The sequence below is a fragment of the Pseudoxanthomonas sp. USHLN014 genome (assembly GCF_037153335.1).
Taxonomy (GTDB): Bacteria; Pseudomonadota; Gammaproteobacteria; order Xanthomonadales; family Xanthomonadaceae; genus Pseudoxanthomonas_A; species Pseudoxanthomonas_A winnipegensis.
This window is the reverse complement of record NZ_JBBCKO010000007.1, coordinates 1-112624: the sequence shown is the minus strand read 5'-3', so window position 1 is coordinate 112624 and position 112624 is coordinate 1. Positions and strand designations below refer to the sequence as shown.

At 70.3% G+C, this 112624-nt stretch carries 105 protein-coding genes, 1 other RNA gene, 1 pseudogene and 1 riboswitch (1 of these 108 cut by a window edge); of the genes and pseudogenes, 54 read left to right on the top strand and 53 right to left on the bottom strand.

Annotated features, from left to right (window positions below):
* Positions 1 to 1452: the 5' portion of a membrane-bound PQQ-dependent dehydrogenase, glucose/quinate/shikimate family gene (locus WFQ05_RS13825; protein WP_337054239.1), read on the bottom strand. It extends 966 nt beyond the left edge of the window; the window shows 1452 of its 2418 coding nt (coding positions 1-1452); the start codon lies at positions 1450 to 1452; its stop codon lies beyond the left edge, outside the window.
* 303 nt (positions 1453 to 1755) lie between these two features.
* Between WFQ05_RS13825 and WFQ05_RS13820 the strand changes: the two genes are divergently transcribed.
* On the top strand, positions 1756 to 1893 hold the full coding sequence (locus tag WFQ05_RS13820; RefSeq protein WP_337054238.1) for a hypothetical protein: 138 nt from the start codon (positions 1756 to 1758) through the stop codon (positions 1891 to 1893).
* On the opposite strand, the gene ettA is transcribed toward WFQ05_RS13820, so the two are convergent.
* Entirely contained in the window at positions 1875 to 3536 is a 1662-nt protein-coding gene (ettA, locus tag WFQ05_RS13815; RefSeq protein WP_130523166.1) for an energy-dependent translational throttle protein EttA, read from the bottom strand. The two genes, WFQ05_RS13820 and ettA, sit on opposite strands and share 19 nt — an antisense overlap.
* A gap of 237 nt (positions 3537 to 3773) precedes the next feature.
* Between ettA and WFQ05_RS13810 the strand changes: the two genes are divergently transcribed.
* From WFQ05_RS13810 to WFQ05_RS13755, 12 genes are all read left to right on the top strand, one after another.
* Positions 3774 to 4313 (top strand): RcnB family protein, encoded by a 540-nt coding sequence (locus WFQ05_RS13810; protein ID WP_337054237.1) that lies wholly within the window; start codon positions 3774 to 3776, stop codon positions 4311 to 4313.
* A gap of 237 nt (positions 4314 to 4550) precedes the next feature.
* Positions 4551 to 5819 (top strand): serine hydroxymethyltransferase, encoded by a 1269-nt coding sequence (gene glyA, locus WFQ05_RS13805; protein ID WP_130530713.1) that lies wholly within the window; start codon positions 4551 to 4553, stop codon positions 5817 to 5819.
* 307 nt (positions 5820 to 6126) lie between these two features.
* Complete coding sequence (gene nrdR, locus WFQ05_RS13800) at positions 6127 to 6660, top strand: transcriptional regulator NrdR (protein ID WP_130515424.1); 534 nt, start codon at positions 6127 to 6129, stop codon at positions 6658 to 6660.
* 11 nt (positions 6661 to 6671) lie between these two features.
* The gene (locus tag WFQ05_RS13795; protein WP_337054236.1) at positions 6672 to 7148 is read left to right on the top strand and encodes a GNAT family N-acetyltransferase; all 477 of its coding nucleotides are present in this window, start codon (positions 6672 to 6674) and stop codon (positions 7146 to 7148) included.
* Complete coding sequence (gene ribD / locus WFQ05_RS13790) at positions 7141 to 8232, top strand: bifunctional diaminohydroxyphosphoribosylaminopyrimidine deaminase/5-amino-6-(5-phosphoribosylamino)uracil reductase RibD (RefSeq protein ID WP_337054235.1); 1092 nt, start codon at positions 7141 to 7143, stop codon at positions 8230 to 8232. Before WFQ05_RS13795 ends, ribD begins: the two co-directional genes overlap by 8 nt.
* A gap of 102 nt (positions 8233 to 8334) precedes the next feature.
* Positions 8335 to 8551: riboswitch (FMN riboswitch) on the top strand.
* Positions 8552 to 8683: 132 nt separating this feature from the next.
* Positions 8684 to 9289, top strand: a complete 606-nt coding sequence (locus WFQ05_RS13785; RefSeq protein WP_337054234.1) for a riboflavin synthase — start codon at positions 8684 to 8686, stop codon at positions 9287 to 9289.
* Complete coding sequence (gene ribB / locus WFQ05_RS13780; RefSeq protein WP_130515438.1) at positions 9286 to 10404, top strand: 3,4-dihydroxy-2-butanone-4-phosphate synthase; 1119 nt, start codon at positions 9286 to 9288, stop codon at positions 10402 to 10404. The genes WFQ05_RS13785 and ribB overlap by 4 nt, the downstream gene beginning before the upstream one ends.
* A 54-nt stretch (positions 10405 to 10458) precedes the next feature.
* Entirely contained in the window at positions 10459 to 10926 is a 468-nt protein-coding gene (gene ribH / locus WFQ05_RS13775; protein ID WP_130515439.1) for a 6,7-dimethyl-8-ribityllumazine synthase, read from the top strand.
* Complete coding sequence (gene nusB / locus WFQ05_RS13770; RefSeq protein WP_130530729.1) at positions 10923 to 11396, top strand: transcription antitermination factor NusB; 474 nt, start codon at positions 10923 to 10925, stop codon at positions 11394 to 11396. The genes ribH and nusB overlap by 4 nt, the downstream gene beginning before the upstream one ends.
* Before the next feature lie 14 nt (positions 11397 to 11410).
* Positions 11411 to 11824 (top strand): DUF2251 domain-containing protein, encoded by a 414-nt coding sequence (locus WFQ05_RS13765; RefSeq protein WP_337054233.1) that lies wholly within the window; start codon positions 11411 to 11413, stop codon positions 11822 to 11824.
* Positions 11821 to 12783: a thiamine-phosphate kinase gene (gene thiL, locus WFQ05_RS13760; protein ID WP_337054232.1), complete on the top strand. Its 963-nt coding sequence runs from the start codon at positions 11821 to 11823 to the stop codon at positions 12781 to 12783. The genes WFQ05_RS13765 and thiL overlap by 4 nt, the downstream gene beginning before the upstream one ends.
* Positions 12784 to 13181: 398 nt before the next feature.
* Positions 13182 to 14762, top strand: a complete 1581-nt coding sequence (locus tag WFQ05_RS13755) for a CocE/NonD family hydrolase (RefSeq protein ID WP_337054231.1) — start codon at positions 13182 to 13184, stop codon at positions 14760 to 14762.
* Positions 14763 to 14766: 4 nt separating this feature from the next.
* Here the strand turns inward: WFQ05_RS13755 and WFQ05_RS13750 are convergent, their stop codons facing one another.
* Complete coding sequence (locus tag WFQ05_RS13750; protein WP_337054230.1) at positions 14767 to 15153, bottom strand: YraN family protein; 387 nt, start codon at positions 15151 to 15153, stop codon at positions 14767 to 14769.
* An 8-nt stretch (positions 15154 to 15161) separates the two neighbouring features.
* A pseudogene (locus WFQ05_RS13745) lies at positions 15162 to 16385 on the bottom strand (penicillin-binding protein activator); the annotation flags it as partial.
* A gap of 230 nt (positions 16386 to 16615) precedes the next feature.
* Between WFQ05_RS13745 and rsmI the strand changes: the two are divergent.
* Positions 16616 to 17434 carry a 16S rRNA (cytidine(1402)-2'-O)-methyltransferase gene (gene rsmI / locus WFQ05_RS13740; protein ID WP_130561221.1) on the top strand — a complete coding sequence of 273 codons (819 nt, stop codon included), beginning with the start codon at positions 16616 to 16618 and terminating at the stop codon, positions 17432 to 17434.
* A gap of 116 nt (positions 17435 to 17550) precedes the next feature.
* Positions 17551 to 17915, top strand: an RNA gene (gene rnpB / locus WFQ05_RS13735) — RNase P RNA component class A.
* 486 nt (positions 17916 to 18401) lie between these two features.
* Here rnpB and WFQ05_RS13730 read toward each other — a convergent pair.
* Positions 18402 to 19163: an NRDE family protein gene (locus WFQ05_RS13730; protein WP_337054229.1), complete on the bottom strand. Its 762-nt coding sequence runs from the start codon at positions 19161 to 19163 to the stop codon at positions 18402 to 18404.
* Positions 19164 to 19491: 328 nt separating this feature from the next.
* Here WFQ05_RS13730 and mraZ point away from each other — a divergent pair, with 328 nt between their 5' ends.
* The 15 genes from mraZ (at position 19492) to lpxC (ending at position 36579) form a co-directional block, all read left to right on the top strand.
* Positions 19492 to 19938, top strand: coding sequence for a division/cell wall cluster transcriptional repressor MraZ (gene mraZ / locus WFQ05_RS13725; protein WP_130515456.1), 447 nt, complete (start codon positions 19492 to 19494; stop codon positions 19936 to 19938).
* A 14-nt stretch (positions 19939 to 19952) separates the two neighbouring features.
* The gene (gene rsmH, locus WFQ05_RS13720; protein ID WP_337054228.1) at positions 19953 to 20891 is read left to right on the top strand and encodes a 16S rRNA (cytosine(1402)-N(4))-methyltransferase RsmH; all 939 of its coding nucleotides are present in this window, start codon (positions 19953 to 19955) and stop codon (positions 20889 to 20891) included.
* Positions 20888 to 21151 carry a cell division protein FtsL gene (gene ftsL / locus WFQ05_RS13715; protein ID WP_130515460.1) on the top strand — a complete coding sequence of 88 codons (264 nt, stop codon included), beginning with the start codon at positions 20888 to 20890 and terminating at the stop codon, positions 21149 to 21151. The genes rsmH and ftsL overlap by 4 nt, the downstream gene beginning before the upstream one ends.
* Entirely contained in the window at positions 21148 to 23046 is a 1899-nt protein-coding gene (locus tag WFQ05_RS13710; RefSeq protein WP_130530744.1) for a penicillin-binding transpeptidase domain-containing protein, read from the top strand. Before ftsL ends, WFQ05_RS13710 begins: the two co-directional genes overlap by 4 nt.
* Positions 23043 to 24563: a UDP-N-acetylmuramoyl-L-alanyl-D-glutamate--2,6-diaminopimelate ligase gene (locus WFQ05_RS13705; RefSeq protein ID WP_337054227.1), complete on the top strand. Its 1521-nt coding sequence runs from the start codon at positions 23043 to 23045 to the stop codon at positions 24561 to 24563. The genes WFQ05_RS13710 and WFQ05_RS13705 overlap by 4 nt, the downstream gene beginning before the upstream one ends.
* A complete protein-coding gene (murF, locus tag WFQ05_RS13700; protein ID WP_337054226.1) occupies positions 24560 to 25966 on the top strand; it encodes a UDP-N-acetylmuramoyl-tripeptide--D-alanyl-D-alanine ligase in 1407 nt (468 codons plus the stop codon). Before WFQ05_RS13705 ends, murF begins: the two co-directional genes overlap by 4 nt.
* A complete protein-coding gene (gene mraY, locus WFQ05_RS13695) occupies positions 25956 to 27041 on the top strand; it encodes a phospho-N-acetylmuramoyl-pentapeptide-transferase (RefSeq protein ID WP_130515468.1) in 1086 nt (361 codons plus the stop codon). Before murF ends, mraY begins: the two co-directional genes overlap by 11 nt.
* Positions 27041 to 28348, top strand: coding sequence for a putative lipid II flippase FtsW (gene ftsW, locus WFQ05_RS13690; RefSeq protein WP_130523188.1), 1308 nt, complete (start codon positions 27041 to 27043; stop codon positions 28346 to 28348). Before mraY ends, ftsW begins: the two co-directional genes overlap by 1 nt.
* Positions 28348 to 29418: an undecaprenyldiphospho-muramoylpentapeptide beta-N-acetylglucosaminyltransferase gene (murG, locus tag WFQ05_RS13685; protein ID WP_130530752.1), complete on the top strand. Its 1071-nt coding sequence runs from the start codon at positions 28348 to 28350 to the stop codon at positions 29416 to 29418. Before ftsW ends, murG begins: the two co-directional genes overlap by 1 nt.
* Positions 29415 to 30866: a UDP-N-acetylmuramate--L-alanine ligase gene (gene murC, locus WFQ05_RS13680; protein WP_337054225.1), complete on the top strand. Its 1452-nt coding sequence runs from the start codon at positions 29415 to 29417 to the stop codon at positions 30864 to 30866. Before murG ends, murC begins: the two co-directional genes overlap by 4 nt.
* On the top strand, positions 30863 to 31861 hold the full coding sequence (locus WFQ05_RS13675; RefSeq protein WP_337054224.1) for a D-alanine--D-alanine ligase: 999 nt from the start codon (positions 30863 to 30865) through the stop codon (positions 31859 to 31861). Before murC ends, WFQ05_RS13675 begins: the two co-directional genes overlap by 4 nt.
* Positions 31862 to 31976: 115 nt before the next feature.
* Positions 31977 to 32777 carry a cell division protein FtsQ/DivIB gene (locus WFQ05_RS13670; RefSeq protein ID WP_130515477.1) on the top strand — a complete coding sequence of 267 codons (801 nt, stop codon included), beginning with the start codon at positions 31977 to 31979 and terminating at the stop codon, positions 32775 to 32777.
* The gene (gene ftsA / locus WFQ05_RS13665) at positions 32774 to 34009 is read left to right on the top strand and encodes a cell division protein FtsA (protein WP_130515479.1); all 1236 of its coding nucleotides are present in this window, start codon (positions 32774 to 32776) and stop codon (positions 34007 to 34009) included. Before WFQ05_RS13670 ends, ftsA begins: the two co-directional genes overlap by 4 nt.
* A 131-nt stretch (positions 34010 to 34140) precedes the next feature.
* A complete protein-coding gene (ftsZ, locus tag WFQ05_RS13660) occupies positions 34141 to 35400 on the top strand; it encodes a cell division protein FtsZ (protein WP_337054223.1) in 1260 nt (419 codons plus the stop codon).
* A gap of 255 nt (positions 35401 to 35655) precedes the next feature.
* Positions 35656 to 36579 carry a UDP-3-O-acyl-N-acetylglucosamine deacetylase gene (gene lpxC, locus WFQ05_RS13655; RefSeq protein WP_130515483.1) on the top strand — a complete coding sequence of 308 codons (924 nt, stop codon included), beginning with the start codon at positions 35656 to 35658 and terminating at the stop codon, positions 36577 to 36579.
* Positions 36580 to 36731: 152 nt separating this feature from the next.
* Here the strand turns inward: lpxC and WFQ05_RS13650 are convergent, their stop codons facing one another.
* Positions 36732 to 37202 carry a DUF721 domain-containing protein gene (locus WFQ05_RS13650; protein WP_131660922.1) on the bottom strand — a complete coding sequence of 157 codons (471 nt, stop codon included), beginning with the start codon at positions 37200 to 37202 and terminating at the stop codon, positions 36732 to 36734.
* 9 nt (positions 37203 to 37211) lie between these two features.
* Here WFQ05_RS13650 and WFQ05_RS13645 point away from each other — a divergent pair, with 9 nt between their 5' ends.
* Together WFQ05_RS13645 and secA are read left to right on the top strand one after the other, a co-directional pair.
* Positions 37212 to 38165, top strand: a complete 954-nt coding sequence (locus WFQ05_RS13645; RefSeq protein WP_130515487.1) for a M23 family metallopeptidase — start codon at positions 37212 to 37214, stop codon at positions 38163 to 38165.
* A 168-nt stretch (positions 38166 to 38333) separates the two neighbouring features.
* Positions 38334 to 41081, top strand: coding sequence for a preprotein translocase subunit SecA (gene secA, locus WFQ05_RS13640; RefSeq protein WP_337054222.1), 2748 nt, complete (start codon positions 38334 to 38336; stop codon positions 41079 to 41081).
* A 266-nt stretch (positions 41082 to 41347) separates the two neighbouring features.
* On the opposite strand, the gene WFQ05_RS13635 is transcribed toward secA, so the two are convergent.
* Entirely contained in the window at positions 41348 to 41959 is a 612-nt protein-coding gene (locus tag WFQ05_RS13635) for a lipocalin family protein (RefSeq protein ID WP_337054221.1), read from the bottom strand.
* 115 nt (positions 41960 to 42074) lie between these two features.
* Here WFQ05_RS13635 and WFQ05_RS13630 point away from each other — a divergent pair, with 115 nt between their 5' ends.
* The 9 genes from WFQ05_RS13630 to xerC all read left to right on the top strand — a co-directional run bounded on the left by WFQ05_RS13630 (position 42075) and on the right by xerC (position 50475).
* On the top strand, positions 42075 to 42413 hold the full coding sequence (locus tag WFQ05_RS13630) for a hypothetical protein (protein WP_165394552.1): 339 nt from the start codon (positions 42075 to 42077) through the stop codon (positions 42411 to 42413).
* 74 nt (positions 42414 to 42487) lie between these two features.
* Positions 42488 to 44587 (top strand): prolyl oligopeptidase family serine peptidase, encoded by a 2100-nt coding sequence (locus WFQ05_RS13625; protein WP_337054220.1) that lies wholly within the window; start codon positions 42488 to 42490, stop codon positions 44585 to 44587.
* Between the two features lie 87 nt (positions 44588 to 44674).
* A complete protein-coding gene (locus WFQ05_RS13620; RefSeq protein ID WP_337054219.1) occupies positions 44675 to 46804 on the top strand; it encodes a S9 family peptidase in 2130 nt (709 codons plus the stop codon).
* Between the two features lie 141 nt (positions 46805 to 46945).
* Positions 46946 to 47371, top strand: coding sequence for a YbaN family protein (locus tag WFQ05_RS13615; RefSeq protein ID WP_235871534.1), 426 nt, complete (start codon positions 46946 to 46948; stop codon positions 47369 to 47371).
* Positions 47372 to 47435: 64 nt separating this feature from the next.
* Positions 47436 to 47684, top strand: a complete 249-nt coding sequence (locus WFQ05_RS13610; RefSeq protein WP_130515497.1) for a lipoprotein — start codon at positions 47436 to 47438, stop codon at positions 47682 to 47684.
* Complete coding sequence (gene dapF, locus WFQ05_RS13605) at positions 47671 to 48522, top strand: diaminopimelate epimerase (RefSeq protein ID WP_337054218.1); 852 nt, start codon at positions 47671 to 47673, stop codon at positions 48520 to 48522. The genes WFQ05_RS13610 and dapF overlap by 14 nt, the downstream gene beginning before the upstream one ends.
* Positions 48519 to 49196 (top strand): DUF484 family protein, encoded by a 678-nt coding sequence (locus WFQ05_RS13600; protein WP_130561215.1) that lies wholly within the window; start codon positions 48519 to 48521, stop codon positions 49194 to 49196. The genes dapF and WFQ05_RS13600 overlap by 4 nt, the downstream gene beginning before the upstream one ends.
* A gap of 10 nt (positions 49197 to 49206) precedes the next feature.
* A complete protein-coding gene (locus WFQ05_RS13595) occupies positions 49207 to 49584 on the top strand; it encodes a hypothetical protein (protein ID WP_337054217.1) in 378 nt (125 codons plus the stop codon).
* Between the two features lie 9 nt (positions 49585 to 49593).
* Positions 49594 to 50475 carry a tyrosine recombinase XerC gene (gene xerC, locus WFQ05_RS13590; RefSeq protein ID WP_130533484.1) on the top strand — a complete coding sequence of 294 codons (882 nt, stop codon included), beginning with the start codon at positions 49594 to 49596 and terminating at the stop codon, positions 50473 to 50475.
* A 39-nt stretch (positions 50476 to 50514) separates the two neighbouring features.
* Here the strand turns inward: xerC and WFQ05_RS13585 are convergent, their stop codons facing one another.
* Entirely contained in the window at positions 50515 to 51741 is a 1227-nt protein-coding gene (locus WFQ05_RS13585; protein WP_337054216.1) for a M23 family metallopeptidase, read from the bottom strand.
* Between the two features lie 342 nt (positions 51742 to 52083).
* Here WFQ05_RS13585 and WFQ05_RS13580 point away from each other — a divergent pair, with 342 nt between their 5' ends.
* From WFQ05_RS13580 to WFQ05_RS13565, 4 genes are all read left to right on the top strand, one after another.
* The gene (locus WFQ05_RS13580) at positions 52084 to 52422 is read left to right on the top strand and encodes a hypothetical protein (protein WP_131660913.1); all 339 of its coding nucleotides are present in this window, start codon (positions 52084 to 52086) and stop codon (positions 52420 to 52422) included.
* A 100-nt stretch (positions 52423 to 52522) separates the two neighbouring features.
* Positions 52523 to 53074, top strand: coding sequence for an ATP-dependent protease subunit HslV (gene hslV, locus WFQ05_RS13575; protein ID WP_130515511.1), 552 nt, complete (start codon positions 52523 to 52525; stop codon positions 53072 to 53074).
* Between the two features lie 96 nt (positions 53075 to 53170).
* The gene (gene hslU / locus WFQ05_RS13570) at positions 53171 to 54538 is read left to right on the top strand and encodes an ATP-dependent protease ATPase subunit HslU (RefSeq protein ID WP_205953477.1); all 1368 of its coding nucleotides are present in this window, start codon (positions 53171 to 53173) and stop codon (positions 54536 to 54538) included.
* A 360-nt stretch (positions 54539 to 54898) separates the two neighbouring features.
* Positions 54899 to 55324, top strand: a complete 426-nt coding sequence (locus WFQ05_RS13565) for a hypothetical protein (RefSeq protein ID WP_337054215.1) — start codon at positions 54899 to 54901, stop codon at positions 55322 to 55324.
* A gap of 147 nt (positions 55325 to 55471) precedes the next feature.
* On the opposite strand, the gene WFQ05_RS13560 is transcribed toward WFQ05_RS13565, so the two are convergent.
* Positions 55472 to 55927, bottom strand: a complete 456-nt coding sequence (locus WFQ05_RS13560) for a nucleoside deaminase (RefSeq protein WP_130515515.1) — start codon at positions 55925 to 55927, stop codon at positions 55472 to 55474.
* A gap of 125 nt (positions 55928 to 56052) precedes the next feature.
* Here WFQ05_RS13560 and fucP point away from each other — a divergent pair, with 125 nt between their 5' ends.
* The 3 genes from fucP to WFQ05_RS13545 all read left to right on the top strand — a co-directional run bounded on the left by fucP (position 56053) and on the right by WFQ05_RS13545 (position 60553).
* Positions 56053 to 57363: an L-fucose:H+ symporter permease gene (gene fucP / locus WFQ05_RS13555; protein WP_130523202.1), complete on the top strand. Its 1311-nt coding sequence runs from the start codon at positions 56053 to 56055 to the stop codon at positions 57361 to 57363.
* A 242-nt stretch (positions 57364 to 57605) separates the two neighbouring features.
* Positions 57606 to 58367, top strand: coding sequence for a bifunctional demethylmenaquinone methyltransferase/2-methoxy-6-polyprenyl-1,4-benzoquinol methylase UbiE (gene ubiE / locus WFQ05_RS13550; protein ID WP_130515519.1), 762 nt, complete (start codon positions 57606 to 57608; stop codon positions 58365 to 58367).
* Between the two features lie 149 nt (positions 58368 to 58516).
* Positions 58517 to 60553: a M1 family metallopeptidase gene (locus WFQ05_RS13545; RefSeq protein ID WP_337054214.1), complete on the top strand. Its 2037-nt coding sequence runs from the start codon at positions 58517 to 58519 to the stop codon at positions 60551 to 60553.
* A 322-nt stretch (positions 60554 to 60875) separates the two neighbouring features.
* Here the strand turns inward: WFQ05_RS13545 and WFQ05_RS13540 are convergent, their stop codons facing one another.
* From WFQ05_RS13540 to WFQ05_RS13480, 13 genes are all read right to left on the bottom strand, one after another.
* On the bottom strand, positions 60876 to 61955 hold the full coding sequence (locus tag WFQ05_RS13540) for an HDOD domain-containing protein (RefSeq protein WP_130523203.1): 1080 nt from the start codon (positions 61953 to 61955) through the stop codon (positions 60876 to 60878).
* A 105-nt stretch (positions 61956 to 62060) separates the two neighbouring features.
* On the bottom strand, positions 62061 to 62723 hold the full coding sequence (locus tag WFQ05_RS13535) for a sensor histidine kinase (protein WP_306993492.1): 663 nt from the start codon (positions 62721 to 62723) through the stop codon (positions 62061 to 62063).
* A 162-nt stretch (positions 62724 to 62885) separates the two neighbouring features.
* Entirely contained in the window at positions 62886 to 64322 is a 1437-nt protein-coding gene (locus WFQ05_RS13530; protein ID WP_337054212.1) for a bifunctional diguanylate cyclase/phosphodiesterase, read from the bottom strand.
* The gene (locus WFQ05_RS13525) at positions 64319 to 65098 is read right to left on the bottom strand and encodes a ParA family protein (RefSeq protein WP_337054211.1); all 780 of its coding nucleotides are present in this window, start codon (positions 65096 to 65098) and stop codon (positions 64319 to 64321) included. Before WFQ05_RS13525 ends, WFQ05_RS13530 begins: the two co-directional genes overlap by 4 nt.
* Entirely contained in the window at positions 65098 to 66066 is a 969-nt protein-coding gene (motD, locus tag WFQ05_RS13520; RefSeq protein ID WP_337054210.1) for a flagellar motor protein MotD, read from the bottom strand. The genes WFQ05_RS13525 and motD overlap by 1 nt, the downstream gene beginning before the upstream one ends.
* A gap of 22 nt (positions 66067 to 66088) precedes the next feature.
* Positions 66089 to 66832 (bottom strand): flagellar motor protein, encoded by a 744-nt coding sequence (locus WFQ05_RS13515; protein WP_130515533.1) that lies wholly within the window; start codon positions 66830 to 66832, stop codon positions 66089 to 66091.
* Positions 66833 to 67555: 723 nt separating this feature from the next.
* Positions 67556 to 68305 carry an RNA polymerase sigma factor FliA gene (locus tag WFQ05_RS13510; protein WP_337054209.1) on the bottom strand — a complete coding sequence of 250 codons (750 nt, stop codon included), beginning with the start codon at positions 68303 to 68305 and terminating at the stop codon, positions 67556 to 67558.
* Positions 68302 to 69150: a MinD/ParA family protein gene (locus tag WFQ05_RS13505; protein ID WP_130530787.1), complete on the bottom strand. Its 849-nt coding sequence runs from the start codon at positions 69148 to 69150 to the stop codon at positions 68302 to 68304. The genes WFQ05_RS13510 and WFQ05_RS13505 overlap by 4 nt, the downstream gene beginning before the upstream one ends.
* Positions 69137 to 70741 (bottom strand): flagellar biosynthesis protein FlhF, encoded by a 1605-nt coding sequence (gene flhF / locus WFQ05_RS13500; protein ID WP_337054208.1) that lies wholly within the window; start codon positions 70739 to 70741, stop codon positions 69137 to 69139. Before flhF ends, WFQ05_RS13505 begins: the two co-directional genes overlap by 14 nt.
* A gap of 432 nt (positions 70742 to 71173) precedes the next feature.
* The gene (gene flhA / locus WFQ05_RS13495; RefSeq protein WP_130531028.1) at positions 71174 to 73219 is read right to left on the bottom strand and encodes a flagellar biosynthesis protein FlhA; all 2046 of its coding nucleotides are present in this window, start codon (positions 73217 to 73219) and stop codon (positions 71174 to 71176) included.
* A gap of 35 nt (positions 73220 to 73254) precedes the next feature.
* The gene (flhB, locus tag WFQ05_RS13490) at positions 73255 to 74427 is read right to left on the bottom strand and encodes a flagellar biosynthesis protein FlhB (protein ID WP_337054207.1); all 1173 of its coding nucleotides are present in this window, start codon (positions 74425 to 74427) and stop codon (positions 73255 to 73257) included.
* Positions 74428 to 74443: 16 nt separating this feature from the next.
* Entirely contained in the window at positions 74444 to 75232 is a 789-nt protein-coding gene (gene fliR, locus WFQ05_RS13485; protein ID WP_130523210.1) for a flagellar biosynthetic protein FliR, read from the bottom strand.
* 19 nt (positions 75233 to 75251) lie between these two features.
* Positions 75252 to 75521, bottom strand: coding sequence for a flagellar biosynthetic protein FliQ (locus tag WFQ05_RS13480; protein WP_130515545.1), 270 nt, complete (start codon positions 75519 to 75521; stop codon positions 75252 to 75254).
* A gap of 288 nt (positions 75522 to 75809) precedes the next feature.
* On the opposite strand from WFQ05_RS13480, the gene WFQ05_RS13475 reads away from it, so the two are divergent.
* Positions 75810 to 76151 (top strand): DUF559 domain-containing protein, encoded by a 342-nt coding sequence (locus WFQ05_RS13475; RefSeq protein WP_337054206.1) that lies wholly within the window; start codon positions 75810 to 75812, stop codon positions 76149 to 76151.
* A 306-nt stretch (positions 76152 to 76457) separates the two neighbouring features.
* Here WFQ05_RS13475 and fliP read toward each other — a convergent pair whose 3' ends face one another.
* The 31 genes from fliP to flgB all read right to left on the bottom strand — a co-directional run bounded on the left by fliP (position 76458) and on the right by flgB (position 107531).
* Positions 76458 to 77303, bottom strand: a complete 846-nt coding sequence (gene fliP / locus WFQ05_RS13470) for a flagellar type III secretion system pore protein FliP (RefSeq protein WP_306993474.1) — start codon at positions 77301 to 77303, stop codon at positions 76458 to 76460.
* Positions 77300 to 77956 (bottom strand): flagellar biosynthetic protein FliO, encoded by a 657-nt coding sequence (fliO, locus tag WFQ05_RS13465; RefSeq protein ID WP_337054204.1) that lies wholly within the window; start codon positions 77954 to 77956, stop codon positions 77300 to 77302. Before fliO ends, fliP begins: the two co-directional genes overlap by 4 nt.
* On the bottom strand, positions 77953 to 78282 hold the full coding sequence (fliN, locus tag WFQ05_RS13460) for a flagellar motor switch protein FliN (RefSeq protein ID WP_130515551.1): 330 nt from the start codon (positions 78280 to 78282) through the stop codon (positions 77953 to 77955). The genes fliO and fliN overlap by 4 nt, the downstream gene beginning before the upstream one ends.
* Positions 78279 to 79286: a flagellar motor switch protein FliM gene (fliM, locus tag WFQ05_RS13455; protein WP_337054203.1), complete on the bottom strand. Its 1008-nt coding sequence runs from the start codon at positions 79284 to 79286 to the stop codon at positions 78279 to 78281. Before fliM ends, fliN begins: the two co-directional genes overlap by 4 nt.
* The gene (locus WFQ05_RS13450) at positions 79286 to 79798 is read right to left on the bottom strand and encodes a flagellar basal body-associated FliL family protein (protein ID WP_130523213.1); all 513 of its coding nucleotides are present in this window, start codon (positions 79796 to 79798) and stop codon (positions 79286 to 79288) included. The genes fliM and WFQ05_RS13450 overlap by 1 nt, the downstream gene beginning before the upstream one ends.
* A gap of 523 nt (positions 79799 to 80321) precedes the next feature.
* Positions 80322 to 81929 carry a flagellar hook-length control protein FliK gene (locus WFQ05_RS13445; RefSeq protein WP_337054202.1) on the bottom strand — a complete coding sequence of 536 codons (1608 nt, stop codon included), beginning with the start codon at positions 81927 to 81929 and terminating at the stop codon, positions 80322 to 80324.
* The gene (gene fliJ / locus WFQ05_RS13440; RefSeq protein WP_130515559.1) at positions 81926 to 82384 is read right to left on the bottom strand and encodes a flagellar export protein FliJ; all 459 of its coding nucleotides are present in this window, start codon (positions 82382 to 82384) and stop codon (positions 81926 to 81928) included. Before fliJ ends, WFQ05_RS13445 begins: the two co-directional genes overlap by 4 nt.
* A 42-nt stretch (positions 82385 to 82426) precedes the next feature.
* Positions 82427 to 83830, bottom strand: a complete 1404-nt coding sequence (gene fliI, locus WFQ05_RS13435) for a flagellar protein export ATPase FliI (protein ID WP_337054201.1) — start codon at positions 83828 to 83830, stop codon at positions 82427 to 82429.
* A complete protein-coding gene (locus WFQ05_RS13430; protein ID WP_130523217.1) occupies positions 83827 to 84441 on the bottom strand; it encodes a FliH/SctL family protein in 615 nt (204 codons plus the stop codon). Before WFQ05_RS13430 ends, fliI begins: the two co-directional genes overlap by 4 nt.
* Positions 84438 to 85421 carry a flagellar motor switch protein FliG gene (gene fliG, locus WFQ05_RS13425; RefSeq protein WP_165394586.1) on the bottom strand — a complete coding sequence of 328 codons (984 nt, stop codon included), beginning with the start codon at positions 85419 to 85421 and terminating at the stop codon, positions 84438 to 84440. The genes WFQ05_RS13430 and fliG overlap by 4 nt, the downstream gene beginning before the upstream one ends.
* A 13-nt stretch (positions 85422 to 85434) precedes the next feature.
* Positions 85435 to 87150, bottom strand: a complete 1716-nt coding sequence (gene fliF / locus WFQ05_RS13420) for a flagellar basal-body MS-ring/collar protein FliF (protein ID WP_337054200.1) — start codon at positions 87148 to 87150, stop codon at positions 85435 to 85437.
* A gap of 118 nt (positions 87151 to 87268) precedes the next feature.
* A complete protein-coding gene (gene fliE, locus WFQ05_RS13415; RefSeq protein WP_337054199.1) occupies positions 87269 to 87637 on the bottom strand; it encodes a flagellar hook-basal body complex protein FliE in 369 nt (122 codons plus the stop codon).
* A 58-nt stretch (positions 87638 to 87695) separates the two neighbouring features.
* Positions 87696 to 89210: a sigma-54 dependent transcriptional regulator gene (locus tag WFQ05_RS13410; protein ID WP_286576647.1), complete on the bottom strand. Its 1515-nt coding sequence runs from the start codon at positions 89208 to 89210 to the stop codon at positions 87696 to 87698.
* A gap of 1 nt (position 89211) precedes the next feature.
* Positions 89212 to 90606, bottom strand: coding sequence for an RNA polymerase factor sigma-54 (rpoN, locus tag WFQ05_RS13405; protein ID WP_337054198.1), 1395 nt, complete (start codon positions 90604 to 90606; stop codon positions 89212 to 89214).
* A 363-nt stretch (positions 90607 to 90969) separates the two neighbouring features.
* Positions 90970 to 91599 (bottom strand): response regulator transcription factor, encoded by a 630-nt coding sequence (locus WFQ05_RS13400; RefSeq protein WP_130516209.1) that lies wholly within the window; start codon positions 91597 to 91599, stop codon positions 90970 to 90972.
* Between the two features lie 103 nt (positions 91600 to 91702).
* Positions 91703 to 92284: a PilZ domain-containing protein gene (locus WFQ05_RS13395; RefSeq protein WP_337054197.1), complete on the bottom strand. Its 582-nt coding sequence runs from the start codon at positions 92282 to 92284 to the stop codon at positions 91703 to 91705.
* A 98-nt stretch (positions 92285 to 92382) separates the two neighbouring features.
* Positions 92383 to 92700 (bottom strand): hypothetical protein, encoded by a 318-nt coding sequence (locus WFQ05_RS13390; protein WP_337054196.1) that lies wholly within the window; start codon positions 92698 to 92700, stop codon positions 92383 to 92385.
* On the bottom strand, positions 92700 to 93089 hold the full coding sequence (gene fliS / locus WFQ05_RS13385; protein WP_130523223.1) for a flagellar export chaperone FliS: 390 nt from the start codon (positions 93087 to 93089) through the stop codon (positions 92700 to 92702). The genes WFQ05_RS13390 and fliS overlap by 1 nt, the downstream gene beginning before the upstream one ends.
* Positions 93090 to 93104: 15 nt before the next feature.
* On the bottom strand, positions 93105 to 94463 hold the full coding sequence (gene fliD / locus WFQ05_RS13380) for a flagellar filament capping protein FliD (RefSeq protein WP_337054195.1): 1359 nt from the start codon (positions 94461 to 94463) through the stop codon (positions 93105 to 93107).
* Between the two features lie 214 nt (positions 94464 to 94677).
* A complete protein-coding gene (locus tag WFQ05_RS13375; RefSeq protein ID WP_130515582.1) occupies positions 94678 to 95832 on the bottom strand; it encodes a flagellin in 1155 nt (384 codons plus the stop codon).
* A 464-nt stretch (positions 95833 to 96296) separates the two neighbouring features.
* Positions 96297 to 97499, bottom strand: coding sequence for a flagellar hook-associated protein FlgL (flgL, locus tag WFQ05_RS13370; protein ID WP_130530815.1), 1203 nt, complete (start codon positions 97497 to 97499; stop codon positions 96297 to 96299).
* A gap of 15 nt (positions 97500 to 97514) precedes the next feature.
* Positions 97515 to 99407 carry a flagellar hook-associated protein FlgK gene (gene flgK, locus WFQ05_RS13365; protein WP_337054194.1) on the bottom strand — a complete coding sequence of 631 codons (1893 nt, stop codon included), beginning with the start codon at positions 99405 to 99407 and terminating at the stop codon, positions 97515 to 97517.
* A 19-nt stretch (positions 99408 to 99426) separates the two neighbouring features.
* The gene (gene flgJ / locus WFQ05_RS13360) at positions 99427 to 100593 is read right to left on the bottom strand and encodes a flagellar assembly peptidoglycan hydrolase FlgJ (protein WP_130561196.1); all 1167 of its coding nucleotides are present in this window, start codon (positions 100591 to 100593) and stop codon (positions 99427 to 99429) included.
* A gap of 330 nt (positions 100594 to 100923) precedes the next feature.
* The gene (locus tag WFQ05_RS13355; RefSeq protein ID WP_130530823.1) at positions 100924 to 102036 is read right to left on the bottom strand and encodes a flagellar basal body P-ring protein FlgI; all 1113 of its coding nucleotides are present in this window, start codon (positions 102034 to 102036) and stop codon (positions 100924 to 100926) included.
* Positions 102037 to 102047: 11 nt separating this feature from the next.
* A complete protein-coding gene (locus WFQ05_RS13350; RefSeq protein WP_130533510.1) occupies positions 102048 to 102821 on the bottom strand; it encodes a flagellar basal body L-ring protein FlgH in 774 nt (257 codons plus the stop codon).
* An 8-nt stretch (positions 102822 to 102829) separates the two neighbouring features.
* Entirely contained in the window at positions 102830 to 103615 is a 786-nt protein-coding gene (flgG, locus tag WFQ05_RS13345) for a flagellar basal-body rod protein FlgG (RefSeq protein WP_130515592.1), read from the bottom strand.
* Between the two features lie 31 nt (positions 103616 to 103646).
* Positions 103647 to 104393, bottom strand: coding sequence for a flagellar basal body rod protein FlgF (locus WFQ05_RS13340; protein WP_130523230.1), 747 nt, complete (start codon positions 104391 to 104393; stop codon positions 103647 to 103649).
* A gap of 360 nt (positions 104394 to 104753) precedes the next feature.
* Entirely contained in the window at positions 104754 to 105974 is a 1221-nt protein-coding gene (flgE, locus tag WFQ05_RS13335) for a flagellar hook protein FlgE (RefSeq protein ID WP_130533512.1), read from the bottom strand.
* Positions 105975 to 106010: 36 nt separating this feature from the next.
* Positions 106011 to 106706 carry a flagellar hook capping FlgD N-terminal domain-containing protein gene (locus WFQ05_RS13330; RefSeq protein ID WP_130523232.1) on the bottom strand — a complete coding sequence of 232 codons (696 nt, stop codon included), beginning with the start codon at positions 106704 to 106706 and terminating at the stop codon, positions 106011 to 106013.
* Positions 106707 to 106735: 29 nt separating this feature from the next.
* The gene (flgC, locus tag WFQ05_RS13325) at positions 106736 to 107143 is read right to left on the bottom strand and encodes a flagellar basal body rod protein FlgC (RefSeq protein ID WP_337054193.1); all 408 of its coding nucleotides are present in this window, start codon (positions 107141 to 107143) and stop codon (positions 106736 to 106738) included.
* 13 nt (positions 107144 to 107156) lie between these two features.
* Positions 107157 to 107531 carry a flagellar basal body rod protein FlgB gene (gene flgB / locus WFQ05_RS13320; protein WP_130515602.1) on the bottom strand — a complete coding sequence of 125 codons (375 nt, stop codon included), beginning with the start codon at positions 107529 to 107531 and terminating at the stop codon, positions 107157 to 107159.
* Positions 107532 to 108061: 530 nt separating this feature from the next.
* Here flgB and flgA point away from each other — a divergent pair.
* The 5 genes from flgA to WFQ05_RS13295 all read left to right on the top strand — a co-directional run bounded on the left by flgA (position 108062) and on the right by WFQ05_RS13295 (position 112122).
* Positions 108062 to 108727: a flagellar basal body P-ring formation chaperone FlgA gene (gene flgA, locus WFQ05_RS13315; protein ID WP_337054192.1), complete on the top strand. Its 666-nt coding sequence runs from the start codon at positions 108062 to 108064 to the stop codon at positions 108725 to 108727.
* A 97-nt stretch (positions 108728 to 108824) separates the two neighbouring features.
* The gene (flgM, locus tag WFQ05_RS13310) at positions 108825 to 109136 is read left to right on the top strand and encodes a flagellar biosynthesis anti-sigma factor FlgM (protein WP_130515606.1); all 312 of its coding nucleotides are present in this window, start codon (positions 108825 to 108827) and stop codon (positions 109134 to 109136) included.
* 1 nt (position 109137) lies between these two features.
* Positions 109138 to 109485: a flagellar protein FlgN gene (locus WFQ05_RS13305; protein ID WP_130515608.1), complete on the top strand. Its 348-nt coding sequence runs from the start codon at positions 109138 to 109140 to the stop codon at positions 109483 to 109485.
* Positions 109486 to 109681: 196 nt separating this feature from the next.
* Positions 109682 to 110410, top strand: coding sequence for a hypothetical protein (locus WFQ05_RS13300; RefSeq protein ID WP_337054190.1), 729 nt, complete (start codon positions 109682 to 109684; stop codon positions 110408 to 110410).
* Between the two features lie 590 nt (positions 110411 to 111000).
* Complete coding sequence (locus tag WFQ05_RS13295) at positions 111001 to 112122, top strand: porin (RefSeq protein WP_165403053.1); 1122 nt, start codon at positions 111001 to 111003, stop codon at positions 112120 to 112122.
* Positions 112123 to 112624: the final 502 nt, after the last annotated feature.

The following is a 112624-nucleotide window of genomic DNA, read 5'->3' as shown; positions in this document are numbered from 1 at the left end:
GTGGTCGGGGAAGTCCAGCAGCGTGGGCTGCGAGCCGATGTCGTAGTCCCAGGTGTCCTTGTGCACGGTCTGGAACACCCACTTCTGCTCGCCGGTGGTCGCATCCAGCGCCACGATCGAGGACGCCACGGCGTTCTCGGCCGGCGTGCGCAGCTGGTCGTAGTAGTCGGCGGCCGAGTTGCCGGTGGGGACGTAGATCAGGTTGAGCGCGTTGTCGCCGGCCATCGGGCCCCAGGAGTTGGGCGTGCCGCGGCTGTATTCCTGGCCCGGGCCGGGCTCCTGATGCCACACCATGCCGGGATGGTTGACGTCCCAGGCCCACTTGAACGCGCCGGTCTCGGCGTCATAGCCGCGGATCACACCCGAGGGCGCCCAGCGGCGCTGGTTGTCCAGCACCTGGTGGTTGAGCGAGATGGTGCCGTTGACCACCACCGGCGGCGAGGTCACCGCCAGCTGGCCCGGCACCGACTTGCCCATCCCGGTCAGCAGGTTGACCGTGCCCTCGCTGCCGAACTGCGCGCAGGGCTGGCCGCTGGCCGCGTCCAGTTCGATCAGGCGCATGTCCAGCGTGGCCACGATGATGCGCGCATGGCAGCTCTGGCCCTCCGGCACCGCGTTGGAGACGAAGTAGGTCACGCCGCGGCAGGCGGCGGTGTAGGGCACGTTCTCGTACTTGACCCCGGAGACGAATTTCCAGATCTCCTTGCCGGTGGCCGGGTCGAGCTTGGACACGTTGTTGGTGGCCGAGCACACGTACAGCCCGTCGCCGATCATCAGCGGCGTGTTCTGCGCGCCCCACTTGTTGGTCTTGCCCGGGGGCGGCAGATCGCCGGTGTGATAGGTCCAGGCGACCTTGAGCTTGCCCACGTTCTCCGGGGTGATCTGCGCGGCCGGCGAATAACGGGTGGCATCGGTGTCGCGGCCGTAGGCGGCCCATTCGCTGTCGGCCTGCGCGGCGCGGGCCTTGGCGTTGTCGCCGGCGGCCAGCGGGGCCTGCGGCGCGTCATCGCCGTGTTCGACGTATTGGGTGCGGAAGACCAGGGCGAAGGCGATCGCCGCGAACACGATGCAGCCCGCCGCCGCCAGATAACCGTGCTTGCGCAGCCGCCCGGCCGACAGGCGCGGCACCATCAGCGCGACGAAGAAGCCCAGCAGGGTGATGTAGCCCATGCGCGGCACCCAGCCCCACAGGCGGGTGGCCGATTCGACCAGGGTCATCACCAGCGCGAGCAGGAACACCACGCCGTAGAGCTTGGCGCCCCATAGCCGGCCGGCGAACAGCAGCACGCCGCTGATGAGCATCAGCACGCCGTTGACCAGGTAGTACCAGGTGCCGCCCAGCGACAGCAGATAGGCCCCGGCCACGGCCAGGATCAGGCCGGAGACGGCGACGATGACAGCGACGATCTTCTGCCAGAGAGGGAGCCCGGGACGGGGCGCGGCAGTGTTCATGCACAACTCCAGATCATGGCCAGGGCCATGGTGTTTCACTCGCTGACGCCTGTCCCGAAGCGGATCGCAGGGGAGTCAGGCTGCGTCGCCGGCGAGCTGCATCTGCGGTCTTCCGTCGCACGCAGCGACGCACGGAACGCAGGACCACACGCCTTGGCGTGCGGCGCGATTCTAGGAAGGGCGCGTGCGAGCGGGCCGTGAATTTTTCGACAGTTGCGACGCCAAGTTCCACTTGCATGCTTCACGCGCGCACGCCAAGAGCCGCGCCCGGCTTGGGCGCGGATGCGGTTGAGGTGAGATCTGATGCGTGGTGTGCAGCAGCAGGGCGGCGTGGGCCGCGCGCTGCTCTCGGCCCCGTTGCGTGCGCAGATTCAGGGCCCCGATGCGCCCATGGCCGCATTCAGCGGCCATGGGGCGATGCCTTACTTCAGCGCCTTGTAGCGCAGGCGCTTGGGACCGGCGTCGTCGCCGAGGCGGCGCTTCTTGTCTTCCTCGTACTCGCGGTAGTTGCCCTGGAAGAACTCCACGTGCGAGTCGCCCTCGAAGGCGAGGATGTGGGTGGCGATGCGGTCCAGGAACCAGCGATCGTGGCTGATCACGAAGGTGTTGCCCGGGAACTCCAGCAGCGCGTCTTCCAGCGCGCGCAGGGTCTCGATGTCCAGGTCGTTGGACGGTTCGTCGAGCAGCAGCACGTTGCCGCCCTGCAGCAGGGTCTTGGCCATGTGCAGGCGGCCGCGCTCACCGCCGGACAGCGAGCCGACCAGCTTCTGCTGATCCTGGCCCTTGAAGTTGAAGCGACCGATGTAGGCGCGCGACTGGATCTCCACGCCATTGATGTTGAGGATGTCCAGGCCGCCGGAGATCTCCTGGAAGACGTTGTGGTTGCCTTCCAGCGCATCGCGGCTCTGGTCCACGTAGGACAGCTGCACCGTCGGGCCGACCACGATCTCGCCGGAGTCCGGCTTCACCTGCCCAGTGATCATCTTGAACAGCGTCGACTTGCCGGCGCCGTTGGGGCCGATGATGCCGACGATGGCGCCCGGCGGCACCAGGAAGCTGAGGTCGTCGATCAGCAGGCGGTCGCCGAACTTCTTGGAGACGTGCTTGAACTCCATCACCGCATTGCCCAGGCGCTCGCCCGGCGGAATGAAGATCTCGTTGGTCTCGTTGCGCTTCTGGTAGTCGACCGACTGCAGCTCTTCCAGTCGCGCCAGGCGCGCCTTGCCCTTGGTGCGGCCGCCCTTGGCGTTCTGCCGCGACCATTCCAGCTCCTTCTGGATCGCTTTCTGGCGGGCCTTTTCCTGGTTGTCTTCCTGCTTGAGGCGTTCTTCCTTCTGGGTCAGCCAGTCGGTGTAGTTGCCCTTCCACGGGATGCCGCGGCCGCGGTCCAGTTCGAGGATCCACTCGGCGGCGTTGTCCAGGAAGTAGCGATCATGGGTGACGGCCACCACGGTGCCGGAGTAGCGCGCCAGGAACTGCTCCAGCCACTCCACCGACTCGGCGTCCAGGTGATTGGTCGGTTCGTCGAGCAGCAGCATGTCCGGCTTCTGCAGCAGCAGGCGGCACAGCGCGACGCGGCGCTTCTCGCCACCGGAGAGCTTGCCGACGATGGCCTCCCACGGCGGCAGGCGCAGCGCGTCGGCGGCGATGTCCAGCTGCTGCTCCAGCGTGGCGGCGTCGCCCGCGGCCAGGATCGCCTCCAGGCGCTCCTGTTCCTTGGCCAGTGCGTCGAAGTCGGCGCCTTCCTCGGCATAGGCGGCGTACACCGCGTCCAGCGCGGCCTGCGCCTGCAGCACCTCGCCCACGCCTTCCTCGACGGCCTGGCGCACGGTGTGTTCGGGGTTGAGCTCGGGCTCCTGGGCCAGATAGCCGACCTTGATGCCCGGCTGCGGGCGGGCTTCGCCCTCGAAGTCGGTGTCCACGCCGGCCATGATCTTCAGCACCGTCGACTTGCCCGCGCCGTTCAGGCCGAGCAGGCCGATCTTGGCGCCGGGGAAGAAGCTCAGCGAGATGTCCTTGATGATCTGCCGCTTGGGCGGGACCACTTTGGACACGCGGTTCATGGTGTAGATGTACTGCGACATGGGGTCTCCGACGAGGACGCAGCCGCGCCGTCACGCTTGGGACTTCAGGCGCGCGACGCTGGCGGGAAAGGGATGCGCACAGTATAGCGGGCCGGGCCCGGCGAGCGCCTTGGGGCCGAAACTGAACAGGGGGTGCTAGGCGTCGTGAACGGCGATTTTTGTAGCCGTTTCCAGCCAGTTTCCGTTCACTGGCCCGGCGCATCATCGCATCGTGCCTCGAAGCACTGGAGACCCCTCATGAAGCGCACGATCCTGACCCTGCTGAGCATTCCCGTCCTTGCCATGTCGCTGGCGGCCGCGCCGGCGATGGCGGACGACTGGCGCCACGGCCCGCCGGGCCCCGGCACGGGCGCCGGCCCCGGCCCTGGCCCCGGTGGTCCGCGCGGTTGGGCCGACCGCCACGACGAGCGCCGCGATCGCCACGATCGTCGCGATGCCTACCGCGATGGCTATCGCGACGGCCGCTACAGCCGCCCGGTGGTGGTCGAGCGCAACTACTACAGCGGTGGCTACTACCGTCCTGGCCCGCCGCCGCCGCCCCCGGTGTACTACCGCCCGCCGCCGCCTCCGGTCGCCTACTACCGCCCATACGGCTATGAGCGCGGCTACCGCTACGTGAACTATTACAGCGGTCGGCCGATCGTGGTGAACGATTACGATTACTACGGCGTGCGTCGCCCGCCGCCGGGCTACCACTGGATCCGCGACGATCGCGGCAACCTGATCATGGTCGCCATCGCCACCGGGATCATCACCGACCTGCTGCTCAACCGCTGAGCCGGCGGCCGCAGGGAAGCAACAAGATGGCGCGCCCCAACGGCGCGCCCTTTTTTTGTTTCTGTGGGAGCCGGCATGCCGGCGATGAGGCTCGACCAGCGCTCGCCAAGGCCCCACCCGCGCGGCATCCGCCCTGCGGGCGCCCACGCCGCAAGCCCCGGGCGACATGGCCTCGGGGGGCTCAGGGGCTTACAATCCGGGCCCCGCTTCGCCCGCCTGCCTGCCCCTGGAGACCCGATGTTCCCGCGTGACGTCCGCATCGAAAGCTACGATCCCGAGCTGGCCCAGGCCATCGCCCACGAGGTCCGCCGTCAGGAGGATCACGTCGAGCTGATCGCCAGCGAGAACTACACCAGCCCGGCGGTGATGGAGGCCCAGGGCAGCCAGCTGACCAACAAGTACGCCGAAGGCTATCCGGGCAAGCGCTATTACGGTGGCTGCGAATACGTGGACATCGCCGAGCAGCTGGCCATCGACCGGCTCAAGCAGCTCTTCGGCGCCGATTACGCCAACGTGCAGCCGCACAGCGGCTCGCAGGCCAACCAGGCGGTGTATTTCGCCCTGCTGCAGCCGGGCGACACCATCCTGGGCATGTCGCTGGCCCACGGCGGCCACCTGACCCACGGGGCCAAGGTCAATGCCTCCGGCAAGCTGTTCAACGCCGTGCAGTACGGCGTGGACGAGGCCGGCCTGATCGATTACGACGAGGTCGAGCGCCTGGCGCTGGAGCACAAGCCGAAGATGGTCGTGGCCGGCTTCTCGGCCTATTCGCAGGTGGTGGACTGGGCGCGCTTCCGCGCCATCGCCGACAAGGTCGGCGCCTGGTTCTTCGTGGACATGGCGCACGTGGCCGGGCTGGTCGCCGCCGGCGTATATCCGACCCCGCTGCCGCACGCGCACGTGGTCACCTCGACCACGCACAAGACCCTGCGCGGCCCGCGCGGCGGCATCATCCTGGCCAGCGCCGCCGGCGCGGGCGACAAGCTCGAGGACCTGTCCAAGAAGCTGCAGTCGATCGTGTTCCCGGGCATTCAGGGCGGCCCGCTGATGCATGTGATCGCGGCCAAGGCGGTGGCCTTCAAGGAGGCGCTGGAGCCGGCGTTCAAGACCTACCAGCAGCAGGTGGTGAAGAACGCCCAGGCGATGGCCAGGACGCTGATCGCGCGCGGCTACAAGATTGTCTCCGGCGGCACCGAGAACCACCTGATGCTGGTGGACATGATCGGCAAGGAGGTGTCGGGCAAGGATGCGGAGGCCGCGCTGGGCAAGGCCCACATCACGGTCAACAAGAACTCGGTGCCGGGCGACCCGCGTTCGCCGTTCGTGACCTCGGGCCTGCGCCTGGGCACGCCGGCCATCACCACGCGCGGCTACCAGGAGGCCGACACGGTCGAACTGGCCGGCTGGATCGCCGACGTGCTGGACGCGCCGAACGACGAGACCGTGATCGCCCGCGTGCGCGAGGCGGTGACGGCGCAGTGCGGGAAGTTTCCGGTGTATGGCTAAGGCGGGAATGGAGAATGGGGAATCGGGAATGGGCAGAAGCGCCAGGCCGGCGCTGTTGACGTTCCCATTCCCTATTCCCGTTTCCCCATTCCCGGCGGCTAAGGCGGGAATGGAGAATGGGGAGTCGGGAATGGGCAGAAGCGCTAGGCCGGCGCTGTTGACGTTTCCATTCCCTATTCCCGTTTCCCCATTCCCGGCGGCTAACGCGGGAATGGAGAATGGAGAATCGGGAATGGGCAAAAGCGCTACGCTGCTGCTTTTGACGTTCCCATTCCCTATTTCCGTCTCCCGATTCCCGGCCCACTAAATGCACTGCCCCTTCTGCCAGAACAGCGACACCCGCGTGATCGATTCGCGCGTGTCCGAGGATGGGGCGACCATCCGGCGGCGGCGTGAGTGCGAGGCCTGCGGCGAGCGGTTCTCCACGCTGGAAACCATCGAGCTGCGCCTGCCGGCGATTATCAAGTCCGATGGCCGGCGCGATCCGTTCGACGCGCGCAAGCTGCGCCAGAGCTTCGACCGCGCGCTGCACAAGCGCGCGGTGTCCGAGGAGCAGGTCGAGGCGGCGGTGCGCGCGGTGATCCAGCAGCTGCGCCGCACCACCGAGCGCGAGCTGCCCTCGCGCCGGGTCGGCGAGTTCGTCATGGCCGAGTTGCGCAAGCTCGATCATGTGGCCTTCGTGCGCTATGCCTCGGTGTATCGCAGCTTCGAGGACGTGGCCGACTTCCGCGAGGAGCTGGACCGGCTCGAGCGCGACCTGCCCGGCGAAGGCCAGCTGCCGCTGCTCGGCGGCGAGGTGCTGCCCTTCGGCAAGGCCGGCGACAAGAACAAGAAGCGCTGACCGGCGCGGCCGTGCAGATCGCGCCGCTGTGCCATCACCGGCAGCATCTGGACAAGCTTGCGCGCACGCATGTGCAGGCCTTCGGCGCACTGCTGCCGGAGTGGACCTTCGAACAGGCCCGCGACGAACTCGCCACGCATGTCGCGCCCAACGCCGTCCCTAACACCTGGCTGGCGCTGGACGGTGCCGACTGGCTCGGTTCGGTGAGCCTGCTGGCCGAGGACGATCCGCGTCTGGCCGCGTACACGCCCTGGCTGGCCTCGCTGTACGTGCGCCCGGCCGCGCGTGCGCGGGGCGTGGGCGCGGCGCTGGTGCGGCACTGCGTGGCCGCCGCCGCCGCGCTGGGCGTCGCCCGCCTGCATCTGTACTGTGAGCCGGCGCGCGTGCCGTGTTACGCGCGGCTGGGCTGGACACGCCTCGACCACCTGCCGCTGGGAGCGTTGCAGGTGGTGGTGATGACCATCGAACCGGGATCGCCCCATGTCTGAGTTCTCCGCCACCGACCACGCCCACATGGCCCGCGCCCTGCGCCTGGCCCAGCGCGGCGCGTGGACCACCAAGCCCAATCCCATGGTCGGCTGCGTGATCGCGCACGGCGGCGAGGTGGTGGGCGAGGGCTTCCATCAGCGCGCCGGCGAGCCGCATGCCGAGGTGTTCGCGCTGCGCGCGGCCGGGCAGCGCGCGCGGGGGGCCACCGCCTACGTCACCCTGGAGCCCTGCGCCCATCACGGCCGCACGCCGCCCTGCGCCGATGCGCTGATCGCCGCCGGCGTGGCGCGCGTGGTCGCCGCCATGCGCGATCCCTTCGCCCAGGTCGACGGCGCGGGCTTCGGCAAGCTGCAGGCCGCGGGCATCGCCGTGCAGGTCGGCCTGCTTGAGGCGCAGGCGCGCGAGCTCAACCGCGGCTTCCTGTCGCAGGTGGTGCGCGGCCGGCCGTGGCTGCGGGTCAAGCTGGGCGCCAGCATCGACGGCCGCACGGCGATGGCCAGCGGCGAGTCCAAGTGGATCACCGGCGCGGCCGCGCGCGGGGACGTGCAGCGCTGGCGCGCGCGTTCCGGCGCCCTGCTGACCGGCGCGCGCACCGTCATCGCCGACGACCCCGCGCTGACCGCGCGACCGGAGGAAGACCAGCCCTTCGTGGCGCCGCTACGCGTGGTGCTCGACGCCACCCTGTCCAGCCTGGCCCACACCCGCGTGCAGCAAGGCGATGCGCCCACGCTCTACCTGCACGGCCCGCAGGCCCCGCGCGTGCCCGACCACGGCCAGGTGCACTACCAGGAAGTCCCGCTGCACGAGGGCCGGCTGGATCTGCGCGCGGTGCTGACGGTGCTGGCCCAGCACCGGATCAACGAGGTCCAGGTCGAGGCCGGCGCCACCCTGTCCGGCGCGCTGCTGGCCGCCGGCCTGGTCGACGAGCTGCTGCTCTACCAGGCGCCGACCCTGCTCGGCGACGCCGCCCGGCCGCTGCTGCACCTGGGCCTGGCCAGCCTGGCGCAGCAGCATCGCCTGCGCGTGATCGACCAGCGCCAGGTCGGCGCGGACCTGCGCCTGCTGCTGCGGCCGGCGGACTAAGGTCTGTCGTCCCATGCCTGTCGCCGCCTGGAACGCAGCCTTTCGCGGCGTGTGCAGCCTGCGCTGGTAGAATGCGCGCGCCGGTTCGCCGGCATCCTTAAAGAACGTCTTCAGGGCGGGGTGAGATTCCCCACCGGCGGTAGATGCGCCATCGGCGCATGAGCCCGCGAGCGCTGGGGTTGGTGGGTCCCTCTCGAGAGCGCGTCTCTCCGCTTGCGGACTTCACGCCTGCCACAGGTCAGCAGATCCGGTCCGATGCCGGAGCCGACGGTTGGCGCAGCCTTGCCGCGCCAGAGAGTCCGGATGAAAGAAGACGACCCGCATCGCGGCCCTTGGGCTGCGCGCGGGTCATGGCCTTGTGGCGTTTTTCGCTTTCCACTTTGCGAGAAACGTTGATCATGAATCAGAGTAGTGCGCGTATTGCCACCCTCCTGCCGCAGGAGGTGCGCTGATGTTCACCGGCATCATCGAGGGTGTCGGCCGTCTGGCCGCAGCCACCCCCGTCGGCGGCGATACCCGCTTCAGCTTCGAGGTCGGCACGCTGCCGTTCGACGCGGTGCAGCTGGGCGAGAGCATCGCCGTCAACGGCGTCTGCCTGACCGTGATCGCCTTCGACGCGAGCAGCTTCCAGGCCGATGCCTCGACCGAGACGCTGTCGCTGACCACGCTCGGTCAGCTGCCGGTCGGCGCGGCCCTGAACCTGGAGCGCGCGATGCGCCCGACCGATCGCCTCGGCGGCCATCTGGTCAGTGGCCATGTCGATGGCCTGGGCCGGGTGCTGTCGGTGCACGAGGACGCGCGCGCGCAGCGCTGGCGCTTTGCGGCGCCGGCCGCGCTGCTCAAGTACATCGCCAGGAAGGGCTCGATCTGCGTCGATGGCGTCAGCCTGACCGTCAACGAGGTCGATGACGAGGGCTTCGAGGTGGCGCTCATTCCGCACACCGTGGCGCATACGCGCTTCGCGCAGACCGGCGTGGGCGATGCGGTGAATCTGGAGATCGACCTGGTCGCCCGCTACGTCGAACGCCTGCTGGGCGAGCGCGGAGCCGCGCTGTGAACTTCGCGCCCATCCCCGAGATCCTGGAAGACATCCGCCAGGGCCGCATGGTCGTCATCGTCGATGACGAGGACCGCGAGAACGAAGGCGACCTGATCATGGCCGCCGAGTTGGTCAAGCCCGCGGACATCAACTTCATGGTCACCCACGGCCGCGGCCTGGTGTGCCTGCCGCTGACCCGCGAGCGCGCCGCGCAGCTGGGCCTGGCGCCGATGGTCCAGGCCAACACCGCCCAGTTCCAGACCAACTTCACCGTCAGCATCGAGGCCGCCGAAGGCGTCACCACCGGCATCTCGGCCTACGACCGCGCCCACACCATCCGCACCGCGGTCAAGCCCGACGCCAAGCCGGCCGACCTGCACCAGCCGGGCCACATCTTCCCGCTGATCGCCCAGCCCGGCGGCGTGCTCACGCGCGCCGGCCATACCGAGGCCGGCGTGGACCTGGCCATGCTGGCCGGCCTGGAGCCGGCCGGCGTGCTGGTGGAGATCCTCAATGCCGACGGCAGCATGGCGCGCCGCCCGCAGCTGGAGGTGTTCGCGCGCGAGCACGGGCTGAAGATGGGCTCGATCGCCGACCTGATCGCCTACCGCCTGGCGACCGAGCACACCGTCGAGCGCGTGGACGAACGCGACATCGACACCGAGTTCGGTCCGTTCCGCTTGGTCACCTACCGCGACCGCATCGCCCGCGAGCTGCACTTCGCCCTGGTCAAGGGCGCACCGCGGGCCGAGGTGCCGACGCTGGTGCGCGTGCAGGTGGAGAACCCGCTGGCCGACCTGCTGCACTGGCGGCGCGAGGACTTCGGCGTGGCCGCCACCGACGCGCTGCGCGCCATCGCCGCCGAAGGGCAGGGCGTGATGGTGGTGCTGTCGGCCCCGCGCGATTCCGACGCCCTGCTGGCGCGCCTGCTGCAGCAGCCCGCGCCGCGCGCGCCGGGCAAGGACAAGGACGTGGGCCAGTGGCGGCGCAACGGCGCCGGCGCCCAGATCCTGGCCGATCTGGGGCTGGGCAAGCTGCGCGTGCTGGGCACCCCGCGCCGCCAGGTCGGCCTGGCGGGGTATGGGCTGGAGATCGTGGAGACGGTGGAAGTCCCGCCGCCCGCCCGTGGCTGAGGCCGGCCTGCCCGCGCCTGATAAACTGTCCGACCCTCGATCCGCACGATTCCCATGACCCACTACGAAGGCGACCTGCGCACGGTCGGCGGTGCGCGTTACGCGATCATCGCCAGCCGCTGGAATGCGCGCATCACCGATGCGCTGGTGGCCGGCGCGCGCAAGGAGCTGGCCGGCAACGGCGTGGCCGAGGACGCGATCGATGTGATCCGCGTGCCGGGCGCGTGGGAGATCCCGGTGGTGGCCGCGCGCCTGGCGGCCGGCGGCGGGCATGCGGCGATCATGGCGCTGGGCTGCGTGATCCGCGGCGACACCCGCCACTACGAACACGTGGCCGACGGCTGCGCCGAAGGCCTGATGCGCGTGCAGCTGGACTACCGCCTGCCGGTGCTCAACGGCGTGCTGGCGGTCGAGGTGGCCGAGGACGCCGAGGCGCGCGCCGGTGGCAGCCACGGCAATAAGGGCGAGGAAGTGGCCCTGGCCGCGGTGGAAATGGTCAATCTGCTGGAGAAGCTGGCATGAGCCGTCCCGGTCCGCGTCGCGGCGATGGGGTCGATCCGGTCCTGCGCGCGCGTGCGCGCCGGCGTGCGCTGCAGGCGATCTACGCCTGGCAGCTGGCCGGCGGCACCACGCAGGCGGTGATCGCCCAGTTCGCCCACGAACAGGCCCACGAAGTGGCCGACCTGGAGTATTTCGAGGACCTGGTGCGCGGCGTCATGGCCCACCATGCCGAACTCGACCAGGCCCTGCTGCCGCACCTGGACCGCAACGTGGCCGAGGTCGACCAGATCGAGCGCGCGGTGCTGCGCATCGCCGCCTACGAGCTGCGCCACCGCATCGACGTGCCGTACCGGGTGGTGATCAACGAAGCCATCGAGACGGCCAAGCGCTTCGGCTCCGAACACGGCCACACCTACGTCAACGGGGTGCTGGACCGCGCCGCGCTCGAGTGGCGCCCGGCCGAAGCCAAGCATCCGCGCGCGAGCAAGTAAGCCGGGCCCGTTCCGTGGCATTCAACGTGTTCGTGGAGGCCAGGGAAACGGTCAACGTCGGTGGCGGCGTCTTCCTGTCCGATGCGGCGGTGGAGCAGCCCTTCTCGGTGGTGTTCGAGGACGACGGCGAAACCGGGTATTTCTACGCGCACCGCTGGAACACCGCGCTGGCGTTGTGGGAGATCGTCGACGCGCTGCATGTCTACAACGTCGAGGACGTGGTGGATCGCCAGGTCCCCGCGGAAGTGAAGATCGGCTGGTCGCGCGACGATGCCAAGGCGGTGCTGTTCATCAACGACCAAGCGCAGGCCGCATTCGATTTCCAGGAGAAGTGCGGCTATTGCCGCAGCGAATTCCCGGCACCTGCGCGCGAGTCCGGGTGGAGGCGCCCGGCCTGGAGCGACGAGGTCGAGGGGCTGTTCGCTTGACCGCCTCGCCGGCCGGATCCGAGTTCGACCTGATCGCGCGCATCCGTGCGCGCGCCGGCACGCGCGACGACGTGGTGCTGGGGATCGGCGACGATGCCGCGCTGCTGGCGATGCCGCCGGGCATGGCGCTGGTGGTCACGGCCGATACGCTCAATGCCGGCGTGCATTTTTTCCCCGACGTGGCGCCCGCCGACCTGGGCTGGAAGGCGCTGGCGGTGAATCTCTCCGATCTGGCGGCGATGGGCGCCAGACCCGCGTGGTGCACACTGTCGCTGTCCCTGCCGCAGGCCGATCCGGCCTGGATCGATGGCTTCCTCGATGGTTTCTGCGACCTGGCCGCGCGCCACGGCATCGCCCTGGTCGGCGGCGACACCACGCGTGGGCCGCTGTCGGTGTCGATCACGGCGATGGGCCATGTCGAGGCTGGCCATGCGCTGCGCCGCGACGGCGCGCAGGTGGGTGACGAGATCTGGGTGACCGGCACGCCGGGCGATGCGGCGGCGGCGCTGCAGTCGCTGCTGTCCGGCGCTGCGGTCGACCGCGCCCTGCGCGCGCGCCTGGACCGGCCCACGCCGCGTGTGGAGGCCGGACGCGGGTTGCTGGGCCTGGCCAGCGCCTGCGTCGACATCTCCGACGGACTGCTGGCCGACCTGGGTCATCTGTGCCAGCGCAGCGGGGTCGGCGCGCAGGTGCAGCTGGAACAGCTGCCGGTCTCGCGCGCGCTGGCGGCCTTCCGCCCGCAGCTGCGCTGGGCCTGGCAGGCCGGCGGCGGCGACGATTACGAGCTGTGTTTCACCGCCGCGCCGACGCGCGCCGACGAGGTGCGGGCGGCCCTGGATTTCGCCGGCGTGCCCGGTGCGCGCATCGGCCGCATCGTCGCAGGGCAGGGCGTGCGGGCCCTCGACGCCGCCGGCGAGCCCTGGCAGGCGCCGCGCGTGGGATACGACCACTTCGGCTGAAGCCCGGGGGCGCGGTCGGGCGCGCGGTTCCTCGCTCGGTGGGAGCCGCCATGGCGGCGATGAGGCCATCCCGGTAAAACCCCATCGCCGCCAGGGCGGCGCCCCCCCTGTAGAGCGGAGCTCGCTCCGCTGGGGCCTTCCCCATGAACCGAATGAAGAGCAGCGGAGTCCCCAAAAGGGGATTGCCACAAGCTCCGCTCTACAGGCAGGGCGTTGCGAGATTTGAGGAGACAGTCGCTCCCACCGGGCCGGCTCCCACACTGGCCCCGTGCTGCGCTGCAGCTTGGCTGCCTCCATACGCGCAAGTACGGTGTCATGGCCGCCCGCGGCGGGCGGCATTCGAACACCACGGCCGGCCTGCGCTCGCGGCGACCGGCTCTTGTCTGGGAGGGCGTTCCATGCACGGATTCACGCGGCGGGTTGGGCTGTTGCTGGTGCTGTGTCTTTGTTCGATGACGGCGTGGGCAGGCGGCTTCAACAAGACCTACGAGCGCATCGCCAGTTTCGATGGCACCGAACTGGGCGCGATGGTGCTGGTGCCGACCGGGCAGGGCAGCGGGCCGTTCCCGCTGGTGGTGATGCCGGCCAGCTGGTCGCTGCCCAACCTGGAGTACGTCGGCCGCGCCACCCAGATGGCGAGCCAGGGCTATGTGGTGGTGAGCTACACCTCGCGCGGCTTCTGGGACTCGACCGGGCAGATCGACGTGGCCGGGCCAGCCACGGTGGAGGACGTGAGTTCGGTGATCGACTGGGCGCTGGCGCATACCGCCGCCGACCCGGCGCGCATCGGCGTATCGGGCATCTCCTACGGCGCCGGCACCAGCCTGCTGGCCGCCGCGCGCGATCCGCGCATCAAGGCGGTGGCCGCGCTCAGCGGCTGGGCCGACCTGGAGGCCTCGCTCTACGCCAACCAGACCGTGAGCCAGCAGGCGGTGCTGATGCTGGCCGCCACCGGCAGCCTGACCGGCCGGCCCGGTCCTGACCTGCAGACGATCACCGCGAAGGTGGCCCTGGGCGACTTCGACGGCGCGGTGAACGGCTTCCTGCCGCAGGCCGCCAACCGCGGCGCGGTGCATGAGGTGGCGCAGATCAACCGCAACGGCACCGCGGTGCTGCTGGCCAATGCCTTCAACGATGGCCTGTTCCCGCCCAGCCAGTACGTGGCCTTCTACAACCAGCTGACCGGCCCGCGGCGCCTGATCTTCAGCCAGGGCGACCACGCCACGGCCGAACTGCCGGGCGCGCTGGGCCTGCCCAACGCGGTCTACGACGAGGCGGTGGCGTGGTTCGACCACTTCCTCAAGGGCCAGGCCAACGGCGTGGACGGGCGCGGCTCGGTGCGGCTGACCAGCATCGGCGGGCGCAACCTGGACTACGGCAGCTGGGCGCAGGTGCAGGCCGACCCCGTGGTCTACGGCCTGGGCCGGCCCACCGGCCTGCTGCGGCCGACCGGCACGCTGTCCAGCGGCGATGCCACCGGCTGGAGCGCCTCCATCCTGACCGGCATCCCGACCCTGGCCGATTCGGGTGTTGTCATGCTCAGCGGCCTGCTGCAGGCGTTCGGCCAGCCGATGAAGACCTCGATCCCGCTGGTCAGCCGCGTCGGCGGCGCGGTGTGGTCCGGGCCGGTACTCGAGCGCAATCGCGTGCTGGCCGGCGCGCCGAGCCTGCGCGTGACCGTCACGCCCAGCCAGTCGCACGTGACCCTGGTGGCCTACCTCTACAGCATGGATGCCCTGGGCACCGGCACGCTGCTCAGCTACAAGCCCTACAGCCTGCGCGATGCGGTGCCGGGCCAGGCGCGCACGCTGGAGATCGGCCTGGAAGCCGCCGCCGCCGAGATCCCGGCCGGCAGCCGCCTGGTCCTGGCGATCGACACGCTCGACCCGCGCTACACCGACGCCACCGATGTCGGCGGCAGCGTGGCCTTCGGGTCGCCCACCGCGGCGCCGTCGCGCCTGAGCGTGCCGCTGCGCTGACGCGCTAGGCCTCGTCGGCGCGGAAGGCGTCGCGCAGCCAGGTCAGCTGGGGGTTGGCGGGATCGCCGTGCGCTTCGACCACGTCGAAGCGGCACGGCAGGCTGGCCCAGCGCGGATGCTGGGCCAGATATAGCTGGGCCGCGTGGATCAGCTTGCGGCGCTTGGCCGCATCGACCGAGGCCGCGCCGCCGCCGAAGGTGCTGGCGCCGCGGTAGCGCACCTCCACGAACACCAGGCAGGCGCCGCCGCGCGCGGCCGCGTCGTGCATCACCAGATCCAGTTCACCGCCGCGGAAGCGGACATTGGCGGCGATCAGGCGCAGGCCGTCGCGTTCCAGCAGCGCGCGGGCCGCGGCTTCCGCCGCCGCACCGCGCGCCTGACGCTCGGCCATCGGGCCGCTCAGCCGCCGGCGATCGGCACCGGCACGCCGCCGCTGAAAGTCGCCCAGGCCGGCGCGCGCAGCACGGTGCCGAAGCCATCCAGGGTCAGCGTGCCGGTCGCGCCGCGCACATCGGCGTTGGCGTTGCCGACCAGGCGTGGCAGGTAGGCCGCCAGCTGCCAGGCGTCGTAGCCGAAGGCGAACAGGCGCGCCGCGCCGCCGCGGGCGGTCGGCAGCGTGGCCGCCACGGTCGCGGCCGAGGGCAGGCCGGTGACGCCATTGGCCGACCAGGTCTCGGTCGGGTAGATCACCCCATCGAGCACGTTGTCTTCCTCCGGCTTGCCGGTGCCCTGCACCAGCAGCGAGGTGCCCACCCGGGTCTTGCCGCCCAGTCCGGCCAGGGCCAGCTGCGGGGTCAGCACGCGCGCGGTCGAGCCGCGCACGGCCAGGAAGATCGCATCGATGTTCTTGCCCGCGGCCGCCGCCAGCGGCGCGGACAGGTCGGCCGGCGCGTCGCCCACGGTCATCACGTCGGCGACCACGCCGCCGCCTTCGCTGAAGCGCTTGCCGAAGGCATCGGCCGCGCGCCGGCTGCTCTCGTCGCTGCCGCCGATGATCAGCACGCGCTTGCGCTCGAGCTTGAGCAGGTAATCGGCCACGCTCACGCCCTCGGCCTCCGGCGCCAGCGAGAAGCTGGCCGCGCCCTGCGGCGGGTCCAGTTCGCCGCGATTGAGCGCCAGCACCGGCACGCTCAGGTTGCCCTGGCGGAACAGCGCATCGACCTGCTCGCGCCCCAGCGGGCCGACCACCAGCTCGGCGCCGTCGGCGACCGCGCGCGCATAGGCGCTGGTGGCATCGGCCGGGCTGCTGGCGGTGTCGTAGAAGCGGATCTCCGGACGGCGGCGGTGTTCGCCGTAATAGCCGGCCAGCAGGCCGTCGCGCACCGGTGCGGCGGCGGCGCTCAGCGGGCCGGACAGCGGCAGCAGCACGGCCAGCTTCTGCGGCGGGCGGTAGCCGTCGCGCTCGGCCGGTGGGCGGCCGTTGGCGTCGAAGTTCCACTTGCTGCCGTGGTCGAACGGATGCGGCAGCGGCAGCTTGCGCTCCAGCAGCGCGTTGCCGGCCAGCGGATAGAGCGGGTCGCCCGGCGGCAGCGCGGTGGCCTCGCGGGTCAGCGTGGCGTTGTCCAGCTCGGCCAGCAGTGCCTGGATGCGCCGGGTGTTGTCGCTCAGGGCCTGGCCGCTGAGGCCGGGGCGCTGGGCGGCCAGCTGCTGGGCCTGGATGAACGCCGCGTTCTGTTCGGCGCGCGTGGCGGTGCCCGCGCTCGGGGCCACCTGCGTGGTGGCGCAGCCGACCAGGAGCAGGCCGAGCAGGGCCGGGGCGAACAGCAGGGCAGTGCGCGTATGCATGGACAGTGCAGGGCCGGGTCTGGAGGAACGGGCTAGGATTCTACCCTTTGCCAGATGAGCGCCTCTCCATGGCCCAGCCCACCCTCCATGTCGTCGCCACGCCGATCGGCAACCTCGCCGATCTCTCGCCGCGCGCGCTGGAGACCCTGCGCGGCGTCGATGCCATCTGCGCCGAGGACACCCGCCGCACCGGCCAGCTGCTGGCGCATTTCGGCGTGTCCACGCCGCTGCTGGCCCTGCACGAACACAACGAGGAGGCGATCGCCGCGCGCATCGTCGCACGCCTGCTGGAAGGCCAGTCCCTGGCGCTGGTGTCCGACGCCGGCACGCCGCTGGTGTCCGATCCCGGCTACCGGCTGGTGCGCGCCGCGCGCGCGGCCGGCGTGCGGGTCAGCCCGGTGCCGGGCGCCTGCGCGGCGATCGCCGCGCTGAGCGTGGCCGGCCTGCCGAGCGATCGCTTCGTGTTCGAAGGCTTCCTGCCGGCCAAGGCCAGCGCCCGGCGCGACGCGCTGCGCGCGCTGGCCGGCGAGCCGCGCACGCTGGTGTTCTACGAGTCCTCGCACCGCATCGCCGAGTCGCTGGCCGACCTGGCGCAGGCCTTCGGCGCGGAACGTCCCGCTGCCATGGCGCGCGAGCTGACCAAGCTGTTCGAGACCGTGCTCGACGGCAGCCTCGGTACGCTGCTGGCGCAGGTGCAGGCCGACGACAACCAGCGCAAGGGCGAGTTCGTGGTGATGGTGCAGGGCGCCGGCGACGATGCCGACGCCCAGCTGGCCGAAGGCCACCGCGTCCACGCCCTGCTCAAGGCCCACCTGCCGCCCTCGACCGCCGCCAAGCTCGCCGCCGAGATCACCGGCGCGCCGCGCAAGGCGTTGTACGGGGCCTGAGGCGAGGAACGGGCGCGGCGGAATGGGAAGCGTGGAAGGCGTAGAGGCCGTTCGCGCCGACGGTTCCTTGGTTTTTCCCCCCTGGCTCCTGCCGGCATGCGACAATCCGCGACGGCGGAGCCGGCCGGACAGTCGCGTCGTCTGCTCCATTTCGATGGAAGCGGGCGCCGAGGAAAGTCCGGGCTCCACAGGGCACGGTGCCAGGTAACGCCTGGGCGGCGCGAGCCGACGGCCAGTGCAACAGAAAGCAAACCGCCGATGGCCCGCAAGGGATCAGGTAAGGGTGAAATGGTGCGGTAAGAGCGCACCGCGAGTCCGGCAACGGACCGGCACGGTAAACCCCACCGGGAGCAAGACCGAATAGGGACCTCATGACGCGGCCCGCGTCGGGTCCGGGTAGGTTGCTTGAGCGTATCGGTGACGATGCGCCTAGAGGAATGACTGTCCACGACAGAACCCGGCTTACAGGCCGGCTCCGCCACCTCCATCTCGCGCAGCGAGATGGAGCCCCCAAAACCTCGCACCGCTGCACGCGGCGCGACGTTTCGGGCCCCGGCGCTTTGCCCTCCACACCCCGCGCCTGTCGGCGCGCCCCCTGACTCAGGGGGCTTGAGTTCCCCAACAGGGCCTAGCGTCTTTTCTCGCCTTCTCGCCTTCTCGCCTTCTCGCCTTCTCGCCTTCTCGCAGGCGCAGGCGCAGGCGCAGGCGCAGGAACGTCGAATTTCAGGCCCCCTCCCTTGCGCGTAGCGCAGGGGAGGGTCGGGGAGGGGTTAGCTGTTGCTGTTGCTGTTGTCGTTGCCGTTGCCGTTGGCTCTTGGCCTCTTCAAGTTCCCCGCGAAAAGCGACGCCTCCCCCTCAATCGCTAGCCGCGATTTCGAGCTCCCCTGCGCTGCGCGCAAGGGAGGGGGCCAATCAAGCGGCCTGACACGACGCTGCCAACGCCAATCCCAATCCCAATCCCAATCCCTCAGATCTCCAGCCTGGTCTCCCCCACAGGAACACCATCAGGACCAAACCGCCGCTCAGCGATCCAGCCTCGGCCGGCGTGGTCGAGGGCGATCAGGGTGCTGGCGCGGGTGCCGTAGCGTGGGTCGGCGATGAAGGCGGCGGACAGGCGGCGCTCCAGGTCCAGGTCGATGCCGGTGTCGGGTAACTGGTCGTCCGGGGCGAGGCTGCGGTCGGCCAGGGCGGCCCACAGTGCGGCCGGGTCCTCGGCCGGGCCGTCCAGCCAGCCGGCCAGGGCCGCGCACAGGCGCCGGGTCTTGGGCCAGGGGGCGTCGAAGGGGCCGTTGGACACGCCGTGCACGCCCGGCGGCACGGTGCGTGTCTGCGGGCCGGGCCAGTTGCCCACGTAGCGGCAGTCGACCGCGTCGGCCAGCAGCAGGTTGAAGGGGGCGAAGGCCGCGGCGCGGGCGTGCAGGGCGTCGGCCGCCTCCGCCGCGGACGTCGGCCCGGCCAGGAAGTCGGCCACCAGCGCGCCGCGCGACGGGGCGCCGGGCGGGGCGGCCAGGCGCGGGTCGCGGACATTGGTCACCACGGCCATCCGCCCGTGGGGCCCCACGCCGGCCCAGCTGCCGCCGGAGCGCAGGTCGCGGCCGGCCATCACGCCGGGCCGGTCGGCCCAGGGCGCCAGCGCGGCGGTGGGACGGGCGTGGAATTCGTCGCGGTTGCCGGCCAGGACCAGGCGCCAGCGGGGGTGGGTTTTCCAGGCGATCGCGACCAGGCACATGCGCCCATTGTCGGCCGAGTCTGCGCAGTGCGCGCGCCCGGCCGCTGCCCGGGCGTGGCCGTGACAGCGGTCACTTCACATCCCCTGCACAGCCCTGAATCTCCGTCCAATCTCAAAATTTGAGACGAAACAGCAACTTGTGGATAAGGCTTGAACAAGTCTCTGAAGTTCGTTGCAAGCCATTGATCCGGAAAGTGATTTTCCCGTGTGCGAGTTGTTGACAACCCTTTGCCCAGTGCTAAGGTGGGCACGAGCGGGAAATCCGGGGTTTCTGTGGTTTTTCGTGGTTCAATGATCGCCGCAGTGCTGAAGTCGAGGTAGAGGGGACGTGTTCCAGGGCGAAACCGCCATCACAGTGGACGACAAGGGCAGGTTGGCGGTCCCCACCGCTTACCGTGACCAGGTCGCGCGCGCGTGCGGCAACCGCCTGGTGCTCACCTACAACCCCTTCGAGGCCGGCTGCCTGTGGCTGTACGACGCCACGGCCTGGGAGCGCGTGCGCGACGAGGTGATGGCCATGCCCAACACCAAGCGCACCGTGCGCACCCTGCAGCAGAAGCTGGTGGGCTCGGCCGCGTTCCTGGAGCTGGATGGCAACGGCCGGGTGACCGTGCCGCCGAGCCATCGCGCCGCGGTCGGCATCGAGAAGAAGGCCGTGCTGTTGGGCATGGGCGACAAGTTCGAACTATGGAGCGAGCAGGCGCACCGCGCGCAGATCCAGCAGACGTTGTCTGACGAGGATCTGGGCGAGGAGCTGCTCGAGCTCAGGCTGTGACGGCAGGTGCCCGGATGCGCCCCGACGCGCAGCCCGGCCACCTTCCGGTGATGTTCGCCCAGTGCATGGACGGGCTGCAGGTGAAGGTGGACGGAACGTATCTGGACGGCACGCTCGGCCGCGGCGGCCATGCGCGCGGCGTGCTGCAACGACTCGGCCCGGGAGGCCGACTGCTGCTGATGGACAAGGATCCCGACGCGATCGCCCATGCGCACGCCGTGTTCGACGGCGATGCACGCGTGTCGGTGTATCGCGGCAGCTTCGCCGAGCTGGCGCAGTGGGACGCCACGGCCGATGGCCTGGACGGCGTGCTGCTGGACCTGGGCGTGTCCTCGCCCCAGCTGGACGTGGCCGAGCGCGGCTTCTCCTTCGGCAAGGACGGCCCGCTGGACATGCGCATGGATCCTGACGCGGGCGAGAGCGCCGCGCAGTGGCTGGCGCGCGCCGAAGAATCCGAGATCGCCGACGTGCTGTGGCAGTACGGCGAGGAGCGTATGAGCCGGCGCATCGCCCGCGCCATCGTCGCGCGCCGCGGCGAGACTCCGCTGACCCGCACCGCGCAGCTGGCCGAGCTGATCGCCAGCGTGATGCCGCGCGGCAAGGACAAGATCCACCCGGCCACGCGCAGCTTCCAGGCCATCCGCATCCACATCAACCGCGAGCTGGCCGATCTGGAGCTGGGCCTGGACGCGGCGCTGTCGCGGCTGAAGGTCGGCGGCCGGCTGGCGGTGATCAGCTTCCATTCGCTGGAAGACCGCATCGTCAAGCGCTTCATCGCCGGCCACGCCAAGGCGCCGGCCGGCAACCGCCGCCTGCCGGTGGCGCAGGACTTCACGCCCACGCTGAAGATCATCCAGGACGCGGCCCGCGCCGACGCCGAGGAAACCGCCGCCAATCCGCGCGCCCGCAGCGCGGTGCTGCGCGTGGCCGAGAAGCTGGGGCAGGCCGCATGACCCGCCTGCTGCTCATCGTCGTGATCGTGGCCAACATCGCCACCGCCATCGCGGTGGTGTACGCGCGTCACCAGCACCGCGTGCTGTTCGTCCAGCTCAACCAGCTGGACAAGGCGCGCGATGAGCTGAACATCGAATTCGGCCGGCTGCAGCTGGAGCAGGCCACCGTGGGCGAGAGCAATCGCGTCGAGCGCATCGCGCGCGAGCGTCTGGGCATGAAGTCGCCCGAATCGGCAGACGTCGTGGTGATCCGCCCATGAGCCTGCGCGATGCCATCGAGCGGGTGATCAAGCGCAACGGCGAGCGCAAGGGTGCGCTGCCGCGCAACCGCAACCGCGCGCGCTACGACCTGCGCAACCGCCTGCTGCTGGTCGGCGGCGCGCTGGTGCTGTGCTCGGTCAGCCTGGTCGGCCGCGCCGCCTACGTGCAGCTGATCAACAGCGACTTCTATCAGAAGGAAGGCGACGCGCGGTTCACCCGCGAGCTGGCCATCCCCACCTCGCGCGGCATGATCACCGACCGCAATGGCGAGCCGCTGGCCGTGTCCTCGCCGGTGGAGTCGGTGTGGTGCGATCCGCGCGAACTGCTCAAGTCGCCCGACCGCCTGCCCGAGCTGGCCCAGGCGCTGGGCGAGCCGCTGGAGAGCCTGACCCGCCGCGTCAGCCAGAAGGCGGACAAGGAGTTCATGTATCTCAAGCGCCGCATCAATCCCGATGCGGCCAAGGCGATCCTGGCCCACGGCGTGCCCGGCGTGTATTCGCAGCGCGAGTACAAGCGCTTCTACCCGCAGGGCGAGGTGATGGCCCACATCCTGGGCTTCACCAACATCGACGACCGCGGCCAGGAAGGCCTGGAGCTGGCCTTCGACGACTGGCTGCGCGGCAAGCCGGGCCTGAAGAAGGTCATCCGCGATCAGGCCGGCCACATCGTGGAGAACATCGACCTGGTGCGCCCGGCGCAGCCGGGCAACGACCTGACCCTGAGCGTGGACCGTCGCATCCAGTACATCGCCGCGCGCGAGCTGCGCCGCGCGATCGACGACAACCAGGCCGCAGGCGGCTCGGTGGTGATCCTGGACGTGGCCACCGGCGAGGTGCTGGCCATGGCCAACCTGCCCACGTTCAACCCCAACGCGCAGGACCTGGGCAAGCCGGACGTGCACCGCAACCGCGCGGTCACCGACCTGGTCGAGCCGGGCTCGACGATGAAGCCCATCACCATCTCCACCGCGCTGGCGGCGGGTGTGGTCACGCCGAGCACGCTGATCGACACCAACCCGGGCTACATGGCGCTCAAGGGCGGCTTCACCATCCGCGACGTGCCGCGCAACAACGGCGTGCTGACCGTGGGCGGAGTGATCACGCACAGCTCCAACATCGGCGCGGCCAAGATCGCCGACAAGATCCAGGACCAGACCTTCTACAACACGGTCAAGGCCTTCGGTTACGGCAGCGCGCCGCATAGCGGATTCCCGGGTGAAGCCTCGGGTCTGTTCCCTTCGCCCGCGCGCTGGAGCGGCACGTCCAAGACCACGATGTCCTACGGCTACGGCCTGGCGGTGTCGCCGCTGCAGATCGCCCGCGCCTACGCGACCATCGGCAACGGTGGCGTGCTGGTCACCCCGACCTTCATCAAGGGCATGCGCAGCGAGAACAGCGTGCAGGTCGTGCCCCGCGAAGTGACCAAGCAGGTCATCGCCATGATGGAGACCGTGGTCACCCAGGGCGGCGCCAAGGATGCGGCCGTGCCGGGCTATCACGTGGCCGGCAAGACCGGTACCGCGCGCATCGCCTCGGGCGGCAGCTACGCCTCGGGCCACTACACCGCGCTGTTCGCCGGGCTGGTGCCGGCGACCAATCCGCGCTTCGTCATGGTCACCGTGATCCGCGACCCGCAGGCCGGCAAGTACTACGGCGGCCTGGTGTCCGCGCCGGTGTTCCACAACGTGATGGAAGACGCGCTGCGCCTGATGGACGTGCCGCCGGACGACATCGACAGCTGGCTGGCCGCGCAGGCCAAGGACGAGGCCAAGCGTGCCGCGCAGGCGCCCAAGCGTCCGCCGACCGTCGCCGCGCTGCCCAAGCCGTTGCCCGCGCCACTGCCCGCGCCGATCCAGGCCAAGGCCGAGCCGGCGCTGCCCAGGAGCCTGGAATGAGCCGCGCCATGGCCCTGTCCGCGCTGCTGCCCGACGTGCCCGCCGTCCCGGCGGGCCTGATCGTGCACGGGCTGACCCAGGACAGCCGCATCGTGCGGCCGGGCGATGCCTTCGTGGCCATCGGTCCGGTCGACAACAGCCCCTCGACCTGGCACGGGCTGGGCTTTGTCGAGCAGGCGCGCGCCGCCGGCGCGGCGGCGATCCTGTTCGAACCGCCGGCGCCCGACACGCTGCCGGCCCCGGCCGATGCGATCGCCGTGCCCGGTCTGCGTCATCGGCTGGGCGCGATGGCCGACACCTTCTACGGCCACCCCTCGCGGCAGATGACCGTGGTCGGGGTGACCGGCACCAACGGCAAGACCTCCTTCGTGCAGCTGCTCGGCCAGGCTTGGCATCTGCTCGGCGTGACCGGCGGCAGCATCGGCACGCTCGGCGCCGGCCTGTACGGGCAGGTGCAGCCGACCGGCTTCACCACGCCGCTGGTGCTGCAGACCCATGCGCTGCTGGCGCAGCTGCACGAGGCCGGCGCGCAGGCGGTGGCGATGGAAGTCAGCTCGCACGCGCTGGTGCAGACCCGCGTGGACGCGGTCGCCTTCGACGTGGCGGTGTTCACCAACCTCACCCGCGATCATCTGGACTACCACGGCACCATGGAAGGTTACGGCGCGGCCAAGGCGCGGCTGTTCCAGCGCGCCGGCCTGCGGGCCGCGGTGGTCAACCTGGACGATGCCTTCGGCGCGACCCTGCCGGGCAAGCTGGCCGACGGGGTGCAGCTGGTCGGCGTCAGCGCGCTCGGCGCGGCGCAGGCCGCCGTGCAGGCGCGCGATGTCGTGCTGGATGCGTCGGGCATCGGCTTCTCGCTGGCGCTCGGCGATGCCGTGCACCCGGTGCGCTCGCCGCTGCTGGGCCGCTTCAACGTGGACAACCTGCTGGCCGTGGCCGGCGTGCTGCATGCCACCGGCATCGCGCCGGCGCGCATCGCCCAGGTGCTGGGCCAGCTGCGGCCGATCCACGGCCGCATGAACCGCCTCGGCGGCGTCGACGGTCAGCCGCTGGTGGTGATCGATTACGCGCATACCCCCGACGCGCTGCAGCAGGCCTTGACCAGCCTGCGCGGCCACCTCGAGGGGCGCCTGATCTGCGTGTTCGGCTGTGGCGGCGACCGCGATCGCGGCAAGCGTCCGCAGATGGCGCGCATCGCGCAGCAACACGCCGACGCGGTGATCGTCACCGACGACAATCCGCGCAGCGAGGACGGCGATGCCATCGTCGCCGACATCGTGGCCGGATTCGACGCGCACGGCGCGCGCTTCGAGGTGCAGCGCGACCGCGCGCGCGCCATCGCCCACGCGGTGAGCCAGGCGCAGGCTGGCGACATCGTGCTGATCGCCGGCAAGGGGCATGAGCCCTATCAGGAAGTCCACGGCGTCAGGCATGCCTTCGACGACACCGTGCAGGCGCGGGCGGCCCTCGAGGCGCGCGCGACGCTGGACCGGGACCTGGAGGCGCGGCGATGAACCGCCTGCCCCTGTCGCTGATCGCGCACCTGGCCGGCGGCGAGCTGCATGGCGAAGACGTCACCGTGGCGGCGGTGTCCAACGACACCCGCGCGCTGCGCCCGGGCAGCCTGTACGTGGCCCTGCGCGGCGAGCGCTTCAACGGCCACGACTTCATCGCCCAGGCCGCCGCGCAGGGCGCCGGCGCGCTGCTGGTCGATCACGCCGTGGACAGCGCGCTGCCGCAGGTGGTGGTGGCCGACACGCAGCAGGCGCTGGCGCGCCTGGCCGCCGGCCTGCAGCGCGATCGCGCGGGCAAGGTGGTGGCCATCACCGGCAGCAACGGCAAGACCAGCGTCAAGGCGCTGGTGCTGTCCATCCTCGAGCGCGCCGGCCAGACCTGGTCGACACCGGGCAACCGCAACAACGAGATCGGCCTGCCGCTGGCGGTGATCGAGGCCCCGGACGCGGCCGAGTACGCCGTCTACGAGATGGGCGCCGGCAAGCCGGGCGACATCGCCTACCTGACCGACATCGCGCGCCCCGACGTGTCGCTGGTCAACAACATCGCACCGGCGCATCTGGAACGCATGGGCAGCCTGCTCGGCGTGGCCCAGACCAAGGGCGCGATCTACAGCGCGTTGCCCGACACGGGCGTGGCGGTGATCAACGCCGACGATGCCTTCGTCGAATACTTCGCCGGGCTGGCCGCGGGCCGGCGCGTGCTGCGCTTCGGCCTGGAAGGCAGCGCCGACATCCGTGCGCGCGACATCGTCACCGACGCGGAAGGCTCGCACTTCACCCTGCTCACCCCGCAAGGCGAGGCGCAGGTGCGTCTGCCGCTGCCGGGCCGGCACAACGTACGCAACGCGCTGGCCGCCACCGGCCTGGCGCTGGGCTGCGGCGTGGCGCTGGCCACCATCGTTGAAGGCCTGCAGGCCGCGCGCCCGGTCGCCGGCCGCCAGGTCTCGCACACGCTGCCCTCCGGCGCGGTGCTCATCGACGACAGCTACAACGCCAACCCCGGTTCGCTGGCCGCCGCGATCGACACGTTGGCCGCCACCACCCGGCACGGCTGGCTGGTGCTGGGCGACATGCGCGAGCTGGGGCCGGAAGGCGCGGCGCTGCACGCCGCCGCCGGCGCCCAGGCCAGGCAGGCCGGCATCGCCCGCCTGTACGCGCTGGGCGAACTGAGCGCCCACGCGGCCGCGGCCTTCGGCGACGGCGCGCGCGTGTTCGACAGCCACGCCGCGCTGGCCCAGGCGCTGGCCTCGGAGCTGGACGCGTCCGGTTCCGCTTCGCCGGTCTCGCGTCCCGTGATCCTGGTCAAGGGGTCCCGCGGCAGCGCGATGGACCGCATTGTCACCGCGCTGCTTCCCGCCGCGCCCGCGCAATCCACGGGAGGCACCGCGCATGCTGCTTGAACTGGCCCGCTGGCTGAGGCAACTGGACTCGGTCTTCGCGATCTTCAACTACCTGACCCTGCGCGCGATCCTGGCGGCGCTGACCGCGCTGTTCCTGTCGCTGTGGATGGGCCCGGCGGTGATCCGCCGGTTGGCGCAGTTCAAGGGCGGCCAGCCGATCCGCAGCGACGGCCCGCAGACGCATTTCTCCAAGGCCGGCACGCCGACCATGGGCGGCGCGCTGATCCTGATGACCGTGGCGCTGGCCACGCTGCTGTGGGGCGACCTGCGCAACCGCTACGTGTGGCTGGTGCTGGCGGTGATGGTGGCCTTCGGCGCGATCGGCTGGTACGACGACTGGATCAAGATCGTGCGCCGCGATCCCAACGGCCTGAAGTCGCGCTGGAAGTACCTGCTGCAGTCGATCTTCGGCCTGGCCGCGGGCATCTTCCTGTGGCACACCGCGGATGTGGCGGCGGCGACCACGTTCTACATCCCGCTGTTCAAGGCCGTGGCGCTGCCGCTGGCCGGGGTGGGCTTCGTCACCATCGCCTACTTCTGGATCGTGGGCTTCTCCAACGCGGTCAACCTCACCGACGGCCTGGACGGGCTGGCGATCATGCCGACCGTGCTGGTGGCCTGCGCGCTGGCGGTGTTCGCCTACGCCTCGGGCAACGTGGTGTTCTCCAACTATCTGCAGATCCCGCAGGTCCCGGGCGCGGGCGAGCTGGTGATCATCTGCGCGGCCATCGCCGGCGCGGGCCTGGGCTTTCTGTGGTTCAACACCTATCCGGCGATGGTGTTCATGGGCGACATCGGCGCGCTGGCGCTCGGTGCGGTGCTCGGCACCATCGCGGTGATCGTGCGTCAGGAACTGGTGCTGGTGGTGATGGGCGGCATCTTCGTCGTCGAGACGCTCTCGGTGATGATCCAGGTGGCCAGCTTCAAGCTCACCGGCAAGCGCGTGTTCCGCATGGCGCCCATCCATCACCACTTCGAACTCAAGGGCTGGCCCGAACCGCGCGTCATCGTCCGGTTCTGGATCATTTCGGTGATCCTGGTCCTTGTCGGTCTGGCCACGTTGAAGGTGCGCTGATGAACGACTTCCGCAAGCAGGCCATGCGCCTGGAATCGATCGGTGGGCAGTACGACTTCTGGCTGGTGGCCGCCGCCGGGGCGCTGGCGGCGATCGGCGTGGTGATGGTGGCCTCGGCCTCGATCGCCATGGCCTCCACGCCGTACTACTACCTGAGCCGCCACGTGGTGTTCCTGGCGCTGGGCGTGGGCCTGGCGATCACCGCCATGCGCATGGAGCTCAAGTCCATCGAGAAGTACAACCAGCTGCTGCTGCTGGGCTGCTTCGCGCTGCTGGTGGTGGTGTTCGTGCCGGGGCTGGGCAGCACGGTCAACGGCGCGCGGCGCTGGATCAATCTGGGCTTCACCCGCTTCCAGACGGTCGAGGCGGTCAAGGTGCTCTACATCGTCTGGCTGGCCAGCTACCTGGTGCGCTTCCGCGACGAGGTCAATGCGACCTGGGGCGCGCTGATCAAGGCGATCGGCGTGGTGCTGGTGCTGATCGCGCTGCTGCTGCTGCAGCCGGACTTCGGTTCGTCCACGCTGCTGCTGGGCATCACCGCCGGCATGCTGATCCTGGGCGGCGCCAACCTGCCGCGCATGACCATGCCGGTGCTGGCGCTGCTGCCGGCGCTGGTGGCGCTGGTGGTGTTCGAGCCCTACCGCATGCGCCGCGTCACCTCCTTCCTGGATCCGTGGAAGGACCAGCTGGGTTCGGGCTATCAGTTGTCCAACGCGCTGATGGCCATCGGCCGCGGCGAATGGACCGGCGTGGGCCTGGGCAGCTCGGTGCAGAAGCTCAACTACCTGCCCGAGGCGCACACCGACTTCATCTTCTCGGTGATCGGCGAGGAGCTCGGCTTCCTCGGTGTGTGCGCCATCATCGGCCTGTACGCGCTGCTGGTCGGCCGCGCGCTGTATGTCGGCTACCGCTGCATCGGCCGCAACCGTCACTTCGCCGGCTACATCGCCTTCGGCATCGCGCTGTGGATCGGCATGCAGGCCTTCGTCTCGATCGGCGTCAACCTGGGCCTGCTGCCGACCAAGGGCCTGACCCTGCCGCTGATCTCCTCCGGCGGCTCGTCGGTGCTGATGACCTGCGCGGCGATGGGCCTGCTGCTGCGCGTGTCCTACGAACTCAGCCGTGCCGAGAAGCACATCGCGCTGACCCGCGGCGAGACGGTGGTCGTGGCCGATCCCAAGGCGCCGGCGTCCAAGCCCGCGCGCGCCGCGGAAGCCGAAGCGCCGCAGCCGGCACCGGCCAAGGCCGCCGTGCGCGGCAACGCGCGCCCGCAACGCATCGAACCCACTTTCGAGCGGATTGGTTGATGGCAGGCAACGCGCCCGTGATGATCCTGGCCGGCGGCACCGGCGGCCACATCTTCCCCGCGCTGGCCGTGGCCAAGGTGCTGCGCGCGCGCGGCGTGCCGGTGACCTGGCTGGGCGCCGACGGACAGATGGAAACGCGCCTGGTGCCGCAGCACGACATCGCGCTGGACACCATCGCGGTCAAGGGCCTGCGCGGCAAGGGCGCCGCGGCGCTGTTCGGCGCGCCCCTGCGCATCGCCGCGGCGGTCATGGCCGCCGCCGGCGTGCTGCGCCGGCGTGCGCCGCGCGCGGTGATCAGTTTCGGCGGCTATGCGGCCGGCCCGGGTGGCGTGGCCGCCCGGCTGCAGGGCCGGCCGCTGCTGGTGCACGAGCAGAACCGCGCGCCGGGCATGACCAACAAGCTGCTGTCCCGTGTCGCGCGCCGCGTGCTGACCGGCTTCCCGGGCAGCTTCGCCACGCGCGAGGAAGCCGTCGGCAACCCGGTGCGCGAGGAGATCGCCGCCATCGCCCCGCCGCGCGAACGCCTGGCCGGTCGCGAAGGCCCGCTGCGCCTGCTGGTGCTGGGCGGCAGCCAGGGCGCGCGCGCGCTCAACACCGCCGTGCCGCAGGCGCTGGCCGCGCTGAAGCTGGACGCGCAGGTGCGCCACCAGTGCGGCGAGAAGCTGCGCGCCGAGGCCGACGCGGCCTACGCTCAGGCCGGCGTGCCCGCCAGCGTGGAGAGCTTCATCGCCGACATGGCGCAGGCCTATGCCTGGGCCGACCTGGTGGTGTGCCGCGCCGGCGCCTCGACCCTGGCCGAGCTGTGCGCCGCCGGCATCGGCAGCGTGCTGGTGCCCTTCGCCGCGGCGGTGGACGACCACCAGACCCGCAACGCGCAGTACCTGGTCGAACACGGCGCCGCGGTGCTGCTCAAGCAGGACGACAGCTTGAACGTGCACCTGCAGCGCGTGCTGGCCGTGCTCTCGGCCGACCCGCAGCGCCGGCTGGACATGGCCATCGCCGCGCGCGGGCTGGCCCGCATCGATGCGGCCGAACGCATCGCAGACATCATTCTGGAGGAAGCCGCATGATTTCCGCGGCGCGTGAACGCCGGCTGCAGAACACCGGCAACCTGGCGCAGGCCTTTCGCCGTGTGCACTTCGTCGGCATCGGCGGCTCGGGCATGAGCGGCATCGCCGAGGTGCTGTGCACGCTGGGCTACGAGGTCTCCGGTTCGGACGCGTCGGAGAACGCGGCGACCCGGCGCCTGGCCTCGCTCGGCGCGCGCGTGATGCGCGGCCACAACGCCTCCAACGTGCTGGGCACCGACTGCGTGGTCGTCTCCAGCGCGATCAAGGCCGACAACCCCGAGCTAATGGAGGCGCGCAGCCAGCGCATCCCGATCGTGCCGCGCGCGATGATGCTGGCCGAGCTGATGCGCTTCCGCCGCGGCATCGCCGTGGCCGGCACGCACGGCAAGACCACTACCACCTCGCTGACCGCGGCGGTGCTCAGCGAGGGCGGCCTGGACCCGACCTATGTCATCGGCGGCCAGCTGCTCTCGGCCGGCGCCAACGCCAAGCTCGGCGACGGCCAGTGGCTGGTGGCCGAGGCCGACGAGAGCGACGGCAGCTTCCTGCGCCTGAATCCGCTGATCGCGGTCATCACCAACATCGATGCCGATCACCTGGAGAACTACGGCAACGACTTCGCCCGCGTGCAGGCGGCCTTCGCCGAGTTCCTGCAGCGCCTGCCCTTCTATGGCCTGGCCGTGCTGTGCATCGACGATCCGGAAGTGGCCGCGCTGGCCGCCGAGACGCCGCGCCATGTGATGACCTACGGCCTGTCCGACGGCGCCGACATCCGCGCCGAGAACGTGGTGCAGGAGGCCGGGCGCATGCGCTTCACCCTGTGCCTGCCCGAGGACGTGTCGGTCGGCGTGACCCTGGCGCTGCCGGGCAAGCACAACGTGCTCAACGCGCTGGCCGCCGCCGCGGTGGGCTGGCAGCTGGGCGTGCAGCCGGGCACGATCGCGCGCGCCCTGGCCAACTTCTCCGGCATCGGCCGGCGCTTCAACGACCTGGGCGCCATCGACACTGGGCGCGGCGCGACCGTGCAGCTGATCGACGACTACGGCCACCATCCCAAGGAGCTGGCCGCGGTGTTCGCCGCCGCGCGCGGCGGCTGGCCGGACAAACGCCTGGTGGTGGCCTTCCAGCCGCATCGCTACAGCCGCACGCGCGATCAGTTCGACGCCTTCGCCGCGGTGCTGAGCGAGGTCGACGCGCTGGTGCTGAGCGAGGTCTATCCGGCCGGCGAGGCGCCGATCGCCGGGGCCGACGCCAAGTCGCTGGCGCGCGCCATCCGCGCGCGCGGCCGCAACGAGCCGGTCGTGGTCAGCAGCGTGGCCGACCTGTCCACCGTGCTGCCCGACGTGCTGGCAGACGGCGACCTGCTGCTGATGATGGGCGCCGGCGACATCGGCGCGGTCGCCCAGCAGATCGCCGCGCAGGGCTTCGGCCCGGGAGGCCAGGCATGAGCGCGCTGTCGCTTCCGTCCTCGCGCATCGCCGATGCGGCCGCGTTCGGCCGCGTCGCGGTGCTGATGGGGGGCACCTCCAGTGAGCGCGAGGTGTCGCTGAACTCCGGCGCCAACGTGCTCGAGGCGCTGACCGCGCGCGGCGTGGACGCCTTCGCGGTCGATGGCATCCCCGCGCTGGCCACGCTGCTGGCGCAGGGCGGCTGCGATCGCGTGTTCAACGTGCTGCACGGTCACAACGGTGGCGGTGAGGACGGCGTGGTCCAGGGCCTGATGACGGCCTTCGGCGTGCCTTATACCGGCTCGAACGTGCTCGGCTCGGCGCTGAGCATGGACAAGGTGCGCACCAAGCAGGTCTGGCTGTCGCTGGGTCTGCCGACCCCGCGCTACGTGCGCCTGGCGGCGACGGCCGATGCGCAGGATCCCGCGAGTGCCGCTGAAGGCAGGATGCCGAAAGCGGCCGTGCACGCCGCGGCCGCCGAGCTGGGCCTGCCGGTGATCGTCAAGCCGGCCAACGAAGGCTCCAGCGTCGGCGTCACCCGCGTGTTCGAGGACGCGCAGCTGGACGAGGCGGTGGCGCTGGCCGCGCGCTACGACGGCGAGCTGCTGATGGAGCAGCTGGTGGTCGGCGACGAGCTGACCGTCGGCATCCTCGGCCAGACCGCGCTGCCCTCGATCCGCATCGTGCCCAAGGGCGCCTGGTACGACTACAACGCCAAGTACATCGCCGAGGACACCCAGTACCTGTGCCCCGGCCTGGAGGGAGAGGCCGAGGAAGAGATCCGGCGCATCGCGCTGGCCGCCTTCAACGCCGCCGGCTGCGGCGGCTGGGGCCGCGTGGACGTGATGCGCGACGCCGCCAGCGGCGCGTTCTTCCTGCTCGAGGTCAACACCGCGCCGGGCATGACCAGCCACTCGCTGGTGCCCAAGGCCGCGCGCCAGGCAGGGCTGGGGTTCGAGGATCTGTGCTGGCGCATCCTGGAGCAGACGGTATGAAGCCGGGATTCGGGATTCGGGATTCGGGATGGGTCGACAGCGGCGCCGCATGCGTCGCCGCGGCCGTTTCCCATCCCCAATCCCGAATCCCCAATCCCGCGCACGGAGCGCGCCCATGAGCAATGCCCTGCGCGTGCTGACCTGGATCCTGGCGCTGGCGCTGGTCGCCCTGCCGGTCGTGGCCGTGTTCAACGGCTGGATCGGCGCCGAACGCTGGCCGCTGAAGCGGCTTCGCGTCGGCGGCGAGCTGCACCGCGTCGATCCGGCGCAGCTGCGCGCGGTGGTGCTGCCGTATGCGGCGCGCGGCTACTTCGCCGTGCAGCTGAGCGATGCGCAGCGCGCGGTCGAGCGCCTGCCGTGGGTCGAGCGCGCGCAGGTGCGCAAGCGCTGGCCCGACGTGCTGGAAGTGACCGTGATCGAGCACAAGCCCTTCGCCCGCTGGGGCAGCGACAAGCTGCTGTCGGTGGATGGCGCGCTGTTCCCGCTGCCCAAGAATGTCGACGCCAGCGCGCTGCCGCAGCTCGGCGGTCCCGAGAGCCAGGTGGCCGAGGTGGTGGCCCTGTACAACGAATCGACCCAGCTGTTCGCGCCGCTGGGGCTGAAGGTGGACGCGCTGGCGATGGATGCGCGCGGCAGCTGGTCGCTGACCCTGGGCAACGGCCTGAACGTGGTGATCGGCCGCGCCGACGCCCGTCCGCGCCTGCAGCGCTTCGTGCGCCTGCTGCCGCGCCTGCTCGGCGATCCGCGCCAGCTGGCCAGCGTGGACCTGCGCTACACCAACGGCTTCGCCCTGACCTGGGGCAACGCCAGGCCGGCCGCCAACGATGGCGCCGCCACGACTCCTCCTCCCGTCAGCGCACCGGCCCCGATGGCCGCGCTGACCGCACACGCATCGCAGCAGGCATTCCACGCATGAACCGCAAGGGCGACAAATCCCTGATCGTCGGACTGGACATCGGCACCTCCAAGGTGACCGCGCTGGTCGGCGAATATTCCCCGGGCAATCCGATCGAGGTGATCGGCATCGGCAGCCATGAGTCGCGTGGGCTCAAGCGCGGCGTGGTGGTCGATATCGAATCGACCGTGCAGTCGATCCAGCGCGCGGTGGAGGAAGCCGAACTGATGGCCGGCTGCGAGATCCGCAGCGTCTACGCCTCGATCTCCGGCGCCCACGTGCAGTGCAAGAACTCGCCCGGCATCGTGCCGATCCGCGACGGCGAGGTGACCTGGGCCGACCTGGACCGCGTGCTCGACGCCGCCAAGGCCGTGGCCATCCCGGCCGACCAGAAGATCCTTCATGCCATTCCGCGCGAGTACAAGCTGGACAACTCGCAGGAAGGCATCCGCAATCCGGTCGGCATGACCGGCGTGCGCCTGGAGGTGGACGCGCACCTGGTGGTCTGCGCGCAGTCGGCCGCGGCCAACATCTCCAAGTGCGTGCAGCGCTGCGGCCTGCAGATCGACGACCTGATCCTGTCATCGCTGGGCTCCTCGGTGGCGGTGCTGACCGCCGACGAGCGCGAGCTGGGCGTGGTCCTGGTCGACATGGGCGCCGGCACCACCGACCTGGCGGTGTTCGTGCACGGCGCGATCTGCCACACCGCCTCGCTGCCGATCGCCGGCGACCACGTCACCAACGACATCGCGCACATGCTGCGCACGCCCACCCCGGAGGCCGAGCAGATCAAGGTGCGCTACGCCTGCGCGCTGGCCCAGCTGGCCACCGCCGAGGAATCGATCCAGGTGCCGTCGGTGGGCGACCGCCCGCCGCGGCGCATGCCGCGCCATTCGCTGGCGCAGGCCGTGCAGGGTCGCTACGAGGAGATCTTCGAAATGGTCCAGGCCGAGCTGCGCCGCTCCGGCTTCGAGGAACTGGTGCGCGCCGGCATGGTGCTCACCGGCGGCGCCTCGAAGATGGAAGGCGTGGTCGAACTGGCCGAGGAGATGCTGCAGATGCCGGTGCGCATCGGCATCCCCCAGCACGTCACCGGCCTGGGCGAGGTGGTCGGCAATCCGGTGCACGCCACCGGCGTGGGCCTGCTGCTGATGGGCAGCCAGATCGAGCATCCGCGCCGGCCGTCGCTGCCCACGGGCAAGGCCGGCAGCTTGTTCAAGAAACTGCAGAACTGGTACCGCGGCGAATTCTGATTCGACGCGGCAAGAGGCACGACGCCGACGCGAGGGCGCGCCGGCGTGAGGCGAGGGCAGGGACAACGGGATTTGAGCGTCACCCAGCTGTATTCAAAAGACATACCCACACAAAGATGAGGACAACGGACATGGCACATTTCGAACTGGTTGAAACGATGGCTCCCAACGCGGTGATCAAGGTCATCGGCGTGGGCGGCGGCGGCGGCAACGCCGTGGCGCACATGGTGGCCAGCAGCGTGGACGGCGTGGAGTTCATCACCGCCAACACCGATTCGCAGGCGATCAAGAACTGCGGCGCCAAGCAGCAGCTGCAGCTCGGCGGCAACGTCACCAAGGGCCTGGGCGCGGGCGCCAACCCGGAAGTCGGCCGCCAGGCCGCGCTGGAAGACCGCGACCGCATCATCGAGGCGCTGACCGGCGCGGACATGGTGTTCATCACCGCCGGCATGGGCGGCGGCACCGGCACCGGCGCCGCGCCGGTCGTGGCGCAGCTGGCCAAGGAGATGGGCATCCTGACGGTGGCCGTGGTCACCAAGCCGTTCCCCTTCGAAGGCCGTCGCCGCATGCAGGTCGCGCTGAAGGGCATTGAGGAGCTGTCCACCCACTGCGACTCGCTGATCACCATCCCCAACGAGAAGCTGATCACCGTGCTGGGCCGCAACGCCACGATGATCCAGGCCTTCCGCGCCGCCAACGACGTGCTGCTGGGCGCCGTGCAGGGCATCGCCGACCTGATCGTGCGTCCGGGCCTGATCAACGTCGACTTCGCCGACGTGCGCACCGTGATGAGCGAGATGGGCCTGGCCATGATGGGCACCGGCGCCGCCCGCGGCGACGACCGCGCCCAGGCCGCCGCCGAGGCCGCGATCCAGAACCCGCTGCTGGACGACGTCAACCTGTCCGGCGCCAACGGCATCCTGGTCAACATCACCGCCGGCCCGGACTTCACCATGGCCGAGTTCGACGAGGTCGGCCGCACCGTGGAGGGCTTCGCCTCGGAGGACGCCACCGTGGTGGTGGGCACCGTGCTCGACCCGAACATGCAGGACGAAGTCCGCGTGACCGTGGTCGCCACCGGCCTGAACCGCGCCGTCGCCCGCCAGCCGGTGCGTGGCACCGACCTGGGCGGTGGCTACCAGCCGCGCGAGACGGTGCGTGCGCCGATCAAGCTGGTGCGCGATGCCACCACCGGCCTGCCGGTCGACGCCGTGCCGCTGCCCAACACCACCGCCACCGGCAAGATCGACCCGGTGATGGGCGCCACCCAGGGCCTGGGCCTGCGTCGCAACGCCGGCAGCGAGCCCAGCGTCGGCGGCCCCGCCGGCGCGGCCGAGCTGCCGGACAACTACCTGGACATCCCGGCGTTTCTGCGCCGCCAGGCCGACTGATCCACCGTTTCACCCGGTCACGCGCGCGAACCGGCAGCCTGCTGCCGGCCGCGCGCCGACCCCGGCGCAGTACACACCGTGACGTGTCCAAGTGATTTCCCGCCGGGCCGGCGTGCCCGGTCCGGCGGGCTTTTCACCGCCAGGACGCGCGCCGCGCCCGTGGGGCAGGTGCGCGTGCCGTGACACGCTTCCATTCAGGTTCAGACCCGGGTGGTATCATCACGAATTGTTGACATTTCGCGTGCGAGCTCCCCGATGATCCCCCAGCGCACTCTCAAGAACGTGATCCGCGCCACCGGCGTGGGCCTGCACAGCGGCAACAAGGTCTTCATGACCCTGCGCCCGGCGGCCCCGAACACCGGCGTGGTGTTCCGTCGCGTCGATCTTGATCCGGTCGTGGAGATCCCCGGCGATGCCTCGCTGGTCACCGAGACCACGCTGTGCACGGGCCTGAGCTGTGGCCCGGCCAAGGTCCAGACCGTCGAACACCTGATGTCGGCCCTGGCCGGCCTGGGGATCGACAACATCTATGTCGAACTGTCCGCGGCCGAACTGCCGATCATGGACGGTTCGGCCAGCCCGTTCGTGTTCCTGCTGCAGTCCGCCGGCATCGTCGAGCAGAACGTGCCCAAGCGCTTCATCCGCGTGACCAAGCCGGTGGAAGTGCGCGACGGCGACAAGATCGCGCGGTTCGAGCCCTACGACGGCTTCAAGCTGGGCTTCACGGTCAAGTTCGACCACCCGATGATCCCGGCCTCGCAGTCGCGCGCCGAGGTGGACTTCTCCACCGGCGGCTACATCCGCGAGGTCGCGCGGGCGCGCACCTTCGGCTTCATGCGCGATCTGGAGTACATGCGCGAGCGCAACCTGGGCCTGGGCGGCTCGATGGACAACGCGATCGTGCTGGACGAGTTCCGCGTGCTCAACGACGACGGCCTGCGCTACGCCGACGAGTTCGTGCGCCACAAGATCCTGGACGCCATCGGCGACCTCTACCTGGCCGGCCACGCGATCCTGGGCAAGTACGAGGGCTACAAGTCCGGTCACGCGCTCAACAACACCCTGGTGCGCTCGCTGATCGCCCAGACCGACGCCTGGGAAGAGGTGTCCTTCGGTCCGGAGGCCACCGAGCCGCCGCCGCCGATCCACTACGCGGCCATCCCCGCGCTGGCGCACTGAACGCCTGCCCGCGCCGAGGCGCGCGGGTCGAGCGCGTCGACGAAACGTGAATCCGATCGCCTGAACAGGCGCGACTTAACTGTTTTCTAACTTTGAGCTAACGACTGGCCCAGCCCGGGTCGGTACGATGCCTGCCGGCCTTCCACCCGGTCTTAACGTTTGGACCTGGGACGCGGCCCTGCTGTTCCACCCGCGCCTGGCGCGGGAGACGCCTCCAGCATCTCCATCGCCTCGCGCAGGGCGGCACGCGCGACCGGGGAGCCCGTGCCGGAGCGCTGGCCGGCGGTCTCGGCCTGGAAGAGGGGTTGCAGGGAAGTCCGGGCGATCACGGAGTTGATCCCAAGACCGAGGGAGCGGGCGACTTCGACCAGGTGTGCGGAGGCCAGGCGGAGCTTGGCGTTCCAGACCGGCGAATCCACCACGAAGACCAGACGGTCCCCCGTCACATTAGCCAGGCGGCAGTGCGCGGCCAGCGCCGGGGGCAGACAGGGGCGCAGTTGCTGTTCCAGCGCGTCGAGCCGGATGGCATGACGCAGCGGATCGGCCGCCGCCGACGCCAGCGCGGCCTCCAGGGCCGGCACCGGCGCCGCCGGCCGACGCGACTGGGACTTGGCTTGAGACATCGATATTCCATGAGCTTCAACAACGTTCTTCACAATACGCGCTCCTGGGCACGCCATCACCTGGCCCTGCGGGCCGTGCAGGCGCGCCGCTTCAGCCACGCCCGCCCGCTGGCCAGTGCCGGCATCCTGCTCGCCGCCGGCCTGCTGGCCGGCCTGGCCACGCGCAGCGCCTTCGGCCTGGCGCAGGTGTCCTACCTGCAGGCCAAGACCGCCAGGCAGCAGGCCGAGCTCGAGCAGGTCAAGCGCGGCGCGCAGCAGGAGATCAACGCCATGTCCGCGCGCCTGGGCGAGCTGCAGGCCCAGGCCAACCGCCTCAACGCGCTGGGCGAGCGGCTGACCCAGATGGGCAAGCTGGACGACGGCGAGTTCGACTTCAACGAGCCGGTCGGCGTGGGCGGCCCGGAAGGCGCGGTCAGCGACATGCCGCCGCGCGAGCTGGCGCAGGGCCTGGACGCGCTGGGGGCCAAGTTCGACGCCTCCGGCCAGCAGCTCTCGGTGCTCGAGTCGCTGCTGTTCAACCGCCAGCTGGACCGCAACGCCACGCCCTCGCGCATGCCGCTGGCCAATACCTACATCACCTCCGGCTTCGGCGGCCGCGCCGATCCGTTCGGCGGCGGCGGCGAGCGGCACAAGGGCATCGACTTCAAGGCCAACGTCGGCGATCCGGTCATGGCCGTGGCCGACGGCGTGGTCAGCTTCGCCGGGGTCAAGAGCGGCTATGGCAACGTGGTCGACATCGACCACGGCAATGGCTATGTGACCCGCTACGCGCACAACTCGCGCGTGGTGGTGAAGCCGGGCGACCTGGTGCGCGCCGGTCAGGAAGTGGCCAAGGCCGGTTCCACCGGGCGTTCGACCGGCGCCCACGTGCATTTCGAGGTCTGGCAGGACGGCCAGGTGGTGAACCCGAGCAAGTTCCTGGGCCAGGGCCCCACCCCGGTGGGCGTGCGCGGCCGAGGCTGAGGCGCCTCCGCGGGGCGCCTTGATTCGATCAGCGGCGCCCCAAGCTACAATGTCGTGTTCTCGTGACGGGGCGCCTTGCGCCCGCGTTGCGTTTTTCGGCATCCGGCCTTGGGGAAGCAAAGAGGCCAGCGGTGGTGCCGACGCTCCTTCCCATTCCGGTTCTTCTTCATGATCAACAGCTTGCTCACCCGCGTCTTCGGCAGCCGTAACGAACGTCTGCTCAAACAGCTCGACCGCCTGGTGGTGCGCATCAATGCGCTGGAACCGGAGCTGCAGAAGCTCAGCGACGAGGAACTGAAGGCCAAGACCCCCGAATTCCAGAAGCGCGTCGCCGAGGGCGAGGCGCTGGACAAGATCCTGCCCGAGGCCTTCGCCGTGTGCCGCGAGGCCTCGCGCCGCGTGCTGGGCCTGCGCCACTACGACGTGCAGCTGGTCGGCGGCATGGTGCTGCACCTGGGCAAGATCGCCGAGATGCGCACCGGCGAGGGCAAGACCCTGGTCGCGACCCTGGCCGTGTACCTCAACGCGCTGGAAGGCAAGGGCGTGCACGTGGTCACGGTCAACGACTACCTGGCCCGCCGCGACGCGGCGCAGATGGGCAAGCTGTACAACTGGCTGGGCCTGAGCGTGGGCGTGGTCTACCCGGGCATGCCGCACGGCGACAAGCGCGCGGCCTACGCCAGCGACATCACCTACGGCACCAACAACGAGTTCGGCTTCGACTACCTGCGCGACAACATGGCCATGGCGCGCGAGGACCGCTACCAGCGCCAGCTCAACTTCGCCATCGTCGACGAGGTCGACTCGATCCTGATCGACGAGGCGCGCACGCCGCTGATCATCTCCGGCCCGGCCGACGATTCGCCCGAACTGTACGTGCGCGTCAACCGCATCGTGCCGGCGCTGATCAAGCAGGAGAGCGAGGAAGGCGAGGGCGACTACTGGGTCGATGAGAAGTCCAAGCAGGTGCACCTGTCCGAGGCCGGCCAGACCCACGCCGAGGACCTGCTGCGCCAGGCCGGCATCCTGAAGGACGACGAGGACGATGGCCTGTACTCGCCGCAGAACCTGGGCGTGGTCCATCACCTCAACGCCGCCCTGCGTGCCCATGCCATCTACCAGCGCGACGTGGACTACATCGTGCGCGACGGCGAGGTGGTGATCGTCGACGAGTTCACCGGCCGCACGCTGGTGGGCCGGCGCTGGTCCGACGGCCTGCACCAGGCGGTCGAGGCCAAGGAAGGGGTGCAGGTGCAGCGCGAGAACCAGACGCTGGCCTCGATCACCTTCCAGAATCTGTTCCGCATGTACAACAAGCTGGCCGGCATGACCGGTACGGCGGACACCGAGGCCTACGAGTTCCAGAGCATCTACGGCCTGGAAGTGATCGTGATCCCGACCCACCGGCCGACCATCCGCAAGGATTCGCCGGACCAGGTGTTCCTCAACCGCAAGGGCAAGTTCAACGCGGTGCTGGCCGACATCCAGGACTGCTACAAGCGCGGCCAGCCGGTGCTGGTGGGCACCACCTCGATCGAGACCTCGGAGATGCTCTCCGAGCACCTGCGCACGAACAAGGTCCCGCACGAGGTGCTCAACGCCAAGCAGCACGAGCGCGAGGCCTCGATCGTCGCCAACGCCGGCCGTCCGGGCGCGGTGACCATCGCCACCAACATGGCCGGCCGCGGCACCGACATCGTGCTGGGCGGTTCGCTGGAGGCCGAACTGGCCGCGCTGGGCGAGGACGCCTCGGAGCTGGACATCGCCCGCGTGCGTTCGGAGTGGAAGACCCGCCACGAGCAGGTCAAGGAAGCCGGCGGCCTGCACATCGTGGGCACCGAGCGCCACGAGAGCCGCCGCATCGACAACCAGCTGCGCGGCCGTTCCGGCCGCCAGGGCGACCCGGGTTCCTCGCGCTTCTACCTGTCGCTCGAAGACAACCTGATGCGCATCTTCGCCAGCGACTGGGTGCAGAAGGCGATGAAGCTGATCGGCATGAAGGAGGACGACGTGATCGAGGATCGCCTCGTCAGCCGCCAGATCGAGAAGGCCCAGCGCAAGGTCGAGGCGCACAACTTCGACATCCGCAAGAACCTGCTGGACTTCGACGACGTCAACAACGACCAGCGCAAGGTCATCTACGCCCAGCGCGACGAGCTGCTGGACGCCGAGTCGGTGAAGGAGAACATCGAGGGCATCCGCGGCGACGTGGTCGCCGACCTGGTCGCGCGTCACGTGCCGGCCAATTCGGTCGACGAGCAGTGGGACCTGCCCGGCCTGCAGGCCGAGCTGGCCGCCGAGGCGGGCCTGGACCTGCCGGTGACGCAGTGGCCGACCCAGTTCGAGGAACTGGACGCCGAGCGCATCGAGGCGCTGGTGCAAGAGGCGATGGACACGCACTTCGCGCAGAAGGAAGAGCAGATCGGCGCCGAGACCATGCGCGCGCTGGAGAAGCACGTCATGCTGACCGTGCTCGACAAGGGCTGGAAGGAGCATCTGGCGCGCATGGACTATCTGCGCCAGGGCATCCATCTGCGCGGCTATGCGCAGAAGCAGCCCAAGCAGGAGTACAAGAAGGAAGCCTTCGAGCTGTTCTCGGAGATGCTGGAAGGCGTCAAGCGGGAGGTGATCACCATCCTGGCGCGCCTGCGCATCCGCAGCGAGGAGGAGGTGGCCGAACTGGAGGCCCAGGAGCGCCGCGTGGCCGAGGCCCAGCAGCGCGCCATGCAGTTCCAGCACGCGCCCACCGGTGGCTATGGCGCCGACGAGGAAGCCGCGCAGGTGCAGGCCGCGCAGGCTGCCGCGGCCGCCGCTCCGGCCACGGTGTTCCGCGACGAGCCCAAGGTGGGCCGCAACGATCCCTGCCCCTGCGGCAGCGGCAAGAAGTACAAGCACTGCCACGGCCAGCTGAGCTGATCCAGGCCCAGCACCCGGTGAAAACGAAGAAGCCCGGATGTCGCCATCCGGGCTTTTCTCGTTCCGGGCACTGCGGCACTCGCATGATCCGGACCACGCACCGTGTAGAGCGGAGCTTGCTCCGCTGCTCTTCGTTCGGATCATCGGGAGAGCCATAGCGGAGCAAGCTCCGCTCTACGGCTCTTCGGTCGGATTGTTGGGAGAGCCACAGCGGAGCGAGCTCCGCTCTACGGAACAGCGGCGGCACTGCGAGACCGGAGCGCGTGCTAGCGCGCCTGCGGCTTCTTCGCCGGCGCGAAGCCCGGCTTGCCTTCCTGCTCGGCCAGCTGCGGTACGCGGACCAGCTTGCCCGTGTCCACGCCGTGGGCGCGCATCCGGGCCACCAGGTCGGCGTACTGCGCATCGGGCAGGTCGGCGGTGCGCGAGAAGATCCAGGCCAGGTCGCGGCCCGGATAGTCGACCAGCGCCCAGGAGTAGTCCGGCGCGGTCTCCAGGATGCGGTACTTGGTCGGGATCACGCCGAAGAACCAGGTCGTCCAGCGCCGGTTGCCGGTGCCGGCCTTGACCGTGGCGCGCGAGTCCAGGGTCTTGACCGGCTCGCCGAAGCCTTCCTGATAGACGTAATGCACCGCGATGCCGCCGCCGGGCTTGAGCCGGTACTCGTCGCGGCTGGCGACATGGCCGCGCTCGCCGAAGTAGGGCACATGGGCGATCACATGCCAGGCGCCCATGAAGCGCGGCAGGTCGATCGGCGGGGCGGCGTCGGTACTTGTGGTCGGCATGGGCACGGTCCCGCAGGCGGCGATCAGGGGCAGCAGCGCCAGGGCCAGCAGGTGGCGGCGCTTCCGGGGCGAGGCGATGGTCGGCAGGGCGGGCATCGGCGAGCAGGCTAGGCCGGCCGGCGTCAAGGCCGCGTTCGCCCGCGCGGCGGTCGCAACCGGTGAGAAGGGGCGCGGGCAGCCTGCGCTTCCACCTCCGACCGGACGCACCGCCATGGCCCACGTTTCGCACGCTGCCCGCACCGCTTCCCACGCCGATCCCCGCCTGGAGCTGACCCTGCGCACGATCGCGCTGACCGGCCTGGCCCTGGTGGTCCTGCTGCCGGCCGCGCGCGGATCGACCGAGGCCCTGGGCTGGACCCCGCTATGGCTGGCCGGTCTGCCGCTGGTAGCGTGGTGGTCGCTGCACCGCTTCCGCCTGCCGTCCTGGCCCGCGCCGGCGCATCCGGCCATCGATGCGGTGCCGCGGCGTCGGCGCGGCGGTCAGCAGGCCCGCCGCCGCCGCTCGATGACCATCGGGTCACGCAGCCGTTCGCCCGCCCGCGTGGCCTGACCTTCGGCACGGGCAGGGCACCGCGAGGGCTGTGCTAGCGTGCGGCGGCTGCAATGCCTCGTATGGAGCCCGCCTTGAACCGATTCGCCCTCGCCCTGGTCGCCGGCCTCGCCGCCGCCAGCGCCCATGCCCAGGAGACCCCCGTGGACAACGACCCCTACCAGTGGATGGAAGAGGTCGAAGGCGCCCGGCCGCTGGCCTGGGTCAAGGAGCACAACGCGGTCACCGAGGCGCAGCTTGCCGGCACGCCGCAGTTCAAGCAGCTGGAAGGGCAGATCCGCGCGATCCTGGACTCGGACGCCAAGATCCCCTACGTCAGCAAGATCGGCGACTACTACTACAACCTGTGGAAGGACAAGGACCACGCGCGCGGCGTCTGGCGCCGCACCACGCTGGCCGAGTACCGCAAGCCCAATCCCACCTGGGAGACCGTGCTGGACCTTGACGCGCTCAACGCCGCCGAGCACGAGACCTGGGTCTGGCACGGCGCCGAATGCCGCAAGCCCGACTACACCCGCTGCCTGATCGCGCTCTCGCGCGGCGGCTCGGATGCCGATGTCACCCGCGAGTTCGACCTGACCACCAAGACCTGGGTCAAGGACGGCTTCTACCGGCCGGCGGCCAAGGGCGGCCTGGGCTGGATCGATGCCGACACCGTCTATGTCTACACCGATTTCGGCGACGGCAGCCTGACCACCTCGGGCTATCCGCGCATCGTCAAGGAATGGAAGCGCGGCACGCCGCTGGCTTCGGCCAAGCTCGTCTACGAGGGCAAGCCGGAGGACATGTACATCGCGGCCGCGCATGACGCCACGCCGGGCTTCGAGCGCGACTTCGTCACCCGCACCATCGCCTTCTACAACGACGAGCTCTATCTGCGCGGCAAGGATGGCGCACTGACCAAGATCGATGCGCCCAACTCGGCGCAGAAGACCGTGCAGCGCGAATGGCTGGCGCTGGAGCTGCGCGAGCCCTGGACCGTCGGCGGCAAGACCTACAAGGCCGGCTCGCTGCTGGTCGCGCGCTTCGACGACTTCATGGCCGGCAAGCGCGACTTCGAGGTGCTGTTCGAGCCGACCGACACGACCTCGCTGGCCGGGGTCACCTTCACCCGGCACCACGTCGTCCTCAACGTCATGCAGGACGTCAAGAACCGCCTCAGCGTGCTGACCCACACCGAGGGCAAGTGGGTGTCCACGCCGCTGAAGGTGGGCGACTCGGCCTTCGGCGCGATCAGCGCCAGCGCCGTGGACGGCGACGATTCCGACGCGCTGTGGCTGACCGTCACCGACTACCTGACGCCGACCACGCTGATGCTGGCCGACGCCAACGCGCCGACGGCCGCGCTGGCGCCGCTGAAGACGATGCCGACCTTCTTCGACGCCTCGCGCGATGTGATCGAGCAGCACTTCGCCACCTCCAAGGACGGCACGCGCGTGCCGTACTTCCTGGTGCGGCCCAAGGACCTGAAGTACGACGGCCGCGCGCCGACCCTGCTGTACGGCTATGGCGGCTTCGAGATCTCGATGACGCCCGGCTATTCCGGCGGCATCGGCAAGGGCTGGCTGGAGAAGGGCGGCGTATACGCGGTGGCCAACATCCGCGGCGGCGGCGAATACGGACCGCGCTGGCACCAGGCCGCGCTCAAGGCCAACCGGCACAAGGCCTACGAGGACTTCGCCGCGGTGGCCCAGGATCTGGCCGCGCGCAAGATCACCTCGCCCGCCCACCTGGGCGCGATGGGCGGCAGCAACGGCGGCCTGCTGATGGGCAACATGCTGACCCAGTATCCGCAGCTGTTCGGCGCGATCGTGGTGCAGGTGCCGCTGCTGGACATGAAGCGCTACAGCCACCTGCTGGCCGGCGCCTCGTGGATGGCCGAGTACGGCAACCCGGACACGGCCGACTGGGACTACATCAAGACCTTCTCGCCGTATCACCTGTTCGATGCGGGCAAGGACTACCCGCCGACGCTGTTCCTGACCTCCACCCGCGACGACCGCGTCCACCCCGGTCACGCGCGCAAGATGGCGGCCAAGATGCTCGACGCCGGCAAGAACGTGCGCTACTACGAGAACATCGAGGGCGGCCACGGCGGCGCGGCCAACAACGCCCAGTCCGCGCACATGAACGCGCTGGCCTACACCTTCCTGTGGGAACAGCTGAGCAAGTGACGTGAGCCGCCGACGCAGGGCGCGGGCGCCGCAGGATGCGCGGCGCCCGCGTCCGGCCCTTGCAACCCGATCCAGACGGACCTATCCATGAAGCCCCTTCCCGCCCTGCTGGCCGCGACCCTGCTGATGAGCACTTCCATTCCCTCGACCCTCGCCGCCGCCCAGGCCACGCCGCCGGACGTGGCCAAGAAGCCGCACGTGGTCACCGCGCCGTTCGGCGCGCAGCGTCAGGACGAGTACTACTGGCTGCGCGACGATAAGCGCACCAACCCGCAGATGCTCGACTACCTCAAGGCCGAGAACGCCTACGCCGATGCGGTGCTGGCGCCGCTCAAGCCGCTGCAGGACACGCTGTACAAGGAGATCGTCGCGCGCATCAAGCAGGACGATGCCTCGGTGCCGTACCGCGAGCGCGGCTACTGGTACTACACCCGTTTCGAGACCGGCAAGGACTATCCCGTGCACGCCCGCCGCAAGGGCAGCATGGAGGCGCCGGAAGAGGTGATGCTGGACGTCAACGCGCTGGCCGACGGCAAGGGCTATTACAGCGTCGGCACCTGGGAGGTCAGCCAGGACAACCGTCTGCTGGCCTATGCCGACGACGCGGTCGGCCGGCGGCAGTACACGATCCGCTTCAAGGACCTGAGCACCGGCCAGGTGCTGCCGGACCAGATCCCGGGCGTGTCGCCCGACGTGGTCTGGGCCGACGACAACAAGACCCTGTTCTACGTCGAGAACGACCCGGAGACGCTGCTCACCGTGCGCGTGAAGAAGCACGTGTTGGGCACCCCGGTGGCGCAGGACACGCTGGTCTACGAGGAGCACGACGACAGCTTCTACATGGGCCTGGGCCGCACCCGCGACGACAAGTACATCACCATCGGCGTGCACAGCACGGTCTCCAGCGAGGAGCGCTACGCGCCGGCGGCCGATCCGCAGGCCTTCACCGTGCTGGCGCCGCGCGCGCGCGATGTGGAATACGACGCCGACCATTTCGACGGCCGCTGGGTGATCCGCACCAACGCCGACGGCGCGACCAACTTCAAGATCGTGACCGCCGCCGACGGCGCCACCGCGCGCAAGGACTGGAAGGACTGGATCGCGCACAGCGACAGCGTCTACATCGACGGCTTCGAGCTGTTCGACGGCTTCACCGCGATCGGCGAGCGCTCGGAAGGGCTGGAGCGCATCCGGCTGCTGGGCAAGGACGGCAAGTCCTCCTATGTCCAGGCCGATGAGCCGGCCTATTCGATGGGCCTGGACGCCAATCCCGAGCACGACACGCCGTGGCTGCGCTACAGCTATACCTCGCTGACCACGCCGGCCACGACCTACGAGCTCAATACCGTCACCGGCGAGCGCCGCCTGCTCAAGCAGCAGCCGGTGCTGGGCTACGACCCGGCCAAGTACACCACCGAGCGGCTGTGGGTGACCGCGCGCGACGGCACCAAGGTGCCGGTGTCGCTGGTCTACAAGAAGGGCTTCAAGAAGGACGGCACCGCCGCGCTGCTGCAGTACGGCTACGGCAGCTACGGGATGTCGATGGATCCTGGCTTCTCCGGGCCGGTGGTGAGCCTGCTCGATCGCGGCATGGTCTACGCCATCGCTCACATCCGCGGCGGTGAGGAGATGGGCCGGGCCTGGTACGACAACGGCAAGCTGCTCAAGAAGAAGAACACCTTCACCGACTTCATCGACGTCACCGAGGCGCTGGTCAAACAGGGTTACGCAGCCAAGGACCGCGTCGCGGCCATGGGCGGCAGCGCCGGCGGCCTGCTGATGGGCGCGATCACCAACATGGCGCCGGACGACTACCGCGTGATCATCTCGCAGGTGCCGTTCGTGGACGTGGTCACCACCATGCTCGACCCGAGCATCCCGCTGACTACCAACGAGTACGATGAGTGGGGCAACCCGGAGAAGCGCGAGTTCTACGACTACATCGTCGCCTACTCGCCCTACGACAATCTGAAGAAGCGGGCCTACCCGGCGATGTTCGTCGGCACCGGGCTGTGGGACTCGCAGGTGCAGTACTGGGAGCCGGCCAAGTACGTGGCGCGCCTGCGCGATCTGGACACCGGCAAGCAGCCGGTGGTGTTCCGCACGAACATGGAAGCCGGCCACGGCGGCAAGTCCGGCCGTTTCCGCCGCTACCAGGAAATGTCCGAGTACTACGCCTTCATGCTCGACCAGCTGGGCGTGACCCAGCAGCACTGAGCGCACCCCGGCCCGGGGCTGACCCGCCCCGGCCGACCCGGCGCACCGATGTTCCCACCCGTGGGGACATCGGCGCGGCCTGCAACGCAGCGTGCGCCTTTCGCGATGCCGCCTACACGCGCGGCGGGCGACAATACGCAGGTGGACACGCCCCTGCCGCCGGAACTGACGCCGCCCCCCAGCCGCTTTCGCTGGGCCTGGTGGCTGCTGGCCTGGACCAGCCTGCTGCTGGGCCTGATCGGGCTGTTCCTGCCGGTGATGCCGACCACGGTGTTCATCCTGATCGCGGCCTTCGCCGCCTCGCGCGGGTCCGAGCGCCTGCACCGTGCCCTGCTGTCGCATCGGCACTTCGGCCCGCTGATCCACGACTGGCAGGCGCACGGGGCGATCCCGCGCCGGGCCAAGTGGCTGGCGAGCTGGACCATGCTGGCCAGCGCCGCATTCACCGTGACCGCGATGGTCTGGCTGACGCCGGCGCACTGGTGGCTGTCGGCCATTCCGGTGGCCTGTCTGTCGGCGGTGGTGCTGTGGATGTGGCAGCGGCCCGAGCCGCCGCCGGCGCCGTGACGCGGCGCTGATCGCGTGCGGCCCGCGCCGGCGGTTGTGCGCCGGCAATCGCTATACTCGAGCCATGAAGACCGTATCGCGAATCGCGCTCGTAAGCGCCGTGCTGCTGGCGCTGTCGGCCTGTGGCAACAAGGGTCCGCTGGTGCTGCCGGAGCGGCCCACGCCGGTGCAGCAGCCCGCCCCGGCACCCAAGACCCAGACCGGCGCGCCGCCGGTGCAGGTCAAGCCGCAGGAACCCACCTCCGCACCGAGCCCGCAGGACGATGCTGCCACCCAGGCCATCGACCAGGGCAGTGGCAATGGCAAGCCCTGACACCTCACCGCTGCGGTTCTCCAAGATGCATGGGGCGGGCAACGACTTCGTCGTGCTCGACCTGCGCGGCGGACGCTCCGCGCCGGACGCGGCCCTGGCCGCGCACCTGGCCGACCGCCATCGCGGCGTGGGCTGCGACCAGTTGCTGACCATCGAGGCGCCGCGGGCCGAGGGCTCGGTCGCCTCGTACCGGATCTGGAACGCCGACGGCTCGCTCTCGGGCCAGTGCGGCAACGGCGCGCGCTGCATCGCCGCCTGGCTGGTGCGTGCCGGCCTGGCCCAGGCCGAGGCGCCCTTCCAGATGGACAGCCCCGCCGGTACCCACCGCGTGGAGCGCACCGAGGCCGGCTTCGCCGTGGCCATGGGCGTGCCGCGCTGGCAGCCGGCGCAGGTGCCGCTGGCCGGGTTCGACAGCGAGCAGCCGAGCTATTCGGTGCGGATCGACGGCGAGGCGGTGGTGTTCGGCGCGGTGTCGATGGGCAATCCGCATGCGGTGGTGCAGGTGGCCGATGTCGCCAGCGCCCCGGTGGCCGAGCTGGGCCCGGCGCTGCAGGCCAGCGCGACGTTTCCCGAATCGGTCAACGTCGGCTTCGCCCAGGTGATCAGCCGCCAGCGCATCGGGCTGCGCGTGCTCGAGCGCGGCGTCGGCGAAACCCTGGCCTGCGGCAGCGGCGCCTGCGCGGCGGCGGTGGTGCTGATGCGCGCCGGCCTGGTCGAGCGCAGCGTCACCGTGTCGCTGCCCGGCGGCGACCTGCAGATCGATTGGCCCGACGATGCCGCCGAGGTGGTGATGTCCGGGCCGGCGACATTCGTGTTCGAAGGGGAATGGACGCAATGAGCGAGACCAACGAGAAACTCGGCAGCCACGAGGTGGCCGCCTGGCTGCGCCGGCATCCGGGTTTCCTGCAGCAGTTTCCGGACCTGGCCCAGACCCTGGTGGTGCCGCGCGAGAAGGGCCCGGCCGCCTCGCTGGCCAGCTACCAGCTGGAGGTGCTGCGCGACAAGAACCGCGAGCTCTCGCGCCGCCTGGGCGAACTGTCGGCCAACGCGCTGGAGAACGAGCGCCTGGCCGTGCGCGTGCACCAGCTGACCCTGGCGCTGATGCGCCAGTCCAGCGTCGCCGACACGCTGGCGGCGATGGCGGCCTCGCTGGAGGAGGATTTCCAGGGCGATCTGGTGCGGATCGTGATCTTCGCGCCGCTGCCGGAGTCGCTGGCCGACGCGCCCTGGCTGCAGTCGATCGCCGAGGGCAGCTCGCACCTGGTCCCGTTCCGCGACTGCCTGGCCGATGGCGAGCCGCTGTGCGGGCGCCTGCAGCCGCAGAAGAACACGCTGCTCTACGCCGCCCAGGCCGAGGAGATCGGTTCCTCGGCGCTGCTGCCGCTGCCCGGCGTGGGCCTGGTGGCCGTCGGCAGCCGCGATGGCAACCGCTTCTACCCCGGCATGGGCACGCTGTTCCTGCGCATGATGGGCGAGGCGCTGACCACCGCGTTGAAGCGCTTCGACGCCTAGGGCGAGGGCGATGTTCTTCCGCGCCTGGGTCATGCTGTCCATGGCGATCTTCCGGCTATGGCCGCTGTTGGCCACCGGCGTGTACGCGCGGCGCCAACCGGTGTCGCAGGGCGCCTGGGGCGTCGCGCTCGCGGCGACCTGCGTGCTGCTGGTGATCGCCCAGGTCTCGGCCATGCGCTGTTCCAGCGAACACCTCTCGCACACGCGTGGCCTGTTCGCGATCGGCGCTGCGATGAGCACCGGCTGGTTGTACGTGGATGCGCTGCTGGTGCCCGCGGTGGTCACCGCGGTGCTGCTGCTGTCGGTGGCGATGGCGCTGCTGCCGCAGGCGCCGGCGCGCTACCTGCGCCTGGTGCAGCGCATGCTGCGCCATCGGATGCAGCAGTGAGGCCGCGGCATGTCCGCCGTTGAGGCCTTCCTCGATCACCTGCGTGTCGAGCGCCAGGTCTCGGCGCATACGCTGGACGCCTATCGCCGCGACCTGACGGCGCTGACCCAGTGGGCCGCGCAGACGCAGGACGGCACGCCGGTCGAGGCGCTGCAGGCCGATCAGCTGCGGGCCTTCATCGCCGCCGGCCATCGCCAGGGGCTGGCGCCGACCAGTCTGCAGCGCCGGCTGTCGGCCTGCCGCAGCTTCTATCTGTGGCTGCTCAAGCACGGGCGCATCGCCGCCAGTCCCGTGGCCGGGCTGCGCGCGCCCAAGGCGCCGCGCAAGCTGCCCAAGGTGCTCGACGCCGACGAGGCCGTGCGCCTGGTCGAGGTGCCGACCGATGCGCCGCTGGGCCTGCGCGATCGCGCGCTGCTGGAACTGTTCTATTCCTCCGGGCTGCGCCTGAGCGAACTGTGCGCGCTGCGCTGGTCCGACCTGGATCTGGCCGCCGGCGTGGTCACCGTGCTGGGCAAGGGCCGCAAGCAGCGCATCGTGCCGGTGGGCTCGCACGCGCGCGCCGCGCTGGCGGCCTGGCGCGAGGAAAAGCCGGCGGAGGACGCCGCGCCGGTGTTCCCCGGCCGCGGCGGCGGCACGATCTCGCAGCGCGCCGTGCAGCTGCGCATCCAGCAGCTGGCGCAGCGCCAGGGGCTGTTCAAGCACGTGCATCCGCACATGCTGCGGCACAGCTTCGCCAGCCATATCCTCGAATCCTCCGGCGACCTGCGCGGCGTGCAGGAACTGCTCGGCCATGCCGACATCGCCACCACGCAGATCTATACGCACCTGGACTTCCAGCACCTGGCCAAGGTCTACGACGGCGCGCATCCGCGCGCCAAGCGCAAGGTCTGATCCGGCGCGCCCGGCCGATTCCGGCACGCGCTGCGCGGCCTAGAACCCGAGCACTTCGCCATCCAGTGGCATCTGTCTGGAATGGGGGATGCGATCCGGGCTGAACTTTGCCTCCGGGTCGATCGCCTGAGTGAGCGACCAGTGGCCCGGAGACCGATTGCTGTCGAACACGAACGGCAAGCCTTCCGAGCCTTCGAACGTCGCCGCGTTGGAGACGTGGAAGTGCAGGTGGGGCCCGTTGGAATTACCCGATTGACCCAGGCGCCCGAGCACCTGCCCGCGATGCAGCCGCTGTCCCACGGTGACCGCCACGCTGCCGGGTTGCAGATGGGCGTAGTGGACGAACACCTTCGGCGCGATCTGAAGCACCACGTAGTTGCCATACAGGCCCTGCGCGGTCAGCGAATCGGGCTCGGCCTGCGCTTCCAGGGGCGCGTGCTCCGGGGCGCCGTCATGGACATCGCGCACCACGCCGTCGGCCACGGCCAGGACCTGCGCGCCGTAGCCGATCCAGTCCTCGCGCCGGCTCCTGCTGAAGTCGACCGCACCACCGCGCAGGGCGCGGCCGTTCGCGTCGAGGCCGAACACATCGATGGCATAGCGTTGTGGAACGGTGAGCTGGCCATTGACCGCGACCAGGCTGCCCCAGTGATGCGATTGCGCGTTGCCCGGCCCTTCGCTGGCCAGCCACAGTCCCGGTGGCAGCGGCGGGCCCAGCACGAGCGGTGAGGTCGTGCCCACCTCCACAGACGCGCCATCGACCAGCGAGGTCCGGCCCTTGTCGTCGACGAAGACGAGCCGATGGCGCAGCACGCGTGGCGTCTGCCGGCCATCGGGCAGGGTCAGCCACAGGAACGCGACCGCGCGCATGCTCGCAGCGACGAGAACCTGGGTGGCATCCTCGTCGGCAGTCCGGGGCTGCACGGCCTGGACCAGATCCCGGCCGGTCAGGCTCGCGAGCGGCGTGGTCTCCTCGCCGGCGAAGACCTCGATGCGCTGCAGCCGCAACACGCCGGTGTCGCGGTAATAGTTGGTCACATGCAGCTCGTACGCCAGGTGCGTGCGGCCATCGTCACCCACCACTGGTATCGGCGCGCACGGCGTGCGCACCTCGACCGGCGCCAGGGCACGCTCGGCATTGCCGTCGGCGGGCAGGAGCAGGTTCAGCGCCGCCAGCACGAGCCAGAAGCCGGCCTTGCCAGGGGCGCGACGCGTCGGCGAACGCAAGGGTCTGATGGCAGGCATGATCATCCAGGGCAAAGGCATGTGAGCGCTGCCATGCCAGGCACCTTAGCAAGGTCTCCGCGTCCTGCGCAGGCTGACCGGGGATGAAACGGAGTCGGGCGCTGGCAAGGCCCAGCAGGGGCCCCGCTCCTGAAAGTCGTATCGACGCACGCCGGACCAAGGCGTGATCCATGACGCCACGAGCGTGTTTATCCGCCACGAAGGCAAAGTCGTCCCGGGATATGGGCAGGATCCGCGAAGGCGTGCATCCGCGGGCATGGCAGGAACATGACACCCGCGTATTGCGCTGGCTGACAATCTGGTCAAGGTTCAGCTTGGACCGGCAAGGATGCGGCTCCCTTCAACAGGACCAGGAGTCGTTGCATGAGGCAGTTCCTTTCCGCGTTGACGCTATCGCTGGCCATCGCCGCGCCCGCCATGGCCCAGGACGCGGCCGCCACCCGCGACGCGATCATCAAGAACGGTGCGCAGCTCAACGGACTGGCGCAGCAGTGCGGAAACATCACCCCGGAACAGGCCAAGACGCGCAAGGAACAGTCGCGCGTGGCGATCTACGGCAAGGGCGCCGATTCGAGCGGCTTCGATGCCTTGTACGACGCCGGCTTCAACGCGGGCATCGCCAGGATCAAGTCCGCGCCCGATGGCGGCAAGCAGATGTGCGAGCGCCTGAAGGCGCTGCAGCAGGGCCCGGCGAAGAAGTAAGCACGATCCGCCGCGCCTGGGCGTTGGGCCCAGGCGCGGCGGGCGGGTTGAAGACCCGCGCTGGGCGCCCCATCTGCTCTGGAGCATTCCGGAGCCTGCCATGGACCCCAGTCAGAACCCCAACGTCTTCCACGCCACCACCATCCTGTCGGTGCGCCGCAACGGCCACGTCGCCATCGCCGGCGACGGCCAGGTCACGCTCGGCCACACGGTGATGAAGGGCAATGCGCGCAAGGTGCGGCGGCTGGGCCGCGACGGCCACGTGCTGGCCGGCTTCGCCGGCGCCGCGGCCGATGCCTTCACCCTGTTCGAGCTGTTCGAGGCCAAGCTGGAAAAGCACGGCCAGCTGCAGCGCGCCGCGGTCGAGATGGCGCGCGACTGGCGCACCGAGCGCCGCTACGGAAAGCTCGAGGCCCTGCTGGCGGTGGCCGACAAGGACACCTCGCTGATCATCAGCGGCACCGGCGATGTGATCGAGCCGGAGGACGGCATCATCGCCATCGGCTCCGGCGGCTCCTATGCCCTGTCCGCCGCGCGCGCGCTGCTGGCGCATACCGAGCTGGAGGCCAAGGCCATCGCGGTCGAGGCGCTCAACATCGCCGGCGACATCTGCATCTATACCAACCGCAACGTGGTGGTCGAAGAGCTGTGAATGGGGAGTCGGGAATTGGGAATCGCAAAGGCGGTTTCCCGTATCCCGATGGCTCCGCTTTTGACCATTCCCCATTTCCCATTCCCGATTCCCACAATGAACGAAGCGAATAACTCCACCATGACCCCGCGCGAGATCGTGCAGGAGCTGGACCGGCACATCGTCGGCCAGCACGCGGCCAAGCGCGCGGTGGCCATCGCGCTGCGCAACCGCTGGCGCCGCGCGCAGCTCGAGCCGGAGCTGCGCAACGAGGTCATGCCCAAGAACATCCTGATGATCGGCCCCACCGGCGTGGGCAAGACCGAGATCGCGCGGCGCCTGGCGACGCTGGCCAATGCGCCGTTCGTCAAGGTCGAGGCCACGCGCTTCACCGAGGTCGGCTATGTGGGCAAGGACGTCGAGCAGATCATCCGCGACCTGGCCGATACCGCGGTCAAGCTGTATCGCGAACAGGCCAAGACCCGGGTGCGCACCCAGGCCGAGGAGCGCGCCGAGGATCGCCTCCTCGATGCGCTGCTGCCCAAGCGCAGCGGCGGCATCGGCTTCGATCCGGCGGTGGTGTCCAGCGAGCCGTCCGCGCAGGACAGCGACACCCGCGCCAAGTTCCGCAGGATGCTGCGCAAGGGCGAACTGGACGACAAGGAGATCGAGCTGGAGCTGGCCGCCAGCGTCGGCGGCGTGGACATCATGACCCCGCCGGGGATGGAGGAAATGGGCCAGCAGCTCAAGCAGATGTTCTCCAGCCTGGGCGCGGCCAAGACCCACAAGCGCACCGTGACCATCAAGGCCGCGCGTCCGCAGCTGATCGAGGAAGAGGCCGCCAAGCTGGTCAACGAGGACGACGTACGCGCGGCGGCGATCGAGGCCTGCGAGCAGCACGGCATCGTCTTCATCGACGAGATCGACAAGGTCGCCAAGCGCGGCGAGAACGTCGGCGGCGGCGATGTCAGTCGCGAGGGCGTGCAGCGCGATCTGCTGCCGCTTGTGGAAGGCTCCAACGTGTCGACCAAGTACGGCACGGTCAAGACCGACCACATCCTGTTCATCGCCTCCGGCGCGTTCCACCTGGCCAAACCCAGCGATCTGATCCCCGAGCTGCAGGGCCGCTTCCCGATCCGCGTGGAGCTGGGCGCGCTGAGCAAGGAGGACTTCGTGCGCATCCTCACCGAGCCCAAGGCCGCCCTGACCCGGCAGTACGTGCAGCTGATGCAGACCGAGGGCGTGACCCTGGCCTTCGAGCCCGACGCGGTGGAGCGACTGGCCGAGATCGCCTTCCAGGTCAACGAGCGCCAGGAGAACATCGGCGCGCGCCGCCTGCACACCGTGCTCGAGCGGTTGCTGGACACGCTCAGCTACGAGGCGCCGGATCGCGACGGCGAGGCGGTGACGGTCGATCGCGCCTATGTCGACAAGTACCTGGGCGAGCTGGTGCAGGATCCGGACCTGAGCCGTTACATCCTCTGACCGAGGCCGGCGGTCGAGATGACGAAGGCGCCTGCGGGCGCCTTCGTCGTGTGGTGCCGGCAACGCATGCCATGCCTGGTGGGAGCCGCCATGGCGGCGATGAGGCTTTGCCGATCAAGCCCCTCGCCGCCATCAGCGGCTCCCATAGGTAGAGCGGAGCTTGCTCCGCTGGGGCTTTCCACGATCCGGCCGAAATGCAGCGGAGCCCCCAAGAGGGGATTGCCACAAGCTCCGCTCTACAGGGAAGCCGCGACGTGGTCGGAACAGACAAGGGCTCCCAGCGTAGTCACAGCGCGTTGTCGGTCCGTTCTGGATGCGCGGCATACGCTGCGCCTGTCTTTCCCGTCATCGAGGTGCGTCATGCTGCGTCCTCTCGTGCTCGTGTCGGCGCTCGCGCTGGCCGCCGTCGCCGCGCCTGCGCAGGCGCGCACCACCTGCCACCTGACCTTCCAGATGTCGGGATGGTCGGTGTTCTACAAGACCTCCCAGGGCACCGGTGAAATCACCTGCGACAACGGCCAGCGCATGGCGGTGAAGGTCAGCGCCAAGGGCGGCGGGCTGACCGTGGGCAAGTCCAGCATCCACGGGCGCGGCGAGTTCACCGAGGTGCGCGGCATCGATGAGCTGCTGGGCAGCTATGCCACCGCCGAAGCGCATGCAGGCGTGGAGAAATCCAGCAAGGCCCAGGTGATGACCAAGGGCGAGGTATCGCTGTCGCTGGCCGGCACGGGCAAGGGCTGGGATCTGGGCGTGGCCTTCGGCGCGTTCCATATCGAGCCGCGCTGATTGCAGCGCGGCGCCGGCGCGGGGCGATCGTGCGCGGTGTTGGGCGAGCAAAGTCCCTGGGTTCCCGCGTTCGCGGGAACGACGAGGTGTGGGTTGCGTGGTGGGGCCCGCGTTTGCAGGAACGACGAAGAACGGCGGTGAGCCGCTTCAGTCTTCGCCGATGTCCTCGTTCCACACCTCGGGGTGGGCGGCGATGAAGCCGCCGAGCAGGTCGACGCATTCCTGATCGTCCAGGTCGATGACCTGCACGCCCGATTCGCGCAGCCAGTCGATGCCGCCCTGGAAGGTGCGCGATTCGCCCACCACCACGGTGCCGATGCCGAACTGGCGCACCAGCCCCGAGCAGTACCAGCACGGGGCCAGGGTGGTGACCATGATCGTGTCGCGGTAGCTGCGCTGGCGGCCGGCCTTGCGGAAGGCGTCGGTCTCGCCGTGCACGGAGGGGTCGCCCTCCTGTACGCGGCGGTTGTGGCCGCAGCCGAGCAGGCGGCCGTCGCCGTGGTAGAGCGCCGCGCCGATGGGGATGCCGCCTTCGGCCAGGCCGGCACGGGCTTCGTCGATGGCCGTGCGCAGCAGGGCGGCGTAGTCGGGGGTGGCGATCATGCAGGGGCTCCAGCAGGGGCGAGGACATCGCCGTTAGACCAAAGGATATTGCATCGCAACAGGAGCTGGACGGGCGACATGGAATACTCTGCGCCGTCGCCGACCACCCCAATCCAGGATTGTCCATGATGCATGCCACCCCCACGCCCACCTCGACCTCGGTGGCGCGCTCCACGCCCAAGCTGGCCATGGCGGTGGTGACGATCATCTTCTTCATGTGGGGCTTCCTGACCTGCCTCAACGACATCCTGGTTCCGCATCTGAAGTCGGTGTTCACGCTGAACTTCACCCAGGCCGCGCTGGTGCAGTTCACCTTCTTCGGCGCGTACTTCCTGATGTCGCTGCCGGCCGGTCGCGTGGTCGCCGCGCTGGGCTACAAGGGCGGCATCGTCTGCGGGCTGGCGGTGGCCGGCGTCGGTGCGCTGCTGTTCTGGCCGGCGGCCGGGGCGCACAGCTATCCGCTGTTCCTGTTCGCGCTGTTCGTGCTGGCCACCGGCATCACCGTGCTGCAGGTGGCGGCCAATCCTTATGTCGCGCTGCTGGGGCCGGAAAAGACCGCCTCCAGCCGCCTGAACCTGTCGCAGGCCTTCAACTCGCTGGGCACCGCGATCGCGCCGCTGTTCGGCGGCCTGCTGATCCTGGCGGCCGATCCGAAGACGCCCGAGCAGGTGGCCGCGATGTCGCAGGCCGATGCGCTGGCCTATCGCACCGCCGAGGCCAGCTCGGTGCAGATGCCCTACCTGGGCCTGGCGATCGCGCTGTTCGCGCTGGCGGTGTTCATCTTCGCCTTCCGCCTGCCCAAGCTGTCGGAAGAGAGCGAGCAGGGCGACGGGCGCCACTACGGCATCTTCGAGCCGCTGCGCCATCGCCACGTGCTGCTGGGCGTGCTGGGCCTGTTCTTCTATGTCGGTGCCGAGGTGTCCATCGGCAGCTATCTGGTCAACTTCCTGGCCATGCCCGACATCGGCGCGATGACCGAGAAGGCGGCGACCAACTACGTGTCGGCCTACTGGACCGGCGCGATGGTCGGCCGCTTCGTCGGCTCGGCGCTGCTGGTGCGCATCGACGCGGGCAAGCTGCTGGCGGTGTTCGCCGGCGTGGCCACGGTGCTGCTGCTGGTCACGTTGGCCACGACGGGCATGACCGCGGTCTATGCGGTGGTGGCCATCGGCCTGTTCAATTCGATCATGTTCCCGACCATCTTCACGCTGGGCATGGCCAAGCTGGGGCCGCTGACCAACCGCGCCTCCTCGCTGCTAATCATGGCCATCGTCGGCGGCGCGGTGCTGCCGCTGCTGATGGGCTTCCTGGCCGACCATATCGGTCTGCACCACGCCTTCGTGCTGCCGCTGGTGTGCTATCTGTACATCGCTTACTACGGCATCAGCGGGTCGAAGGTGCGCGAGCCGGTGCCGGTGGCTGGGGTGCAGCGCTGAGGGCGGATCGACTCTCTGGCGAAGGGGGAGGGGCTCGAGGTCTTTTGGCGTAGTGCGAAGAGCACCCCTCCCCCTCAGTCGCTAGCCGCGACTTCGAGCTCCCCTTCGCTGCGCGAAAGGGAGGGGGCAAAAGGCCGGCGGGGGAGCAGATTCAAGGGCGCACTTCGGTGCGCCTTTTGCGTTTGGGGCGGCGCGCGGGGTCTCGACGCCATCGCGCGCCGGTCGGTGCGATAATCGCGGGCATGAGCGAATCCCCCTATACCTCCGGCACCACCCACTTCGGCTTCCGTGATGTCGCCGCGCGCGACAAGCAGAAGCTGGTCGGCGAGGTCTTCACCTCGGTCGCCGGCAAGTACGACCTGATGAACGACCTGATGAGCCTGGGCATTCATCGGATCTGGAAGCGCTACTTCGCCGCCACCGCGCAGGTGAAGCCCGGCGACCGCGTGCTGGACCTGGCCGGCGGCACCGGCGACATCGCCGCGCTGCTCAAGGATCGCGTCGGCAAGGCCGGCAGCATCGTGCTGGGCGACATCAATGCCGGCATGCTTACCGTCGGCCGCGACCGGCTGACCAACCGCGGGTTGGTGTCCGGGCTGGAATACGTGCAGCTTAACGCCGAGGCGCTGCCGTTCCCGGACAACAGCTTCAACCTGGTGACCATCGCCTTCGGCCTGCGCAACGTGACCGACAAGGACGCGGCGCTGCGCGAGATGCATCGCGTGCTCAAGGTCGGCGGCCAGGCGCGCGTGCTGGAGTTCTCCGAGGTCAAGCCCGAGTGGTTCCGGCCGATCTACGATTTCCATTCGTTCAAGGTGCTGCCCAAGCTGGGCAAGCTGTTCGCCGGCGACGCCGACAGCTACCAGTACCTGGCCGAGTCGATCCGCAAGCATCCGCCGCAGGACCAGCTCAAGGCGATGATGACCGAGGCCGGCTTCGCCCGCACCCGCTACACCAACCTGTCGGCCGGCATCGTCGCCATCCACGACGGCTACAAGGTCTAAGAGGCCCGGCGGGCGCCTGGAGGTCGCAGGCGCACTCGCAGGCACGCGACGCAACGCCCGGCCCAGGCCGGGCGTTGTGCGTTGTGGGATTGGCCCGGGACGCAGGGGCTAGAATGCCGGTTCCCGTCCCAGACCGGCTGATTCCCCCGATGCGCTCTGTGTTGTTCACCCTGTCCTGCGCGGCCCTGCTGCTGTCGGCCTGCTCGAAGGAATCGGCCACGTCCGAGACCGCACCCACCGCCACGCCCAAGGCCGCCGCCGTGTCCAAGCCCGACCGTCGCCACGACGAGAGTTCCTACGCCCAGCCCGAGAAGGTCGTGATCAAGGACCTGGCGCTGGACGTCAAGCTGGACTTCGACACCAAGCAGATCGGCGGCACCGCCACCTATCGGCTGGACTGGAAAGACCCCAAGGCCACCGAGCTGGTCCTCGACACGCGCGCGCTGACCATCGAGAAGGTCGAGGGCGCCGGCGCCGACGGCAAGACCTTCGCGCCGCTGCAGTACGCGCTGGCCGACGCGGACAAGACCTTCGGCAGCAAGCTGACCATCCAGGCGCCGCAGCGCAATCCGGTGGTGCGCGTGACCTACCACACCTCGCCCGACGCCTCGGGCCTGCAGTGGCTGGCGCCGTCGATGACCGAGGGCAAGCAGCTGCCCTTCATGTTCAGCCAGTCCCAGGCGATCCATGCGCGCAGCTGGGTGCCGCTGCAGGACACGCCGGGCGTGCGCTTCACCTACACCGCGCACGTGACCAGCCGGCCCGACGTGATGGTGCTGATGAGCGCCGGCAACGACCCGGCCGCGGTGCGCGACGGCGATTACTTCTTCGTGCAGAACAAGCCGATCCCGTCCTACCTGCTGGCCATCGCCGCCGGCGACCTGGTGTTCCGCAAGCTCTCCGACCGCGCCGGCATCTGGGCCGAGCCGGCCATGGCCGACAAGGCCGCGGCCGAGTTCGCCGACACCGAGAAGATGATCACCACCACCGAGGATCTGTATGGCCCGTACCGCTGGGGCCGCTACGACATCCTGGTGCTGCCGCCCTCGTTCCCGTTCGGCGGCATGGAAAACCCGACGCTGACCTTCGCCACGCCCACGGTGATCGTCGGCGACAAGTCGCTGGTCTCGCTGGTGGCCCATGAGCTGGCGCACAGCTGGTCGGGCAACCTGGTGACCAACGCCTCGTGGAAGGACATCTGGCTCAACGAGGGCTTCACCACCTACGTGCAGGGCCGCATCACCGAGGCGGTGTATGGCCAGGAAATGGCCGAGATGGAGCGCCAGATCGACCAGACCGATCTGCTCAACGAGCTCAAGGACATGACCCCGGCGCAGCAGGCGCTGGCGCTGCCGCCGCTGGGCGAGACCGATCCGGACGAGGCGCTGAGCCAGGTCGCCTACGTCAAGGGCGCCTGGTTCCTGCAGTTCCTGGAGCAGCGCTTCGGGCGGGCGGTGTTCGACCCGTTCCTGCGCGGCTGGTTCAACGACCACGCCTTCCAGAGCGCGACCACCGACCAGTTCGTCGCCTACATGAAGCAGCACCTGTTGCCGAAGAATCCCAATGCGGTCGCCCAGGCGGAGCTGGATGCTTGGCTCGACCAGCCGGGCATTCCCGCCTTCGCCACGCGCGCGCAGTCGCGCGGGTTCGCGCTGGTGGACACCGCGCGCATCGCCTGGCTGGGCAGCGGCACGCTGCCCAACAAGCAGGTCACCGAGGACTGGGTGACCCAGCAGTGGGTGCACTTCATCGAAGGCCTGGGCCAGACCCTGCCGGTGGACAAGCTCAAGCAGCTCGATGCGGCCTACCACTTCACCGGCACGCCGAACGGCGAGATCGCCATGCGCTGGTATCCGCTGGCCATCCGCAGCGGCGATCGCGACGTGTGGCCGGCGGCGGGCGAGTTCATCGGCCGCGTCGGCCGGCGCAAGCTGATCATGCCGATCTACGCCGAACTGGTGAAAACGCCCGAGGGGCTGCAGTTCGCCCGCGAGGTGTTCGCCAAGGCCAAGCCGGGCTATCACCCGATCACCACCGGCTCGGTGGAGGCGATGCTGGACAAGGCGGGTCAGGCGGCGGCGCCGGCTGCCTCTGCGCCTGTCTCGACGCCGGCTCCGGAGGCCGAACCGGCGGCTTCGACGCCGGCCGCGAGCACGCCTGCCGCGACCAAGCCGCCGGCACAGTAAGCGGCGTTCGGGTTGACCTCGGCCCGCGCTAGCCGCGGGCGCGGCGGCCTTCCAGCCATCCTTCAGACGACGCGCTCCGCCCCCTCCCTTTGGCCGAAGGCCAAGGGGAGCTCGAAGTCGCGGCTAGTGACGGAGGGGGAGGGGGGCTTTTCGCGGCTAAGTCAAAAGCAAAAGCACCCCCTCCCAGCCTCCCCCTTCGCTGCGCGAAAGGGGAGGGGCGGTGCCTGCGTCTTCTCACACAGCGGAGCGCGCCTGCTCCCTTCCTTTGGTCGTAGGCCGAGGGGAGCTTGAAGTCGCGGCTAGCGACTGAGGGGAGGGGCTTTCAGGCTTGAGCGAGGGCCTGGTCGGCGTCGGCCAGGGCACGCCAGCGCGGCAGTTCGTGCAGCTTGCGCACGCGGCGCAGGTAGTCGGTGTCGACTTCGCTGCCGTCGATCAGTGCCGCCGCCACGTGCACGGCGCCGGCGACCCAGAACAGCGTGCCGGCGCGCGCCGGCTGCTGGTGCCAGGCGACCGCTTCGATCATCGGCGCGGGCAGGCCCCACAGGCCGAGCAGATAGGCGCCGGCGACGCTGTGCGGCAGCAGGGTCGGGCCGTCCGGCTCGTGCAGTTCCAGCGGCGGCAGCAGCCGGCCGACCTGGGACAGGAGGCCGGCGGTGGCGGCCACGCCGGTGCCGGCCTCGGGCAGCAGCTGGTCGGCCAGGCGCGAGATGCGCAGCGCGCGCTCGCGCACCTCGTCCACGCCGGGGCCGGAGGAGAACACCTCGCTGGCCAGCACCAGCCGGCGCAGCGCGTCCTGGCCCAGGCGCACCACCGCCATGCGCAGGTCGCTGATCTCGCGCCCGCCGGAGTAGTAGGCCGAGTTGCTCAGGCGCAGCACGCGCGCGGCCAGCGCCGGGTCCTGCGTGACCACGTCCACCAGATCGGCGGCCTGGGTGCTGTCGTTGCGCAGCAGGCGGCTCAGGGTGAGGTACTGCTTGGGCGCGGCCGGCAGCGGGCCGGCTTGCTCGATGGCCTGCTTGAGCCGCGCATCGTCCAGCAGCGAGCGCAGTTCGACGATGTCGTCGATGGCATCGATCAGGGCGACCGGATCGAACGGCTCGGGCAGCACGCGGTGGGCCACGTCCAGCGCCTGCATCATCTCCTCGCCCTGCGGATCGGGCACCAGCACCACGCGCGCGGCCAGCGGGAAGCGCTCGCGCAGCTCGTGCATCATCAGGTTGCAGCGGTTCCAGCCGGTGCCGGAGAAGCACACCAGCGCGTCGGGCGCCAGGGCGTCCAGATGCGGGGTGGGACCATCGCCCAGCTGCAGCCAGCTCACCCCCCAGTCGCGGCCACGCGCGGCCAGGTGGATCTGGAGTTGCGCTGCCTGTTCGCTGGTTTCACCAGCCACGACGATGTGCACGGAGCCCTCAGGAGGTGTTGCGATGCGATGCCCGCATGATAGCAACGCTATTTATCGCAATCGCGGCGTTGGCGTGCCTTTGGTCGGGGACGCCGGCCGGTTCGCTCAGCCTGCCCCGCCCAGCGGGAAGGTCGCGCGCACGCAGGTGCCCTCATCGTCCGAGCTCTCGTGCAGCTGGCCTGCGTGCTGCCCCGCGCGGGCGTGCATGCCGCGCCGGCCGAAGCCCGCCGGGCTGCCCACGTCGTAGCCGGCGCCGTCGTCGCGCACGGTCAGCTGCAGCGTGCTGGCGCGGACCAGCAGGCTGACCTGGATCTGGGTGGCGCGGGCGTGGCGCAGGGCATTGGTCAATGCCTCCTGGGCGATGCGGTACACGGCCAGCTCCAGTGCGTCGGGCAGGCGCGGCAGCTCGGCCGGGGCCTGCAGGGTGCAGCGCACCGCGCCCGAGGCGTCGTGGCGCTGGCACATCGCCTCCAGCGCGGCGACCAGGCCGGCCTGCTGCAGCAGCGGCGGCTGCAGGGCGTGGGTCATGCCGCGCACGGCCTGCAGGGCCTGGGCCGAGAGCGCGTCGAGATCGCAGGCCAGATCCTGCTGCTGCGGCACGGTCAGGGTGGCGGAGAGTTCGGCCAGGCTCAGGCGCAGGGAAGTGAGCAGCTGGCCGAGCTCGTCGTGCAGTTCGCGGGCGATGCGCGCGCGCTCGGCGTCCTGGGCGGCGATCAGGGCGTCGCGGAAGGCGGGGTCGTGGGCCGCGTCATGGGCAGGGTCGGGCATGGGCGCCAGCCTAAAGCGTGCGACGGGCTTCGACGTGAGGATGGGTCGGCAGGGAGCGCCTCGAATCGAGCCGCGCGGTACAGCCGCACGCTGGCGCGTCGCGCGCTTGATCTCGAAGTGGATCAGCCGCGCCGGCGTCGGAGCCCGCGCGGCTGCAGCTCATTATCGATCGTGCGGGAGGGCGCGGCTGCGCTGGTAGCGGTCCAGCCAGACGTCGAAGTCCACCCGCGGCAGCGCCGGCGAGTACAGATAGCCCTGCACCTCGTTGCAGCCCAGCGCGCGCAGGAAGTCGGCCTGGGTGTCGGTCTCCACGCCTTCGGCGGTGACCTGCAGGTCGAAGTTGCGCGCGATCAGCAGGATCGAGCGCACGATCGCCGCATCGCCGCGGTCCTGCATCACATCGCGCACGAAGCCGCGATCGATCTTGACCCGGTCCACGGCCAGGTGATGCAGCGTGGACAGCGAGGCATAGCCGGTGCCGAAGTCGTCGTAGGCCACGCGCAGCCCGCGCCGGCGCAGCTGCTGCAGCGTGGAGGCGGCATTGCCGTCTTCCCGCAGCGCGATGATCTCGGTCAGTTCCAGCTCCAGCCGCGCCGGCGCCAGGCCGCTGCTGGCCAGGGCGTTGTCGACTTCCTTGAGCAGATCCTCGTGGGCGAACTGCACCGGGAACAGGTTCACGCTCACCGCCAGCGGGCGGCCGTCCATCAGCGGCCAGCTCACCGCGTCCTTGCAGGCCTGTTCCAGCACCCACCAGCCCACCGTGGTGGCGATGCCGCTGACCGCCAGGGCCTCGATGAACTCCGCCGGCAGCAGCACCCCGCGCTCGGGGTGGCGCCAGCGCAGCAAGGCCTCGGCGCCGGACACGCGGCCGGACTTGAGCTCGATCTGCGGCTGGTAGTGGAGCTCGAACTCGCCGTCGCGGTGGGCGCGGCGCAGCTCAAGGTCCAGCCGTCGCCGGTCGATGGCCTCGGTGCGCATGCTCGGTTCGAAGCGCCGCAGCGAGCGGCCGCGGCTGCGCTTGGCGTGGTGCATGGCCAGCTGCGCGCGGGTGACTAGTTCCAGCGCATCGGGCAGCTCGGGCGAATCGTCGACCGCGGCGACCTCGTCGGCCGGCACGGACGGCAGCGCCGGCTCGGCCTCGCCATCCATCGCCACGCCGATGCAGGCATCCAGGTGCACGCGATGCAGATCGACCTCGCACGGCTGGGCCAGGTCCAGCAGCAGCGCGTTGAGCATGGCCTCCATCGGCTTCTGCCGCGCGCTGGGGAAGCACAGCGCGAACTCATCGCCCTCCAGCCGCGCCAGGAAGACATCGTCGGGCAGCCGCGCGAACAGGCGCGCGGCCACCACCTGCAGCACCGTATCGGCGGTGGCGTGGCCCAGGGTCACGATGATCGAGCGGAAGTTGTCCAGGCCCAGCACCGCGACCGCCGTGGGAATGCCTTGGTTGCGGCGTTCGTCCAGCGCGACCAGCAGGCCGTTGCGCGTGGGCAGGCCGGTGACCGGATCCTCTTCGGTGCGCGCGCGCTCGCGCGCGGGATCGTCGAGCAGGGCATCGACGTAGCCGGCGATCGGATCGTCGGAGGGCGAGCGGTTCACGCGGCCTGGCTCCGTGTGGCGGACAGCGGCGGCTGGGCCTGCAGCCAGGCCAGCGCCTGGCGGTAGGCATTGGCGCCCGGGCCGGTCATGGGCGCGGCCGAGGCCAGCGCGCGCGCATCGCGCAGGCGCGCATCCATCGGGATGGCCTGCGGCCACACGCGGCCGGTGTGCAGGTCGTGCAGCAGCTCCAGGCTCTGCGTGCCCAGGGTGGTGCGGCTGTCGTACAGCGTGGGCAGCACGAAGCGCGGCAGCGGCCGGCGACGCGAGGTCTCGACCATCTCGGCGGTATGCAGCATGTCGGTCAGGCCGTGCAAGGCCAACGGATCGGTCTGGGTGGGCACGATCAGCGCGTCGGCGGCGGCCAGGGCGTTGACCATCAGCAGGCCCAGCGTGGGGGGGCAGTCCAGCAGGACCTCATCGTAGAGGTCGGCCACGCCGGACAGGGCGCGCTGCAGCGCCATGCCCAGGCCCGGCTGGCTGGCGCTGCGGCGCTCCAGCGTGGCCAGCGCCGGCTGCGCGGCGAGCAGGCGCAGGCCCTCGATGGGCGTGGTGCGCGCCAGCGTATCCGCGCCGGGGGCGCCGTGGGCGAACAGCTCGTGCGTGCCGCTGGGCACCGGATGGCGCGGCACGTTGAACGCCCGCGTCATCGAGGCATGCGGGTCCATGTCCACGATCAGCACCTGGCGGCCGGCCTGCGCCAGGCAGCGCGCCAGGCACAGCGTGGTCGTGGTCTTGCCCACGCCGCCTTTCTGGTTGGCGATCGCCCAGGTCTTCATCAACCGGCGGCCTCCACGTTGGCGGGCAGCGGGGTGACGGCCACCGGCGTGGACGGCTGCGGCTGGAGCGTGTCGGGGCTGACCGAGTCCGGGCCGCGCGGGCGGCCGCCGTTGGGCGTGGCCAGGATCACCAGCACCACGCGGCGGTTGGCGTTGCGGCCCTGCGCGGTGGCGTTGTCGGCGACCGGCTGGAACTGCCCGTAGCCCACCACCGCCAGCCGCGCCGGCGATACGCCGGTCTGGGTCAGCACGTGGACCACGCTGGCCGCGCGCGCGGCCGACAGCTCCCAGTTGGAGGCGAACTGCGCCGTGGCGATGGGCTGATCGTCGGTATAGCCCTCCACGCGCACCGCGTTGGGCACGTCGCGCAGGACCTGCGCCACGCGCTGCACGGTCGAGGCGGCCACCGGGCTGGGCGTGGCCACGCCGCTGGGGAACAGGATGTCGCTCTGGATCTCCACTTCCAGATAGTTCTCGCCGCGGCGCACGGTGACCTGGTGCTTGGCCACCAGGTCGGAAAGCACGGCCTGGATGTTCTCGCCGACCGCGCCCAGCTGGCCGCCGCCGATGCCCGGGCCCTGGCTGGCGGTGGCGTCGAACGCGGTGGGCGTCATGCCGACGGTGGACTGGCCGTAGCGCGGCGCGTCCAGCGCCTGGCGCATCTTGGCCTGCATCAGCTGGCTGGCCGGGGCCGGGCCGATGCGCGCGGCCGAGGTCGCCAGCGAGGGACGGTCGAAGGAGGAGCCCAGCAGCTGGTGCTTGCCCAGCTGCACTGGCGAGACCGAGCGCGGCGGGCCGCCGAACTCGGCGTTGAGCGCGTCGGACACCGCGCGGAACTTGCCCTCGTTGACCGAGGAGATCGCGTACATCACCACGAAGAAGGCCAGCAGCAACGTCATGAGGTCGCCCATGGGGATCGCCCAGGCCTCATGGTTGACGTGGTCTTCGTGCTGGTGCTTGCGCGCCATGGGGGGAGGTCGTCCTTGTGTTCTAGTGCGCCACGTAGACCGACAGTCGGGATTCGATGTTGCGCGGGTTTTCGCCCTGCGCGATGGCGATCAGGCCCTCGAGGATCATCTCACGGGACTCGTTCTGTTCGGCGATCAGCGCCTTGAGCTTGGCCGCCACCGGCAGGAACATCAGGTTGGCCATGCCGATGCCGTAGATGGTGGCGGTGAACGCCGCGCCGATGCCGTGGCCCAGCTTGGACGGGTCGGCGAGGTTCTTCATCACCGCGATCAGGCCCAGCACCGCGCCGATGATGCCCAGCGTGGGCGCGTAGATGCCCATGCCCTCGAACACCTTGGCCGCGGCGGTGTCGCGGGTCTGCTGGTGGTGCATGTCGGTCTCCAGCACGTTGCGGATCGACTCGGGCTCGATGCCGTCGACCACCATCTGCAGGCCCTTCTTGATGAAGGCGTCGTCCTGCTCCTTGACCTGCGCCTCGAGGCCGAGCAGGCCCTGCTTGCGCGCGGTGTTGGACCACTCGACGATCTTGGCCAGCACGCCGGCGCGGTCCTGCGCGGGCGGCATGAACACCCATTTGACCAGCTTGAAGGCCAGCAGGAAGGTAGACATATGGGTCTGCAGCATGATCGAGGCGAAGGTGCCGATAACCACGATCACGAACGCGGCCGGCGACCACAGGCTTTCGATGCCGGCGCCCTTGAGCACGCTGCCGAGCAGCAGCGCGACCAGCGCGAGAATGGCACCAACGAGGCTGAGCTTGTCCATGATCTGTATGACGGCCGCGCGCCGGATTCCTGAAGAGAGGTTTTTCGCACGCGGCGCGACAGGCGGGATGCGGCGCGCGCGATGCGCGCGCCTCATGCACCTGGGATGCGTTGCGGCTGACCCTGTGTTGCAAGATACGCGCCAGGCTCATGGCGCGGCTCCGCGATGGATCACTGTCGCGGCGTGATGCAGTGCGCGGTTTCTCGATGTGGCTGGAATCCGTGCGGTCCCTTTGCGCAGCGAGGGGAGTTGGGAGGCGGGGATCTTCTGGCTTACCGCGAAGAGCACCCCCAGCCCCTCAGTCGCTAGCCGCGACTTCGAGCTCCCCTTGGCCTGCGGCCAATGGGATGGGGCAGACCGCGCGCGGCCTTTCAAATGGCTGAGGCTATCGCTCCCGCGAAAGGCAGGAGCCGGCTTCGGGCTTTGCTGGGAGTGCCTTGCTGTCGTGGGAGCAACTATCTCTCAAATCTAGCGGCCGCCCGTCTGTAGAGCGGAGCTCGCTCCGCTGCTGTTGGTTCGGTTCGTGGGAAAGCCCTAGCGGAGCAAGCTCCGCTCTACAAGTGGGAGCCGCCATGGCGGCTCCCACCAGGCGATCAGCCCCTCCCCTTTCGCGTAGCGAAGGGGGAGGTTGGGAGGGGGTGCTTTTTAGCTCTCTAGCTCTTCAGCTTTGAGCTTTTCAGCTTCTAGCTCTTCGACTTTCAGCACCCCGCCAAACAGCCACCCTCAGTCGATCTCCGCCGGCTCGCGCTTCCATTCGCACAGGCGGGCGCGCAGGCGGATCACGGCCTGGCCGTGGATCTGGCAGACGCGCGATTCGCTGACCGACAGCACCGCGCCGATCTCGCGCAGGTTGAGCTCTTGTTCGTAGTACAGCGAGAGCACCATCGCCTCGCGCTCGGGCAGGCCGGCGATGGCCTCGGCCAGGGCATCGCGGAAGGCGGTCTGCTCGAAGGCGCGCGCCGGGGTGGCGCTGTCGGCGCCGGCCAGGCGCGCCTCGCCGTCGTGTTCGGCGATGTGCGCGTCCAGGCTGGTGAGCTGGCCGCGGGCCGCGTCCTCGACCAGGTGGTGGTACTCGTCCAGCGGGATCTGCATGACCGCCGCCACCTGCGCGGCGGTCGCGGCGCGGCCGGTGGCCTGCTCGACCTGGCGCACGGCCGAGACCATCTCGCGGTAGTTGCGGTGCACCGAGCGCGGGGTCCAGTCGCCGCGGCGCATCTCGTCGATCATCGCCCCGCGGATGCGGATGGAGGCGTAGGTCTCGAAGGTGGCGCCCTGGTCGTTCTGGAAATTCCGGGCCGCGTCGATCAGGCCCAGCATGCCGGCCTGGATCAGGTCGTCGATCTCCACGCTGGCCGGCAGGCGCGCGGCCAGGTGGTGGGCGATGCGGCGCACCAGTTCGCCGTGCCGCTCGACGATCTCGGCGGGCGAGCCCTGCTGGTGGGCGCGGTACTGGGCGGCGGCCATGAGGTTCATGCCGGGCTCCCTTGGGCGGGCTGGCCGACCAGGCGTTCGAGGAAGAATTCGACATGGCCGCGTGGGGCGGTGGGCTGCTGCCACTGGCGCGCGCGGCGGGCCATGTCGCGGAAGGCGATGGCCGAGGGCGCTGAGGGGAAGGCGTCCACGACGGCCTCCTGGCGCTGCACCGCGCGGCGCAGCCATTCATCGCGCGGCACCGCACCGAGATAGTTCAGGGTGATGTCCAGGAAGCGGCCGACCACGCGTTCGAGCTTGGCGAACAGCGCCGGGCCCTCGGTCGCATCGCCCACCTGGTTGGCCAGCACGTGCACGCGGCGCACGCCGCGGTCGCGGCCCAGGACCTTGATCAGCGCGTAGGCATCGGTCATGGAGGCCGGTTCGTCGCAGACCACCACCACCACGTCGTGCGCGGCCTGGCAGAAGGTCAGCACGCCATCGGCGATGCCGGCGGCGTTGTCGATCACCATCACGTCCAGCGGCACGTCCAGCTCGGAGAAGGCGTGGATCAGGCCGGTGTGCTCGGCCGGCGTCAGCTGGGCCATGTGCTGCTTGCCCGAGGCGGCCGGCACCACCAGCAGGCCCCCCGGGCCTTCCAGCAGCGTGTCGGCCAGCGTGCACTTGCCGGCGAACACATCGGCCAGGGTGAAGCGCGGGGACAGGCCCAGCATCACATCGGCATTGGCCAGGCCCAGGTCGGTATCCAGCAGCAGCGTGCGCTGGCCGGCGTTGACCATGGCCGCGGCCAGGTTGATCGAGGTCGTGGTCTTGCCCACGCCGCCCTTGCCGCTGGCCACGGCGATGACGCGGGGAATGCGCGGGGCGCGGGGATCAGGCGACTGCATGGCGGGTCTCGATGCCGTGGGTGGCCACATCGCTGCTGCGGCGCGCGCTTTCCATCGCCTGAGCGATGGCCAGGGCGTCGGCGGCGTCGATGTCGCTGTCGATGCGCTGGCCGTTGGTGGTGTAGGCGATGGGCATGGCGGTGCGCGCGGCCACCGACAGGGCGCTGCCCAGGTAGCCGGTCTCGTCCAGCTTGGTCAGGATCAGGCCTTCCGGCGCGGCCGGGCGGTAGCGGCGGATGACCTCGCCCATGTCCTGGGCGTGGCCGTTGGCCGGCAGCACCAGCAGGCTGCGCACCTTGGTGGTCGCGCGCAGCCACAGGATCTGGTTGAACAGCGCGCGGTCGGTCGGCGCGTAGCCGGTGGTGTCCACCAGCACCAGCGGATAGTCGGCCAGCTGCTCCAGCGCCAGCTGCAGGCCGCCGATGCCGCGCGCCTCGCACACGGTGATGCCGAGCTTGCGGCCGTAGGCCTGCAGCTGTTCGTGGGCGCCGGGGCGCTCGCAGTCGGTGGTGATCAGGGCCACGTCGCGGGCGCGGTGGCGGGCGGCGAAGCGCGCGGCCAGCTTGGCCGCGGTGGTGGTCTTGCCGGCGCCGGTGGGGCCGACCAGGGCGATCACGCCGCCCTCGTCGATGGTCTCGCTGGCGCAGATGCTGAGGCTGTCGGCCAGTTCGGCCAGCATCGCCGCGCTGACCTCGGCCAGCGTCAGGGACGGGTCCACGCGCAGGGCCACGGCCTGGGCCAGGGCCTGTTCGCAGCCGTAGCCGGTCAGGGCGTCGAAGGCGGCCGCGCGCGCCGGCGAGCCGCGCAGGCGTTCGAGCGAGAGCTGCTCCATCTGCGCCTCCATCAACGCGCGCATGCGGGCCATTTCCTCGCGCATGGCGACGATGGCCGGGTCGGTCTCGATGCCGGGCACCAGGGCCAGGGCGGGGCGGGCGGGTTCGGTCGGGGCCTCGGTGATCGGGGCGGCGGCCTCGGCCACCGGGGCGGCGGTGATCGGCTGCGCGGGGCGGGTCATGTCCAGGGTGACGGTGGCCTGGGCCTCGCTTTCGGCAAGGCGCGCGCGCAGGGCGGCGGCGAAATCCTGCACGTCGACCTGGGCGGCGGCTTCGGGTGCGGCGACGTGGACCTGGGCGGGCTCGGCGGCCGGCGCCGGTTCGGCGGGCTGGCCGAGCAGGCGCGCGCGGGCGCGTGCCAGCAGCGAGTCGGCGCCGTGCGTTGCGGGGCGGGCCTTGTCCATGACCGCGGCGAAGGCGGCGGCCGGATCGGGCCGCGCGCTCGGCGGCGGCGGTGCGGCGATCGGCTGGGCGGCGGCGACCGGCTGCGCCGGGATTCCGACGGATGCCGGGATCCCGGCGGGCAGCTGCTGCTGGGCCAGCGCCGACAGCGCGGCCGGGCTGGCATCGGCCGGGTCGGCGCCCGCCGCGCGCATGGCGCGGGCCAGCGCGGCCTGGTCGTACTCGGTGGCCGAGACCACTTCGATGCCGCCGGCCACCGGCCGGCTGGACAGGATCACCGCGTCCGGCCCCTGCGCGTCGCGGATCATCCGCAGCGCGGTGCGCATGTCGCTGGCAACGAAACTCTTGATGTTCATCGGGCGGTGGTCTCCTGCGCTGCCGGCCCTCCGGCATCACGCTTGGTTGGACTCATGCAGGAGTTGTGCCGTGGGTGGGGCGGGGATTGGGGATTCGGGATTCGGGATCGCGGGAAGCGTGAGCCCAAGTGTTCTGCCCCCTCCCTTGCGCGTAGCGCAGGGGAGGGTTGGGGAGGGGGGCTTTTCGCGCGTGGCCGGAGGAGAGCGAAGCAGCAACAGCAACAGCTGACCTCTCACCCCTCGGTCGCTAGCGCGACTTCGAGCTCCCTTGCGCTGCGCGCAAGGGCGGGGGCGGGTCATGCGGCTAGTGCGAACGTCGCTTGATTCCTGGATCTCGCCTCGATCACCAGTTCTTCTTGCCCACTTCTGACAAAGCTCTTAGCTTCGCCCGAATCCCGAATCCCGAATCCCGAATCCCGAATCCCGGCCTCCTCACCCCACCGCCCCCACCAGCCGCAACCGCTTGTCCTCCGGCACTTCCGAATAGGCCAGCACCGACAGCGAAGGCACGCTGTGGCGGACCAGGCGGGCGATGGCGGCGCGCACGTTGCCGGGGACCAGCAGCACGGCCGGTTCGCCCTTGCTCTCCTGCTGGGTCACGCACTGGCTCAGGTTCTGGTGGATGCGCTCGGCCAGGCCGGGTTCCAGGGCGCCGCCCTGGCCGCTGACCGAGTCCTGCATCACCCGCTCCAGCTGCGGGGCCAGGGTGAACACCGGCAGTTCGTCGGCCATGCCGTTGAGTTCCTGCACGATGAAGCGGCCCAGCGCCACGCGCACCGCGGCGGTCAGCTGCGCCGGGTCCTGGGTGTGGACGGCGTGCTCGAGCAGGGTCTCGACGATCTGGCGGATCTGGCGCAGCGGCACCTTGTCGGCCAGCAGCGACTGCAGCACCTTGGCCACCACCGACAGCGGCAGCAGTTTGGGCGTGAGGTCCTCGACCAGCTTGGCGTTGCCGCCGCGGCCCAGCGTGGCCAGCAGCTGCTGCACCTCTTCCAGGCCCAGCAGTTCGGCGGCACGCTCGCGGATCAGGTGCGACAGGTGGGTGGCCACCACGGTGGCCGCGTCGACCACGGTATAGCCCAGCGATTCGGCATGCGCGCGCTGGGCGGGCAGGATCCAGGTCGAATCCAGGCCGAAGGCCGGGTCCTTGCCGGGGATGCCGTCCAGCGCGCCGAACACGCGGCCCGGGTCCAGCGCCAGCTCGCGGTCGGGATGGATGTCGCCGGTGGCCAGCGGCACGCCGTGGACCAGCACGCGGTACTGGCCCGGTGCCAGCTCCAGGTTGTCGCGCACGTGCACGGCGGGAATCAGGAAGCCCAGGTCCTGGGTCAGCTTGCGGCGCACGCCCTTCAGGCGCGCCAGCAGTTCGCCGCCCTGGTTCTTGTCCACCAGCGCGATCAGCTTGTAGCCCACTTCCAGGGCCAGCGGCTCGACCGGGCGGATCTCGTCCCAGCTCAGCTCGGCATTGCCGGCCGGCGTGCTGGCGGCGGCCGCCGCGGCCGCGGCGTCTTCCTGCGGGGCGGCCAGGCGGCGCTTGTGCAGCTGCCAGGCCGCATAGCCCAGCACCGCCGCCAGGATCAGGAACGGCACGTTGGGCATGCCCGGGATGATGCCGATCAGGCCCAGCAGCAGCGCGGCGATGGTCAGCGCACGCTGATGACCGAAGACCTGCTTGGACACCGTGGCGCCCATGTCCTGCTCGCCGGTGGAGCGGGTCACCAGCATCGCCACGGCGGTGGCGATCAGCAGCGCCGGCAGCTGGGCGACCAGGCCGTCGCCGATGGCCAGCAGCGTGTAGGTGCGCAGCGCGTCGGCGAAGGACATGTCGTGCTGGAGCACGCCGATCAGCAGGCCGCCGACGATGTTGATCGCCAGGATCAGGATGCCGGCGATGGCGTCGCCGCGCACGAACTTGCTGGCGCCGTCCATCGAGCCGTAGAAGTCGGCCTCCTCGCGCACTTCCTGGCGGCGGGCCTTGGCCTCCTCGCGGGTCAGCAGGCCGGCGTTGAGGTCGGCGTCGATGGCCATCTGCTTGCCGGGCAGGGCGTCGAGGATGAAGCGCGCCGACACCTCGGAGATGCGCCCCGCGCCCTTGGTCACCACCACGAAGTTGACGATGGTCAGGATCGCGAACACCACGATGCCCACCGCGAAACTGCCGCCGATCACGAACTGGCCGAAGGACTCGATCACATGGCCGGCCGCGCCGGGGCCCTTGTGGCCGTGCAGCAGCACCACGCGCGTGGAGGCGACGTTCAGCGCCAGGCGCAGCAGGGTGACCAGCAGCAGCACGCTGGGGAAGATCGAGAACTCCAGCGGGCGGCGCACGTAGACCACCGCCAGCAGCACCACCAGGGACAGGGCGATGTTGATGGTGAACAGCCCGTCCAGCACGAACGGCGCCAGCGGCACGATGACCATGGCCAGCATGGCCACCACCACCAGCGGCGCGGCCGCGCCCGAGCGCACCGCGCCCATCAGCCCATCGACGGAGAACCGACCTTGCTGCGCACTCACGGTGACGGTTCCTTGGCGATGGCGCCGGCAGCGTGGGGGTCGTAATCCACCGCGCCCTCGGGGCCGGCGTCGAGCGGCGCCAGCGCCGGCATCGGGCCACGGCCCGGCGCCCAGGCGCGCAGCTGGTAGACGTAAGACAGCACTTGGGCAACGGCGGCGTAGAGCTTCACCGGGATTTCCTGATCGACCTGGGCCTGTCTGTACAAGGCGCGTGCCAGCGGCGGCGCCTCGACCACGGCGATGCGGTGGGCCTGGGCCAGTTCGCGGATGGCCAGGGCGGTCTCGTCCACGCCCTTGGCCACCACCACCGGCGCGCGCATGCCGGCGTCGGCCTTGTATTTGAGCGCCACCGCGTAGTGGGTGGGGTTCATCAGGATCACATCGGCGGTGGGCACCGCCTCCATCATCCGGCGCTTGGACATCTGCATGGCGACCTGGCGCACGCGCGCCTTGACCTCCTGGTTGCCCTCGGCCTCCTTGAACTCGTCCTTGATCTCCTGCTTGGTCATCTTCAGCCGCGCGCGGTGCTGGTAGTGCTGCCAGGGCACGTCCAGCAGGGCCAGCGCGCCCAGCGCGCCGATCATCGCCAGCAGGGTGGACATGGCCATCTGCACGCCGCCGGCCACCGACTGCTCCAACGAGGCCTGCGGCATGCCTAGCAGCGCCTTGAAGGCGCGGTAGACCATCCAGGTGCCGATGCCGCCGATCAGGCCCACGCGCAGCAGCGAGCGCAGCAGCTCGGCCAGGCTCTCCTTGCCCCACATGCGGCCGAGGCCGGTCATCGGATTGAGCCGGCTGAAATCCGGCTTGAGCGCCTGGCTGGTGAAACGCAGGCTGCCCATGATCGCCGGTGCGATCAGGCAGGCCGCCAGCGCGGCGGCCAACAGCGGCAGCATCGGCTTGAACAGCGCCACGGCCAGCGAGGCGGCGTGCGGCAGCAGGCGCTCGGGCGCGTCGAGCATGGCCCGGTCCAGCTGCAGCGCCCCGCGCATCCAGTCGCGGCTGACCGCGCCGATGTGGCCGGCGCTGGCTTTGAGCGCGATGACCGCACAGCCCAGCACCGCCACGTTGGCCAGCTCGCGCGAGCGCGGCACGTTGCCCTTCTCGCGGGCCTCGCGCAGGCGTTTTTCGGTGGGTAATTCGGTGCGGTCTTCCTGGTCTTCGCTCATCGTCCTGCGCTCCTGGTCAGCCCGTGATCGCGCGGGCGGCGGCGAAGGCCTGGTCGAACAGCGCCTGCACCGGGGCCTGCAGCTGGCGTGCCAGCAGCATCAGCAGCACCAGGCCGACCAGCAGCGAGACCGGCAGGCCGATCTGCATGGGGTTGAGCTGCTGGGCGGCGCGCGAGAGCACGCCGAAGGCGATGTTCACCGCCAGCAGCGCCATGATCACCGGCAGCGCCAGCAGCACCCCGGCGCGCAGCGCGGCGCCGAAGAAGTCCGGCACCGCCGACAGCACCGCATGCGGATCGGGCAGGGCCGCGCCGATGGGCAGGCTGGCATAGCTGCCGGCCAGCAGGTTGATCAGCGCCAGGTGCCCGTCGAAGCTGAAGAACAGGAGCGAGAACACCAGGAAGAACCACTGCGAGAGCACCGGCGAGGACGCGCCGGACAGCGGGTCGGCCATGGTCGCGAACGACAGGCCCATGCCCTGGGAGACCAATTCGCCGGCCAGCTGCCCGGCCTCGAAGGCCAGGCGCAGCACCAGGCCGATGGCGAGGCCCACGGTGAACTCGCGCAGCACGCCCAGCACCGTGGCCGAATCGATCGCCAGCGGCGGCGCGGCGGGCAGCACCGTGGACAGCGTGGCCGACAGCGCCACCACCAGGATCAGGCGCACACGCGCCGGCAGCGTGCGCCCGCCGATCACCGGCAGCACCTGGAACGCCGCGCCGATGCGCAGCCCATGCCACAGCACCGTGGCCAGCAGGCCGAACAGGTCCACGCCGGTGGACGTGGTCAGGGTGACGGCATCCATCGTCGCGCGCCTTGAGGCTTCAGCCGATCAGCTGCGGGATGCGGTGGAACAGGTCGATGGTGAAGGCGGTCAGACGCCCCAGCAGGAAGTTGCCCGCGATCGCCAGCGTGGCCACCAGCGCCAGCGCCTTGACCACGAAGGCGATGGTGGCCTCGTTGATCTGCGTGGCCGCCTGCACGATGCCCACCACCACGCCGACCACCAGCACCATCAGTAGCGGCGGTGCGCCCAGGACCAGGGCGATTTCCAGGCCGCGGGAGATTTCGGTGAGGGCGGTTTCAGGGGTCATGGCCGTATCGGGCAAAGCGCGTCGGGTGCCGGGTTTCCGGCGAATGCCGGCAAGGCTGCAAGGCGCGTGCCTGGAGCCCAGGAGCAAAAGCTAACCCCTCCCCAGCCCTCCCCTTGGCCTACGGCCAAAGGGAGGGGGCAGGTCATGAGCTCAGCCTGAAACCGCACGGCCGTGCTTTTGCCCCCTCCCTTTCGCGCAGCGAAGGGGAGGGCTGGGGAGGGGTGAGCTTTTCCGCTTTTTCGCATTTCCTACGTCGCATTCTGTAGCGACCATCCAAGGAGCTCAGGCATGGATGCCTTGCGCCACCGCGCACGCCAGCTGCGCAACGCGCCGACCGACGCCGAACACCGACTCTGGCAACGCCTGCGCGGCGGGCGACTGGCCGGAGTGAAGTTCAGGCGCCAGATGCCGATCGCCGGCTACATCGCCGATTTCGCGGCACCAGCGATGGGGCTGATCATCGAACTCGACGGCGGGCAGCACGCCCAACAGCTGCGGGCCGATGCGGCGAGGACGCGGGCGCTCAATGCGGCGGGCTATCGCGTGCTGCGCTACTGGAATCATGACGTGCTGCAGCGGCCGGATGCGGTGCTGGAGGACATCCTGCGCGCGCTGGGGTTGGAGGGCTGATGCGGGTGGCAACAGCAACGGCAACGGCGTAACCCCTCCCCAGCCCTCCCCTTCGCTTCGCGAAAGGGAGGGGGCGGGTCATGGGGGCGGTAACAGAGTCGCTTGATCTTGCCGTCGCGGAGAAGTGCTTGGCCTTGCTTTTGCCCCCTCCCTTTGGCCGCAGGCCAAGGGGAGGGCTGGGGAGGGGTGGCTCTTCGCGGGGACCTGTCAGAAGAGCCGGAGCTCGAACTCCAGAACGAAGGCAAGCTGGAGGCCAGCGGCCCCAAACAACCAGATGGATCGCAGCTCGCGAGCCAACCAACCCCATCAAAACGGATTGAAGCTCGACGCCAGCGAGCCCACCACCAGCACCCAGCCGTCGACCAGCACGAACAGCAGGATCTTGAACGGGGCGGAGATCAGCATCGGCGAGAGCATCATCATGCCCATGGACATCAGCACGCTGGCCACCACCAGGTCGATGATCACGAACGGGATGTAGATCAGGAAGGCGATCTCGAACGCGGTCTTCAGCTCGCTGGTCAGGAACGAAGCGGCCAGCACGCCGAACGGCACGTCCTGCGGGTTGGCGTACGGCCCGGTATGCGAGAGGTTGGCGAAGGTCATCAGGTCGTTCTGCCGCACCTGGGCCAGCATGAAGCCGCGGAACGGTTCGATCGCCGCGCTCCAGGCCGACTTGAAGTCCATCGTCTTGTCCAGGTACGGCGCGATGCCGTGGGTCCAGGACGCGTCGAACACCGGCGTCATGATCATGAAGGTCAGGAACAGCGCCAGCGCCAGCAGCACCTGATTGGACGGCGTCTGACCGGTGCCCAGCGCCTGGCGCAGCAGGCCCAGCACGATGATCACGCGGGTGAAGGCGGTCATGCCCAGCAGCGCCGCCGGCAGCAGCGTGATGCTGGTCATCAGCAGCAGTACCTGCAGCGGCATGCTGACCTTCTCGCCGCCGACCTGGCCGACGTTGACCTGCGGCAGCGGCTGGCCGGCCAGGTCGGTAACGCTGGGCAGGTTGTTCTGCGGCGCGGCGGCAGCCTGCGCCGGTGCGGCCTGCGGGGCGGCCTGCTGGGCCAGGGCGCTGCCGGTCAAGGCCAGGCCAAGGCCGAGCAGCAGCACCGCCAGCAGCGGCATCAGGCGCGAACGCGACAGGCTCATGATTTCTTACCGAAGTGCTGCGCCAGCACCTGGGCGAATGCAGGCGGCGCTTTGTGTTGGGGAAGCGGCAGCGGGGTGTCGAGCTGGTGCAGCACGCGCGTGCCGCCGGCGCCGGTGCCCAGCACCAGCTGGGTGTCGCCGACCGCCACGACCACCACGCGCTCGCGCGGGCTCAGCGACAGCGAACCGACCACCTTCAGCGCCGGATTGCTGGCGCCGCCGATGCCGGGCATGCGCTTGGCCAGCCAGCCCAGCAGCAGGATCAGGCCGACCACCAGCACCAGGGCGAGCACCGCGCCGCCGATGCTGCCGGCGCCGGTCCCGCTGGCCGGGGCGCCGACCGGCGCGCCGAGCTGGGTCGTGGTGGCCTGCGCGGCCGGACGGCCCGGCACGGTGAACTGTTTGGCCGGCTGCGCCGTGGACGCGGCTGCGGCCTCGGCCTCGACATTGGTCGGCAGCGCGGCGGCGGACGCCTGGTCGGCGGTGGCCGGCGCGGAAGAGGCCGCGACGCTGGTGGCCGCGGCCGGTGCCGTGCTCGCCGGCGCATGGCCGTCGCTCTGCGGACTGGCGGCGGCCGTGGCCGGCAGCGTATCGGCGGGGGCGACGACCGCGTCCGGCGCCAGCGACGCCGCTGCGGACGCCGCCGTGCTCACTTGAGCCTCTTGATGCGTTCGGCCGGGCTGACCACGTCGGTCAGGCGCACGCCGAAGCGGTCGTTGACCACCACCACCTCGCCCTGGGCGATGAGCGTGCCGTTGACGTAGACGTCCATCGGCTCGCCGGCGGCGCGTTCGAGCTCGACCACCGAACCGGCGGTGAGCTGCAGCAGGTTGCGGATCGGGATGCGGGTGCGGCCGACTTCCAGCGACAGCTGCACCGGCACGTCCAGGATGACGTCAAGATTCAGATCGCCCGCCACGGCGCCGGGTTCGGCGGTGAGGGAATCGAAGGCGGCGGGCGCGGCGGGATCGGTGCTCATAGGAGGTCGGACTCGGGGGAATCGTTGGAGGAGGGCACGCGCGGGAACTGCACCTGCGTGACCTTGAAGGCGTTGAAGCCGTTGTGGACGCCGAACTCGCCGGCGAACATCGGCGTGCGCTCGACTTCCAGATGCACGGGGCGTGCCAGCTCGATGGGGATGATGTCGCCCACGCGCAGGCGCGAGAGATCGCGCAGACTGATCTGGCGGTGGGCGATGGACAGGCTCAGCTCCAGGTCGGCGTCCTGCAGGCCGGCGCGCAGTGCGCGCGACCAGCCGGCGTCGGCCTCGGCCTTGGGCCGCTTGCTCGAGACCTCCAGCTGTTCGCGCACCGGCTCGAGCATCTTGTAGGGCATGGCCACGTGCAGATCGCCGCCGCCGCCTTCCAGCGCCACCGAGAAGCGGCTGACCGCGATGTAGTCGCGGCCGTCCATCAGGTCGGCGGTGGCCAGGTTGGGGTCGGGCGGCAGCACCGACAGCGCCACCGGCGCCAGCGGCGTCCAGGCCTCGGCCAGGTCTGCCAGGGTCTGCTTGAGCATCAGCTGGATCACGCGCTGCTCGGTCGGGGTGAACTCGCGGTTGTCGATGCGCGCGGGCAGGCGCCCGGCGCCGCCGAAGAAGTTCTCCACCGTGCTGAAGACCAGGCGCGGCTCGTACACCACCAGCGCGGTGCCCTTGAGCGGGGCCATGTGCACGCGGGTGACGCTGGCCGGCATCGGCAGCGCATTGGCGTACTCGTCGAAGCGCAGCACGTCGGTGCCGCGGTAGGTGAGCTCCGGCGCGCGGCGCAGCAGGTTGAACAGCCCGGTCCTGAAGTTGCGCACGAAGCGCTCGTTGAGCGCGTCCAGCCCGGGCAGGCGGTTACGGATCGCGCGGCCGGCCTGCTTGAAGTCGTACAGGCGCACCTCGCCGGGCGCGGCGGCCTGGCCGGTGCCGACCGCGCCGCTGTCCACGCCGTGCAGCAGCGCGTCGATCTCGTCCTGGGACAGCAGTTCGTTGCTCATCACTGCACGACCAGGCTGGTGAACAGGACCGCTTCGGGCTTGTTGGGACCGCCTTCGCCAGCCAGGACCTTCTTGACCTCGACCAGGGCGGCCTCCTGCAGGCGCTCCTTGCCGCTGCGCTGGGCCAGGCCGGCGGCGGTCTGCTGGCCGAACAGCAGCAACAGGCGGTTGCGGATCGCCGGCGCCTGGTCCTGCAGCGCCTTGAGCGTTTCCGGGTCGCGCGTCATCACCTGCACGTCGGCCTGCAGATAGCGCGTGGCGTCGGTATCGGCCAGATTGACCACGAAGGCCGGGTCCAGCGCGAAGTAGGTCGCGCCGGCCTTGGCCTTGGCGCTCGCGCCGTGTTCGCCCGCCGGCGCGCCTTCCGCCGCGGCGTGGCCGCCGCCGGCGCGCTGCTGGATGAACCAGCCGCCCGCCATGCCGCCGCCGAGCAGCACCACGGCGCCGAGGATCAGGGGCAGCTTGCTCTTCTTCTTGGGCGCATCGGCCGCTGCTGCGGGTTTGGAAGCCACGGGAACCACTCCGGTATCGACGAAAGGGGAGACTGCCCCGCGTGATGCAAGCGGCGTGCCGTGCGTCCGATGCCTGGGTGAGCCTGCGGGGAACGTCCGATGCGCCTTGTTGGCGGCGGAATTCCGTCGCGGCCATGGGCTCGCGCCCAACGCTCCGCTGGCGCCGATGCGCCTTGGCGCCCCCACGAAACGTCTACCGTCGTTCCCGCGAAGACGGGAACCCATGGACGTTGCTCGATCTGCACGGACGTCCCTGGATCCCAGCGTTCGCGGGGATGACGGGCTTTGAACTCATTCGCGCGGAGTGGGATTGGCTTTCGGCGAGTAGGTGGCTTCAAGGCGCGCGCCGCACCTAGCAGCTAGCCTCCCTATCGTCACCACTAGCAAAACCTCCCTACCGTCGTTCCCGCAAAAGCGGGAACCCAGTGGCTTTACATGCGAAGGATCAAGGCGCTGGCTTCGCGTCTCAACGGGAGCCGCGGCTGTCCTCTGCCGGCGTCATGGTGATGAGAGCGCGCAGCGATCAGGCGTACTCGTCGAGCAGGCCGCGGCTACGTACAGTCACAGGGGCGACCGAGGCCTGCGCGGTCGCGCGCCCATTTCCAAACGCATCGCTACCGAAGGACTGCCCCTGCGAGCGCGGTGCGGCGCCCTGATCCTGCTGCTGGCCGGACTGCTGGCGCTGGCCGATGTCGGCGTTGCCCAGCTGCAGGCCCTGCTGGCCGAGCAGGTCGCGCAGGCGCGGCAGGCTGGCTTCCAAAGCCTGGCGCACATCGGCGTTGGCGCTGTGGAAGGCGGCATTGACCTGGGTGCCGTCCAGCTGGATGCGCACGTCGATCGGGCCGGCGTGCTCCGGGTTGAGGCGGATCTCGGCGTGGCCCAGCTTCTGCTCGGCCATCCACGCGATGCGCGTGCCGAAGCTGTCGTCGAAGCCGTCGTCCAACTGCGCCGGCATGCTCATCGGCGTGGCGGTCACGGCATTGGCGGTGAGCGGGCGATCCAGGCTCGGCGTGCCCTGGACCAGTCCGCCGAAGCTCAGCGCGTCGGACCTGTCGTCCTTGCTGTCCGGCAGCGCGAAGCCGCTGGCGCCCTCGCGCTCCAGCGCGGCGCCGACCGCCAGTTTCAGCGCGTCGGCCGGGGCGGCAGTGGCGGCGGCCTTGGGGTCGAGCAGGGCGGCCAGCGCACCGGTCGAGACCAGGCCTGGCGACTGCTGCAGGGCACCGGCGGCGTTGCCGGCGATCAGCGCGGCGGTCACGCCCTTGGTGGCGCTGCTGGCACTGCCATCCGCCGTCGGCAGCGTCGCCGCGTCGGTCAGCGGCTGGGCCGGCGCGGTGAACGCGACGCCGGTGGCGAGCGACGGCTGGGCGTCGCCGGTGGGCGCGGGCGCAGGAGCGGTCGCGGCTGCGGCCGCGGGCGTGGCAGCGGTGGACGCAGCGTTGGCGCCGACGGCATTGCCGGCGAGTAGCGCCGGATTCACGGCCCTGGCCGCGCCGGTGACGCTGGCGTCCGCCGCCGGCAGCATGGGCGCGTTGGCCGCCGGCGTGACCGGCGCGGTGATGGCCAGGCTGCCGGCCAGCAGGGCGAGCAGCTGCTGCGGATCGCTCGACGACACGGGCGCGGCCTGGGCGTCGTCCTTGCCGGCGGTCGTGGACCTAGCCAGCGGCGCCGGGACGCTGTCTGCGATCTCGGGCGTCAGCGCGGCCTGCATCGACTGCGTGGCATCCGGGATGGCCGCTTCGGGGTCCGCGCCGCGGCGGATCTGGTGCGCGGCGGCCGCGAGCCCGGCGGCGCCGGCATTGGCGGCAGGCAGCGGAAGCGTGGCATTGGCGGGGTTGGGCTGCATGGTGTCGCTCCCGCCGGCGGGCGGCGTGGTGCTCCCGGCCGCCGGCGCGGCGGCGGCGCTGGGGTTGGCGGGCTGCGAAGAGGTAGCATTGGCGGGAGCGCCTTGCGCCGCAGCGCCGGCACCGGCCGCCGGCGTGGCGCTCCCGGTCGCGGCAGTGGCCGCGCTGGCGGCGAAATCGGCATAGCTGCGGCCGTCGCCGGCCGTCGCCGCCGAAGCGGCCGGTGAGGCTGGCGCACCCGGCGAGGCCAGGCCCGCGCCGCTCAAGAACGCTGCGCCCCCGGCGATCACGCGCCTTCTCCTTCGGCCTGCAGCGCGGCGGCCCGCGCGGCGACGCCGCGGTTGCCGATCTCGTCCAGCTCGCGCTGGGCCTTGGACTGCTGCACCTGCGCCTCCTGGGCGCGGTAGCTGTCGGCGAGTTTCTCCAGCACCAGGGTCTCGCGGCTGGCCAGCAGCAGGCGCGCGCGTTCGACGTCGGTGACCTGCTGGCTCTGGCTGACGATGCCGGCCTGCTGCACGACCGCGGCATTGAGCCGTTCGCGGAAGGCGACGCGGTTGACCAGCAGCGCCGGCGACATGGTGGCGTTGGCCGGCGAGGCGGCGTACTCCTCGGCGTAGCGGCGCAGCGCGTCCAGGCGCTCCTGCTGTTCGTGCACGACGCGCTCGCGCTCGGCCACCGCGCGGGCGGCGTCGTCCTGGCGCTGCTGGGTCACCTTGATCAGCGGTTCGAGGCGTTGTGAGCGCATGGGGGCGTTCTCTTACGTGGATTGCGAGGGGGGGAGCAGCGGTTACTGCTTGAGCGGGAAAGGCTGGCCGGGCGTGTCGTCCAGCAGGCGATGCAGCGACTGCCGGCTGGCCTGCACGTCGGAGGCTTCGCGCACGTCCTGGCCGAGGAAGTTCTGGATCGCCGGCCAGCGCGCCATCGCCTCGTCGACGTTGGGATCGCTGCCGCGCTGGTAGGCGCCGATGGCGATCAGGTCGCGCTGCGCCGAGTAAGCGGCCATCAGGCGCTTGAGCTTGCGGATGTGCTCGCGCCACGGCGCGTCGGTGATGTCCTGCATCACGCGGCTGACCGACTGCTCGATGTCGATGGCCGGGTACTGGCCGGCGTCGGCGATGCGGCGGGTCAGCACGATGTGGCCGTCCAGGATCGCGCGCGAGGCATCGGCGATCGGCTCCTGCTGGTCGTCGCCCTCGGTCAGCACGGTGTAGAAGGCGGTGATCGAGCCGCGCCCGTCGGCGCCCATGCCGGCGCGCTCGACCAGCGCCGGCAGCTTGGCGAACACGCTGGGCGGATAGCCGCGCGTGGTCGGCGGCTCGCCCACCGACAGGCCGATCTCGCGCTGGGCCTGGGCGAAGCGGGTCAGCGAATCCATCAGCAGCAGCACGTGCAGGCCCTGATCGCGATACCACTCGGCGATCGCGGTGGCACGCAGCGCGCCGTGCAGGCGCGCCAGCGGCGGCCGGTCGGCCGGCGCGGCCACCACGACCGCGCGGCGCAGGCCGTCCTCGCCGAGAGTGGCCTCGACGAAATCGCGCACTTCGCGGCCGCGTTCGCCGATCAGGCCCACGACGATGACATCGGCCGAGGTGTAGCGGGTCATCATGCCCAGCAGCGTCGACTTGCCCACGCCCGAGCCGGCGAACAGGCCCACGCGCTGGCCGCGGCCGATGGGCAGCATGGCGTTGATGGCGCGCACGCCGACATCGAGCGATTCGACGATGGGCTGGCGCGAGAGCGGATTGATCGGCACGCCGGCCAGGGCGACATAGCCTTCGGCGCGGATCGGGCCCTTGCCGTCCAGCGGCGCGCCGTCGTTGTCGATCACCCGGCCCAGCAGGCCTTCGCCCACCGCGACCTCGCCCTTGGTGCGGGTGGCGATGACGCGCGCATTGGGCAGCAGGCCCTGCAGGTCGCCGGTCGGCATCAGGAAGGTGCGCTCGCCGGAGAAGCCGACCACCTCGGCATCGACCCAGCGCCCGCCGGAGGTGGCCACGCGGCAGCGCGAGCCCATCGGCGCGCTGCAGCCGGAGGCTTCCAGGGTCAGGCCCACCGCGCGGCGCAGCACGCCCTCGCGCACCAGGCCCATCGATTCGTTGGCCGGATCGGCCTGGCGCAGCCGCTGCGCCAGGCGCAGATTGCGGGCGCCTTGCAGGCCATCGGTCACGGCGTCGTGGGGCAGGGCGTTCATGGCGCGGGCGCATGTCCTTCGCCGGACGCCAGGGTGGCCTCCAGCACCGACTGCAGCCGTGCATGAAGCGTGCCGTCGATGCGCACGCCCTCGCTGTTGAGGCGCAGCTCGCCGCGGCCCAGGCCGGCGTCGGCGGTCAGGCGTACGCCGCTCAGGCCCGCCAGATGCGGGGCCAGCACGCCGAAGTCGTCCGGGTGCAGGCGCAGTTCCAGTTCGCGGCTACCGCTGCCGACCGCGTCGATCGCCTCCCGCACCAGGTCGGCCAGCAGGCTGGGATCGGCGGCATAGGCGCGGCCGACCAGCACGCCGGCGATGCGCGTGGCCAGGTCGGCCAGCGCGTCGGCCACTTCGCCATCCAGGCGCGCCAGCGGCCGGGTGAAGCCGTCCAGCACGGCCTGGATCTGTTCGATGCGGCGCTGGATCTCGGCCTGGCCCGCGGCCAGTCCCGCCGCGTAGCCGGCGGCGTGGCCTTCGGCCTGGGCGTCGCTGCGGATCTGGTCGATCTGCGCGGCGGTCGGCGGCTTGGGCAGCTCGGGCGCATCGCGGCGCGGGCCCAGGCCTGGGGCGGTCCAGCGCACCGCGTCGGCGGCCGGGGCGAAGGCGTCGATCACACCAGCGCCTCGCTGCGGGTGCTGATGGAGATGTCACCGGCCTCGGCCATCTTGCGCACCTGGTCCAGGATGTCCTTCTGCGCGGCCTCCACTTCGGCCAGGCGCACCGGGCCGCGCGCCTCCATGTCGTCGAGCAGGATCTCGGCGGCGCGCTGGGACATGTTCTTGGTGATCTTCTCGCGCACGCGCACATCGGCGCCGCGCATAGCCAGGGCCAGCTTGTCGGTGGAGACCTCGCGCAGGATCGCCTGCATGGTGCGGTCGTCCAGATTGGCCAGGTTGTCGAACACGAACATCAGATCGCGGATCTCGGTGCCCAGCCCGTCGTCGACCGCGGCGATGGCCTTGAGCAGGGACTCGTCCTGGCCGGCCTCGACGAAGTTGAGGATGTTGGCGGCCACCTTGGCCCCGCCGATGGCCGAGGGCTTGCCCTGGCTGCCGCTGAACTGGCGGGCCATGACATCGTTGAGTTCGGCCAGCGCATGCGGCGGGATGCCGTCCAGCGTGGCGATGCGCACCAGCAGATCGCCGTGCAGCTCGGCCGGGATGTGCTTGAGCACCTCGGCGGCCTGGTCGCCTTCCAGATGCGCCATGACGATGGCGATGATCTGCGGGTGCTCGTTGCGCACCAGCTGGGCGATGGCCTTGGGCTCCATCCACTTCAGCGCTTCCAGGCCCGGCGTGTTGCGCCCGGACAGGATGCGGTCGATCAGGCCGCTGGCGCGCTCCTCGCCCAGGGCCTGCATGAGCACCGCGCGCACGTACTCGTCGGCGCCGTCGCCGATCTTGGCCGGCTGCTCCAGGGTGTCGACGAACCGGGCGATCACCTGCTGCACCAGCGAATGCGGGATATCGCCGACGCTGGCCATGGCCACGCCGAGCTTCTGCACTTCCTTGGCCTCCATGTGCTTGAGCACCTCGGCGGCCTGGGCCTCGCCCAGCGACAGCAGCACCACGGCCGCGCGCTGGGTGCCGGTCAGCGGCGCATCCTGATCAGCCATCGGAGTTCACCATCTCGCGCACGACCTGGGCCACGCGCTTGGGATCGGTGCTGGCCACCTCGCGTGCGGTCTGCAGCTTCTGCTCGAAGCCCGGCCCCGGCGGCAGCACCGGCTTGGGCGAATAGGCCGGCGAGAGCTTCACCGGCACCTCGTCGTCGTCGACCATCTCGGCGGTGACCGTGGGCATGACCTGGCCGCCAGCGCCGGCGGGCACCAGCGCGTTGCCGACGGCCACGCGCGGGGACAGCATGGCGCGGAAGGCCGGGCGCAGCACGAAGAAGATCAGCCCCAGCACGGCCAGCCCGCCCAGCACCATGCGCGCGATGTTGAGCGCACGCGGGTCCTGCCACAGCGGCAGCGCGTCCTGCGGCGTCTCCACCGCGGCCGGGGCGAACGGAGCATTGACCACCGAGACCACGTCGCCGCGCTGCTGGTCGTAGCCGATGGCCTGCTGCACCAGGGTCTCGATGCGCTTGAGTTCGCCGTCGTTGAGCGCGCGGGTGGCGGCCGGCTTGCCGGCGCTGGCGCTGCCGGCCGGCACGTTGTCCACCAGCACCGCGGCGGTGACGCGGCGGATGCGCGGGGTCGCCTGGCGGGTGTGGGTCAGGGTGCGGTCGATCTCGTAGTTGCGCACCGTGCTGCGCGTGCCCTGGTTGTTGCCGGCGTTGGCATTGGCCTGCTGCGGCGCGGCGCCGTTGGCCGGGTTGGCGCCGTTGGCGGGCGCGGCCGTGTTGTTGGCGTTGGGCGTGTTGCTGGCGCTGCCCGGGACGCCCTGGGCATTGGCGTTGGAGGCCGACAGGTTGCCCGACTCGCTCAGCTGCTCGCTGCGCACGATCGCCGGCTGCGGGCCATAGGTCTCGCTGGCCTGCTCGGTCTGGGCGAAGTCCATGTCCACGCTGACCTTGGCGCTGACCCGGCCCGGGCCGGTCATCGGCGCCAGCAGCTCCTCGATGCGCTGGACGTACAGGGCTTCCTGGCGACGCTGCTGTTCGAACTGCTTGGCGTTGACCGCCTCGGCGCTGTCCGGATCGTCCTGCGAGAGCAGGCGGCCGAACTGGTCGACCACGGTCACGTGCTCGGGCGACAGGTCGGGGACCGACGAGGCGACCAGGCGCTCGATCGCGTCGATCTGGTTCTGCTCCAGGGTCTGCCCGGCGCCCAGCTGCAGCACCACCGAGGCGCTGGCCGGCTCGTTCTGGCGGGTGAAGGCCGAGGGCTTGGGCATGGCCAGGTGCACGCGCGCCTCGCGTACCGGGCGCAGCTGGGCGATGGTGCGGGCCAGCTCGATCTCCATGGCGTGCTGGTAGCGCGCGTTCTCGACGAACTGGCTGGTGCCGAAGCCCTGGTCGCCCTGCAGCGACTCGAACCCGGCCGGACCGCTGCTGGTGATGCCGGCGCTGGCCATGGTCATGCGCGCCGCGCCGGCCTGGTCGGCCGGCACGGTCAGCGCTCCGGTGGCCGCGTCGAGCTTGAACGGGATCTGCGCGCCGCGCAGCGCCTCGGAGGCCTGCGCGGTGGACTTGGCGTCCAGCCCGGCCTGCACGGCCACGTAGTCCGGCTTCTGCGTCCAGAAGAACAGCCACAGCCCCAGCGCGATGGCCGCCGCGGCCAGGATGAAGACCGCCAGCTGGCGGACCACCGGGATGTCCTGGAAGCGACCGAGGTCGCGCAGCGCATTGGCGGCTTTGGGAAGGGCGGTGGCGCTCATGGGTGTCTGGGGCCGCAGGTCAGGAGTCGAAGGTCAGAGGATCAGGAGGCGCGGATCGCCGGTCAGGCGGGGAAAGCGAATGCGGTCTTGCACGAAACAAGCGCCGGGCGCGCAGGCGCTACACCGGCATGTTCATCACGTCCTGGTAGGCCTGCACCAGCCGGTTGCGGACTTCGACCGTGGCGCGGAAGGCGACCTGCGACTGCTGCATGGCCACCATCGTGCGGGCCAGGTCGGCGCGCGGATCGCCCAGTTCGAAGGCGGTCTGCATGGCGCTGGCGTTGGCCTGGGTCGCGCTGACGTTGTCGATGGCCTGGGACAGCAGCTGGCCGAAGCCGCCGGTGCCGGTCGGGTTGACCGCGTTGCTTCCCGCCACGCCGCCGACGTTGCCCAGGCCGTTCACGTCGATGGCGTTGCCGACGCCTTCGCGCGTGCGCAGCTCGTGCGCGCGGATCTGGGACAGGATCGAGGAGATGGCGTCGGTCATGGCCGTGTTGCCGTTGGGTTCTTGACGGGATCAGGCAAGACGCGTGCCATCCCCCAAGTCAGAAACCCGCCGCCACCGCGACGCCTTCGGCTTCGCGGTCGATGCCGTACTTGCGCAGCTTCTCCACCAGCGTGGTGCGGCGCAGGCCGAGCAGCGGTGCGGCATGGGCGACCACGCCACCGGTCTGCGCCAGCGCGGCGCGGATCAGGTCCAGCTCAATGCTGGCCATGTGGTGGCGCAGGTCGATGCCCGCGGCCGGTAGCACGGCCTCGCCGGCCGGCGCGGCAGGCGCCGGCATCGCCACCGCGGCAGCGGGAGCGGCCGCCTTGGCCACCGGCGTGGCGTTGACCAGCGCCGCCACCGCGCTCTGCGGCTGGGCGATCTGCTGCAGCGCCGGCGCGTCTTCCAGGCCTTCGCCCGGCGCGGCGCTGCGATAGCGCGCCGGCAGGTCGGCCGCGCGCACGGTGCCGGCCGGATGCAGCACCGACAGGCGCTCGATCAGGTTGGACAGCTCGCGCACGTTGCCGGGCCAGCGATGCCGGGCGAGGGTGGCGATGGCCTCGTCGGACAGGGTCACATGACCACGGCCGTTGTCGCGCAGCTGGCGGGTGATGGCGTCGACCAGCTCGGGCAGGTCCTCGATGCGCTCGCGCAGCGCCGGCATCTCGATGGGGAACACGTTGAGGCGGTAGAACAGGTCCTCGCGGAACTGGCCGGTGCCGATGCGCGCTTCCAGGTCGCGGTGGGTGGCGGCGATCACGCGCACGTCGCATTTGATGGTGGCCGTGCCGCCGACGCGCTCGAAGCAGCGCTCCTGCAGCACGCGCAGCAGCTTGACCTGCATCGGCAGGGACATGTCGCCGATCTCGTCCAGCAGCAGCGTGCCGCCCTCGGCCATCTCGAAGCGGCCCTTGCGCTGGGTCAGCGCGCCGGTGAAGGAGCCCTTCTCGTGACCGAACAGCTCGCTCTCCAGCAGGTCGGCCGGGATCGCGCCGCAGTTGACCGCCACAAACGGCTTGTCGCGACGCGAGGAGCGATCGTGCAGGGCGCGCGCGGCCACTTCCTTGCCGGTGCCCGACTCGCCCAGGATCAGCACGGTGGTGTCGTGCGGGGCGACCTGGTCGATCATGCGGTTGAGTTCGATCGCCGCCGCGCTGCGGCCGGTCGGGCCGGACTGGGCGCGGCCGACGCGGGCCTCGGCCTCGGCATGCTTGACCGCGGCCTTGGACAGCGCGTCCTGCAGCTGGGTGCGGCGCACCGGGAAGTCCAGCGGCCACACCGTCTGCCGATGCAGCGGCGCGCGCCAGGCCGCGTCCGGCGCGTGGCCGGGCAGCTCCAGCACCGGCGGGTGCAGCGGCTGGGTCGACAGCCAGCTGGTGAAGGTGACCAGCGCGGACGCCTCGACGTCGCCGACGATCACCGCCATCCAGTCGTTGGGACGCGCGCGGCCCAGGTCCAGGTCGGCGACCTCGGCGACGATGCGCGGGGTGTAGTCCATGAATTCCAGCAGCGTGGCCACGCGCTCGGCGCGGTCCATGTCCTGGTCGATGACGAGAATGCGGGCGGTGTTCATGTCAGGCGGCAACCGAAACGGAAGGACGGGACAGCTGGCGGGCTTTGGCCGGGCCGATGGCCAGCTGGTCGCGGTACTTGGCCACGGTGCGGCGCGCGATGCGCACGCCCTGGCGGGCCAGCAGGCTGGCGATGACGTCGTCGGCCAGCGGCGCGGTGCGGGGCTCTTCCTCGATCAGGCGCTTGACCATGGCGCGCACGGCGCTGCCGGAGACGTCGGCGCCTTCCAGGCGCACGGCGAACAGGCGCTTGAGTTCGATCGTGCCGCGCGGGGTCTGCATGTACTTGCCGGCGACGATGCGCGAGACGGTGGACTCGTGCACGCCGATGGCGTCGGCCACCTCGCGCAGGGTCAGCGGCAGGATGGCTTCCTCGCCCTGCTCCAGGAATCCGCGCTGGCGCTCGACCAGCAGCTGGGCGGTGCGCAGCAAGGTGTCGTTGCGCATGTTCAGGCCACGCACCAGCCAGCGCGCCTCGTCCAGCAGGCCACGCAGCACGGCGTTCTCGCCGCCGTTGCCGGCCAGGGCGCGCTCGCAGTGGGCGCTGATGCGCACGCGCGGGGTGGTGTAGCGACCCAGCGCCACGCGCCAGGCGCCGCCGGCGAACCAGGCCACCACGTCGGGCAGGATGTGGCTGTCCTCGGTCGTGGCCGGGGCCTCGACCGGATGGGCGCGCAGCGACAGCACCAGCGCCACCGCGGCGCGCACCTGGTCCAGGCTGGCCTGGGTGGCGGCGGCCAGCGCGGCATCGTCGTGCGCGGCCAGCAGGTCCAGGTGATCGGCCAGGATGCGCGCGGCCAGGGTGCGGGCCGGGCTGTCGGCCAGCGTGCGCAGCTGCGCGCGCAGGCACTCGGCCGGATCGGTGGCGGCCATGCCGGCCCATTCACCGTGCAGCAGGCGCTGGCGCACCAGCTGCAGCGCGTCCAGGTCGAACTGCTGCCCGCCTTCGGCCAGCAGCGCGTCCAGCGGCTGCTCCAGATAGCCGCGGTCGTCGCAGCGGTCCAGCCACCAGGCGGCCATGGTCAGGTCGGCGGCGTTCCAGCTCACCGCCAGCAGGGTCAGCAGGCGCACGCGCATGTCCGACGACTCGCCGGCGGCGATGCGCGCGGTGGCGTCTTCGTCCAGGGTGCCGCCGGCGTTGCCGGACAGGCCGGCCATGAACGCAGGCTCCGGCAGTTCGTCCCATGCGGCCGCTTCCAGCTGGGCCGCATCATCGGCTTCGAGCGTCTGCGCCTCGGCCTCGGGCTCGTCGGTTTCCAGCAGCGGGTTGCGCTCCAGGGTCTGGGCCAGCTCCAGCTCCAGCTGTTGGCTGGTGAGCTGCAGCAGGCGGATGGACTGGAGCAGTTGCGGCGTCAGGTTGACGCCTTGCGCCATCTTGGCGGTCAGGGTGCCTTTCACGTTGATCTCTCCGTGGCATCCGGCCCAGTGCCGGTGTGTGGAGCTATCGTGGAATTGACGCGCCGACTTCCGAATCGGGGCAAACCCTGTAGGGACTCAGGGTAATCCTGTCGTCTTGTAGGGGCATCCCCCACTTTGCGTCGTAAATCTGACGTGAAAGCCAGCTGAACGTAGAAAGTTGACCCAATGCGTCACGTGCGACACGGATCACAAGCCGGGTTTTTGGCGGACCGTGCGCCATGTGCCGACACCTTGCGGCAACGCACCCGGGCAAGGCGTCGAAAAGTGGTCGCCGATGCGCGGGCTGCGGAGCGTGTCAGCACGCGCCGTGCCACGAGGTGGCGACGGCCTTCCGACGCGCGATCAGGGGCGGTCGTGGTGGCGCATCGCCACGCGCAGCAGCTCGCTGGCGTTGCGGCAGCCCAGCGCCTCCATCATCCGCGCGCGATGGGTCTCCACGGTCTTGACGCTGATGCTGAGGTCGGCGGCGATCTGCTTGGTCGTCCGCCCGGCGCCGAGCGCGTCGAGGATCTCGCGCTGCCGGCGCGGCAGGCTCTCCACATCGCCCGGCTCGCGCGGGGCGCGATAGCCGCGCAGCTGCGGCGCGGACACCTGCGGACTGAGGAAGGTCCGGCCGGCTGCCGCGGCGCGCAGCGCGATCTCCAGTTCCGCCGGCGAGGAATCCTTGACCACATAGCCCAACGCGCCGCGCGTGAGCGCCTCGCGCACGTGCAGCACATCCTCGTGCATGGACAGCACCACGATGGCCACGTCGGGATGCAGCCGGCGCAGTTCGGCCAGCGCGTCGAATCCGGTGCGGCCCTTGAGCGAGAGGTCGAGCACCACGACATGGGGCAGCAGCTGCTTGGTGCGGATCACTACCTCGTCGGCGCTGGCGGCTTCGCCCACGATCTCGACGCCTTCCATGGCTTCCAGCAGGCGTCGCACGCCGGCTCGCACCAGCGCGTGGTCATCGCATATCAGGACGGACAGCACGCGCCGCTCCTTCGTTTTGTTTCCGTGTAACCCCCTGCGCGTGGCACCTTAACGAACCACGTCGCGGCTGAAAAGGGCTTGCATCACGTCGCAAGCATGCCTAGGTCCCACGCCGACGTTGCGCGATGTCACGTCGATGGATGCGGAACACGTGCCGTTCCAGCGCCGCCTCGAGCGCGGGCGAGCTCGGCGCGAAGGCCAGCCAGGCGCGCGTGCCGGCCGCGTCGGGCGCGGCGGCCACCACCTGCGCGGGCAGTACCAGCGGGGAAGGCAGCCAGTCCGAGGCGCCCACGCGGAAGACGCCCTGCGTGCCGGGTGGCACGGCCTGGTCCAGCACCAGTTCGACCCCGCGCGCCGACCAGCGCAGCGCGCGCTGTGCGTCCTGGGCGGCCTGTCCGCCGGCCAGGTCGGCCACCAGCAGGGTCAGCAGATCCAGCTTGGCCTCCAGGCGCAGCAGCGCCGGGTCGGGCGGCTGGTCCGGGTCGTCGCCGCGGCCGATGCCATCGTCGATCACCGCCAGCGCGCGCAGCAGCGACTCGGCCCGGCCGAGCAGTCCATCCACGGCCGACGGCGCCAGCGCCTGCGGCACGAAGGCCGCCGCGCGCGTCTCCTCCAGCGTCAGGATCTCGTCGAACAGCAGCGCGTGCGCCTGTTCGGGCGTCGCGGGCACGGGGTCGGTCATCGCGCGGACTCGGGGGACGAAGGCGGCAGGATGCCGCAAGTCGCGTGCAGGATGCGGATAGGACAGCGGCGGCGCGTCAGCTGCGCCGGCGCGGGGCGCTACTTCAGCGCACGCATCCAGGCATTGGCGCCGCGACGGCCGGCGCCGAGGCGGGCCAGTTCGGCGCTGGCGGCGTCGCGGCCGGCGCGCAGTTCGTCCATCAGCCGCTGGTAGTCGGCCAGCAGGGCCAGCCACGGGCCGCGGTCGGCGGTCTTCAGGTCGATCCGCGACAGCGCCAGGACCAGCTGGTGCTGGTAGCGGCTGAGCAGTTCGTCCGCCGCCTCCCAGGTCTCCAGGTGGATGGCGTGGCGGATCTGCTCGATCGGCAGCGCGGGCACCTGCGCCAGGGCCGACGGGGGCGGCTGCGCGATCTCCATCACGCGCCCTGCGGCGCGATCTGGCGCCAGGCGGCCTCGATCTCGCCCAGCAGGCCGTCCACTTCCTGCAGCGGGGCCAGGTCGTTGTTGAGGTTGGCGGCCAGCAGGCGGCGCTGGCAGTAGTCGTACAGCGCGGCCAGGCCCGCGGCGATCTCGCCGCCGGCGTCCATGTTCAACGAGCCGTTGAGCCCGCCGATGATGGCGCAGGTGTCGGTGATCGCATGCGCCTTGCGGGTGACGTCGCCGCGTTCGAGCGAGGCGATCGCCAGGCGGATGCGCTCGCGCGCGGTGGACAGCATGATCGCGATCAGCTGGTGCGGGCTGGCGTCCAGCGTCGCGCTGCTGGCGCCGGTCTGCTTGTACTGATTGGCTAGGCTGCGGGCATTCATGGCAAGGCTCGTCGATTAGTCTTCGCTGCTGCTCTTGTTGAGCTGCTGGGTCAAGAAGTCGCTGGTGCTCTGCAGCTTGGTCATCATCGTGTCCAGTGCGGTGAACTGCGCCTTGTAGCGGGCCTCGGCCGCGGCCATGCGCGTGTCCAGGGCCTCCTTCTGCGCATCGAGCTTCTTGGTCTGTGCGGTGAGGCTGTCGCTGCGCGTGCTGAGCAGGCCGCCGCTGTCGATCAGCGCGCCCATGGTCGTGGCCATCTTGCCGGCCATGGTGTCGCTGCCGCTGCCGAACACGCGGCTCAGCGCGGCGGGGTCCTTGGACAGCCCCGCGTTGAACTGGGTCTGGTCCAGGGTCAGCGTGCCGTCGGTACCGATGCTGATGCCCAGCGACTTGAGGTCGACCACGTTGGCGCTGAGCGTGTTGCGCAGCTGGCTGGTCACCCCGCGCACCATCGCATCGCCGTTGAGCGCGGCGGCGACCTTGGTGCTGGCGTTGTAGTTGGTGGTGCTGGCGATGGCGTACAGCGCCGCGTTGAACTTGTCGACGAAGTCCTTGACAGCGCTCAGCTGCGCCGAGGTGTCGGTGGCCACGTCCATGGAGATGACCGTACCCGGCGCGGCCGCCTTGAGGTTCAACGTCACGCCCTGGACCAGGTCGGTGATGGTGTTGCTCGAGCTGGTGCGCAGCACCCCGTCGACCTTGACCTGGGCGTCGCTGGCGGCCACCAGCTGGGTCATGCCGCTGCCGGCGCTGCCGTCGTAGGAGAACGCGGCCAGGCCGCCGTCGCCGCCGCTGGCGGTGACCGAGATCTGGTTGGCCGTGCCGCCGTCGAGCGAGGTCAGCACCAGATGCGCGCCATCGTCGCCGGTGACGATGCTCGCCGAGATGCCCGAGCCGCCCGCGGCGGTGTTGATCGCATCGCGGATGCCCGACAGCGTACCGTTGGCCGTGGTGATGTCCACCGACAGCGTCTTGCCGCCGTAGCTGATGCTGAGGTTGCCGGTGCCGACCACCGCGGTGCCGTCGCCGCTGAAGCCGCTGGAGGCGAGCTTCTGCGCCGCGGCCAGCGACAGCACTTCGACGTTGTAGCTGCCGCGCGCCGCGCCCGCGGCCGCCGTGGCGCTGAAGCCGGTGTTGGCCGACAGGCTGACCGCGCGCGCGTTGGCGGTGCTGCCGCCCTGCAGGACGGTGAGCGAGGAATCCAGGTTGGAGAACGCCGAGCGCAGCGTGGCCACGGCCGAGACCTGGGCGGTGATCTTGGTCTGCATCGCGGCGTAGCGGGTGTCGGTCGGCGCCCGTTCGGCGGCGACCAGCTGCGCGGCCATCGTCGCCGGGTCGATGCCCGAGGAGCTGCTGGTGCTGCCGATGGTGGTCATGCGCGGCCTCCGGCGAGGGCGCTCGGCGCGGTGGGCAGCGTGTCGGCGTTGCGCATGGCGCGGTCCTCGCGGGGCGGGAAGAATGGGTGGGCGATCGTGCTGGCGACCGTGGGGTCGCCGTGGGAAGACGCAGCTCGTCCTGTTCCAAGCCGGCGCGGCGCGCGGGCTTGGAACAGGACGCGACCGGCAGGTCGCGTCCTGGTGACGCTTGGGATTACGAGATCAGCTTCAGCACCGACTGGGCCGACTGGTTGGCCTGGGCCAGCATCGCCGTACCGGCCTGCTGCAGGATCTGGTTGCGGGTCAGCTTGGCCGACTCGGCCGCGTAGTCGGTGTCCTGGATGCGGCTGCGGGCCGCCGACAGGTTCTCCGAGGTGGTCGACAGGTTGGACACCACCGAGCTGAAGCGGTTCTGGATGGCGCCCATGTTGGCGCGGGCGGTATTGACCGAGGCCAGGGCCGCATCCATCAGGTTGATCGCATCGTTGGCATCGGCCGCGGTGGTCAGCTTGAGGTCGGTCAGGCCGGTGTGGCTGACCGAGGTCGCGGCTGCGGTCGTGGTGCCGCTGACGCCGCCGGCGTTGGTGAGCGCGGTGAAGGTGGCCGTCGAGCCCTGGCCGGTGACCGTGAACTTGCCGGTCGCATCGTCGAAGGACACGTTGGCCAGCGCGGTGTTGGACGCCTTGGCGGTGTTGAACGCCGATTCGAACGCGGTGGCGGCCTGCGCGGCGGTGCGACCGGACGCGGCGGCGATGGACACGGCCACGCCATTGATGGTCACCGAGGTCGCGGCGGCGGCGTCGGTGTAGGTCAGCGCGGCGCTGTCGGCGGTGTAGGTGGTCGAGGTCCAGGTGCCGCCCAGCGAGGCCTTGGTGGCGTTGGCGATGCTGGCGATGGAGATCGTGTCGCCGACATTGGCGCCGACCTGGAAAGCCTGCGCGGTGAACGAGCCGTCCAGCAGGTTCACGCCGTTGAACTTGGTGCTGGTGGCGACGCGGTCGATTTCGTCCTTCAGGGCCTGGGCTTCCAGATCCAGCGCGGCGCGGTCGGTCGAGTTGTTGGTGGCGTTGGCCGACTGCACGGCCAGTTCGCGGATGCGCTGCAGGTTGTCGCCGATGGCGCTCAGCGCGCCTTCGGCGGTCTGCGCCAGCGAGATGCCGTCGTTGGCGTTGCGGGCAGCCTGGTCCAGGCCACGGATCTGGGCGGTCATACGCTGGCTGATGGCCAGGCCAGCCGCGTCGTCCTTGGCGCTGTTGATGCGCAGGCCCGAGGACAGACGCTGCATGGCGGTGGCCAGGTCGCTGCTGGACGCGGTCAGGTTGCGCTGAGCGTTCAGCGAGCTCACGTTGGTATTGATGACAGACGACATGAGAAGTCTCCTAGTTGAGGGTCCGGCGGCGACTGAGAGGGTTGGGGCCGGTTCCGCAGGGTGTGGCCGGGATTGGCCCTCTCCGCTGCTGATAGGGTTATCGGCGCGCTCGGCGCCGCCTTTAGCCCTGGGTCGAAAGAAATCCGAGCTTTCTTCCCAGCGCGACATGCCAAACACGTGCACAAGCAGTAGCGCGAACCGGACGTGTCATGTGGGTCATGCCGCGACACCAACGCGCTTGCCTCCTGTAACGGCGACCCGAGCGCGGACTTGAGTCCGGATCAAAAATCCCTTGTTTTGCGCTGTTTCCCGCGCTCTTGACCTCGAAGCTTCTTGTGCGAAAACACAGAACCGCGCTGGCTTGGTGGGAGCCGCCATGGCGGCGACCAGGCTCTCCCTGGACAGCCCCATCGCCGCCATGGCGGCTCCCACCGAGCAGCCAAACGACTGTCGCGTTCTGTGACCTACATCAAATCGAACAGTGACTTGCTTTGCACCGCGAGCATCGTCTTCTGCGCGGCCTCCAGCGCGACCTGCTGCAGCGAGAGCCGGCTGGCCGCCTCGGCCGGGTCGACGTCGCGCAGGTTGGACAGGGTGCTCTGCAGGCTGACGCCGTAGGCGCTGCGCGCGTCGGTGGCATCGTCCAGCGCGGCCAGGCGCGAGCCGGTCTGCGAGCGCGACAGCAGGAAGTGGTCCTGCGCGCTGGCGATGTCGCTCAGCGCGCCGTTGAGCGCGTTGCTGCGCGCGGCCTTCTGCGCATCGGTCGTGGCCGGGGTCTCCAGCGCGGTGGCCAGGCTGTCCAGCGTGCTGAAGATGTCGCGGTTGGGCGCCTTGCCCACGGTGAAGGTGTCGCCGGCCGCGGGCGCGCCGCTGAGGGTCATCTGGATGCCGCCGCCGCTGATCGCGCTGCCGGCGGTGTAGGTGCCGGTGGAGACGACCGCGCCGCTGCCGTCCAGGATCTGGTAGCTGTCGGCGGCGGTGAACTTCACGGTGACCGACTGCCCGTTCCAGGCGCCGCTGTCGATCACCGAGCTGTTGCCCAGCACGCCGGTGCCGGTGTTGCCGGCGCCCACGCTGGCCACGCTGATGCCATCGCCGGTGCGCACGCGCAGGAACAGGTCGCTGCCCGGATCGGTGTCGGCCACCTTGAGGTTGGGCGCCACCTCGACCTGGTTCTGGCCGTCGTCGCCGACATAGGTGACCTGGCCGCTGGCGTTCTGCGCGAAGGGGATCACGCCATCGCGCGATCCGGCGAACAACTGCTTGCCGGTGCCATCGTCGCGGTTGGCGATGGCTAGGATGGCCGCGCGGATCTGGCGCAGCTCGTCGGCGATCGAGGCACGGTCGCTGTCCGAGACGGTGGCGGTGTTGGCCTGGATGGTCAGCTCGCGCGCGCGGTCCAGCTGCGTGCCGACATCGCTCAGGGCCTGCTCCTGCGAGCGCAGCCGGTGCTCGACCAGCGCCGCGTCCTTGTCCTGCTGGTCCAGCGTGGACAGCGCATGGTCCAGGCGCTGTGCCTGGGCCATGCCGGCCGGGTCGTCGGCGGCGGTGATCAGCTTCTTCTGCGTGGTCAGCTCCAGCTGCGTGCGCGAGACCTTGGACTGCTGGGCCAGCATCGCGGCCAGACTCTGCTGGTGCATGCCGTTGGTGGAAAGACGAAGGGTCATGAACAGGCTCCGGGTTCAGCGCGCCACGGCGGACAGAAGGGTCTGGAACAGGGTGTCAGCGGTCTTGAGCACCTGCGCGGCGGCCTGGTAGGCCTGCTGGAACTTCATCATGTCGGCCGCTTCCTCATCGAGGTTGACGCCGCTGACCGACTCGCGCTCGGCGCTGACCTGCGCATCGATGGTCTGCTGCGCCTCCAGGCTCATCTGCGCGTGGCTGGCCTCGGTGCCGGCCTTGGCGGTGAGCTGGCTCATGGCCATCGTCAGCGACTGGGTGCCCCCGCTGAGCAGTTGCTTGGTATCCAGGGTCGAGAACGCCTGGGCATTGGCATTGCTGGACGAGCGTGCCGGCGTCGGCGCCAGGCTGAAGCTGTCGCCCGCCGTGGGCGTGCCCTTGAGGGTGATCGACCAGCCGCCGGCCGGATCGCTGATGGCACCCCCGCTATAGGTCTGCGGACTGCCGCCGTTGATGGTGTAGGTGGTGTCGTCGATGAATTCGATGTGCGCGCCGCTGAAGGAGGCGAAGGCGCTGGCGCTGGTCACCGCCGTGCTCGCCACCGAGGCCTTGCCCAGGTTGGTGGTGGCGGCGCTGGCGCTGATGGCGCCGGCCGCGGCGATGCCGGTCGGGTCGCTCATCGTCACCGTCAGGCTGCCGGCCGCGCCGGTGGTCGGGCGCACGGTGAACTTGTCGCCGGCCGCGGCCGCGCCGGACAGCACCAGCGAGACACCTTGCACGACGAACGGGTTGCCGGCCGAGCCGTCGCCGCTCATCGGCACCGTCGCGCCGGTGTCGGCGCGCTGGACGGTCCAGCCGCTGCCGCTGTAGCGCAGCACGATGTCGCTGCCGGTGAGCTGGGAGACGTCGCCGACCGTGGCGGCGAAGCTCGCCGAGCCGGTGTTGGCCGCGTTGGACGCCACCGCCGGTGCGGCCAGCTTGAACAGGTCGGCGCCGATCTGGCCGTTGTAGTCCACGCCGTTGGCCTGGGCCTGGTTGAAGGCCAGCGCCACGCCGGTGGCCAGGCGGCCGAGTTCGTTGCGCGCCGGGTCGAGCACGTTGGTGCGGAACTGCAGCAGGCCGCCAAGCTCGCCCGAGATCGAGGCATCGGGCAGGCGCACCGGCGTGCCGTTGCCCGCATCCAGGCCCACCTGCAGCCGCCCGGGCTGGTCCGGGTCCTGCAGCGCGGTCAGCGTGCTGGCCTTGGCGCCGATCACCAGCGGCTGGCCGCCGGTGGTGAACACGCTCAGCGAACCGTCGGTCTGCTGGACCGTCGTCGCCCCGATCAGCCCGGCCAGCTTGGTCACGCGCAGGTCGCGCGCGTCCAGCAGTTCGGCCGAGGCGTTGGCGCCGGAGGAGGCGATGGTCTTGTTGAGGTCGGCGATCTCCTTGGCCAGCTGGTTGGCCTGGCCGACCTTGTCGGAGAGGTTCTGGTTGGTCTCATCGTCGATGGTGGACAGCTGGCCATCGAGAGAATTGAAGCGGCCGGCCAGCGACCGGGCCGCGGCCAGCAAGGCCTCGCGCGCGCTGGTGCTGGTCGGATCGCTGGACACCCCGCGCGCGGCGTCGAAGAAGGCCGACATCGGCGTGGACAGGCCCGTGCTCGAATCGGACAGCAGCGTATCGACCCGCCCGGCCATTGACGACAGGCTGGTCAGGCGCCCGACCTCGCCGCTGCTGTCCACCTGGCGGGCGAACACCAGCCCGTCGGCCAGGCGCTGCAGCGCGGCCACGTCCACGCCCTGGCCGCTGTTGCCCACGCCGGCGGCGATGTTGTTGCCCACGCGCGCGGCCAGGCTCACGCGCTGACGGCTGTAGCCCTCGGTGGTGGCGTTGGCCACGTTGTTGCTGACGGTGCCCAGCGCGCGCTGGAACGCCAACAGGGCCGAGCTACCGGTGGAAAGCAGACTGGTCATGGCGCGGTCCTGTCAGAGGTCAGTAGCGCGCCACGGCGCGATAGCGGTCGCCGAGCGCGGCGAACACCGAGGTGTCCACGCCGGCGCCGGAGGCGGAGGTAGCCGGCTGGGCCGAGGCCAGCTGCGCGTCGTTGCCGTAGCGGCCCAGTTCGCCGCCGCCGGGCAGGCTGGCCAGCGCGCGGTTGATCGTGGCGCCGTTGGCGATCGCCGTCAGCTTGGAGGCGTAGTGCGGGTCGGTGGCATAGCCGGCGCGCTGCAGCGCGGTGGCGAAGCGATGCGTGTCCTGGCCGGTGCCGCGCGCCCCGGCGTAGCGCTCGTTGCCGAGCAGGCGCGTGTAGTCGGCGAAGCTCTCGGCGGCCGAGCCGTAGGCGCGGAAGTTGGCGCGCTCGGAACGGCGTACGCCGTTGCTGTATTCGGTGGTGGCGACGTTGACGCTGTCGCCGTCCCAGCTGGCGCCGGCCTTGATGCCGAACAGGTTGTTCGAGGTCACGCCGCCCTTGCCGGCCAGGCGCCGGCCCCAGCCGGTCTCCAGCGCGGCCTGGGCGACCAGCGCCTTGGCCGGGACGCCCAGGGCCTGCGCGGCCTTCTGCGCGTGCGGCCAGATGGACTGGACGAAGGCCTCCGGACTGCTGCAGTCCAGCTGGCAGTCCTCGTCGATCGGCGGCGGCAGCGGCGTCGCCGTGGCCGGCAGCGCCTGCAGCGATACCCCGGCATGCGAGGCCGCGAGCGACAGGCCGCCGACGCCGGCCACCGGCGTCGCGCCGGAGGACGCATTGGGCGCGCGCAGCGGCAGCACGCCGGACAGCGGGAAGGCGCTGGCGCGCGCAGAAGTGTCCAGCCGCATCGGCGCGCCCTGCGCGCCGCGGGCCGCCGGCAGCGTCGTGTCCAGCGCCTGGCCGGCCGCGCTGCCGCCGTTGTCGCGGCTCAGCTGTTTCTCGATCACCGCCTGCAGGCCCAGGCCGCGGCCCTTGGTCAGCTCCTTGGCCAGCTGCTGGTCGTACATGTCGCGGTAGGTGGTATCGCCGCCGGCCAGCGGATCGCCGCCGGTGGTGCCGCGCATGGACTTGACCAGCATCGAGGCGAACTGGGTTTCCAGTTCCTTCGAGGCCTTCTTGATCTGCTCGGGCGAAGCGGTATGCGACTTCGTCAGGGGCAGTGCAGTGGTGCCGGGCAGCTGCAGGGTCATGGCGGTAGGTCGGGCGGGCCGGGAAAGCGGTGTCGTTCCTTCCTAGGCAAGAGCTGTGCCGGGGGGTGTCAAAAGGCTGGCGGGGGGGGTGTGGAGCTGGGAATCGGGAATCGGGATTCGGGAATCGGGAATCGGGATTCGGGATTCGGGATTCGGGATTCGGGATTCGGGATTCGGGCAACAGCGTCTCCGACCTCGGGACCTGCCCCCTCCCCTTCGCTGCGCGAAAGGGAGGGGGCGGAAGCGTCGCTTTGGGCGAGTTGATTGCGGGCGTCAGCAGTTCAATCCGCGGCATTGAGTTGCCGCCACTTGGGCCTGGCCCCTCACCCCTTAAATAATCTCCAGCTCCGCCCGCAGTGCCCCGGCGCGCTTCAGCGCTTCGAGGATCGCCACCAGGTCGCCCGGCGCGGCGCCGACGGCGTTGACCGCGCGGACGATGGATTCCAGCGAGGTGCCACCCTGGAACATGAACATCTTGCCGCCTTCGGCGGTGGCGCTGATGGTGGACTGCGGGACCACCGCGGTCTGGCCGCCGCGCGAGAAGGGTTCGGGCTGGCTGACCAGCGTGTTCTCGCTGATCGACACGGTCAGCGAGCCATGCGAGACCGCCGCCGGCAGCACGGCGATGTTGCCGCCCATGACCACCGTGCCGGTGCGTGCGTTGACCACCACCTTGGCCGCGGCCGCGCCGGGGCTGACGTCCAGCGACTCGAGCTGGGCCATGAAGCCGATGCGGTTGCCCGGCGGGGCGGCGATCTGGATGGTGACCGGATCCACCGCCTGCGCGCGGCCGTTGCCGAAGGTGCGGTTGACCGCATCGACGATGCGCGAGGCGGTGGTGAAGTCGGCCTCGTGCAGGTTCAGCGTGACCAGGCCGTTGTCGGCGCCGCCGCCGGGCGCGGGGCGTTCGACCGTGGCGCCGTTGGGGATCGAGCCGCCGTTGGGCGCGTTGACCGAGATCTTGGAGCCATCCTTGCCCGAGGCGCCGAAGCCGCTGACCACCAGCGTGCCCTGGGCCATCGCGTAGATCTGGCCGTCGGCACCGCGCAGCGGCGCCATCAGCAGCGCGCCGCCGCGCAGCGAGCCGGCGTTGCCGATCGAGGACACCGTCACATCGATGGTCTGGCCCGGCTTGGCGAACGGCGGCAGTTCGGCCTGGATGGCCACTGCGGCGACGTTCTTCAGCTGCGGATTGGTGCCCGGCGGCAGGGTCACGCCCAGCTGGTCGAGCATGGTCTTCAGGCTCTGCACGGTGAAGGGCGTCTGGCTGGTGCGATCGCCGCTGCCATCCAGGCCGACGACCAGGCCATAGCCGACCAGCTGATTGCCGCGCACCCCGGCCACCTGGGCCAGGTCCTTGATGCGTTCGGCCTGGGCGGGAGCGGCGATGAGCGCGGCCAAGGCCAGCACGGCGGTGACAAGACGGGAATTCGAAGCACGCATGGCGGCGTTACTCAGTAGGGCGCGGCGGCGGAATTGAAGAAGCGGCTCAGCCAGCCCATGGCGTTGGAACGCGCCACGGCGCCACGGCCGCCGTACACGATGCGGGCATCGCCCACGCGGTCGGAGGTGATGCGGTTGTCCGGGCCGATGTCGGCCACGCGCACGATGCCCTGCACCTGCACCAGCTCATCGCCCTGGTTCAGGCGCACCTGCTTCTCGCCGGCCACGCGCAGATTGCCGTTGCCCAGGCGCTGGACCACGGTCACGGTGATGTCGCCATCCAGCGAGTTGCTCTGCTGGGTGTCGCCGGCGCCGTTGAAGCCGCGCTTGGCGTCCACCTCGGCCTGCAGGATGTTCTTGCCGTTGTAGGTCACGCTCTGGCCGAGCACGGTCGGCGCGCCCATGGCGATGCTGTCGTTCTTGCTGATGCCGGTCTTGGCGTTGGACTTGGCGCTGGTGCTCTCCACCAGCACGATGGTCAGCAGGTCGCCGACCTCGCGCGCCTTGTTGTCCTGGAACAGGCGAATGCCGCGGTTGCCGCTGCCGTCGGCGGCGGTGGCGAAGATCGAGCCCCCGCCATCGCCCGGCGCCGGCTGCGCGTAGCCGGGCTGCGGCGAGGGCAGCTGGGTGTACTGGCCCGGCGAGCGGCCCAGCAGCGTGTTCTTGTCCAGCGCCTGCTGCGGTGCCAGCTGGTCGGAGAAGGGACGCACGTCGCCGACCACCGTGGCGCAGCCGGTGAGCGCGCCGAGGGCGCAGAGCAGGGCGAAAGACAGGAGCACACGCATGGCGGCGGTCACAGGTTCTGGTTGAGGAAGCCCAGCATCGAATCGACGGTGCTGATGGCCTTGGCATTGGTTTCGTAGGCGCGCTGGGTCTCGATCATCGACACCAGCTCTTCGACGCTGTTGACGTTGGAGCCTTCCAGCGAGCCCTGGATCAGCAGGCCGGCGCCGTTCTCGCCCGGCGTGCCGGTCTGGGCCGGGCCGGAGGCGCCGGTCTCGGTGTACAGGTTGCCGCCCTTGGACTGCAGGCCGGCCGGGTTGACGAAGTCGGTGACGGTCAGCTGGCCGACCTGCGTGGCCGCGGCCTGGCCGGCCAGCTGCACGCTGACGGTGCCGTCGCTGCCGATGGTGATGCTCTGCGCGCCTTCGGGGATCTGCAGGCCCGGCTGCACCGGATAACCCTCGTTGGTCACCACCTCGTTCTCGGCGTTGACCTGGAAGGCGCCGTCGCGGGTATAGGCCGACGAGCCATCGGGCAGCAGCACCTCGAAGAAGCCGCGCCCGTTGATCGCCACATCCAGCGCGTTGCCGGTCTGGCTCAGGTTGCCCTGGGTGAAGGACTTGGCCGTGGTGGCCACGCGCACGCCGGTGCCGGTGGACATGCCCGAGGGCAGCATCGTCTGCTCGGAGGTCGCACCGCCGGGCTGGCGCTGGGTCTGGTAGAGCAGGTCCTCGAAATTGGCACGATCGCGCTTGAAGCCGGTCGTGTTGATGTTGGCGAGGTTGTTGGAGATGACCGCCATGCGCGTCTGCTGCGCGTCGAGGCCGGTCTTGGCGATCCAAAGCGCCTGGGTCATGGCGGTTCTCCGTTACGGGAAAGAGTGAGGGTCAGCTCGAACGCAGCAGGGAATTGGCGCTCTGCGCGGTCTCGTCTCCGCTGTGCAAGACGCGTACCTGCATCTCGAACTGGCGCGCCAGCTCGATCATCGACACCAGCGAACCGGTGGCATCGACATTGCTGTTCTCCAGCACGCCGGTGGACAGCACCGCGCCGGCGGCCGGCGTCGGCGCCGGCGCACCCGGCGCCTGGCGCATCAGTCCATCCTCGCCGCGGGCCAGGTCCAGGGTGCTGGTGCGCACCACCTGCAGGCGGCCGATCTGGGTCATCGATGAGGCAGGCGAGCCCTGCGGAATGACCGAGATCGTGCCGTCGGCGCCGATGTCCATGCCGTCGTTGGGCGGGATCACCATCGGCGCGCCGCCGGCATCGAGCAGCTGCAGGCCGGAGGAGGTGGTGAGCAGGCCGTTCTGGGTGATCTTCAGATCGCCGGCGCGGGTGTAGGCGGTGCCGCCGGCCTTGTCCTGCACGGCGAACCAATGGCCTGGCTGCAGCGCCACGTCCATGCCGTTGCCGGTGGTGCTGAGCGAACCGCTGGCATCGGAGACGCCGACCAGGCGCTGGGCGGTGGCCACGCGCGAGGCCAGCCCGTTGCCGGTCACCGGCATCGCCTGGGTCGCATCGAGCGTGGCCTGGAAGCCGACGGTCTGCGCATTGGCCAGGTTGTGGGACACCGTCGCCTGCGACTTGAGCGTCGCGCTGGCGCCGGTCATGGCGATGTAGAGGGCTCTGTCCATGCCCGGAGCATGCAAGTGGTGTGCCGGGGTGAGGAGCGAGGAGTGAGTTGGGAGGAGTGAGGAGTGAGCGGGAAGCGCGATCCGCAAGAGGCACGCAGTAAGACCTCATCCCGACGTGGCTTGCAGCCGCCAAAGCGAAGCGCCGGCACAGGGCCGGCGCTTCGCTTTGGCTTTTTGCCCCCTCCCTTGCGAAGCAGGGGAGGGCTGGGGAGGGGTTGGCTTTTGCTATTGCTGTTGCTGTTGCTGTTGCCCTTGCTTCTTCTCGCCCATCGGGAAAAAGCAAAAGCACCCCTCCCCCTCAATCGCTAGCCGCGATTTCGAGCTCCCCTTCGCTGCGCGAAAGGGAGGGGGCGAAGCGGATTAACGCAGGTTGATGATCGTCTGGGTGATCTGGTCCTGGGTCTGGATCATCTGCGCGTTGGCCTGGAAGTTGCGCTGGGCGCTGATCATGTTGACCAGCTCGGCGGTCTGGTCGACGTTGGAGGCCTCCAGCGCGCCGCCCTGGACCAGGCCGAAGTCCGAGGTGCCGGCCGCGCCGCGCACCGCCTGGCCCGAGGCGAAGGTCTCGGCGAAGGCGTTGTCGCCCTTCTGCTGCAGGCCCTGCGGGCTGGCGAAGCTGCTCAGGGCGACCTGGCCGATCGCCTTGGTCACGCCGTTGGAGTAGCTGGCCTGGACCACGCCCTCGGACGACACCGAGATGCCCGACAGGCTGCCGGTGCCGTAGCCGTCCTGGTTCAGCGCGGACACGGCGAACTTCTGCCCGTACTGCGCCGACTTGCTCAGGTCCAGGCTCAGCGCCATCGCGCCGGCACCGCCGGGCGGGGTGTAGGCGGGCAGGGCGAGCTGGCCGTTGGCCGGGCTGACCAGCGCACCGCTGGAATCGTAGGTCAGCGTCTGCGCGCCGCCCACGCTGACCCCGTCGATCTGGGTCTGCACCGTCCATTCGTTGGGGTTGGCGGTCTTGCTGAAGTACAGCGACTGGGTGTGCGCCGCGCCCAGCGAGTCGTACACCGTCAGCGAGGTGGTCTGGCTGTAGGTGGTCGGGTCGGCGGCGTTGAACGGGCTGTTGGTCGGCGCGGTGGCGTTGCCGGGCAGGGTCACGCTGGCCTGGACCTTGGTGGTGACCTTGGGCGGCGCATCGCCGGTGGCCAGCTGCAGGTCGCTGAGCTTGCCGGTGTTGAAGGTGGTGCCGTCGTCGTTGGGCGCGAACACCTGCAGGCGCTGGCCGGACGGGTTGACCACGTAACCGCTGGCGTCGGTGCTGAAGTTGCCGGCGCGCGAATAGACCGTGGTGCCGTTGTCGGACAGGGTGAAGAAGCCCTGGCCGGAGACCGCCATGTCCAGCGAGTTTCCGGTGAAGTCGATGTTGCCCTGGGTGAACTGCTGGGCCACCCGCTGCAGGCGCGCGCCGGCGCCGGTGGCGTTGCTGGACACGCCATAGACCGAGGCGGCGAACACGTCGCCGAACTCGGCGCGGCTGCTCTTGAAGCCGGTGGTGTTGCTGTTGGCGATGTTGTTGGAAACGACGTTCAGGTCGGACGAGGCGGCGTTCATGCCGCTCAGGGAAATGCGGAAGCTCATGGAAGGTTCTCCGTGGAGGCGTGACGGTGAGAGGGATCAGCTGACGCGGCGGATCGAGGACAGCGGGAAGCCGCCCACGCCCGCCAGGTTCAGGGTCAGTCCGGTGGACTCGATCGAGACGCTGTCCACATGCGCCATCACCCCGATGTCCAGGGCGGTGGCGGATTTCATGTCGGCGGCGGCCACCGAGCCGGTCACCGCCTTGAGGGTGTAGGTGCCGGTGCCGGCGGCGGTGCCGCTGTCGGTCAGGCCGTCCCAGTGGAACGCGGTGGCGCCGGACGCCGCCGCCTCGACCTGCAGGGTGCGCACCACATTGCCGTTGGCATCGGTGACCTGCAGGGTGACCGGGCCGGCGGTGGCGGCGGTGATCTCGCCGTCCAGCGTGGTGCCGGCGGTGTGGGCGACCGAGGAGGCCGTGACCATCGCATCGTGGCCGACCAGCGAGGCCGCGCGCAGGGTCTGGTCGGACTCCATGACGCTGGCCATCGAGCCCATCGCCGTCTGCATGCCCTCGATGCCCTGCACCGTGGAGAACTGCGCCAGCTGGCCCAGGAACTGCTGGCTGTCCAACGGCTTGAGCGGATCCTGGTTCTTCAGCTGCTCGGTCATCAGCTTGAGGAAGTCGGCCTGGCCCAGCGCGCCGGTCGAGGCGTTCTTGTCGCTGGTGGACTTGGCGGTGCTGCTCAGGCCCAGGGCGGTGAGCTTGTCGGTGCTGGCGGTGGTGGTGACCATGGTGTGGGTGTTGTCCTGGGAAGAGCCGTTTAGCGGCCCATGTTCAAGGTGGCGGTGGCCGTGTCCTTGGCGCTGTTGAAGACCTCCACGTTGGCCTGGTAGCTGCGCGTGGCCGAGATCAGGTCGACCATCTGCGTCACCGGATCGATGTCCGGCGCGTAGACGTAGCCATTGCCGTCGGCCAGCGGGTTGCCCGGCTCGTAGCGCTTGATCGGCGCGGCGTTGGAGTCCTGCACGGCGGCCGTGCGCACGCCGACCAGCGCCGGGTTGTTGCCGACCTGTTCGGTGGTGAACACCGGCTGCTTGGCGCGGAACACGCTGTTGGGGTCGCCGGAGACCGAGTCGGCGTTGGCCAGGTTGGAGGCCACCGTGCTCAGCCGCACCGACTGGGCGTTCATCGCCGAACCGGCGACGTCGAAGATGGGCAGGTTGCTCATGGCGGGACCTCGCTTACTGGCCGGTGATGGCGGTCAGCATCGACCGCACCTTGGATTCGATGAACGACAGCGAGGCCCGGTACTCCAGCGTGGCCTGGGCGTAGGCGGCGTTCTCGCGATCGCCGTCCACGGTGTTGCCGTCCAGGCTGGGCTGGCTGGACGGGCGGTAGAAGTGCGCCGCCGCGCCGGCCTGGCCGATGGCGTTGCCGCCCTCCAGCGCGTTGGCGCCGGCCGGGGCCTGCAGGGCCGCGCCCAGGGCCGCGTTGAAGTCCAGGTCCTGCGCCTGGTAGCCGGGGGTGTCGGCGTTGGCGATGTTCGAGGCCAGCAGCTGCAGCCGCTGCTCGCGGATGGCCAGCGCAGTGCCGTGGATACCAAGGAAGTCGGACATGGGACGCTCCGGGGACGGATGTACGTCCAGGGCAAGGCAAGCGGCGTGCCACGCCCGGCGCGCAGGCGCGGGTGTCGGGATGCCGACGGCTTTGGTGCGCGGGGTCTCACGCGCCTACGCGCGCGAGCACTAATTGGGGTTTGGTGCGGCGGCGTGTTTGGTACGGGCGCACAGCGACGAGCGCGTGCCAGGCGACGCGCTCGCCACCGCCTTGCCAAAAATCCGGCACCTGCGACGCACTGCGCAATTCGCGCCTCTCATTCCCCCTCGCACGCGTCTCGCGATGCGGCGCTGCTCTCCTTTCCCAGCAATGCTGCTTGGCCCCCTCCCTTGCGAAGCAGGGGAGGGCTGGGGAGGGGTTGGCTGTTGCTGTTGCCGTTGCTCCTTCTCGCCCATCACGAAAAAAGCAAAAGCAAAGGCACCCCTCCCCATCCCTCCCCTTCGCTTCGCGAAAGGGAGGGGGCGATCCCAGAGGACTGAAAGGGCATGGCCTCGCCCCCACCGGCACAGGACTTGCACCCACGCCCGCCATGAACCGATGCCTCGCTTCCGTCGTCCTGTCCCTGGCCGCGCTGGTGCCCGGCAATGGCCGTGCCGCCGAGCTGCAGTCGCTCGACGCCGTGCGCGCCGCGGCGCTGCAGGCGGTCGGCGGCCCGCAGGCGCAGGGCGAGGCGCGTCTGGACAACGCCCTGCGGCTGGTGGCCTGCACCCAGCCCCTGCAGGCCGTGGCCCAGGGCACGCGCATGGCCCAGGTGCGCTGCGACGATGCCCCGGGCTGGAAGATCTTCGTCCCGGTGACCGTGCGCCGCGAGGCCGACGTGGTCGTGGCCGGCGGCCCGGTGCGCCCGGGCGAACCGGTGGCCAACGCCAACCTGGTCGTCCAGCGCCGCGACCTGGGCACCACCGAAGGCGCGACCTTCGCCAGCCCCGAGCAGCTGACCGGCGCCATCGCCGCCCGCGCCCTGTCGGCCGGCGACATCGTCACCGCCGGCGACCTGCAGCAGGGCCAGCCGCTGCACCGCGGCGACCCGGTCGTGCTGGTCTCGCGCGTGGCCGGGGCGGAGATCCGCATGCCCGGCGTGGCCCTGGGCAACGCCCAGGCCGGCCAGCGCGTGGCCGTGCAGAACAGCGCCTCCAACAAGGTGGTACGCGGCCGCGTATCGCTGGTCCCCGGCGAAGTGGACGTCGTCCAGTGAAGCTGAACAGGCACGTGACAAAATATGTCACCCAGGTCTCAAGTTCCTGCCTGGGACGCCGTTACCGGGTTCGACTGAAGCACTTCAGGAGTGCCCCATGAGCTACAAGATCGACGGACTGCCGCCGGCCGCACACGCCGCCACCGTCGCCGCCTCGCTGGCGGCCACGCGGGTCGGTGGCGCGCGCAACGAACCCATTTCCGCCACGGCCGAGACCGACCGCCTCAGCCTGACCGGCGACGCAGAAGGACTTAAGGCCATGGGACGTGAACTGGGATCGGCGCCGGCCGGCATCGACATGGGGCGCGTCGCCGCGCTCAAGGACGCCATCGCCCACGGCCGCTATACGATCGACCCGCAGGCCATCGCCTCGCGCATGCTCGACCTGGACCGCGAGCTGGGAGGCTGACATGACGACCGCCACGCTCGACCACGGCCCGCTGGGCGCGCTGGAGCAGGCGCTGCAGGAAGAACGCCGCGCGCTGCTGGACAACGATGTGATGGCCCTGCTGGCTTCCACCGAGGCCAAGGTGCGCGCGCTGCGCCAGGCCGAGGCCAACCCGCCGCCGGCCGCCGCCGCCGAACGCCTGGACGATCTGCGTCGGCTCAACCAGGCCAACGGCGTGCTGCTGGCACGCCGCCGCCGCGAAGTGGACTGGGCGCTACGCCACCTCGGCCGCGTCGAATCCACCGGCACCTACAACGCCGCCGGCCTGGCCGGCACGCGCGCCCACGGGCGCAGCCTTGCCGTCGTCTGAGCGGCCTGCGGCGATGCCTGCCCACGGGCGGGCCCGAGCGTGCTCGGCAGGCGCGGCCACGCCCTGTACGCTGTGCGCCGTGTGCCTCGCCACGCGCCGCATGGCTTCGCTGGTCACCGACTGACTGAACCGGTGCAAGCATCTCCCAAGCGCGCCGGCGGGCCCGAACCCGCCCGCCGTTGAGGAGTCGCCCGTGATGAAAGCCGTGCTGTCCGTCGCCCTGTGTGCCCTGGCCCTGGCAGGCTGCACCGACCAGGAGGCCCAGCGCCGCGAACAGGCCGCCCAGCAGGCCGCCGCGCAGGCCAAGGCCGCCGACGCGCTGGCCGCGCAGTTCGACCAGGCCTATACCGCGCAGAACTGGGACCTGGCCCGCGCCCACGGCAGCGCGCTGCTGCAGCAGTACCCCGACAGCCCGGCCGCGCAGAAGATCCAGGCGCAGTACGAGGAGGCCAAGTCCAAGGCCGACGCCGCGCGCGAGCAGCGCCGCCTGGCCAACCTGTGGAACTACAACCAGGTGATGATCGGCAAGGGCGCCCAGGTCTCGGCCTCGATCATGAGCGCCGAGCCGCTGGATACCGACGGCAGCGGCCGCAAGCAGGACGTGCAGCTGGTGTTCCGCGACCACCCCGAGTGGAAGCGCAGCGCCTATCTGGTGCTCAAGGCCGGCGACTTCCCGTGCCTGAAGGGCTGCAAGGTCAAGGTCAGCGTCGACGACGGCAAGCCCAAGGCGATGGACGCCTGGCGCCCGGACACCGATGAGGCCATCGCCATGTTCATCGAGGACTACAAGGGTCTGTGGAAGCTGGCCGCGCAGGCCAAGACACTGAGGATCGAGTTTCCGGTCAAGGCCGGCGGCACGCGCACGGCCGAGTTCGAGACCGGCGGCCTGGATACGGCGCAGATGCCGGGGTGGGGTGGGAAGTAGGCGATTGGTCGTTGGCGGGGATCTGCGGGCTCGCGTCAGAAGCAAGCCATCCGGCCAGCCGTCATTCCCGCGAAGGCGGGAAGTGCTTCTTGGCAGACGCATGCCTGACCATCCAGTGCCTTTGCCCTCCGGTGCGAGCCCTTGCAAAAGTCCCTGGATTCCCGCGTTCGCGGGAATGACGCGAGTGGGGGCTTCGCTGGCGTCGGGGTTGAAGGCGGTGAGTGCGAAGGGCGCTGATGCGCCTGCGGCATCTGCTCATGGTCGATGCTTATCACCGCGCCACGCGCGGCGTGATGCACTGGCCGGCCTCGATCTGCCCGGGAGCCGCCCTTGATCCGCGTGCCTGGCGATGCCCTCGCCACCTCGCCCCGTCCCCGCCACGCCGCGTCCCCGTTCAGGCGCATCGCGGCCCGATGTCGCGGGCCCACGGCCTGCCCGCGACCCGCGCTTTCGACGATTGGGCTATACAGCCCGGCCGGCGCGGGCGACTAAAGTCCTGCACACGTCATCTGGCTGACAAAGCCGTCACACCCGCATGCCACGCGGCCAAACGCCGCGCCTGGGCATGCACAAGCACATTGGGAGAGAACATGAAGCGGACACTGCTCACCGCAGGTCTTCTGTGCGCCGCGGGCGCTGCGAGCGCGGCGGACTGGCCGACCAGCTACAAATTCGACAACGGCGGGCAGCTGGGCATCACCGGCAACTTCGCCTACGACCAGAACCACTTCAGCGGCGACGACGCGCGCTTCGAGAACGCCGACGACATGCGGCGCAAGGAGTTCGGCGCGTTCTACAAGCTCGATGGCGTGTTCGAGATCGGCGCCCAGTACGACTACCAGTCGCACCTGTGGCTGGACGTGGCCGCGCGCTTCCAGACCAAGGCCTGGTTCGGCAAGGACTACGGCGCCATCCGCGTGGGCTATTTCAAGACCCCGATCGGCCTGGACTCGGTCGGCGCCTCGCGCACCATCTCCTTCCTGGAAGCGCCGCTGGCCACCCAGGCCATCTACGAAGGCCGACGCACCGGCGTGGAGTGGTCGCTGACCCGCAAGACCTGGAACGTGCAGCTGCAGGCGCTGTCCGGCGCGACGATGGAAGGCACCAACTCCGGCACGACCATGGCCGGGCACTTCGCCTGGACGCCGCACAAGGCCGAGGGCGATGTCATCCACCTGGGCGTGGGCTATTCGGTCGAGAACCCGGACGCCACCTCCACCCGCGTGCGCACCAAGATCGAGGCCGGCCTGACCGACACGCGCCTGATCGACAGCGGCGCCCTGCCGGGCACCACCCATATCGAACGCGGCGGCCTGGAGTTCATCCGCATCGCCGGCCCGTTCACCGTGCTGGCCGAGCACCTGGAGGAACAGGTCGCGCGCGATGGCTACAGCGACTTCCACGCCCAGGGCAACACCGTCTACGGCAGCTGGATCGTCACCGGCGAGTCGCGCCCGTACAACGGCACGCTCGGCAACGTCGTGCCCAAGAACCCCGCCGGCGCCGTGGAACTGCTGCTGCGCTACAGCGACCTGGACCTCAACGACGCCGGCATCCGCGGCGGCTACCAGCACGACTGGACCGTGGGCGCCAACTACTACTACTCCAAGCACTTCAAGGTGCAGGCCAACTACATCAAGGCCTACAGCCGCCGCGCCGGCGTGGAAGTCGACCCCAACGCCTTCGAAGTGCGCGCGCAGGTGATGTTCTAAGCACGCCGCGCCGCGTCCTTCGACGTGGAAGAGAGCGGGCCTTCGGGCCCGCTTTTTTTTGTTCCTCACGGAGTGCGCAGACGCGAATCAGCTGATGGCACGCGAGCAGGTCGGTGAGCCGACTTCGCCGCCTAGCCTCGGCGCATGGATCAGCACCTCCTTCCACCCCAAGGCGTGGGCGAGCGCTCTGCCCCCTCCCTTTCGCCGCAGGCGAAGGGGAGGGCCGGGGTGGGGTGCTTTTGCTCTTCGCTTCTGTGGCTTGCCGGTAAAGCCCCGACCCCTCCCCATCCCTCCCCTGCGCTTCGCGCAAGGGAGGGGGCTCAAACCGAAGCCCTTCAACTTGACGCGCGAGGCAGTGGGGCGGGGGGGGGGGGGGGCCCCCAGCGCGGGGCGCCGCCCCCGCCCCCCCCACCCCGGGCCGCCCCCCCGCTTGCCGGCCCCCCCCCCCCCCCCCCCCCGGACCGCTGCCCTTCCGAAGTCGAAGTGCCGACGCCACCTGGTC

Bases quoted from the DNA above. Each gene is read 5' to 3' on its own strand.
- WFQ05_RS13820 (WP_337054238.1), top strand. From the start codon at position 1,756: ATGCGTGGTGTGCAGCAGCAGGGCGGCGTGGGCCGCGCGCTGCTCTCG.
- ettA (WP_130523166.1), bottom strand. From the start codon at position 3,536: ATGTCGCAGTACATCTACACCATGAACCGCGTGTCCAAAGTGGTCCCG.
- WFQ05_RS13810 (WP_337054237.1), top strand. From the start codon at position 3,774: ATGAAGCGCACGATCCTGACCCTGCTGAGCATTCCCGTCCTTGCCATG.
- glyA (WP_130530713.1), top strand. From the start codon at position 4,551: ATGTTCCCGCGTGACGTCCGCATCGAAAGCTACGATCCCGAGCTGGCC.
- nrdR (WP_130515424.1), top strand. From the start codon at position 6,127: ATGCACTGCCCCTTCTGCCAGAACAGCGACACCCGCGTGATCGATTCG.
- ribD (WP_337054235.1), top strand. From the start codon at position 7,141: ATGTCTGAGTTCTCCGCCACCGACCACGCCCACATGGCCCGCGCCCTG.
- WFQ05_RS13785 (WP_337054234.1), top strand. From the start codon at position 8,684: ATGTTCACCGGCATCATCGAGGGTGTCGGCCGTCTGGCCGCAGCCACC.
- ribH (WP_130515439.1), top strand. From the start codon at position 10,459: ATGACCCACTACGAAGGCGACCTGCGCACGGTCGGCGGTGCGCGTTAC.
- nusB (WP_130530729.1), top strand. From the start codon at position 10,923: ATGAGCCGTCCCGGTCCGCGTCGCGGCGATGGGGTCGATCCGGTCCTG.
- WFQ05_RS13755 (WP_337054231.1), top strand. From the start codon at position 13,182: ATGCACGGATTCACGCGGCGGGTTGGGCTGTTGCTGGTGCTGTGTCTT.
- WFQ05_RS13750 (WP_337054230.1), bottom strand. From the start codon at position 15,153: ATGGCCGAGCGTCAGGCGCGCGGTGCGGCGGCGGAAGCCGCGGCCCGC.
- rsmI (WP_130561221.1), top strand. From the start codon at position 16,616: ATGGCCCAGCCCACCCTCCATGTCGTCGCCACGCCGATCGGCAACCTC.
- WFQ05_RS13730 (WP_337054229.1), bottom strand. From the start codon at position 19,163: ATGTGCCTGGTCGCGATCGCCTGGAAAACCCACCCCCGCTGGCGCCTG.
- rsmH (WP_337054228.1), top strand. From the start codon at position 19,953: ATGCGCCCCGACGCGCAGCCCGGCCACCTTCCGGTGATGTTCGCCCAG.
- ftsL (WP_130515460.1), top strand. From the start codon at position 20,888: ATGACCCGCCTGCTGCTCATCGTCGTGATCGTGGCCAACATCGCCACC.
- WFQ05_RS13710 (WP_130530744.1), top strand. From the start codon at position 21,148: ATGAGCCTGCGCGATGCCATCGAGCGGGTGATCAAGCGCAACGGCGAG.
- WFQ05_RS13705 (WP_337054227.1), top strand. From the start codon at position 23,043: ATGAGCCGCGCCATGGCCCTGTCCGCGCTGCTGCCCGACGTGCCCGCC.
- murF (WP_337054226.1), top strand. From the start codon at position 24,560: ATGAACCGCCTGCCCCTGTCGCTGATCGCGCACCTGGCCGGCGGCGAG.
- mraY (WP_130515468.1), top strand. From the start codon at position 25,956: ATGCTGCTTGAACTGGCCCGCTGGCTGAGGCAACTGGACTCGGTCTTC.
- ftsW (WP_130523188.1), top strand. From the start codon at position 27,041: ATGAACGACTTCCGCAAGCAGGCCATGCGCCTGGAATCGATCGGTGGG.
- murG (WP_130530752.1), top strand. From the start codon at position 28,348: ATGGCAGGCAACGCGCCCGTGATGATCCTGGCCGGCGGCACCGGCGGC.
- murC (WP_337054225.1), top strand. From the start codon at position 29,415: ATGATTTCCGCGGCGCGTGAACGCCGGCTGCAGAACACCGGCAACCTG.
- WFQ05_RS13675 (WP_337054224.1), top strand. From the start codon at position 30,863: ATGAGCGCGCTGTCGCTTCCGTCCTCGCGCATCGCCGATGCGGCCGCG.
- WFQ05_RS13670 (WP_130515477.1), top strand. From the start codon at position 31,977: ATGAGCAATGCCCTGCGCGTGCTGACCTGGATCCTGGCGCTGGCGCTG.
- ftsA (WP_130515479.1), top strand. From the start codon at position 32,774: ATGAACCGCAAGGGCGACAAATCCCTGATCGTCGGACTGGACATCGGC.
- ftsZ (WP_337054223.1), top strand. From the start codon at position 34,141: ATGGCACATTTCGAACTGGTTGAAACGATGGCTCCCAACGCGGTGATC.
- lpxC (WP_130515483.1), top strand. From the start codon at position 35,656: ATGATCCCCCAGCGCACTCTCAAGAACGTGATCCGCGCCACCGGCGTG.
- WFQ05_RS13650 (WP_131660922.1), bottom strand. From the start codon at position 37,202: ATGTCTCAAGCCAAGTCCCAGTCGCGTCGGCCGGCGGCGCCGGTGCCG.
- WFQ05_RS13645 (WP_130515487.1), top strand. From the start codon at position 37,212: ATGAGCTTCAACAACGTTCTTCACAATACGCGCTCCTGGGCACGCCAT.
- secA (WP_337054222.1), top strand. From the start codon at position 38,334: ATGATCAACAGCTTGCTCACCCGCGTCTTCGGCAGCCGTAACGAACGT.
- WFQ05_RS13635 (WP_337054221.1), bottom strand. From the start codon at position 41,959: ATGCCCGCCCTGCCGACCATCGCCTCGCCCCGGAAGCGCCGCCACCTG.
- WFQ05_RS13630 (WP_165394552.1), top strand. From the start codon at position 42,075: ATGGCCCACGTTTCGCACGCTGCCCGCACCGCTTCCCACGCCGATCCC.
- WFQ05_RS13620 (WP_337054219.1), top strand. From the start codon at position 44,675: ATGAAGCCCCTTCCCGCCCTGCTGGCCGCGACCCTGCTGATGAGCACT.
- WFQ05_RS13610 (WP_130515497.1), top strand. From the start codon at position 47,436: ATGAAGACCGTATCGCGAATCGCGCTCGTAAGCGCCGTGCTGCTGGCG.
- dapF (WP_337054218.1), top strand. From the start codon at position 47,671: ATGGCAAGCCCTGACACCTCACCGCTGCGGTTCTCCAAGATGCATGGG.
- WFQ05_RS13600 (WP_130561215.1), top strand. From the start codon at position 48,519: ATGAGCGAGACCAACGAGAAACTCGGCAGCCACGAGGTGGCCGCCTGG.
- WFQ05_RS13595 (WP_337054217.1), top strand. From the start codon at position 49,207: ATGTTCTTCCGCGCCTGGGTCATGCTGTCCATGGCGATCTTCCGGCTA.
- xerC (WP_130533484.1), top strand. From the start codon at position 49,594: ATGTCCGCCGTTGAGGCCTTCCTCGATCACCTGCGTGTCGAGCGCCAG.
- WFQ05_RS13585 (WP_337054216.1), bottom strand. From the start codon at position 51,741: ATGCCTTTGCCCTGGATGATCATGCCTGCCATCAGACCCTTGCGTTCG.
- WFQ05_RS13580 (WP_131660913.1), top strand. From the start codon at position 52,084: ATGAGGCAGTTCCTTTCCGCGTTGACGCTATCGCTGGCCATCGCCGCG.
- hslV (WP_130515511.1), top strand. From the start codon at position 52,523: ATGGACCCCAGTCAGAACCCCAACGTCTTCCACGCCACCACCATCCTG.
- hslU (WP_205953477.1), top strand. From the start codon at position 53,171: ATGAACGAAGCGAATAACTCCACCATGACCCCGCGCGAGATCGTGCAG.
- WFQ05_RS13565 (WP_337054215.1), top strand. From the start codon at position 54,899: ATGCTGCGTCCTCTCGTGCTCGTGTCGGCGCTCGCGCTGGCCGCCGTC.
- WFQ05_RS13560 (WP_130515515.1), bottom strand. From the start codon at position 55,927: ATGATCGCCACCCCCGACTACGCCGCCCTGCTGCGCACGGCCATCGAC.
- fucP (WP_130523202.1), top strand. From the start codon at position 56,053: ATGATGCATGCCACCCCCACGCCCACCTCGACCTCGGTGGCGCGCTCC.
- ubiE (WP_130515519.1), top strand. From the start codon at position 57,606: ATGAGCGAATCCCCCTATACCTCCGGCACCACCCACTTCGGCTTCCGT.
- WFQ05_RS13545 (WP_337054214.1), top strand. From the start codon at position 58,517: ATGCGCTCTGTGTTGTTCACCCTGTCCTGCGCGGCCCTGCTGCTGTCG.
- WFQ05_RS13535 (WP_306993492.1), bottom strand. From the start codon at position 62,723: ATGCCCGACCCTGCCCATGACGCGGCCCACGACCCCGCCTTCCGCGAC.
- WFQ05_RS13525 (WP_337054211.1), bottom strand. From the start codon at position 65,098: ATGAAGACCTGGGCGATCGCCAACCAGAAAGGCGGCGTGGGCAAGACC.
- motD (WP_337054210.1), bottom strand. From the start codon at position 66,066: ATGGCGCGCAAGCACCAGCACGAAGACCACGTCAACCATGAGGCCTGG.
- WFQ05_RS13515 (WP_130515533.1), bottom strand. From the start codon at position 66,832: ATGGACAAGCTCAGCCTCGTTGGTGCCATTCTCGCGCTGGTCGCGCTG.
- WFQ05_RS13510 (WP_337054209.1), bottom strand. From the start codon at position 68,305: ATGAACCTCATGGCCGCCGCCCAGTACCGCGCCCACCAGCAGGGCTCG.
- WFQ05_RS13505 (WP_130530787.1), bottom strand. From the start codon at position 69,150: ATGCAGTCGCCTGATCCCCGCGCCCCGCGCATTCCCCGCGTCATCGCC.
- flhF (WP_337054208.1), bottom strand. From the start codon at position 70,741: ATGAACATCAAGAGTTTCGTTGCCAGCGACATGCGCACCGCGCTGCGG.
- flhA (WP_130531028.1), bottom strand. From the start codon at position 73,219: ATGGGCGCGGTGCGCTCGGGCGCGGCCGCGCCGCTGGTGGTGGTGGCC.
- flhB (WP_337054207.1), bottom strand. From the start codon at position 74,427: ATGAGCGAAGACCAGGAAGACCGCACCGAATTACCCACCGAAAAACGC.
- fliR (WP_130523210.1), bottom strand. From the start codon at position 75,232: ATGGATGCCGTCACCCTGACCACGTCCACCGGCGTGGACCTGTTCGGC.
- WFQ05_RS13480 (WP_130515545.1), bottom strand. From the start codon at position 75,521: ATGACCCCTGAAACCGCCCTCACCGAAATCTCCCGCGGCCTGGAAATC.
- WFQ05_RS13475 (WP_337054206.1), top strand. From the start codon at position 75,810: ATGGATGCCTTGCGCCACCGCGCACGCCAGCTGCGCAACGCGCCGACC.
- fliP (WP_306993474.1), bottom strand. From the start codon at position 77,303: ATGAGCCTGTCGCGTTCGCGCCTGATGCCGCTGCTGGCGGTGCTGCTG.
- fliN (WP_130515551.1), bottom strand. From the start codon at position 78,282: ATGAGCACCGATCCCGCCGCGCCCGCCGCCTTCGATTCCCTCACCGCC.
- fliM (WP_337054203.1), bottom strand. From the start codon at position 79,286: ATGAGCAACGAACTGCTGTCCCAGGACGAGATCGACGCGCTGCTGCAC.
- fliJ (WP_130515559.1), bottom strand. From the start codon at position 82,384: ATGCGCTCACAACGCCTCGAACCGCTGATCAAGGTGACCCAGCAGCGC.
- fliI (WP_337054201.1), bottom strand. From the start codon at position 83,830: ATGAACGCCCTGCCCCACGACGCCGTGACCGATGGCCTGCAAGGCGCC.
- fliF (WP_337054200.1), bottom strand. From the start codon at position 87,150: ATGAGCGCCACCGCCCTTCCCAAAGCCGCCAATGCGCTGCGCGACCTC.
- fliE (WP_337054199.1), bottom strand. From the start codon at position 87,637: ATGACCGACGCCATCTCCTCGATCCTGTCCCAGATCCGCGCGCACGAG.
- WFQ05_RS13410 (WP_286576647.1), bottom strand. From the start codon at position 89,210: ATGAACACCGCCCGCATTCTCGTCATCGACCAGGACATGGACCGCGCC.
- WFQ05_RS13395 (WP_337054197.1), bottom strand. From the start codon at position 92,284: ATGACCGACCCCGTGCCCGCGACGCCCGAACAGGCGCACGCGCTGCTG.
- WFQ05_RS13390 (WP_337054196.1), bottom strand. From the start codon at position 92,700: ATGGAGATCGCGCAGCCGCCCCCGTCGGCCCTGGCGCAGGTGCCCGCG.
- fliS (WP_130523223.1), bottom strand. From the start codon at position 93,089: ATGAATGCCCGCAGCCTAGCCAATCAGTACAAGCAGACCGGCGCCAGC.
- fliD (WP_337054195.1), bottom strand. From the start codon at position 94,463: ATGACCACCATCGGCAGCACCAGCAGCTCCTCGGGCATCGACCCGGCG.
- WFQ05_RS13375 (WP_130515582.1), bottom strand. From the start codon at position 95,832: ATGTCGTCTGTCATCAATACCAACGTGAGCTCGCTGAACGCTCAGCGC.
- flgL (WP_130530815.1), bottom strand. From the start codon at position 97,499: ATGACCCTTCGTCTTTCCACCAACGGCATGCACCAGCAGAGTCTGGCC.
- flgK (WP_337054194.1), bottom strand. From the start codon at position 99,407: ATGACCAGTCTGCTTTCCACCGGTAGCTCGGCCCTGTTGGCGTTCCAG.
- flgJ (WP_130561196.1), bottom strand. From the start codon at position 100,593: ATGACCCTGCAGCTGCCCGGCACCACTGCACTGCCCCTGACGAAGTCG.
- WFQ05_RS13355 (WP_130530823.1), bottom strand. From the start codon at position 102,036: ATGCGTGCTTCGAATTCCCGTCTTGTCACCGCCGTGCTGGCCTTGGCC.
- WFQ05_RS13350 (WP_130533510.1), bottom strand. From the start codon at position 102,821: ATGCGTGTGCTCCTGTCTTTCGCCCTGCTCTGCGCCCTCGGCGCGCTC.
- flgG (WP_130515592.1), bottom strand. From the start codon at position 103,615: ATGACCCAGGCGCTTTGGATCGCCAAGACCGGCCTCGACGCGCAGCAG.
- WFQ05_RS13340 (WP_130523230.1), bottom strand. From the start codon at position 104,393: ATGGACAGAGCCCTCTACATCGCCATGACCGGCGCCAGCGCGACGCTC.
- flgE (WP_130533512.1), bottom strand. From the start codon at position 105,974: ATGAGCTTCCGCATTTCCCTGAGCGGCATGAACGCCGCCTCGTCCGAC.
- WFQ05_RS13330 (WP_130523232.1), bottom strand. From the start codon at position 106,706: ATGGTCACCACCACCGCCAGCACCGACAAGCTCACCGCCCTGGGCCTG.
- flgC (WP_337054193.1), bottom strand. From the start codon at position 107,143: ATGAGCAACCTGCCCATCTTCGACGTCGCCGGTTCGGCGATGAACGCC.
- flgB (WP_130515602.1), bottom strand. From the start codon at position 107,531: ATGTCCGACTTCCTTGGTATCCACGGCACTGCGCTGGCCATCCGCGAG.
- flgA (WP_337054192.1), top strand. From the start codon at position 108,062: ATGAACCGATGCCTCGCTTCCGTCGTCCTGTCCCTGGCCGCGCTGGTG.
- flgM (WP_130515606.1), top strand. From the start codon at position 108,825: ATGAGCTACAAGATCGACGGACTGCCGCCGGCCGCACACGCCGCCACC.
- WFQ05_RS13305 (WP_130515608.1), top strand. From the start codon at position 109,138: ATGACGACCGCCACGCTCGACCACGGCCCGCTGGGCGCGCTGGAGCAG.
- WFQ05_RS13300 (WP_337054190.1), top strand. From the start codon at position 109,682: ATGAAAGCCGTGCTGTCCGTCGCCCTGTGTGCCCTGGCCCTGGCAGGC.
- WFQ05_RS13295 (WP_165403053.1), top strand. From the start codon at position 111,001: ATGAAGCGGACACTGCTCACCGCAGGTCTTCTGTGCGCCGCGGGCGCT.